We start from the raw sequence: 114,821 nt of genomic DNA on the forward strand, positions 1-114,821 counted from the left end.
TCAACCTGCGCGCGGCCTGGGCGGAGCCGGGCGTGCGCCGCGTCATGCGGCAGATGGCGCCGGCGCTGCTGGCGGTCTCGGTGGCCCAGATCAGCCTGATCATCAATACGAATATCGCCTCGCGCCTGGCCGCCGGCAGCGTGTCCTACCTGACCTATGCCGACCGCCTGATGGAGTTCCCGACCGCGCTGCTGGGCGTGGCGCTGGGCACCATCCTGTTGCCTAGCCTGTCGAAAGCCAGCGCCGAGGAAAACCGGGCCGAGTACTCCGGCCTGCTGGACTGGGGCCTGCGCCTGACCTTCCTGCTGGCCGTGCCCTGCGCGGTCGGGCTGTTCGTGTTTGGCGCGCCGCTGACGGCGGTGCTGTTCAACTATGGCAAGTTCGACGCGCATGCGGTGGAAATGACCCGCCAGGCGCTGGTCTCCTACGGCATCGGCCTGCTGGGGCTGATCCTGATCAAGATCCTGGCGCCGGGCTTCTATGCCCGCCAGGACATCCGCACCCCGGTCAAGATCGCGCTGCTGGTGCTGGTGATCACGCAGTTGTCCAACTACGTCTTCGTGCCGCGCTTTGGCCATGCGGGCCTGGCGCTGTCGATCAGCTTCGGCGCCACCGTCAATGCGCTGCTGCTGTTCCTGGGCCTGCGCAAGCGCGGCTTCTACACGCCGGCCAAGGGCTGGTTGCTGTTCCTGGCCCAGTTGATGACCGCCGTGCTGCTGCTGGCCGGCATGCTCCTGTGGTTTGCCCGCAACTTCGACTGGGTCGCCCTGGGTGCCACGCCGTTGTTGCGTATCGCCCTGCTGGCCTCGTGCCTGGTACTTGCGGCAGTCGTCTACTTCGGTACACTGTGGCTCATGGGGCTGAGATACTCCGCTTTCAAGCGGAGAGCCGGCTAACAAGCCCCCGCCTGCCAAACCCGCCACTCCCGCCGGAGCGCCGCCAGCGCCAGACAGCGCCGGCCAAGGGTTGCGGCAGCGCGTGGTGCAGGGTCAAGGCTACTGAGGTTGTGCCAGAATGAGACGAAGCGGTTCTGCCCAGGCGCGCAACCGCGGACGGTACCAACGCACTGTCCGGGAACACACGCCACGCCGCGAGCCTCCAACTGGAATAGCCGCCAGGCCGCATTCAGGAAAGCCGCAATGACAACCACGAAAGTCCTGGAATACTTTGCCAGTCTCGTGGCAGACGAGAACGGTATCCCGCTTACCGAGACCGTGCTCTCGATCGCCCAGGACGCCTATCCGGACCTGGACCTGCAGGCCGAGCTCGCAGCGCTCGACATGCTCGCGGTACGCCTGAAGCGCCGCGTCGCCGAAGGCACGCCGGCCATCCAGCGCATGCGCCTGCTCAATCATTTCTTCTACCGCGACCTGGGCTTCGGCGCCAACGCGAACGACTACTACGACCCCGACAACTCGTACCTGAACGTCGTGCTCAAGCAACGGCGCGGCATACCGATCTCGCTGGCAGTGCTCTATATGGAACTGGGCCAGCACATCGGGCTGCCGCTCAAGGGCGTGTCCTTCCCCAACCATTTCCTGGTGCGGATGTCGATTCCGGCCGGCGAGGTGGTGGTGGACCCGCTCACCGGCGAGACCTTGTCGAAGGAGCAGTTGCAGGAGATGCTCGACCCGCACCTGGAGCGCGAGGGCATTGCGGACCCCAACGAGGTGCCGCTGGGCCTGTTCCTGCAAGTGGCCAGCCACCGCGAGATCGTGGCGCGCATGCTGCGCAACCTCAAGTCGATTTATCTGCAGGAGTCGCGCTGGCAGCGCTTGCTGGCGGTGCAGAACCGCCTGGTGATCCTGCTGCCCGGCTCGATCGAGGAAGTACGCGACCGCGGGCTGGCGTATGCCAACCTGGAGTGCTTCCGCCCGGCGCTGGCCGACCTGGAAGCCTATGTGATGGCGCGCCCGGACGCGGCCGACACCACCCAGATCCGCGACCGCATGCCGGCGCTGCGCATGATGAGCCGCAGCGTAAGCTGAAACTCAGGCGGGGCAGGCTGCGGCCTGCCCCCGCTGGCTCACGAAGGACGGCGCCTGCCGCCCCGCACGAGCTTCCACAGGCCGCCCAGCACCAGCGGCACCACGGCCGCGCCAATGCCCGCCAGCACGATCAGGTTCAGGTACTGCTTGATGAAAGGCAGGTTGCCGAAGAAGTAGCCGGCAAACACCAGGCCCAGCACCCACGCCGCCGCGCCGAGCACGTTGAACAGCTGGAACTTGGCAAAGGTCATCTGCGATACGCCGGCCACGAACGGCGCAAAGGTGCGCACGATCGGCAGGAAACGGGCCATCACCAGCATCTTGCCGCCGTGGCGCTCATAGAAATCGTGGGTCTTGCGCAGCGCCTGCTGGTCAAGAAAGCGCCAATGGCCGTCGAACACCTTTGGGCCGACCCAGCTTCCCACCAGATAGTTGACCGTATTGCCGCCAATTGCCGCCACCAGCAGCAGGCCGACCAGCACCCACTCGTTCATGGCATGCGTGGCGCAGAAGGCGCCGGCGATAAACAACAGGGAGTCTCCCGGAAGGAAAGGCAGCACGACCAGCCCGGTCTCCGCGAACACGATCGCAAACAGGATGGCGTAGACCCACGAACCGTAGTTCTGGATGACGGTGCCAAGGTATTTGTCGACGTGCAGCAGCATGTCGATGAACTGCAATGCGATATCCAATTCGATCCCCGTTCGATATTCAGCCGACATCATACAAGACCGGACGGGCGCCAAAGTCACCTTGTCCGGCCACTTTTCCACACGCCAGGCGCGCATGGGCCAGGCGGCGCACCCACGTATAATTCCGCCCATGCCTGCCCAAGCCCCGCACCCCGCCCAGCCGCTCCGTCCCATCCGCCCCCTGCCCGACCAGCTGATCAGCCAGATCGCGGCCGGCGAGGTGGTGGAACGTCCCGCCTCCGTGGTCAAGGAACTGCTGGAGAACGCCCTGGACGCCGGCGCCACCCAGCTCAATATCCGCCTTGAAGAAGGTGGCGTGCGCCGCATCGTGATCGCCGACAACGGCTGCGGCATTCCCGCCGCCGAGCTGCCGGTCGCGCTGATGCGCCACGCCACCAGCAAGATCGCCTCGCTGGGCGAGCTTGAAGCCGTGCTGACACTAGGTTTTCGCGGCGAGGCGCTGGCCTCGATCGCCTCGGTGTCCGAGCTGACCCTGACCAGCCGCACCGCCAGCGATACCCACGCAATGCAGGTGATCGCCGACACCGGCGTGGTACAGCCCGCATCCGGCGGCGTGGGCACCACCGTCGACGTGCAGCACCTTTACTTCAACACGCCGGCCCGCCGAAAGTTCCTTAAATCGGAACAAACCGAGTTCGGCCATTGCCTGGAGATGGTGCGGCGCGCGGCGCTGGCACGCCCCGACGTAGCCATCTCGGTCCACCACAATGGCAAGCCGATGGAGCACTGGAACGCCGGCGACGTCGCCACGCGCACCGGCCAGGTGCTGGGCACCGACTTCGCCAACGCCCGGCTGCCGCTGGATGAAGAGGCCGGCACCCTGCACCTGTACGGATTTGCCGGGCTGCCTACCGCCTCGCGCGGGCGCCCGGACCAGCAATTCTTCTTCGTCAACGGCCGTTACGTACGTGACAAGCTGCTGACCCACGCGGTGCGCAGCGCCTACCAGGACGTGCTGCACGGCGACCGCTTCCCTCCTACGTGCTATGCATGGATCTGCCGCCCGAGATGGTGGACGTGAACGTGCACCCGTCCAAGATCGAAGTGCGTTTCCGCGAATCGCGCGCGGTGCACCAGTTCGTCTACCACGCCGTGCAGCGTTGCCTGGCGCGGCAGGCCGGCGAGCAGGGCGACAGCCTGCATACCTCGGCCGATTCGGACGGGTCGGCGGCGGCTGAGCCGATTGGCGGCACCGGCGGATTCCAGGGCGCGCGAAGCTTTGGCGGTGGCTCGGGCGGCTCGGGCGGCTCGGGTGGCTTCGGCGGATCCGGCAGGAGCGGCGGCATGGGCGGCGGCGGTGCCAGCCCGCGGCCGTGGGTCGACTACACCGCCGTCGCGCGCCAGACCGAGCTCGGCGTGGCCCAGCCCCGGCAGGCCTACCTCGGCATGGTGCGCGACGCGATCCAGCCGGGAGGCGGATTTTCACGCTCCCCGCCGCCTATGTCCCGCCGGCTGGCCCGGGCGCCACGCCCCCGGCCTGGCTGGCCGATGCGCAAGCCGCGCGCGAGAACGACCCGCCCGGCCTGCTGGACCAGCTGCCCCGCCAGGAACTCCCCGAAGACGAGGCCAGCCCGCTGGGCTATGCCATCGCGCAGCTGCATGGCATCTACGTGCTGGCGCAGAACGCGCGCGGCCTGGTGCTGGTGGATATGCACGCCGCCCACGAGCGCATCCTCTACGAGCAGATCAAGACCGCGCTCGAAGCGCGCGAGCTCGCGGTGCAGTCGCTGCTGATCCCGGTCACCCTCACAGCCAGCCCGGTGGAAATCGGCACGGCCGAGGAGCACCAGGAAACCCTCACCCTGCTCGGCTTCGACATCGCCCAGGTCTCGCCCACCACGCTGGCGATCCGCGCGATTCCCGCCCTGCTCAAGCAGGCCGACACCGAAGCCCTCGCGCGCGACGTGCTGCGTGACCTTCAGGCCTTCGGCGGCTCGCGCGTGCTGGTGGAGCGCCAGAACGAACTGCTGGCCACGCTGGCTTGCCATAGCGCGGTGCGCGCCAACCGCAAGCTCACGCTGGAAGAAATGAACGCGCTCTTGCGCCAGATGGAGCAGACCGAGCGTGCCGACCAGTGCAACCACGGCCGGCCAACCTGGGTGCAGCTGTCGGTGGCGGAACTCGACCGCCTGTTCCTGCGCGGGCAGTAAGCCACGGCCCGCCCCCATTGCACCCTACGCCTTGACCACTACTGCTTCTTCCAGCCACGCCGGCGCGGCCGCATCGGCCCACGTGCCGGTGGTCTGCCTGCTCGGCCCTACCGCCTCCGGCAAGACCGCCGCGGCGCTGGCCCTGGCCGCACAGACGCCGATCGAAATCATCAGCCTGGACTCGGCCCTGGTCTATCGCGAGATGGACATCGGCACCGCCAAGCCCTCGCCGGCCGAGCTGGCCGCGGTGCCGCACCACCTGATCGATATCATCGACCCGGCCGACAGCTACTCGGCGGCCCAGTTCGTGACCGACGCCGAGCGGCTGATCCTGGAAATCCGCGCACGCGGCCGCGAACCGCTGATCGTCGGCGGCACCATGCTGTACTACAAGGCGCTGACACAGGGGCTGAACGACCTGCCGCAGGCCGATCCGGCCCTGCGCGCCGAACTGGACGCACTTGCCGCCGAACGCGGCTGGCCCGCACTGCACGCCATGCTGGCCGAGGTCGACCCGGTCACCGCGGCGCGCCTGGCGCCCAACGATGCCCAGCGCATCCAGCGCGCGCTGGAGATCCACCGCCTGTCTGGACAGCCCATGTCGGCGCTGCTGGCGCGACAGGCCGACGAGCGCGCCTTTGCCGGCGCCGCCGACCGCCGCTATCGCGTGATCGCGCTGGAGCCGTCCGACCGCGCCGTGCTGCACGCGCGCATCGCCACCCGCTACGACGCCATGCTGGCCGGCGGCTTTATCGAGGAAGTGCAGCGGCTGCGCGCGCGCGGGACCTGCAGCCCACGCTGCCCTCGATCCGCTGCGTCGGTTACCGGCAGGTGTGGGAATACCTCGATGGCGAAACCGATTTCGACACCATGCGTGAGCGCGGCCTGGCCGCCACCCGCCAGCTCTGCAAACGTCAGCTGACCTGGCTGCGCAGCACGCCGGAGCGGGAGGTCGTGGACTGCCTGGCGACCGACTATGTCGCGCAGGTAGCGCAGCTCGCACGGATCGGGCAAGCGTAGCGCAACTGGGCGATAGGTGTGACGGATAAGCGATAATCGTCGTTTATATCTTGCCGATGACGTCAAATCCCGCCATGTCCGCCACCGACTTCGTACTGCGCCCCGCCACTTCCGACGACTGCGAGACCTTGCTCGCGCTGATCACGGGACTGGCCGAATACGAGAAACTCACCCACCTGGTCGAAGCCACGCCGGAAAAACTGCGCGAAGCGCTGTTTGGCCCGCGCCCGCACGCGGAGGCCGTGCTGGTAGAGGTTCAAGGTGCGCTGGGCCCGCAGGCAGTCGGGTTCGCCTTGTTCTTCCACAACTTCTCGACCTTCCTGGCCAAGCCCGGGCTGTATCTCGAAGACCTCTATGTCGACCCCGCCTGGCGTGGCCATGGGCTGGGCAAGGTCCTGCTCAAGCATCTGGCGGCGCTGGCCGTGGAACGCGGCTGCGGCCGCTTTGAATGGAGCGTGCTGGACTGGAACACGCCGTCGATCGAGTTTTACCGGGCGATGGGCGCGGACGTGATGCCGGACTGGCGGATCTGCCGGGTCACGAGGGACGCGCTGGCGAAGCTGGGCGCGGCGGAGTGACTCGGCCCTTCCTACTGCGCGGGTTTTCTCCCTCTCCCCCTGGGGGAGAGGGAGAAACAGCCGTCGTCATGGCGCGCGGCTTTGGCCCGTTCGGCAGCTCCGTTCAATGCCGCCGGTTCGCTCCCCTCTCCCACTTGTGGGAGAGGGGCTGGGGAGAGGGCGGGCGCTCGTTACGCCTGCGTGCTGGACAACACCACGGGCTTCGCTTCAAGTGGCTCCTAGCTAAGCCACCCCTCTCCCCGGCCCTCTCCCCCTGAGGGGAGAGGGAGAAACGACCGTCGTCATGGCGCGCGGCTTTGGCCCGTTCAGCGGCTTCGTCAAGCGCTTGGCGGGCGTAAAAAACGGCGCATGCCTGGGCATGCGCCGTTTTTCTTTGGAGCCGAACGCTCAGACCACGATGGTCTGCGCCTGGCCTTCTTCGCGCTCGCGGATCTCGCCGATCTGCCACACGGCTTCGCCGGCAGCCTGCAGATGACGGATGGCGCGGTCTGCGTCTTCCTTGGCAACGATCACTACCATGCCGATGCCGCAGTTGAACACGCGGTGCATTTCGTCGTCGGCCACGTTGCCCTGGGCTTGCAGCCACTGGAACAGCGGCGGCAGGGTCCAGGCGTCGCGCTGCAGCACGGCGGTGACGTTCTGCGCCAGCACGCGCGGCACGTTCTCGGTCAGGCCACCGCCGGTGATGTGGGCCATGCCCTTGACCGGCAGCGTCTCGATCAGCGACAGCAGCGGCTTCACGTAGATGCGGGTGGGCGCCATGATGGCGTCCTGCAGGCGCTGGCCGTGGAAGTCGCCGTTCAGGTCCGGCTTGGCCACTTCGATGATCTTGCGCACCAGCGAGTAGCCGTTGGAGTGCGCGCCCGACGAGGCCAGGCCCAGCACCACGTCGCCCGGGACGATGGTGGTGCCGTCGATGATGCGGCTCTTCTCGACCGCGCCGACCGCGAAACCGGCCAGGTCATACTCGCCGTCGGGGTACATGCTAGGCATTTCGGCGGTTTCGCCACCGATCAGCGCGCAGCCGGACAACTCGCAACCGTGGGCGATGCCCTTGATCACCGTGGCTGCGGTTTCCACGTCGAGCTTGCCGCAGGCGAAGTAGTCGAGGAAGAACAGCGGCTCGGCGCCCTGCACCAGGATGTCGTTGACGCTCATGGCGACCAGGTCCTGGCCCACGGTGTCGTGGCGGTTGAGCTGGAAGGCCAGCTTGAGCTTGGTGCCCACGCCGTCGGTGCCGGAGACCAGCACCGGTTCCTTGTATTTCTTGGACAGCTCGAACAGCGCGCCGAAGCCCCCGATGCCGGCCATCACGCCTTCGCGCATGGTGCGCTTGGCGAACGGCTTGATGCGGTCGACGAGCGCGTCGCCCGCGTCGATATCGACGCCGGCATCGCGGTAGGAGAGGCCTGCCTGGCCGGAAGTGGGGGATGCGCTCATGGGAACCTGCTTGTCCTGGAGTATGAAGTGAGGAATGCGGCGCTCACGACGGCGATTTGCGGCCGCGAGTCCAGTAGAATCGCAATTTTAACGGATACGGGCTTCCGGCTTCCAGTTTCCGGTGCCCCGTGTCATTAAGTATTGTCCGCAGCCATTCCCGATGAAGATGATTCCGGCAGCCCCAGGCCATTCTGCCCGCGCCCTGCAGGCGGTCAGCGCACGCCAGCCGCGACGCGTTTACCTGACAGATGACCCGTACCCAAAGTAACCGATAAGTCATGTTTCCGCGCCCCAAGCAGCTTTCGCTTGAACTTGGCAGTCCGCCGCCCTCGACCTTCGAGAATTTTTTCGTTGCCGTCAACCGCGAGCCGGTGCAGCGCCTGCGCGACCTGGCCACGGCGGTGGCGCAGGAGCGGGCCGCCGACCGCCTGATCTACCTGTGGGGCGAGGTTGGCTCGGGCCGTACCCACCTGCTGCATGCGGTCTGCGACAGCGGCTACCAGGCTGGCATCCGCTGCCGGTACCTGAGCCCGCATCACGCCTTGTCGGATTTCATCTTCGACCCGAGCTGCCAGCTCTACACCGTGGACGATGTGGAACTGCTCGACGAAGCGCGCCAGATCGCCGTGTTCTCGCTGTACAACGAGGTCCGGGCCCACGTGCGGACCGCCATCGTGGTGGCCGGCAGCCTGGCGCCGCTGGCCATGCCGGTGCGCGAGGACCTGCGTACGCGGCTGGGCTGGGGCCTGGTCTACCAGTTGGCGCCCCTGTCGGACGAGGACAAGATGGCGGCGCTGGTGCAGGCCGCGCGTGAGCGCGGGCTGCAGCTTTCGCCGGAAATCCCGCACTGGCTGGTTACGCGCAAGTACCGCGACATGCCCAGCCTGATGGCGCTGCTGGACGCGCTCGACACCTATTCGCTGGAGCGCAAGCGTGCCGTCACGCTGCCCCTGCTGCGGGAAATGTTTGCCGAGTTGCGCGAGTGAGCCCGGGACTGCGCGCCAGCGCGCGTGGCCCATGGCATGCACCGTGCTTGACTTTGTTGGCATCCAGAGACGTTTAGAAAACCGTCACAGTCACGTTAATGTAAAATCGCCGCCCATGAATCTGGCATTGTTCGACCTCGACCACACCTTGCTCCCGACTGACAGCGACCACGAATGGGGCCGCTTCCTGGTGCGCCTGGGCGTTGTCGACGAGGAATTCTACCGCCGCAGGAACGACGAGTTCTTCGGCCATTACAAGGCTGGCACCCTGGATATCCAGGCTTTCCTGCGTTTCGCCCTGGCGCCGCTGGCGGCCAATCCGCGCGACCGCCTGGAAGCGTTGCGCAGCCAGTTCATGCGTGAAGTGATCGATCCGGTCATCACGCCGCAGGCGCGCGCGCTGGTCTACAAGCATCTCGACGCCGGCGACCTGTGCGCCGTGGTCACCGCCACCAATAGTTTCGTCACCGCCCCGATCGCGGCGGCCTTCGGCATCAAGCACCTGATCGCCACCGAGCCGGCCACCGCCAACGGCAAGCCCGACGGCGCCTTCACCGGTGAAGTGGCGGGTATTCCCAGCTTCCGCGAGGGCAAGATCACCCGGGTGGAAGCCTGGCTAAAGAGCATGGGCACCCAATGGGATGCCTTCGAAAACACCACCTTCTACAGCGATTCGGCCAACGACCTGCCGCTGCTGGAGAAGGTCAGCGAACCGATCGCCGCCAACCCGGACGATCGCCTGCGTCACCACGCCGCCGCGTCAGGCTGGCGCATCATGGACCTGTTCTGACGTGATCAAAAAGCTAATCAACCGGCTGCTAGGCAAGCCGGGCACCCAGCAGCGCCCCGTCAAACGCCGCGGCCAGCGCGCCCATGCGCCGAACATCGTTGCGCATGCCGAGCACCAGATCGACCAGTTGCTGATCTCGCGCAACGCCATCAAGGTTACTTCGACGCTCCAGCAGGCAGGCTACGAGGCGTTTATCGTCGGCGGCGCGGTGCGCGACCTGTTGCTGGGCATCAAGCCCAAGGACTTCGACGTCGCGACCAACGCCACGCCTGACCAGGTGCAGGCGCTGTTCCGCCGCTCGCGCATCATCGGCCGGCGCTTCCAGATCGTGCACGTGACGTTCTATGGCGGGCGCGAGCAGGAGATCATCGAAGTCTCCACCTTCCGCGCGCTGGTCGACGCGGTCGCCAGCGAGACCTTGCCCGAAGGGCGGCGCCTCAAGCGCTCGGAACTCGACAGCAAGACCCACGCCATCGACGCCTCCGGCCGCGTGCTGCGCGACAATGTCTGGGGCTCGCAGGCCGAAGACGCGGAACGCCGCGACTTCACCATCAACGCGATGTACTACGACCCGGCCCAGCAGTTGGTGTACGACTACCACCAGGGCATGGAAGACATCCGCGCGCGCACGCTGCGCATGATCGGCGACCCGGTCACGCGCTACCGCGAAGATCCCATCCGCATGCTGCGCGTGGTGCGCTTCGCCGCCAAGACCGGATTCACGATCGACGAGGACACCCGCCAGCCGATCGCCGACCTCGCCTCGCTGATCCACAACGTGCCCAGCGCGCGCCTGTTCGACGAGATGCTCAAGCTGCTGATGTCGGGCCATGCCTGGGCGTCGCTGCAGGAACTGCGCAAGGCCGGCCTGCACCGCGGCCTGCTGCCTCTGCTGGATGTCGCGCTGGAGCAGCCGATGGGCCAGCGCTTCGTGCAACTGGCGCTGGACAACACCGACCAGCGCGTGCAGGTTGGCAAGCCGGTCTCGCCGGGCTTCCTGTTTGCCGCGCTGCTGTGGCACCACGTGCTGCAGCGCTGGACCACGCTGCGCGAGGAAGGCGAGCATGCCATCGCCGCGCTCAACATCGCCATGGACGACGTGCTGGAACGCCAGACCGGCCAGCTCGCCATCCAGCGCCGCTTTGTCACCGACATGCGGGATATCTGGGGCATGCAGCCGCGCTTCGAGAAGCGCGTGGGCCGCATGCCGTTCCGCCTGATCGAGTCGCCGCGCTTTCGCGCCGGCTTCGACTTCCTCTACCTGCGCTGCGAATCCGGCGAGCAGCCGGCCGAGCTGGCGAAATGGTGGCAAGACTTCCAGGACGCCGATAGCCACGGCCGCGAAGACCTGATCGAGGCCGTGCGCCCGGTGCGCGGCGGCGGCAAGCAGGGCGGCGGCAGTGGCGGCGCGGGCCATGCCGAAGGCTTTGAGCCCGCCGGAGATGGCGACAGCGGCGAAAGTGGCGACGGCGGCGGCCCCGCACGCAAGAAGCGCCGTCGGCGCAGTCCGCGGAAATCGGATAAAGTTTCTCCGCGGAGTGATATGGACGCGAGCCAGGAATCCGGCTCCACTGCAGACCGGAAAACCGGCAAGGTACGCGTCCAGCCGGAGGAATCGTAATGACACTTGCCTTTATCGGCATCGGAGCCAACCTGGGTGACGCCCGGCAGGCCCTGAAAGATGCCATCGTGTGCCTGGCCCAGCAGGTCGGCATCACGGTGCTGGCGAGATCGTCGCTCTATCGCACGGCCCCGGTCGATGCGACGGGCGATGACTACTACAACGCAGTGGTCAAGGTAGAGACCTCGTTCACCGCAGCCCAGCTATTGCGCATCTGTCACCACATCGAGGATCAGTTCGGACGCGAGCGGCCTTTCCGCAACGCACCACGCACCCTCGACCTGGACCTGCTGGTCTTTGGCGACGAAATCCACCAGGACGAAAAGCTGGTGGTGCCACATCCGCGCGTGACCGAACGCGCCTTCACGCTGGTGCCACTGCTTGAGCTGGATGGCGAACTGGTCATCCCGGGCCTTGGCCGCGCGGCGGATTACCTGGCCGCGCTCAGCACGCAGCGTGTCGAGAAGATCTCCTTTGCAAGTGCACGCGGCAGCCCGACGCGCACAGCGATTCCTGAAGCCATGGCCGGCAGCGGCAAGCCGGCCCTGCTTTGTCCGCCCTGTACCGTGTAGTTCGCCCCCCAGCCGACCGGACCCGCCCATGCTCGAACACCTGCGCCGCATCGTGGTGGAAGGCCCCATCGGAGCCGGCAAGACCGCGCTCGCGCAACGCCTGGCGCAAACCCTGCGCACCGGCGAATTGCTCGATGCGGCACGTGAAAATCCCTTCCTGGAACGCTACTACCGAGAGCCCGCGCGCTATGCGCTGCCGCTGCAGCTATCCCTGATGAACCAGCGCGCGCAGCAACTCAAGGCCTGGCAGGCGGCACTGCTGGCAGGCCAGCGCATGGTGGGCGATTTCCTGTACACCAGGGACCGCCTCTACGCCGGGCTGACGCTGCCCGAAGAGGAACTGGCGCTGTACGACGCCCTCGCCGCGCGCCTGCCGGCCCAAGGCCAGCGCGTGGATCTCGTGATCGTGCTGCAGGCCTCGCCCGCCTTGCTGCGCGAGCGCATCGCCCGGCGCAACGCGCCAGGCGAGTCCAGCATCGACGATGCCTACCTGGAGCGGCTGTCGGATGCCTATGGCGAGCTGTTCCATCGCTACGACGAGGCGCCGGTCATGATCGTCGACACCGCACACTTCAGTCCGGTAGACAACGACGCCGATTTCCGTACACTACTGTCGCGCATCGAAAACATGCGTGGCCGCAAGGCCTTTCTCAATCTCGCTGCGCCCTGACAGGTTCCCGCCTGCCAGCCTTCACCATAACGACAGCAGTCGCTGCCGCGAATCCCGCGGTCCCGTCCAAGGGCCGAGCGCCTCGCGCAGAACGAACTGAAAAGGGGCAAAGGCCTTGCCGCACAGATGCAGATGCGTTGATGCACGGATCATGAATGCACTGCGGCATTGCGGCCAGCCCGGCTCCCGTCTCTCTACCGGCCCAACGTCATGAGCTACCTCCTCGACCCCTCCCGCAAGACCGTCACCATCCCCAAGCTGCAAGCGATGCGCGCCGCCGGCGAAAAGATCGCCATGCTGACCGCCTATGACTCCAGCTTCGCCGCGCTGCTCGACTACTGCGGGGTCGAAGTCCTGCTGGTCGGCGACTCCCTTGGCAATGTCATGCAAGGCCAGCAGACCACGTTGCCCGTGACGCTCGAGCAGGTCGTCTATCACACCGAATGCGTGGCGCGCGGCAACCAGAGCGCGCTGCTGGTGGCGGACCTGCCGTTCGGCACCTATCCCACCCCGGAAGCCACCTTCGCCAGCGCCGTGGCGCTGATGCAGGCCGGCGCGCACATGGTCAAGCTGGAGGGCGGCGACTGGCTCGCGCCCACCGTCAAGTTCCTGGTCGAGCGCAGCATCCCGGTGTGCGCCCACATTGGCCTGACGCCGCAGTCGGTGCACGCGCTGGGCGGCTTCAAGGTGCAAGGCAAGACCGACGAAAGCGCGGCGCAGCTCAAGCGCGACGCGCTCGCGCTGCAAGCCGCGGGCGCCCAGCTGATCGTGATGGAAGCGGTGCCGGCTGCGGTGGCCGGCGTGGTCACCGGCCTGCTGACCATCCCGACCATCGGCATCGGCGCCGGCGCGGATTGCTCCGGCCAGGTGCTGGTGTTGCAGGACATGATCAACGTCTACCCGGGCCGCAAGGCCAAGTTCGTGCGCAACTTCATGGAAGGCGCCGGTTCGATCGAGGCTGCCGTGCGCGCCTACGTGGCGGCCGTGAAGGACGGCAGCTTCCCGGCCGTCGAGCACACCTTCTCGGCCTGAGCGCGCGCCGGCGATGGAGATCGGTGCCGCCACCGTCGCAGCCTTTGCGCTTCTGGCCAGCGGTGACGGCGCCATCTGGTTCATCGTCTGGACCTCGCTGGTGGTGGCCGCGCTCGGGCTGGCGATTGCCACCGTGCCGGCCATCGGCGCGGCCTACCTGATCGCCACCCACGATTTTCCCGGACGGCGCGTGGTGGTGGTGATGGCGCAGGCCTTCCTTTCCTTCCCGACCGTGCTGGTCGGGCTGGTCCTCTACCTGCTGTTCACCCGCCACGGCCCGCTGGGCGATTTCTCATTGCTGTTTTCCCGCAGCGGCATGGTGCTCGGGCAGGCGGTGATCGGCTTCCCGGTGGTGCTGGCATTTGCCCTGTCCACCTTGCAGGGCGCGGATGCGCGCCTGCGTGAAACCGCCTGGGTACTGGGCGCCGGACGCTGGCGGACTTTGTTCACCGTCCTGCGCGAGCTGCGCTTTGGCCTGATGGCGGCGCTGGTGGCGGGCTTTGGGCGGGTCGTTGCCGAGGTAGGCTCGGCGTTGATGATCGGCGGCAACATCGAAGGCGCCACCCGGACCATTACCACCGCCATCGCGCTGGAAACCAGCAAGGGCGAATTCGCCCAGGGCATCGCGCTGGGCATCGTGCTGGTGGCACTGGCCGTACTGGTAAATGTGATGCTGGCGTGGCTGCAAGGCGCGGGAGGATTCCGACGATGAGCACGCTGCCCGCGCGCCGCACGCCTGACGGGCAGGCGTTGCCGCCTTCACAGCTGCCGCCGCTGCTGACGGTGCGCGGCCTGCGGCGCCAGGTGGGCGCGCGCCGCCTGTTCGATATTGCCGAGCTCGCCTTTCCGCGCGCCGCCGCCGTGGTGCTGACCGGCGTCAATGGCGCTGGCAAGAGCACGCTGCTGCGCATGGTGGCAGGGCTGGAGCGCGCGCCCGGCGCTACGGTGGCCTGGACCGGCGCGGACGGCACGCCGTGCAACGCCGCCCTCGATCCGCTGCCGGGCGCGCTGCGCCAGCGCATCGCCTACCTGCACCAGCACCCCTACCTGTTCCGCACCTCGGTACGCGAGAACATCGCCTATGGCCTGAAGGCGCGCGGCATGCCTGACGACGAAGTCAGGCGGCGCGTGGGCGCCGCGCTGGGCTGGGCCGGCATCACGCACGTGCAGGACACCGCCCCCGAACGCCTGTCCGGCGGCGAGGTGCAGCGCGTGGCACTGGCCCGCGCCAAGGTGCTGGAGCCCGATTTGCTGCTGCTGGACGAACCCACCTCCAGCCTGGACGGCTACGCGCGCGAACAGGTGATCGGCCTGGTGCAGGACCTGGCCTCCGAGGGCCGCAGCGTGGTGATGGTCTGCCACGACCGCGAGCTGATCAACCTGCCGGGCGTGGTGCGCTGGAAGCTCGGCGACGGGCGGCTGGATACGCGCCACCCCTGAGCGCTTGGCTCAGGCTTTTGCCGGCAACTCCGCGGGTAACACGCCCCGCAACGAATTGGCCAGCGCCAGTGCCTCGGCGCCAAGCACCATGGCCCGCGTGACAACCGCTTCACGCACCGCCCCGCCCAGGTACCGCATGCCATCGGCCAGCACCGCCGCGCGCATCACGCCGGGCAGGATATCGGCGTCCAGCGGCGGCGTCAGCCACCCGCCATCCACCTTGACGAACACCGAGCTGCGCCCGCCTTCGAGCAGTTCATCGCGGGCATTGAAGAACAGGCTGTCGAACGCGCCAGCGCGTTCGGCAGCTTGCCAGCCGGCGTCATAGACGGCGCGCGCGCTGGTCTTGTGGCGGCGCAGCGCGTCCGCCACCGGCTGCGCCTGCGCTGCCAGCAACACCTGCGCCGGGACCGTGGCGAGCGGCGCCAGCAGGCCGTGGGCGACGGTGAAGCTGCCCGCCTTGTCCAGCGCCAGCCGCAAGCGCCAGGTGCCGGCACCAAGAGCCGCCACGGCCGCATGCACGGCAGCCAGCGCGCGGGCACGCTCGAAGCCAAAGCCGAAGCAGGCCGCGGAAGCCGCCAGCCTGGCCAGGTGCTGATCCAGGCGCTGGCACTGCCCGTCTTGCACCCGCATGGTTTCGAACAAGGTAAAGCCCGGATCGTGCGCGGTCAGGAAGCGCGCCTTCCAGCCGCACTCGGCAAATTCGCCCGCGGCGTCGCTGTCATGCACGATGCCGCCGCCCACGCCCATCTCGCCCGCGCGCAGTCCGTCGGCACCCTGCACGCCCAATACCAGCGTGCGGATGGCTACCGACAGGGAAAAGGCACCCGGCCATGCCTGCGCTTGTCCCGCACCGGGCGCGTCGATCCAGCCGAGCGAGCCGGTGTAGAGGCCGCGCGGCGCGCGCTCCAGTTCGCCGATGATCTCCATGGTGCGCCGCTTGGGCGCGCCGGTGATGGAGCCGCAGGGAAACAGCGCGCGCAACAGGTCAGCCAGGCTGGTGCCGGCGCGCGCCTTGGCGGTGACGGTGGAGGTCATCTGCAGCACCGGGCCAAAGGGCTGCACCACGAAGCGATCGGGCACGGCTACCGTGCCGGGCACCGCGATGCGGCCCAGATCGTTGCGCAGCAGGTCGACGATCATCACGTTCTCGGCGCGGTTCTTGGCGTCGGCCGCCAGCGCCAGCGCGGCCTCGGCATCGCGTGCGTCGTCGCCCGTGCGCGGCGCCGTGCCCTTCATCGGGCGGGTGAGCAATTGACCCTGGCCGTCATGCCGGACGAACAATTCCGGCGACAGCGACAGCACCCAGCCATCGCCCGGCAACCGCACCAGCGCGCCGTAGGGCACCGGCTGCGCGGCACGCAATGCTGAATAGAGCGCCAGCGGATCGCCAAACTCGGCAAAGCGCAGGCGCTGCGTGAAATTGACCTGGTAGGTGTCGCCAGCTTCGATCCACTGGTGGATGCGAGCAATGGCGGCATGGAAAGCCGGCTCCGGCGTGTCAGCCAGCACATCCATCAAGCCGGCTGGCTCATCCGAGGACTGCGCCAGCCATTGCGCGACCTGCGCCTTGTCCAGCCGATGCATCTCCCTGAACCACAACAGGCGCAACGCGCCATCGTGCAAAGGCAATGCCTGATCGACATGGACCGGCACGCCAACCAGCGGGCCGCCGAATTCGTAGGGCGCAAACAGCGTGGCGTGCCAGCCCTGGCGCCAGCCTTCGGCCAGCAAGGCGTCGAGCGAGCCGAGGGCTGAAGCGTCTGGCAGCACGTCTTCGCGGGCGAAGCCGGTGTACAGGCGCGAGGATGCCTCGCCGGATACGGCGGTAGCGTCGTCGAGCAGGACGAAGGGCTGGGCGACGCTGGCCGGGCCGGATACGGGCGCTTGCGGGATTGAGGAAGAAGACGAGCGGGTCAGGGAGACAGCCACGGCAAATCACCAGCGTAAATTGAGGTCGCCAGGAGGCGGGCGATATCGCAATTATCGCGCGCCCGCCCTCTCCCCGGCCCCTCTCCCACAAGTGGGAGAGGGAGTAAACCCAAGGCACCTGAGAAGCCGCGGAACGGGCCAAAGACCGCCCACCATGACGACGGCTTTCGCTCCCTCTCCCCTCAAGGGGAGAGGGCCGGGGAGAGGGGTGGCTTAGCTAGGAGCCACTTGAAGCGAAGCCCACGGTTTGAGCGCGCCCAAAAACAAAAAAGCCGGCCACGCATCTGCGCGTGGCCGGCCCCATACCGTAACCGGATCAGCTGAAGAAGCTCTTCACCTTGTCCAGCCAGGATTGCTCCTGCGGGCTGTGGCGCGAGCCGCCTTCATGCACCGAGCGGTCGAACTGGCGCAGGATGTCCTTCTGCGCCTCGGTCAGCTTGACCGGCGTTTCCACGTTCACGTGCACGTAGAGGTCGCCGGGGTAGCCCGAGCGCACGCCCTTGATGCCCTTGCCGCGCAAGCGGAAGGTCTTGCCGGGCTGGGTGCCTTCGGGCACCGGGAAGCTGGCCTTGCCGCCCAGCGTGGGCACTTCCAGGTCGCCGCCCAGCGCCGCGGTGGCGAAGGAGATCGGCATCTGGCAGTGCAGGTCGTCGCCGTCGCGCTCGAACACCGCGTGCTGCTTGATGTGGACTTCCACATACAGGTCGCCCGGGGGCCGCCGTTGATGCCCGGCTCGCCATTGCCCGACGAACGGATGCGCATGCCCTCGTCGATGCCGGCGGGAATCTTCACTTCCAGCGTCTTCTGCGACTTCAGCTTGCCCTGGCCGTGGCACTTGGTGCACGGCTTGGGGATGTGCTTGCCGGTGCCGTGGCACTTGGGGCAAGTCTGCTGCATCGAGAAGAAGCCTTGCGACACGCGTACCTGGCCCGCGCCATGGCAGGTCGGGCAGGTTTCGACGCTGGAGCCGGGCTCGGCGCCATTGCCGTGGCAATGCTCGCACTCGTCCCAGTGGGGCACGCGGATCTGCGCATCGTGGCCGTGGGCGGCCTGCTCCAGCGTGATTTCCATGCTGTAGCGCAGGTCGGCGCCGCGGTACACCTGCGGGCCGCCGCCACGGCGTCCGCCGCCAGCCTGGCCGCCTTGCTGGCCAAAAATATCGCCGAAGATGTCGCCGAAGGCTTCGGCGAAACCGCCGTACCCTTGGCCGCCGCCGCCGAAGCCGCCCGCCATGTTGGGGTCGACGCCGGCATGGCCGTACTGGTCGTAGGCGGCCTTCTTCTCGGGGTCGGAGAGCATCTCGTAGGCCTCTTTGACCTCCTTGAACTTCTCTTCGGAATCCTTGCTGTCCGGATTGCGGTCCGGGTGGTGCTTCATCGCCAGCTTGCGATAGGCCTTCTTGATCTCGTCATCGCCGGCGTTCTTGCCCACCCCGAGCACTTCGTAAAAGTCACGTTTTGCCATGGTGGCTGCTTACCTGATGGGCCCGGAAGCGTCCAAAGCCCGCCCGGGCGAAATAGCAAAAAAGCCGAGCGAGGCATTCGACGGCGGTAACCCGCTTGGTCCAATGTCCGTCGCCCGGCGTCGGGATGGGGGCTGGCGCTGGTGTTAAGCACCGCGCCCCCGCCCCGCTCTTCCATTACTTCTTGTCGTTGACTTCCTTGAATTCAGCGTCCACGACGTTGTCGTCCTGCGGATGGGCATGCTGCTGATGGCCCGCGCCGGCAGCACCGGCACCGGCTGCGCCCGCGGCACCCGCCGCACCCGCTTCGCCTGCCTGGGCTTGCATGTCGGCATAGACACGCTCGCCCAGCTTCTGGCTGGCTTCGGACAATGCGCTGACCTTGGCATCGATCTCGGCCTTGTCGCCGCCGCGTGCGGCGTCTTCCAGTTCCTTGATCGCGGCTTCGATCTTTTCCTTCTCGCCCGCTTCCAGCTTGTCGCCGTATTCGGTGACAGCCTTCTTGGTCGAGTGGATCAGCGCGTCGGCCTGGTTGCGGGCATCCGCCAACTCACGGGCCTTCTTGTCTTCCTCGGCGTTGGCCTCGGCGTCCTTCACCATGCGCTGGATCTCGTCTTCCGACAGGCCCGAGTTCGCCTTGATGGTGATACGGTTTTCCTTGCCGGTCGCCTTGTCCTTGGCGCCCACGTGCAGGATGCCGTTGGCGTCGATGTCGAACGAGACTTCGATCTGCGGCGTGCCGCGTGCGGCCGGCGCGATGCCTTCGAGGTTGAACTCGCCCAGCAGCTTGTTGCCGGTGGCCATTTCACGCTCGCCCTGGAACACCTTGATGGTCACGGCCGGCTGGTTGTCGTCGGCGGTCGAGAACACCTGCGCATGCTTGGTCGGGATGGTGGTGTTCTTGGTGATCATCTTGGTCATCACGCCACCCAGGGTTTCGATACCCAGCGACAGCGGCGTCACGTCCAGCAGCAGCAGGTCCTTGCGGTCGCCCGACAGCACCGAGCCCTGGATCGCGGCGCCAACGGCGACGGCTTCGTCCGGGTTCACATCCTTGCGTGCTTCCTTGCCAAAGAATTCCTTGACCTGTTCCTGCACCTTGGGCATGCGGGTCATGCCGCCGACCAGGATCACGTCGTCGATTTCGCTGACCTTGACGCCGGCATCCTTGATGGCGATGCGGCAGGGCTCGATGGTGCGCAGGATCAGTTCCTCGACCAGCGATTCCAGCTTGGCGCGGGTCATCTTCAGGTTCAAGTGCTTCGGACCCGAGGCATCCGCCGTGATGTACGGCAGGTTGATTTCGGTCTGCTGCGAGCTCGACAGTTCGATCTTGGCCTTTTCAGCAGCTTCCTTCAGGCGCTGCAGCGCGAGCACGTCCTTGGACAGGTCAACGCCCTGGTCCTTCTTGAACTCGGCGATGATGTAGTCGATGATGCGCTGGTCGAAGTCTTCGCCGCCCAGGAAGGTGTCGCCATTGGTCGACAGCACTTCGAACTGCTTCTCGCCATCAACGTCGGCGATCTCGATGATCGAGATGTCGAACGTGCCGCCACCCAGGTCATACACGGCGATCTTGCGGTCGCCCTTCTCGTTCTTGTCCAGGCCAAAGGCCAGCGCGGCCGCGGTCGGCTCGTTGATGATGCGCTTGACGTCCAGGCCTGCGATGCGGCCAGCGTCCTTGGTGGCCTGGCGCTGCGAGTCGTTGAAGTAAGCCGGCACGGTGATCACGGCTTCGGTCACCGGCTCGCCGAGGTAGTCTTCGGCGGTCTTCTTCATCTTGCGCAGCACTTCGGCGGACACCTGCGGCGGTGCCAGCTTCTGGTCGCGCACGGACACCCATGCGTCGCCGTTGTCGGCCTTGACGATGGTGTACGGCATCAGGCCGATGTCCTTCTGCACTTCCTTTTCTTCGAACTTGCGGCCGATCAGGCGCTTCACCGCATACAGGGTGTTGCGCGGATTGGTCACCGCCTGGCGCTTGGCAGGCGCGCCCACCAGGATCTCGCCGTCTTCCATGTAGGCGATGATCGAAGGGGTGGTACGCGTGCCTTCGGCATTTTCGATCACCTTGGGCGTATTGCCTTCCATGATCGCGACGCAGCTATTGGTGGTACCGAGGTCGATACCGATGATCTTACCCATTATTCTCTCCTCTTGAGCCCCGCTATCCGCGGGGACTGCAATTCATCCTGAGGCCGAAATGTGGCCGTCCGGGGCCATTTCAAGGGCCGGAAGTGCAAATCCGACTAATTTTCTCGGCTTCTCCCTCTGATCAACGGCAGGCTGGCTGGGCCACGTTGAGGGGCATTAGAAGACGTTGCGCGCCAAGCGTGGTTTTTGTGCCTCTTGCGCCACCAAAAACAGGGGCGGCTAGCGGCCTCGCTGCCACAGGACATCGCTGCCCCCGCCGGCCCAGTTGAGCACGCGCGCCAGCACGAACAACAGGTCGGACAAGCGGTTCAGGTACTGGCGCGGCGCCTCGTTCAGGGCTTCCTGCGCGCCCAGCGCCACCAGCGCGCGCTCGGCGCGCCGGCACACCGTGCGGCACACATGCGCCACCGCCGCAGCCCGGCTGCCGCCTGGCAGGATGAATTCGGCCAAGCGCGGCAGGTTGGCATTGTAGCGATTCAGCCATTCGTCGAGCTGCAGCACCTGCTCGGGCTTGACCAGCACGTAACCCGGGATCGAGAGCTCGCCGCCAAGGTCGAACAGGTCGTGCTGGATGTGCAGCAAGGCCGAGCGGACGTCGTCGGGCAGCGTCTCGGTGAGCAGCACGCCAAGGTTCGAGTTGAGCTCGTCCACATCGCCGATGGCGGCGATGCGCAGGCTGTCCTTGCTGGTGCGGCTGCCGTCGCCAAGCCCGGTGGTGCCGGCATCTCCGGTGCGGGTGACGATCTTGGAGAGGCGATGGCCCATGCGGGTCTCCTGCGTTGGCGAATCCAGCATTATGGCGCGCATCGGGCCCTTCGCGTTAGCGCGCGGCCTGGCGCCGGGTGGCTGTTGCGGCGCCCGCCCCGCGAGCCGGCCCGGGCGCGGCGTAGAATACCGGGATTCGCTTGATACGCTACCGGGTGCGAGTGCCGGCACCGTTCAGCGCGGCCCTGCAATGGCCGGCGCTGCACGGCCCCGGCCCCCACAGACCCGCCGGAGACGCCATGAACCAACCCCTTGCCCACGCCGCGCTGGTGCGCCAACCCCTGCCCGCCGCCGTGCGCGACGCCCTGCAGGCCCGCTTCGGCGAACGCTTCTCCACCTCACCCGGCATCTGCGACCACCATGGCCGCGATGAATCGCCCTTCCCGCCGGCAGCGCCGGACGGCGTGGTCTTCGCCCACACCACCGAGGAAGTGGCCGAGGTGGCCCGCCTGTGCAACGCGCACCGTGTGCCGCTGATCGCCTATGGCGCCGGCTCTTCGCTCGAGGGCCACCTGCTGGCGGTGGCCGGCGGCATCAGCCTGGACCTGTCGCAGATGAACAAGGTGCTGTCGGTGCAACCCGAGGACCTGAACGTGACGGTGCAACCGGGCGTGACCCGCAAGCAGCTGAACCAGGAAATCAAGGACTCCGGCCTGTTCTTCCCGATCGACCCGGGCGCCGATGCCTCGCTGGGCGGCATGTGCGCCACGCGCGCTTCCGGGACCAACGCGGTACGCTACGGCACCATGCGCGAAAACGTGCTGGCGCTGACCGTGGTCACCGCCGACGGGCGCATCATCAAGACGGGCACCCACGCGCGCAAGTCCTCCGCCGGCTACGACCTGACCCGCCTGATGATCGGCAGCGAAGGCACGCTGGGCATCATCACCGAGGTGACGGTGCGGCTGTACCCGCAGCCCGAAGCCATCTCGGCAGCCATCTGCAGCTTCCCCAGCATGGGCAGCGCGGTGCGGGCGACCATCGAGACCATCCAGCTGGGCGTGCCCGTCGCGCGCGTGGAGTTTGTCGATGCGCTGGCCATCCGCGCCATCAACCGGCACGACAACCTGTCCATGCCGGAGATGCCGCACCTGTTCTTCGAATTCCATGGCACCGAGGCCGGCGTCAAGGAGCAGGCCGAGACCGTGCAGCAGATCGCCGCCGACAATGGCGGCCAGGGCTTCGAGTGGGCCACGCGGCCGGAAGACCGCAGCCGCCTGTGGAACGCGCGCCATACCGCGTACTTCGCCATGCTGCAGCTCAAGCCAGGCTGCAAGGCGGTCACCACCGATGTCTGCGTGCCGATCTCCCGCCTGGCCGATTGCGTGACCGAGACCGAACGCGACCTCAATGCGTCCAGCCTGCCCTGCCCCATCGTGGGCCATGTGGGCGACGGCAATTTCCACGTCGCGATCCTCACCGATCCTGAAAAGCCAGAAGAACTCGCCGAGGCCGAGACCATCAACCGGCGCATCGTGGAGCGCGCGCTGGCCATGGGCGGCACCTGCACCGGCGAGCACGGCGTGGGACTGCACAAGATGGATTTCCTGGTCAGCGAGCACGGCGAAGACGCACTCGACCTGATGCGCGCCATCAAGAACGCGCTCGATCCCAACCACATCCTCAACCCGGGCAAGATCTTCCGCCCGGTGCGCTAAGGGCCCGCGCGGCATGGCATCCGTGTTCAACCGCGTCCCGCCGCTGCACCTGCTGATCGCGTTCGAGGCCGCCGCCCGGCTGGGCAGCTTCGCGCGCGCGGCCGAGGAGCTGTCGGTCACGCCCAGCGCGGTGTCGCACCGCATCAAGAACCTCGAGGAACTGTGGGGCGAGGACCTCTTCGTGCGCGCCAATGCCGCGCTGCGGCTGACGGCCGCTGGCACGCGCTACCTGCGCAACGTGCAGGATGCCCTCAAGTCGCTCAACGAACTGGCCCGGCCCGAGTACAACAAGCAGCGCACCCGCCTGCGCGTGGCGATCCCGCCCACCTTCGGCCGCCAGCACCTGGTGCCGCGCCTGCCCGAGTTCACCGCGCTGTACCCGCACATCGACACCGAGCTGCACCTGGCCATCCCCTTCCTGGACGTGAAGGCAGAAGACACCGATGTGGAGATCCGCTACGGCACCGGACGCTACCCCGACCTGAAGACCACCAAGCTGCTGGTCGAGCCGGTGTTCCCGGCCTGCGGGCGCGAGTACTACGAGCGCATTGACGGCCGCGCCATCACCAAACCCGAGCACCTGCACAACCTGGTGCTGTTGCGCAGCCCGCTGGAGCCCTGGAAGCCCTGGTTCGAGACAGCCGGCCTGGACTGGCCCGAACCCCAGACCGGCCCGCAATTCAACGACATCGGCCTGATGCTGGAAGCCATCGCCTCCAACCAGGGCGTGGCGCTGGTGCGCCAGCGCATGGCCCGGCACTGGCTGTCGCTGGGCCAGATGGTGCGGCTGCTGGATATCGAATCGGTATCGCCGCACGGCTACTACATCGTCGAGCGCGAACAGGCGCCGCTCAAGCCGGAGGCGCGGTATTTCGTCGACTGGCTGCTCAGCCTGGACTGGTAAGACTGGCTGGCTGTTCGGCCAGCCCCCGGAGAAGAACCCCATGCAGATCCGCCCGCTAACCCCCGCCGATGCCAGAGCCTTCCAGGCGCTGCGCCTCGAAGGCCTGCTGGAAGCGCCCGCTGCCTTTGGCTCCAGCTTCGAGGAAGAGCGTGACCTGCCGCTGGCCACCATCGCCGGCCGCCTTGAGGCAACGCCCGAAAAGGCTGTGATCGGCGCCTTCGAAGCCACCGAGGGCGGCACCGCGCTGGCCGGCGTGGTTGGGGTGATGCGCGAGGACAAGGTCAAGCAGCGCCACAAGGCCTTTGTCTGGGGCATGTATGTAGCGCCGGGCTATCGCGACCGGCGTCTCGGGCGGCAGCTCTTGGAGCAGGCGATGGCGGTGGCCACCGCCATGCCCGGCCTGCGCCAGGTCACGCTCTGCGTCAACGTCATCAATGCGCCCGCGATCGCGCTTTATGAAGCCATGGGCTTCGTGCGCTACGGCGTGGAGCCGCAGGCGCTCTATGTGGCACCGGACTATCACGACAAGCTGGAAATGGCGCACATGCTGGCGCCGCGCGGACAATAAGGCGCCCTATCGACGCCTTGCGCCGCGCCGGTGCTAAGCTGGATTGGTACCGGCCAGCTCGCGAGGCTCCTGCGCGACACCGCCCGCATGGCACGTTCCGGGCCAATGCCGTCATGAGCGATTTTGATCGGCCTGCCATGCGGAATTCACGTCGCCACAGGGCTGCGCAGCCACCTGGCTGCGCTATAGTCCTTGCTCCCCACCCGCTCCCGCCCTGCCATGGCGGGCGCCGGCGGCCATAACAGGAGTTGCCATGAACGCCCCGCACGAAGCCTCACTGGTCGCCGACGACACACGCCGCAACGCGTTGCTCGCGGGCCTGGCGAAAATCCTGCCCGATGCGGCGTTGCTGTGGAAACCCGAGGACACCGTGCCCTACGAGTGCGACGGCCTGGCGGCCTATCGCCAGGTGCCGATGGCCGTGGCGCTGCCCGACAACGAGGACCAGGTCTGCGCCATCCTGCGCCTGTGCCATGCGCTGCAGGTCCCCGTGGTGCCGCGCGGCGCCGGCACCAGCCTGTCGGGCGGAGCCATGCCGATCGCCACCGGCCTGGTGCTGTCGCTGGCCAAGTTCAAGCGGATCGTCAGCGTGGACGCGCGCTCGCGCACCGCGGTGGTCCAGCCCGGCGTGCGCAATCTCGCCATCTCCGAGGCCGCCGCGCAGTACAACCTCTATTACGCGCCCGATCCTTCGTCGCAGATCGCCTGCACCATCGGCGGCAACGTCAGCGAGAACTCGGGCGGCGTGCATTGCCTGAAGTACGGCCTGACGGTGCACAACGTGCTGCGCGTGCGCGCCGTCACCATGGAAGGCGAAGTGGTAGAGTTCGGCTCGGAAGCGCCCGACGCGCCGGGGCTGGACCTGCTGGCCGCGGTGATCGGCTCCGAGGGCATGCTGGCGGTGGTGACCGAGGTCACCGTCAAGCTGATCCCCAAGCCGCAGCTGGCGCAGGTGATCATGGCCAGCTTCGATGACGTGGCCAAGGGCGGCAACGCAGTGGCCGACGTGATCGGCGCCGGCATCATTCCGGCCGGCTTGGAAATGATGGACAAGCCCGCCACCGCCGCGGTCGAGGAATTCGTGCGTGCCGGCTACGACCTGGACGCCGCCGCCATCCTGCTGTGCGAATCCGACGGCACGCCGGAAGAGGTGGCCGAGGAAGTGGAGCGCATGAGCGAGGTGCTGCGCGCCTCAGGCGCCAGCCGCATCCAGGTGTCGCAAAGCGAGCCCGAGCGGCTGCGCTTCTGGAGTGGGCGCAAGAATGCCTTCCCCGCCGCCGGCCGCATCTCGCCGGACTACTACTGCATGGACGGCACCATCCCGCGCAAGCACATCGGCACGCTGCTCAAGCGCATCGAGGAGATGGAGCGCAAGTACGGCCTGCGCTGCATGAATGTGTTCCATGCGGGCGACGGCAACATGCATCCACTGATCCTGTTCGATGGTGCGGACCAGGACGAATGGCACCGCGCCGAGCTGTTCGGCTCCGACATCCTGGAGAGCTGCGTGGAGCTCGGCGGCACGGTGACCGGCGAGCACGGCGTGGGCGTGGAAAAGCTCAACTCGATGTGCGTGCAGTTCTCCGCGGAGGAGCGCGAGATTTTCTTCGGCGTCAAGGCGGCCTTCGACCCGGCGCGCCTGCTCAACCCCGACAAGGCCATTCCCACGCTGGCGCGCTGCGCCGAGTACGGGCGCATGCATGTGAAGCGCGGCCTGCTGCCGCATCCCGACCTGCCGCGTTTCTGAACATGGCCGGTCCCAACGCCACGCAACGCGCCCGCAGCAGCGCGCAAACCCGCCAGCGCCTCGGCAAGCCCGAATCGGGCTGGCGCGAGCGCTGGTACACCATCATCTTCGAGGCCGACACGCGCAACGGGCGGCTGTTCGACATCACCTTGCTGCTGGCCATCGTCACCAGCGTGCTGATCGTGGTGTTCGACAGCCTGCCGGCCGTGAACCTGCGGCTGGGCCGCGTGTTCACGGTGCTGGAGTGGCTGTTCACGCTGTTATTTACCGCCGAATACGTGATGCGCATCCTGGTGGTGCGCCGGCCGCTGCGCTATGTGTTCAGCTTCTTCGGCGTGGTCGACTTCCTGTCGATCATTCCGACCTGGCTCGCCTTCTTCGTGCCCGAGCTGGCGTTCCTGATCGACGTGCGCCTGCTGCGGCTGCTGCGCGTGTTCCGGATCCTCAAGCTGACAGTGTATTTCGAGGAGGCGCAGATCCTGTACCGCGCGCTGGCCAACAGCCGGCGCAAGATCTTCGTCTTCCTCGGCACGGTGTTCATCATCACCGTGATCCTCGGCACCGTGATGTATGTGGTGGAAGGCCCGCAGCACGGTTTCACCAGCATCCCCGTTAGCATGTACTGGGCGGTGGTGACGCTGACCACCACCGGCTTTGGCGACATGGTGCCCAAGACACCGCTGGGCCAGTTCATCACCTCGCTGACCATCCTGCTGGGCTACGGCATCATTGCCTTTCCCACCGGCATCGTGGGCGCCGAGCTAGCCGCCAGCATCATGAAGCGGCCACTGACCACGCGCACCTGCAACCATTGCCTGACCGAAGGCCACGAACCCGACGCCGGCTACTGCAAGCACTGCGGCACCGAGCTGCCGCCTTACCAGGACGAGAGCGAACGCGAGCCGGCAGGCTCCCGCGCACCCGCCGAGGCGCCAACCCGCCGCCCCACTTCTTCCGCCTGACTTAGTTCAAGCCGACACCAGCCAGCCACCATGCCAGCCATGCCATCCGATCAGCAAGCCACCCTCACCGCCTTTCGCGATGCCATCCGGCATGCCACCGACACGCGCGCGCCGCTGCGCCTGCGCGGCGGCGGCAGCAAGGATTTCTATGGCCAGCAAGCGCAAGGGGCGCTGCTCGACACGCGCGCCTACACCGGCATTGTCGACTACGACCCGCCCGAGCTGGTGATCACCGCGCGCTGCGGCACGCCGCTGGCGGAGATCGAGGCGGCGCTGGCCGAGCGGCGCCAGATGCTGGCGTTCGAGCCGCCGCATTTCAGCACGGGCGCCGATGGCAGCGACGTGGCCACGATCGGCGGCGCGGTGGCCGCCGGCCTGTCCGGCCCACGCCGGCAGGCGGTGGGCGCGCTGCGTGACTTTGTGCTGGGCACGCGCGTGATGGACGGCCGCGGCGATGTCCTGAGCTTCGGCGGCCAGGTGATGAAGAACGTGGCCGGCTATGACGTCTCGCGACTGATGTCCGGATCGCTCGGCACGCTGGGACTGATCCTGGAAGTCTCGCTCAAGGTGCTGCCGGTGCCCTTCGACGACGCCACGCTGCGCTTTGCGCTGGACGAGGCCGCGGCGCTCGACCGCCTCAACGACTGGGGCGGCCAGCCCCTGCCGATTGCCGCCTCGGCCTGGCACGACGGCGTGCTGCACCTGCGCCTGTCGGGCGCGGCGGCCGCGCTGCGCGCCGCGCGCGAGCGGCTGGGCGGCGAAGCCGTGGAGCCCGCGCAAGCCGACGCTTTGTGGCGCGCGCTGCGCGAGCAAAGCCATCCCTTCTTTGCGCCTGTGCAAGCCGGCCGGGCGCTGTGGCGCATTGCCGTGCCGAGCACCGCCGCGCCGCTGGCGCTGCCCGGCGGGCAGCTAATCGAATGGGGCGGTGGCCAGCGCTGGTGGCTGGGCGGCAGCGACAGCGCGGCGGACAGCGCCCTCGTGCGCGCCGCGGCCAAGGCAGCCGGCGGCCATGCCACCCTGTTCCGCAATGGCGACAAGTCCGTGGGCGTGTTCACGCCGCTGTCCGCGCCGCTGGCCGCCATCCACCAGCGGCTCAAGGCAACGTTCGACCCCGCCGGCATCTTCAACCCGCAGCGCATGTACGCCGACCTCTGAGCCGCGGGCCTCACTGCACCGTCCAGCATCGATCCCCAGCAAAGGCACCGGAGAGTCCCCGAACCATGCAAACCACCCTGGCCGAATTCCTGCGCGACACGCCCGACGGCGAAGAAGCCAAGTCCATCGTCGGCAAATGCGTGCATTGCGGCTTCTGCACAGCGACCTGCCCCACCTACCAGTTGCTCGGCGACGAGCTGGACGGCCCGCGCGGCCGCATCTACCTGATGAAGCAGGTACTGGAAGGCCAGCCCGTCACGGAAAGCACGCGCCTGCACCTGGACCGCTGCCTCACGTGCCGCAACTGCGAATCCACCTGCCCCTCGGGCGTGAAGTACGGCCGGCTGGTCGATATCGGCCGCAAGGTGGTGGACGACCGCCTGGAGGCGCAAGGCATCCAGCGCCCGGCGCGCGAGCGTTTCGCGCGATGGGCGCTGCGCGAAAGCATGACGCGCCCGGCGCTGTTCGGCACGGCCATGCGCATGGGCCAGCGCGTGCGCCCGCTGCTGCCGCAGGCGCTGCGCAACAAGGTGCCGCAAGCGGTCGATGCCGGCGCATGGCCGCGCACCACGCATGTGCGCAAGATGTTGTTGCTCGACGGCTGCGTGCAACCGTCGATGTCGCCCAACATCAATGCCGCCACGGCCCGCGTGTTCGACCGCCTTGGCGTGCAACTGGTGTTGGCGCGCGAGGCCGGCTGCTGCGGCGCCGTGCGCTATCACACCGGCGACCACGACGGCGGCCTCGACAATATGCGGCGCAATATCGACGCCTGGTGGCCGGCCGTGCAAGCCGGCGCGGAGGCCATCGTGATGACCGCATCGGGCTGTGGCGTGATGGTTAAGGAATACGGTCACCTGCTGCGCAACGATGCCCGCTACGCGGATCGCGCGCGCCAGATCTCGGCGCTGACCAAGGATCTGTCGGAGCTGCTGCCGAACTTCGCCGACGCCCTGCAAGACGCGGCCTCCGAGGCAAGAAGCAGCGAAGGCACTGACGGCCAGCGCGTGGCTTACCATCCGCCCTGCACGCTGCAGCACGGCCAGCAGATCCGCGGCAAGGTGGAAGCCCTGCTGACGGGCCTGGGGGTGGACGTCAAGCTCTGCGCCGACAGCCACCTGTGCTGTGGCTCCGCGGGCACGTACTCGGTGCTGCAGCCCGAATTGTCCTATCGGCTGCGCGACGAGAAGCTCGCCAACCTGCAGGCCTCGAAGCCCGACGCCATCGTCTCGGCGAATATCGGCTGCATCACGCACCTGCAAAGCGGCACCGGCACGCCGGTGATGCACTGGATCGAGCTGGTGGATCGCATGCTGGGGTAAGTATCCCGAGGTGCCGGCCGAAGCTGACAAGTCAGGCCAAAGCCGCGTGCCATGACGACGGCTGTCTCTCCCTCTCCCCTCAGGGGGAGAGGGCCGGGGAGAGGGGTGGCTTAGCTAGGAGCCACTTCAAGCGGAGCCCTCGGTTTCGTCCAGCACGCAGGCGTAACGAGCTCCCGCCCTCTCCCCAGCCCCTCTCCCACAAGTGGGAGAGGGAGCCAACCCGCGGCAAGATGAACCAATTGTGGTAGCCGTGATTCTCGCCCCACGGGCGGGAATCACCCAGGCGCGATGCGAAGCGAGCCGTCAAGGTTTGAATCTCCCGTTATGGGGCGCCTCGTCGGCAAGCCAAAAGAGCGGAAAAGAGGGACCCATGTCTGAGCATCGCCCTAAGGCGATGTGAGTTTGGCCCCCGGCCGCTCTTTTGGCTTGCCGACGAGGGGTCTTTCGCCGCATCCGGGTCGCCTTCTTTGCCTACTTTCTTGGCGAGACAAGAAAGTAGGTCGCCTCCCGCAGGGGAGGTGAAACTGCAGTTGCTTTTGACGTTAAGCCGTTGCTCTTGACGTAGCAAACCCGCTGGAGCAAGGAGCCGCTCCGGGTTACCATGCGATGGCATCCACTCCCGCCTCTCCTCGCCCCGCACCCGCATGCTCCAGACCTTCGCCATCCTGCTGGTTTTCCAATCCCTCGGGGAAGCGCTCAGCTATTCCCTGAGCCTGCCCGTGCCCGGGCCGGTGATCGGCATGATCCTGCTGTTCGGCTGGCTTACGTTCGACGACCGGCTGTTGCCGGTGATCCAGGGGACCACCTCCGAGCTGCTCAAGCACTTGTCGCTGCTGTTCGTGCCGGCCGGCGTCGGCATCATGGTGCACGCGCACCGCATCGGCGGGGAGTGGCTGCCGATCGTGGTGGCGCTGGTGGTGTCCACCTGGCTGGCGATCGCCACCACCGCGCTGGTGGCGCGCGCGCTGATGGGCCGTGCGCGGCCGCCCGAGGATGCCGCCGCGCACGGCGCGCAAGCCGGTTCGGGAGAACAAGCATGACGCCGCGCCTGAACGAGATCTGGGTCTACCTGGCGGCCAGCCCGCTGCTCGGCCTGACCGCCACCTTGCTGGCCTATGTCTTCGCGTTCCGCGTCTATGAGCGCGCGCGCTTCTCGCCGCTGGCCAATCCCGTGATGATCGCGGTCGCCATCCTGGTCACCCTGCTGACGGTGACCGGCACGCCGTACAAGACCTATTTCGATGGCGCGCAGTTCGTCCACTTCCTGCTCGGGCCGGCTACCGTCGCGCTGGCCGTGCCGCTCTACATGCAGCTGCCCAAGCTGCGCCGGCACGTGTTCCCGCTGCTGGGCGGACTGCTGGCGGGATCGCTGGTGGCGGTGGTATCGGCCGTCGGCATCGCCTGGCTGCTGGGCGCGTCGCCCGAGACCATGCGCTCGCTCGCGCCCAAGTCGGTCACCATCCCGATCGCCATGGGCGTGGCCGAGAAGATCGGCGGCCTGCCCTCGCTGACCGCCGTGCTGGTGATGGCCACCGGCATCATCGGCGCGGTCAGCGCCACCAAGCTGCTGAACCTGCTGCGCATTTCCGACTACACCGTGCGCGGCTTCGCCACCGGCGTGGCAGCGCACGGCATTGGCACCGCGCGCGCCTTCCAGGTCAACCAGGAGGCCGGCGCCTTCGCCGCGCTCGGCATGGGCCTGAACGGCGTGCTGACCGCCGTGATCGTGCCGATGCTGGCGGCATGGATGCCGCGCTGATCCCTGCTGACAGGACGTTGTCAGGAGCCCCCGCGCATGATCCGTCTCTCCATCACCCCTGAGAGAAAGAGAGACCATCATGAGCGGACTGATCAACTGGCTTGAAATTCCTGTCACGGACATGGCCCGTGCCATCCGATTCTACGAACAGGCCTTCGAGACCACCCTCAAGCGCGAAACCATGGCGCAGATCGACATGGCTGTGTTTGCCAACCATGAGCCTGGTGGCGCACTGGTGGCTGGCGAGGGCTACCGCCCTTCGGCCGACGGCTGCCTGCCTTACCTGCACACGCCGCAGCTCACGGCGCTGCTGGCGCGTGTCACGGCGGCCGGCGGCAAGACCGTGTTCGGCCCGCTGCAGCTGCCTGGCGATATCGGCCATATTGCGCATATCATCGACAGCGAAGGCAATCGCGTCGGCCTGCACCAGCCGCTGGCAGGCTGATCGGCTACCGCAACCGCTTTACCAATACCCGCATAGCACCAAGATGAAGCCTCGATGAGCCGCCGCGCTGACCGCCTTTTCCAGATCGTCCAGGTATTGCGGGGGCGCCGCCTCACCACGGCGGCGCTGCTGGCGCAGCGGCTCGGGGTGTCCGAGCGCACGGTGTACCGGGATATCCAGGCGCTGTCGCTGTCGGGCGTTCCGGTCGAGGGCGAAGCGGGCATCGGCTACCGGTTGCGGGCCGACTATGACGTCCCTCCGCTGATGTTTACCGCGATCGAAGTCGAGGCGCTGGTGGCAGGGCTGCGCCTGCTCAAGGCCTGGGGCGGCGGCGCGCTGGCCGCCGCCGCCGATCCCGCGCTGGAAAAGCTGGTGGCGGCGCTGCCGCCCGCGCGGCGTCATGCGGCGCAGCAAAGCCGCGTGTTCGCCCCCGAATTCGTCAACCTCCCGCAGGTGCGTGACGCGTTTGACGTGGTGCACGGAGCCATGAACGCGCAACGCCTGCTGCGCCTGGACTATACCGACGCGCAACAGCGCGCCACCGACCGCATCGTGCAGCCGCTAGGCCTGTTTTTCTGGGGCAATAGCTGGCTGCTGGCCGCCTGGTGCACCACGCGCACCGACTATCGCAGCTTCCGCCTGGACCGCTGCCGCGGCATCGTCATGCTGGACGAACGCTTCCACGAAACGCCCGACCGCTCGCTCAACGGCTTCCTGCGTGCGGTGCAGCACACCAGCGGCTAGCCGGCTGATCGGCTGATCGGCCAAGGGGCGCGCGGATAACATCGACCCCCGCTTCACGCGAGGCCGTGGGCACCTGCAGGATGCGCCTTTAGGCCGGCTCGGCCAGCAGCGTCTCGATGTCGCGCTTGATGTCCTCGGGCTTGGTGGTGGGCGCGTAGCGCTTGAACACCGTCCCGTTGCGGCGCAGCAGGAACTTGGTGAAGTTCCACTTGATCACCTCCAGGCCAAGCACACCCGGCTTCTCCGAGGTCAGCCATCGATACAGCGGATGCGCGTTGTCGCCCTTGACGTCGATCTTGCCGAACATCGGGAAGGTGACGTGGAAGCGCGATTCACAGAACTGGCCGATCTGCGCTGCGTCGCCCGGCTCCTGCTTGCCGAACTGGTTGCAGGAAAACCCAGCACTTCAAGGCCACTGCCTGCATACTGTTCCTGCAGCGCCTGCAGGGCGGCATATTGGGGCGTGAAGCCGCACTCGCTGGCGGTGTTCACGATCAGCAGCACCTTGCCGCTGAATTGCGACAGCGGCACCGGCTGGCCGGCCAGGGAACTGGCTTCGAACTGGTAGACATTGCTCATGACGGAATCCTCGGGTGGCACGGCGGCGCACGGCGATGCGCGTCCTGCGCCGGACAGTGTACTAGGGCTACGCTGAAGAAGCCGCCGTTTTCGTCGACGGCCTGTTGCTGAATTTCGGAATGCGAGATCAGCGACGCGATTGGTTCGATTTTCTTGCCCCGAAGGGCCTTGTAAGCGGGTCTCCCGACCCACTTTGGCCGCTCATGGACGCACCTGTGCCATGAGCCGCTCGCGGCTCATGTAGATGTTGCTCAACGCCAGTGCTGTGAAGGCGCGCGTGGCGTTCTTCGCCAGGCCGCGATAGCGCACCTTGACGAAACCCCATAGCCGCTTGACCACCGCAAAGACGTGCTCGACCCGCGCACGTATCTTCGACTTGTTGCGGTTCTTCGAGCGTCTGGCGTCATCGACTTCACCACTGCGCCTGCGCACACGCTGGTTGGTAAAGTCCTTCGCGTGCGGTGCCTTGCTGGCAATGAGTTCCTTCTGGCTCGCATAGGCGCTGTCGCCGTACACACGCCGCTCGGCGCCGTGCAGCAGAGCCGGCAGCGGATGCTTGTCATGCACGTTCGCAGCCGTCACTACCGCGCTGTGTGCCAGTCCCGTCTGGCTATCCACGCCGATGTGCAGCTTCATGCCGAAGTACCACTGCTGGCCTTTCCTCGTCTGATGCATTTCGGGGTCTCGCGCCTTGTCCGCATTCTTCGTGGAACTGGGCGCCCCGATGATGGTGGCATCCACGATCGTGCCGGTGCCAACCTTCAGCCCCCGCCCTTGCAGTACTTCGCCGACCTTGGCGAACAACTGCTCGCCGAGCTTGTTGCGCTCCAGCAGCCGGCGAAACTTCAACAGCGTCGTGCCATCGGGAACGCGCTCGCGCCCCAGGTCAATCCCAACGAATCGCCGCAATGCAGTGCTGTCCAGCAGCGCCTCCTCGCACGCTTCATCCGCCAGGTTGAACCAGTGCTGCACAAAGTGCATGCGCAGCATGCGCTCCAGACCAACTGGCGGGCGACCGCCTTGACCCTTCGGATAGTGCGGCTCGACAACCTCGCACAACTGCGTCCACGGCACGATCTGCTCCATCGTCTCAAGGAACACATCACGTTTGGTTGGCCGACGGTACTGTTCGAATCCGGCGCCTTGATCGGCCGCCATCGCAAGGGTCTGTTGTTTCATCCGCATTTAACGATTCACCGCCCAACGGCGTTGACCTTTTTCAGCGTAGCCCTAGGCGATGCTGCCGTGCGTGCTCAGATCACGTTCAGATGTTCGGTGCCGGCGCCCAGGTCGGTCTCGCGGTCCAGGGTGCCGTGCAGCTTGATCATCAGCCGCAGGTCGTTGAGCGAGTCGGCGTTGCGCAACGCGTCTTCGTAGGTGATCTTGCCGGCTTCGTACAGGTCGAACAGCGCCTGGTCGAACGACACCATGCCCTGCTCTCGCGATTTCTTGATGACTTCCTTGAGCGCGTGGATCTCGCCCTTGAAGATCAGGTCGGCCACCAGCGGCGTGCCGATCATGATCTCCACCGCCGGCACGCGGCCCTTTTGCCCCTTGCGCGGCAACAGGCGCTGCGACACCATCGCCTTCAGGTTGAGCGACAGGTCGATCAGCAACTGCTGGCGCTTTTCCTCGGGGAAGAAGTTGACCACGCGGTCGATGGCCTGGTTGGCATTGTTGGCGTGCAGGGTGGCCAGGCACAGGTGGCCCGTTTCCGCGTACTGCATCGCGTATTCCATGGTTTCCCGATCTCGGATTTCGCCGATCAGGATCACGTCGGGCGCCTGGCGCAAGGTGTTCTTCAACGCCACGTGCCAGGAGTCGGTATCGATGCCGACCTCGCGCTGCGTGACGATGCAGTTCTGGTGCGCGTGCACGTATTCGATCGGGTCCTCGATGGTGATGATGTGCCCGTACGAATGCGCGTTGCGGTGATCGAGCATGGCGGCGAGCGACGTCGACTTGCCCGAGCCGGTGGCGCCGGTGACGATCACCAGCCCGCGCTTTGACATCACGATGTCATGCAACGCCGGCGGCAGGTCGAGCTCTTCCACGGACGGGATGCGCGTATTGATGGTACGCACCACCATGCCCGCCTTGCCCTGCTGGATGAACGCGGAAACGCGAAAGCGCCCGGCATTGGGCACGGAGATGGCGAAGTTGCACTCGCGGCTGCCGTCGAACTCGCTCGCCTGCCGCTCGTTCATGATGGAGCGCACCAGGCCGAGCGCCTGGGCGGGATTGAGCGGCTGCTGCGAGACCGGCGTGATCTTGCCGTCGACCTTGATGGCGGGCGGAAAGTCGGCGGTGATGAACAGGTCCGAGCCGCGGTTGCCCACCATGAGCTCGAGCAGGTCGTTGATGTACTTGGCGGCGGATTCGCGATCGAGCATGGCGGTGTCCTGGTTCGGATGCGGCGGACTCGCCTCAGCCCGTGAAGGAATCGGGGTTCTTGGCGATGGCGCGCGCATCGTTGTAGTTGATGATGCCGCGCTTGATCAGGTCCGACAGGCACTGGTCCAGCGTCTGCATGCCAAGCCCGCTGCTGGTCTGCATCATCGAGTACATCTGCGCGATCTTGTTCTCGCGGATCAGGTGGCGGATCGCCGGCGTGGCAATCATGATCTCGTGCGCCGCCGTGCGGCCGTTGCCGTCGCGCGTCTTGAGCAGCGTTTGCGAGATCACCGCTTCGAGCGACTCGGACAACATGGTGCGCACCATGTCTTTTTCTTCGGGCGGGAACACGTCGACAACCCGGTCGATGGTCTTGGCCGCTGAACTGGTGTGCAGCGTGGCGAACACCAGGTGGCCGGTTTCGGCCGCGGTCAGCGCCAGGCGGATGGTTTCCAGGTCGCGCAGCTCGCCCACCAGCACCACATCGGGATCCTCGCGCAGCGCGGAGCGCAGCGCATTGGCGAAGGAATGCGTGTGCGGCCCCAGCTCGCGCTGGTTGATCAGGCTCTTCTTGGAAGTGTGCACGAACTCGATCGGATCCTCCACCGTGAGGATGTGGCCCATGTCGTGATCGTTGCGGTGGTCCACCATCGCCGCCAGCGTGGTGGATTTGCCCGAACCCGTGGGCCCGGTCACCAGCACCAGGCCGCGCGGCTTCATGCACAGGTCGGCGAACACCGCCGGCGCGCGCAGGTCTTCCAGCGTCAATACCTTGGAGGGAATGGTCCGGAACACCGCGGCGGCGCCGCGCTGCGTGTTGTAGGCATTGACCCGGAAACGCGACAGGCTGGCGATTTCGAAGGAAAAGTCGATTTCCAGCCGTTCCTCATATTGCTTGCGCTGGGTGTCGCTCATGATGTCGTACACCATGGCATGGACATCCTTGTGGCCCATCGCGGCCACATTGATGCGGCGCATATCGCCGTGGATACGCACCATCGGCGGCATGTCTGCCGAGAGATGGAGATCGGACGCCTTGTTCTTGACGGCGAAAGCTAATAGCTGCGCGATGTCCATCTATAATGACCCCACCCTTTTTTGTCGTACTTTTTGTTGTACTTCTTGATATGTTCGCCGGATTATGTCTGTAATCGCCGCCAACTTGCAAGCCGTCAACCGGCGCGTCGCGGCAGCCGCACAACAGGCCGGGCGACCGGCCGGTGAAGTCACGCTTCTGGCGGTTTCCAAGACCTTCCCCGCTGCCGCGGTGCAGGCCGCGTTCGACGCCGGCCAGCGCGCCTTTGGCGAGAACTACGTGCAGGAAGGCGTGGACAAGATGGCACAGCTTGGCGGCTTGCGCGACCAGATCAGCTGGCACTTCATCGGCCCCCTGCAAAGCAACAAGACCCGTGCCGTGGCCGAGCAGTTCGACTGGGTCCATGCCATCGACCGCCTGCGCATCGCCGAGCGGCTGTCGGCGCAGCGCCCCGCCGGCATGGCGCCGCTGCAAGTCTGCCTGCAGGTCAATATCAGCGGCGAAGCCAGCAAGAGCGGCGTCGCGCCAGACGAAGTGCCCGCGCTGGCACGCGCCGTGGCTGCGCTGCCCGGGCTGCGGCTGCGCGGCCTGATGGCCATTCCGGCGCCGCAGAGCGATGCGGCGGCCCAGCGCCGGCCGTTTGCCGCGCTGCGCACCCTGCTCGACACCTTGCGCGCCGCCGGGCTGGATGTGGACACCCTGTCGATGGGCATGTCCGCCGACATGGAGGCCGCCATTGCCGAGGGCGCTACCGTGGTGCGCATCGGCACCGCCATTTTCGGCGCGCGTGACTATGCCACGGCACCCGAGGCGACACGGGCTACGCCGGGCTGAACGCCGCCCCCTTATTCCCAGACGATTCCCAGCAAGAGACCGACATGCTCAACAATCTCACCTTTGGTTTCCTCGGCGGCGGCAATATGGCCACCGCCCTGATCGGCGGCCTGATCGCCCGGGGCGTGCCGGCCACCTCGATCCGCGTGGTCGATCCGTTCGATGAAGCGCAGGCACGGCTGCGGCGCGACCTCGGGGTGCATGCGGCAGGCGCGCCCGACGCCGCCTTTGGCAAGAGCGACGTGCTGGTGCTGGCGGTCAAGCCGCAGCAGTTCCGCGAGGCAGCGGCATCGCTGCTGCCGCACCTGGGCGACAGCCTGATCGTGAGCGTGGCCGCCGGCATCCGCCTGGCCGACATGCAGCGCTGGTTCGGCGGGCGCACCCGCCTGGTGCGCGCCATGCCCAACACACCGGCGCTGGCCGGCATGGGCATGACCGGCCTGGCCGGCGTAGCCGGGCTGGCGCAGCAAGACCGCGACATCGCCCGTGCGCTGGCCGAAGCCGTGGGCAAGTGCGAGTGGGTGGAAGGCGACGCGCAGATCGACGCAGTGACCGCCATCTCCGGCAGCGGCCCGGCCTACGTCTTCTACTTCATCGAAGCCATGGAGAAAGCGGCCGTGGAACTCGGCCTGAGCGCCGCGCAAGGACGCGCGCTGGCAGTGGAAACCTTCCGCGGCGCCGCGGCCCTGGCCGCGCAGTCGGACGAGCCGGTCAGTCTGCTGCGCGAGCGCGTGACCTCCAAGGGCGGCACCACCTACGCAGCGCTCACCGCCATGCAAGCCGCCGGCATCGGCGAAGCCTTCGCCAAAGCCATGCACGCCGCGGCGGAACGCGCGACGCAAATGGGGGCGGAGTTTGGGAAGGACTGAGTGAAGGCTTTTCTGCCAGGGTGACCTCCCGGCGCGCTCGCCGGATGTCGACCGAAAAGGCCAAAACCGCCTGGGATGACGGCGGCTGTCTCCCTTTCCCCTCAGGGGGAGAGGGGTGGCTTAGTCAATATGACTCCCCTGGGGCAAAGAGGGCTGGCCCGCCGCGAGGAATCAAACGCGGGTTAGCATGACTGCCAGAGCCGCATGGTGTGGACAGCGCCACACCCGGCGATTTCCAGCGCGGAGGCCAGCATGGAACACGATAGCACTTTGTACGTGGGTCTTGACGTCCATAAGGACTCGATCACGGTCGCCTACGCACTCGGCGCGGGCGAGGTCGAACTGCTTGGCAAGATCGGTACCTCGAAGGCCGATATCGATCGCCTGTGCAAGCGCCTGCAGTCTAAAGCGAGCCGGATCCGCATCGTCTACGAGGCAGGCCCTTGCGGCTATGGCCTTTACCGGCAGCTTGCAGGGAAGGGATTCGAGTGCATGGTGTGCGCGCCGTCGCTGATCCCGAAGAAACCCGGCGAGCGCGTCAAGACCGATCGGCGCGATGCGGTCAAGCTCGTGCGATCGCTGCGCGCCGGCGACCTCTCGGCGGTGTACGTGCCCAGTGTGGAGGACGAAGCGTTCCGGGATCTGTCACGCGCGTGGGTCAGCGCCAAGGACGATCTGAAGCGCGCCCGGCAACGGCTGAAGGCCTTTCTGCTTTCACATGGGGTGCGCTACAGCGGCAGAGCCGACTGGGGACCGGCGCACCGGCGCTGGATCAGTACCTTTGCGTTCGACACCGTGTGGCAGCAACTTGCCTTTGACGAATATCGACGTGCCATCGAGGATCGGCTCGCGCAATGCAGCCGTCTCGAAGCGGCCTTGCGCGAAGCCGTGGTCAACTGGCGCTTCTATCCGGCCGTACTGGGCTTGCAGGCCATGCGCGGCGTGCAGTTCACCACGGCGATAGGCATGCTCGCCGAATTGGGCGATCTCTCGCGCTTTGTGCATCCGCGCCAACTGATGGCCTGGCTCGGGGTGACGCCCGCCGAACATTCATCGGGGAAAAACGGCGCCAAGGCAGCATCACCAAGAACGGCAATAGTTATGCAAGAAAGCTGCTAATCGAAGCCGCCTGGAGTTACCGGCACCCGGCACGTGTGAGCCCCGAGATTCAGCGACGGCACGAAGGCATCCCGAAGGCCATCGTTGACCGGTCCTGGGACGCCCAGGTTCGACTGTGCCGGCGCTATCGAAGACTTGCCGCGCGCGGCAAGAACCCGAACATTGCGGTGGTTGCGGTGGCCCGCGAACTGAGCGGGTTCATCTGGGACATCAGCCGGCTCGCCATGTCGCTTGCCATACCGAACGCGGCGCAGACAACGTAACCCAGCGCCAAGGTACCAACCTATCTGCCACCTACTGTGGAGCCAGTTTCCTGAAGGGCGACGTAGCCCGGCACACGAGCAACCCGCGACCTAGCTAGGCAACGGATTTCATCCGACTTGCGGCCTTAGATAGCGGCAGGCTCATTGGGCGGACCTCTGTAATGCGGTAACCAACCCGCGGATATCAGCGTGATCCACCGTCGAGACTTACTGCTACGTCGCCCTCCAGGAAATTGGGGAACAACCATGCAACCGTGAAACTGAATCAAACCAATCTCGATTGACACGGGGAGTCATATCAGCTAGGAGCCACTCAAGGCGACGCCCGTGGTTTTTTCCAGCACGACGGCATGACGAGCGCCCGCCCTCTCCCTCGGCCCCTCTCCCACAAGTGGGAGAGGGGAGCAAACCGTCGGGAAGCTAGCACTTGCCCCTCTCCCGCTGCGTGGGAGAGGGGAGCAAACCCTCGGGACGCTAGCGCTTGCGGCCATCCGCCTCACCGCAACGCATAAGCCGCCGCCACCCCGGCAAACACACAAGCGCCCAACCAGTTGTTGTGCCGGAACGCAGCAAAGCACTGCATGCGGTCCCGCTCGCGAACCAGCGTGTAGTGATACACCGCGCATCCGGCCGCGGCCACCAGCCCGATCCAGTACGGCCAGCCCAGCCCGAACTGCGCACCGGCCCAGGCCATCAGCCCCAGGAACACCGCATAGCAGATCATGATGGCGGCCACGTCAAACCGCCCGAACGTGATCGCCGAAGTCTTCATGCCGAGCAGCAAATCGTCATCGCGATCCACCATGGCATAGGCGGTATCGTAGGCTACCGCCCAGAACACATTGGCCAGCAGCATCACCCACGCCACCACGGGCACATGGTCCTGCACCGCGGCGAACGTCATCGGGATGCCAAAGCCGAAGGCAATGCCGAGGTAGGCCTGCGGAATGGCAAAGAACCGCTTGAAGAACGGATAGGTGCCGGCGAGCACGGCCGCCACCACGGCCAGCCATTTGGTGAACGCATTGAGCGGCGTGATCAGGGCGAAGGCCGCAAGCGCCAGCACCACCGCCACCGCCACCGCCTCCCACGCGGCAATCTTGCCCGCGGTCAGCGGCCGCTCCTTGGTGCGCTTGACGTGCTTGTCGAAGTCACGGTCGGCCCAGTCGTTCATGGCGCAGCCGGCCGAGCGCATCAGGAAGGTGCCGATGACGAAGATCCAGAACAGGCTCCACGCCGGCCGGCCGCCGGTGGCCATCCACAATGCCCACAGCGTAGGCCACAACAGCAGCAGCGTGCCGATGGGCTTGTCGATGCGCACCAGGCGCGCGTACAGGGCTAAGCGTTCAAACATGGCAGGGGGCCCGCGACACAGCGGTCAGGGCAAGGGCATTAAACGAAAAACGAAAACGCGCCGCGACCCGGTCAGGGCGCGGCGCGCATGGCCGGCAGCACACGAAGGCAGCCGGCAGGGCATCAGGCCAGCATCGAGCGCAGCATCCACGCGGTTTTTTCGTGCGTCTGCATGCGCTGGGTCAGCAGGTCGGCGGAGGGTTCGTCGCCAGCAGCGTCGATCACCGGGAACAACGAGCGCGCGGTGCGCACCACGGCTTCCTGGCCTTCGACCAGCTTGCGGATCATCTCGGTGGCTTCGGGCACGCCCTCTTCCTCGGGGATCGACGACAAGCGAGCGTATTCCTTGTAGGTGCCCGGCGCCGGGTAGCCCAGCGCGCGGATACGCTCGGCGATCGAGTCCACGGCGAGCGCCAGCTCGGTGTATTGCGTCTCGAACATCAGGTGCAACGTGTTGAACATCGGACCCGTGACGTTCCAGTGGAAGTTATGGGTCTTGAGATAAAGCGTGTAGGTATCCGCCAGCAACTTGGACAGGCCTTCCGCGATCTTCTTGCGTTCTTTGTCGGAAATGCCGATGTTCACGCTCATCTCATTCTTCTTTGCCATGATAGGTACGCTCCGATCTGGGGTGGCTTTGACAACTGCCGCGCCACGGGACGCGGCACAACCCGCACATTATGGCATCACCCGGTGAAGGCGGACAAACCCGCGGCCGCGTCCAGGAACATCGCGACCGCGCCCAGCGCGATCACCGCCAGCCCGATTTCCGTGCGCCACAGCTTGCGCTGCAGGCGCGCCGCGTCTTCGCGGCGGGGGTTGTCGTGGGCGACGTGTTGCAACTGTTGCAACTGTTGAAACTCGCTGACGAACATTCTGAACAGGGCCATGATGGTTCTCCTTGCCGGGCTTTCAAGGTGGCCCCGGCCCGGAGCCACCCGCACTGCCATGCTTCATTGCTTGCGCATTACTTCAGGTTCAGCGCGCGCCTGACACCTTCGCCGTAGGCGGGATCGGCCTTGGTGAAGTGCGCCAGCTGCACCCGCACGATGTCTTCCGGCACGCCCTGCATGGCCGCCGCGATGTTCGAGTACAGGCGCTGGCGCTGAGCCTCGTCGAACAGGCGGAACAGCGCGCCCGGCTGGCTGTAGTAGTCGCTGTCGACACGGTGGTCGAAGCGGTCGGCGGCACCATCCAGGGCCAGCGGCGGCTCGACGGCACGTTCGCTGGCGGCGTAGGCGCCCTCGCGGTTCGGCTCGTAGTTGAGCTTGCCGCCCTGGTTGCCGTCCACGCGCATCGCGCCGTCGCGGTGGTAGGTATTGTGGAACGGGCACTTGGGCGCATTCACCGGGATCTGGTTATGGTTCACGCCCAAGCGGTAGCGCTGCGTGTCGCCATACGAGAACAGCCGGCCCTGCAGCATCTTGTCGGGCGAGAAGCCGATGCCCGGCACGATGTTGGACGGGTTCATCGCCACCTGCTCCACCTCGGCGAAGTAGTTGTCCGGGTTGCGGTTGAGTTCCAGCACGCCCACGTCGATCAGCGGATAGTCCTTGTGCGGCCACACCTTGGTCAGGTCGAACGGATTGATGTGGTACTTGGCCGCATCGGCTTCGGGCATGACCTGCACGCGCACGTTCCAGCGCGGGAAGTTGCCCTTTTCGATGTTCTCGAACAGGTCGCGCTGCGCGCTCTCGCGGTCGCCCGCCACTACCTTGGCCGCTTCCTCGTTGGTCCAGTTGGCGATGCCCTGCTGCGACTTGAAGTGGAACTTCACCCAGAAGCGCTCGTTGGCGGCGTTGATGAACGAATACGTGTGCGAACCGAAGCCATGGATCTGGCGATAGTTCTGCGGCAGGCCGCGATCGCTCATCAGGATGGTGACCTGGTGCAGCGACTCCGGATGGCGCGACCAAAAGTCCCACACGGCGATCGGGTCACGCAGGTTGGTGCGCGCGTTGCGTTTTTGCGTGTGGATGAAATCCGGGAATTTGAGCGGGTCGCGCACGAAGAACACCGGCGTGTTGTTGCCCACCACGTCCCAGTTGCCTTCGTCGGTGTAGAACTTGACCGAGAACCCGCGCACATCGCGCTCTGCGTCGGCCGCGCCGCGCTCGCCCGCCACCGTGGAGAAGCGCATGAACAGCGGCGTTTGCTTGCCGACGCTGGCAAAGACCGAGGCCTTGGAAAAGCGCGTGATGTCATGGGTGACCGTGAAGGTGCCATGGGCGCCCGAGCCCTTGGCGTGCACGCGGCGCTCGGGGATGACTTCACGGTCGAAGTGAGCGAGCTTCTCCAGGAACCACACGTCCTGCAGCAGCATCGGGCCGCGCGGGCCGGCGGTCTGCGAATTCTGGTTGTCGGCTACCGGTGCGCCGGCGGCGGTGGTCAGAGTGTCCTTGTCCTTGCTCATCTTGGCCTCATTTTTCTTGGGGGTGGAACGGGGAGTCTGGCTGGGGCGGGCGGCGCGAAAGCCGCCGGGTCATTTCAGTACACCGTGGCGTAACAGGCAAGGCAGTCGGCCATGCGGGCGGCCAGTGCGCTCAGGAGCTCGCCGGCGGCGGTCAAGCTGGGGTTTTCGCCTTTCATGTGCGACTCCTTGTGGGTAACAGCACGCAGTGCGTCGATGCAGGAAGTCTACGGGAAGGCTATTGAATTACGAATTCAATTATTTCTAACTATGAAATAGAGCATGCCTATTCCCTGCCTGCGCGCCTGCGTGGCATAGGACCAAGACACAGTGAAGTTAGAAAAATCGGGGAGGGAGAAAAACCAAGGCGGGGAAGCGTGCGGCCGCCGGGCGCCGGCAGGCAGGGTGCGCTCAGGCTGCTTCAGCCAGTTCCTTGGCGGCCAGCATGCTGACACCGGGCAGGTCGCAGGCCGCCACCGCGCGGCGCAACGCCTCCATGGCCGGCAGGCGCGTAAAGCTCTTGCGCCAGGCCAGCACCACGCGCCGGTCGGGAACGGGATCGGTAAAGGGCACGTAGGCCAACAGGTCGTTCTTGTTGGACTTGAGATCCGGCACCGAAGTCCGCGGCAGCACCGTGATGCCAACGCCACTTGCCACCATATGGCGGATGGTTTCCAGCGAGGAGCCTTCGAAGGTCTTCTGGATACCGTCGGCCGCCTGCGAAAAGCGCGACAGCTCCGGGCACACGCCCAGCACCTGGTCGCGGAAGCAATGCCCGCTGCCCAGCAGCAGCATGGTCTGCTGCTTCAGTTCGTCGGGATCGACTTTCCCGGCATGCTCCAGATGGTGGCCGCGCGGCACCGCCACGACGAAGGGCTCGTCATACAGCGGCTGCACGGTCAGCCCGGAATCGGCAAAGGGCTCGGCCATGATGGCGCAGTCGATCTCGCCCTGCTTGAGCAGCTCGATCAGCTTGACCGTGTAGTTCTCCTGCAGCATCAGCGGCATCTGCGGCACGGTCTGGATCATCTCCTTGACCAGCGTGGGCAGCAGGTAGGGCCCGATGGTGTAGATCACGCCAAGCCGCAGCGGCCCGGCCAGCGGGTCCTTGCCCTGCTTGGCGATTTCGCGGATGGCCATGGTCTGCTCCAGCACGCGCTGGGCCTGCGCCACGATCTGCTCGCCGATCGGCGTCACCGAGACTTCGGACGTGCCGCGCTCGAAGATCTGCACATTGAGTTCGTCTTCCAGCTTCTTGATCGCCACCGACAGCGTCGGCTGCGACACGAAGCAGGCTTCGGCCGCCCGGCCGAAATGGCGCTCGCGCGCCACGGCGACGATGTACTTGAGTTCGGTGAGCGTCATGACTTATCAATTCCCGTTAAGCGATAGATTTTACCTTCGATTCGACGTTCTGTCAGAGATGACAAGCAAAGCGGCGCAGGCGATACCCGATCGCCTGCGCTGGGTGCGCCCCCGCCGTCACATCAGGCCTTCAGGTAATGTTCCCTGCCACCCAGCCAGCGCAACAAGTGCGCCTCGACCGCCTCCGGGTAGCGCGCCAGCATCAGCTCGGCGGCCTCCTGAGCGTAGTCGACCAGCCAGGCGTCGGTGTTGAGATCGGCGAAACGCAGCATCGCCTCGCCGGACTGGCGCGCGCCAAGGAACTCGCCGGGCCCCCGTATCTGCAGGTCGCGCCGGGCGATCTCGAAACCATCGGTGGTCTCGCGCATGGTCGCCAGGCGCTCGCGCCCGGTGGGCGAGAGCGGCGCCTGGTACATCAGCAGGCAGACCGATTCCGCGCTGCCCCGCCCTACCCGGCCGCGCAATTGGTGCAACTGCGCCAGGCCGAAGCGCTCGGCGTGCTCGATCACCATCAGCGAGGCGTTGGGCACGTCCACCCCCACCTCGATCACGGTGGTGGCCACCAGCACCTGCAGCCGGTTGGCGGTGAAGTCTTCCATCACCGCGGCCTTCTCCGTCGGCGCCAGGCGGCCGTGGACCAGCCCGACCTTGAGCTCGGGCAAGGCGGCCACCAGGGTTTCATAGGTCTCCACCGCGGTCTGCAGTTGCAGCGCCTCGCTTTCCTCGATCAGCGGGCAGACCCAGTAGACCTGGCGGCCATCGGCGGCGGCGTGGTGCACGCGCGCGATCACCTCGTCGCGGCGCGCGTCGTTGACCAGCCGGGTCACCACCGGGGTGCGCCCGGGCGGCAGCTCGTCGATCACCGAGACGTCGAGATCAGCGTAGTAGGTCATGGCCAGCGTGCGCGGGATCGGCGTGGCCGACATCATCAACTGGTGCGGCACGGTTTGCATGACCTTGCCGGCCTCGCCCTGCATGGCGGCGGCATCGGGGTCCGCCTTGCCGCGCAGCGCCAGCCGCTGGGCCACGCCGAAGCGATGCTGCTCGTCGACCACGGACAAGCCCAGGCGGGCAAACTTGACGCTGTCCTGGATCAGCGCGTGGGTGCCGATGGCCAGCTTGGCTTCGCCGGACTCGACCTTGGCCGCGGCCTCACGCTTGGCGCGCGTCTTCAGGCTGCCTGCCAGCCACACCACCGGCACGCCCAGCGGCTCCAGCCAGGCGGAGAGCTTGCGGTAGTGCTGCTCGGCCAGGATTTCGGTGGGTGCCATCAGCGCGGCCTGGTAGCCAGCATCGATGGCCTGGCAAGCCGCCAGCGCCGCCACGATGGTTTTGCCGCTGCCGACGTCGCCCTGCAGCAGGCGATGCATCGGGTGGGGCGCGCCCATGTCCTTGGCGATCTCTTCCACCACGCGCTGCTGCGCGCCGGTCAGCTTGAACGGCAGTGCCGCCAGGAAGGCGGTGAGCAGGCCGCCCGCGCGCCGCGGCATGGGCGGCGCGCTCTTGTCGCGCCGCGCCGCCTGGGAGCGCTTGAGGGAGAGCTGCTGCGCCAGCAGCTCATCGAGCTTGATACGTTGCCAGGCCGGGTGCGAGCGCTCGATCAGCGCGTGCTCGTCCACCTCCTGCGGCGGCGAGTGCAGCAGCCGCAGGCACTCCGGCAAGGGCTGCAGCTTGAGCTGCGCCAGCGGGCCTTGCAGCACGGAGATGGGCAGGGTCTCCGGCAGCGGCGTGCGCGACAGCGCGCCGCCGATGGCCTTGCGCAGGTAGCTCTGCGGGATGCCGGCGGTGCTCGGGTAGACCGGGGTCAGCCGCTCGGGCAGCGCCTCGCCGGGCGTCACCGCGCGCACCGTGGGATGGACCATCTCCGCGCCGAAGAAGCCGCCGCGCAGCTCGCCGCGCACCCGCAGGAAGGCGCCTTCGGCCATCTGCTGGGCCTGGCTGCCGTAGAAATTGATGAAGCGTAGCGTCAGCTCGCCGGTATCGTCGGCGATCTTGACCACCAGCTGGCGGCGCGGGCGCAGGCTGACCTCGTTGGAGGTGACCACGCCCTCGACCTGCACCGTCAGCCCCAGCCCCGCGCGCCCGATAGCATCGGCGATCGGCAGCAGCGTGGTCTCGTCCTCGTAGCGCATGGGCAGGTGCAGCACCAGGTCGACATCGCGCTTGAGGCCGAGCTTGTGCAGCCGGGCCATGGCCGAGGACGGCTTGCCGGCGGCAGCGCCCTTGGACGCCGCCTTGCCCGGACGGCCCGGCTTGTCCCCGCGCGCGCCGCGGGCGGGCTGTCGGTGGTGTCCGGGATTCGGTCGGGAGCGGTTCCTGGCATCTGGGGCGTGGCTAGCGATTCGGGTCGGGGCGCATGCCTGGTGGCACGGGCAGGTTGGCACAAATAGGCGATATCACGCGCGCCCGGGCGGCGGAGTCGCCCCAAGCCTTACAATATCGGATTCGCCGATTGTACCTATGCCGGCCGCGCCACCGCGCGGTCTGCGGCCGTTTTTGCCCCCATGATGCTGACGCTGTCCGATTTTGACTTTGCCCTCCCGCCCGAACTGATCGCCCAGACCGCCTTGCCGGAGCGCGGCGCGAGCCGGCTGCTGGTGGTGGATACGGACGCGCAGGACGGCGCCACCCGCCTCACCGACCGCACGTTCGCCGATATCGTCGACTACCTGCGCCCGAACGACCTGCTGGTATTCAACGACACGCGCGTCATCAAGGCGCGTTTCTTCGGCCAGAAGGGCAGCGGCGGCAAGGTCGAGGTGCTGGTCGAGCGGGTGCTGGACAGCCACACCGTGCTGGCCCAGGTTCGCGCCTCCAAGACACCGCCCGTGGGCAGCCTGCTGCGCCTGGCGGATGCCTTTGACGTCACAGTGGGCCCACGCGTGGACCAGTTCTTCACGCTCACCTTCCCCGAGCCGGCGCTGGAGCTGATCGAGCGCCACGGCCGCCTGCCCCTGCCGCCGTACATCACCCACGACCCCGACGCCTTCGACGAAACCCGCTACCAGACGGTCTACGCCCGCGCCCCCGGCGCGGTGGCCGCGCCCACCGCCGGCCTGCATTTCGACGAAGCGCTGTTCGCCCGGCTCGATGCGCTGGGCGTGCGCCGCGGCTTTCTGACGCTGCACGTGGGCGCCGGCACCTTCCAGCCGGTACGCACCGAGAACCTGGCCGAGCACAAGATGCACGCCGAGTGGTATGAGGTGTCGGATGCGCTGGCCCAGGCCGTGCGCGACACGCGCGCCGCCGGCGGTCGCGTGATCGCGGTCGGCACCACCTCGCTGCGCGCGCTGGAGTCTGCCGGCGCGGCCGATGGCACGCTGGCCGCCGGCCGTGGCGACACCGATATCTTCATCACACCCGGCTACCGTTTCCGGGTGGTCGATGCGCTGATCACCAATTTCCACCTGCCCAAGTCGACCTTGCTGATGCTGGTGTCGGCGCTGGCCGGGGTGGAGCCCATCCGCGCCGCCTACCGCCATGCGGTGGCCGAGCGCTACCGCTTCTTCAGCTACGGTGACGCCATGCTGCTGACGCGCCAGCCCCAGCCCTGAGCGCGCCGCGCCAGCCCGAACCTGAATCCCGAATCCAGCCATGCTCAACTTCGAACTGCTCACCACCGACGGCAACGCCCGCCGCGGCCGCGTCACCCTCAACCACGGCGTGGTCGAGACCCCGATCTTCATGCCGGTCGGCACCTACGGCTCGGTCAAGGCGATGTCGCCACTCGAGCTCGGTGAAATCAACGCCCAGATCATCCTGGGCAATACCTTCCACCTGTGGCTGCGCCCCGGGCTGGAAGTGGTGGCAAAGCACGGCGGCCTGCACCGCTTCATGGGCTGGGACAAGCCGATCCTGACCGACTCGGGCGGCTTCCAGGTGTTTTCGCTGGGCGCGCTGCGCAAGATCACCGAGGATGGCGTGACCTTTGCCTCGCCGGTCAATGGCGACAAGCTGTTCCTGTCGCCCGAGATTTCGATGCAGATCCAGCGCACGCTGAACTCCGACATCGTGATGCAGTTCGATGAATGCACGCCGTACGAGATCGACGGCCGCCCCGCCACCCATGCGGAAGCGGCCGCCTCCATGCGCATGAGCCTGCGCTGGGCCAAGCGCTCGATCGATGAGTTCAATGGCCTGGAAAACCCCAACGCGCTGTTCGGCATCGTCCAGGGCGGCATGTTCGAGGATCTGCGCGACGAGTCGCTGGCCGGCCTGTCGGAGCTGGACTTCCACGGCTACGCCATCGGTGGCCTGTCGGTCGGCGAGCCCAAGGAAGACATGATGCGCGTGCTGGAACACGTGGGCCCACGCCTGCCCGCGCACAAGCCGCACTACCTGATGGGCGTGGGCACGCCCGAAGACCTGGTGGCCGGCGTGGCCTCGGGCGTGGACATGTTCGACTGCGTGATGCCGACCCGCAATGCCCGCAACGGCTGGCTGTTCACGCGCTTTGGCGACGTCAAGATCAAGAACGCCGTCCACCGCAACGACACCCGGCCGCTGGACGAATCCTGCGGCTGCTACACCTGCCGCAACTTCTCGCGCTCCTACCTGCACCACCTGCACCGGGTCGGCGAGATCCTGGGCGCGCGCCTGAACACCATCCACAACCTGCACTACTACCTGGAACTGATGGGCGAGATGCGCGAAGCCATCGAGGAGCACCGCTTCGAGGCCTTCCGCCTGCGGTTCGCCGCCGATCGCGCGCGCGGGGCGCAGTAGCGCGCCGCCGGCGGCCGCCGCGCCCCAGCGTGAACTTTCCGCACGGCACCGGTCGAATAGCGGTGCCTGCAGCTGCAAAGCGGCTCGCAAGGCGCCCCGAACAAACCCGTACTACACCGTAAATGCCCGGATCAGGCATGGAATGCGGTTGCAAGCGGGTGGTAGAATGACCGACTAACTGATTGACTTTGTGACGGAGAAGCAACGTGCTGATTTCTAACGCATTTGCCCAGACTGCCGGCGTGACCGGCGGTGCGGCGGGTGGCCTGATGAGTTTCCTGCCTATCATCCTGATGTTCGCTGTGCTGTGGTTCATCATGATCCGCCCGCAGATGAAGCGCCAGAAAGAATCGAAGGCAATGCTGGAAGCGCTGGCCAAGAACGACGAAGTCGTGACTGCCGGCGGCATTCTCGGCCGTGTCACCAAGGTCAACGAGCAATACGTAACCCTCGAAATCGCCGCGGGCACCGAAATCACGGTGCAAAAGAGCGCGGTTACCACGGTGCTGCCCAAGGGCTCGCTGAAGTCGCTCTGAGCACCACGGCTGCGGGCGTGGCGTCGCTTGACACACAGCGCCGCCCAGCTTCTCCCGCGCCGCCAGCCTGCTTTTTCGCCCTTCCCGGCACGCCTTTAGCGCGCGTGCCCCTGCAGCCGCCTGATCCAGCCCGGGTTATCCGTGGATGCCAGGCGGCTGTTTGCCAACCGGTGCGGTGGTGCCAACTGCCCGCTGACGGTCTCGTCGGCGCCGCCAACCGAAGAACGACTGGCCAAAGATGAATCGCTATCCGCTTTGGAAATACCTCGTGATCCTGGTGGCTCTCGCCATCGGCATCACCTATACGCTGCCGAACTTCTTCGGCGAGGCGCCTGCCGTGCAGGTCTCCTCCGCCAAGGTCACGGTCAAGGTCGACCTGGCCATGCAAAAGCAGATCGAGCAGATCCTGGCGCAGAACAACCTGCAGCCCGATGGCATGTTCTTCGACCTGAACGGCCAGTCCGGCTCGGTCAAGGCGCGCTTCAAGACGCCCGACGAGCAGCTCAAGGCCAAGGACGTGCTGACCCGCGCGCTCAACCCCGACCCCAATGACGCCACCTACGTGGTCGCGCTGAACCTGCTGTCGGGCTCGCCGCGCTGGCTCACCGCCATGCACGCGCTGCCGATGTACCTGGGGCTGGACTTGCGCGGTGGCGTGCACTTCCTGCTGCAAGTGGACATGAAGGGCGCGGTCGACAAGAAGCTCGACAGCCTGGCCGGCGACGCCCGCACCCTGCTGCGCGACAAGGGCATCCGACATGGCGGCATCGACCGCGACGGCGAACGCCTGACGGTGCGCTTCAACAATGCCGACGACGCCACCAAGGCGCGCGGCATCCTGGCCGACAACCTGCGCGAGCTGGCGTTCACCCCGGATGGCAACAACATCTCCGGCGTGTTCACCGACGCGGCCCGCAAGGCGGTGCAGGATGCGGCGGTCAAGCAGAACATCACCACCCTGCACAACCGGGTCAATGAGCTCGGCGTGGCCGAGCCGGTGATCCAGCAGCAAGGCGCCGACCGCATCGTGGTGCAGCTGCCCGGCGTGCAGGACACCGCCAAGGCCAAGGACATCATCGGCCGCACCGCCACGCTGGAAGCCCGCCTGGCCGACCCCGACGCGCCGCGCAACCCGCGCCCGGGCGACCCGATCCCCTTCGGCAGCGAGCTGTTCACGCAAGGTAACGGTGCCCCGGTGGTGCTCAAGAAGCAGGTGATCTTCACCGGCGACCGCATCGAAAGCGCCTCGGCCGGCTTCGACCACAACCAGCGCCCCTCGGTCAACATCAAGCTCGACGCCCAGGGCGGCCGCGTGCTGCGCGACGTCTCGCGCGAGAACATCGGCAAGCCGATGGGCATCGTGCTGTTCGAGAAGGGCAAGGGCGAAGTGCTGACGGTGGCAACGATCCAGTCCGAACTGGGTTCCAGCTTCCAGATCACCGGCTCGTACTCCACCGAAGCCGCCAACGACCTGGCACTGCTGCTGCGCGCCGGCTCGCTGGCCGCGCCGATGGAAATCATCGAAGAGCGCACCATCGGCCCATCGCTGGGCGCGGACAACATCAAGAAGGGCTTTGACTCGGTAGCCTACGGCTTCGCCGCCATCGCCGTCTTCATGATGCTGTACTACATGCTGTTCGGCGTGTTCTCGGTGGCCGCGCTGGCCGTCAACCTGCTGCTGCTGGTGGCGGTGCTGTCGATGCTGCAGGCCACGCTGACGCTGCCCGGCATCGCCGCTATCGCGCTGGTGCTCGGCATGGCCATCGACGCCAACGTGCTGATCAACGAGCGGATCCGCGAGGAATTGCGCGCGGGCGCTTCGCCGCAGATGGCAATCGCCGTCGGCTTTGACCGCGCCTGGGCCACCATCCTGGACTCCAACGTGACCACGCTGATCGCGGGCCTGGCGCTGCTGGCCTTCGGCTCCGGCCCGGTGCGCGGCTTTGCCGTGGTGCACTGCCTGGGCATCATGACCTCGATGTTCTCGGCGGTGTTCTTCAACCGCGGCCTGGTCAACCTCTGGTACGGCCGCAAGAAGAAGCTGCAAAGCGTGGCGATCGGGCAGATCTGGAAGCCGGGCTCGGATAGCCAGGGCACCATCGCCAAGTAAGCATCATGGGTGTCCGCGCGCAGGACGCGCACGGACATCCAACCAGCATAGAACGGCAGCAGGCGCTGCCGTACAAAACAGGATTCAACATGGAATTCTTCCGCATCCGGCGCGACATTCCGTTCATGAAGCACGCGTTGATCTTCAACGTGATTTCCTTCCTGACGTTTGCCGCCGCCGTATTCTTCCTCGCGCACAAGGGCCTGCACCTGTCGATCGAGTTCACCGGCGGCACGGTGATGGAGGTCAACTACCAGCAGACGGCCGATCTCGAACGCATCCGCGGCCAGGTCGGCAAACTCGGCTACTCCGACGTGCAGGTGCAGAACTTCGGCACCTCGCGCGACGTGATGATCCGCCTGCCGCTGCAAAAGGGCCCGGACGGCAAGCCCGTCACCTCGGCCCAGCAGAGCGAGCAGGTCATGGGCGCGCTGCAGGCCGCCACGCCTGACGTCAAGCTCCAGCGCGTCGAGTTCGTCGGCCCGCAGGTGGGCAAGGAACTGGCCACCGACGGCCTGCTGGCGCTGCTGTGCGTGGTGGCCGGCATCGTGATCTACCTGTCGTTCCGCTTCGAGTGGAAGTTCGCGGTCGCCGGCATCATCGCCAACCTGCACGACGTGGTGATCATCCTGGGCTTCTTCGCCTTCTTCCAGTGGGAATTCTCGCTGTCGGTGCTGGCGGCGATCCTGGCGGTGCTGGGCTACTCGGTCAACGAATCGGTGGTGATTTTCGACCGGATCCGCGAGAATTTCCGCAAGTTCCGCAAGATGACCACGCACGAGATCATCGACAATGCGATCACCAGCACCATCTCGCGGACCATCATCACCCACGGCTCGACCCAAATGATGGTGCTGTCGATGTTCTTCTTCGGCGGCCCCACCCTGCACTACTTCGCACTGGCGCTGACCGTCGGCATCTTGTTCGGTATCTACTCCTCGGTGTTCGTCGCCGCGGCGCTGGCCATGTGGCTGGGCGTCAAGCGCGAGGACCTGGTCAAGGGCGAGAAGAAGCCAGGCGACGTCGACCGCGACGACCCGAACTTCGGCGCGCAGGCCTGACGGGCACGCCGCGGACAGTTCCAAAGGCAACAAAAAGGGCACCTTAGGGTGCCCTTTTTTATGCCGTTGCTACTCGGAACTGGCTCGGAACTCGCTCAGAACTGCTCGATCCACACCGCCAGGCGATCCGCGGCAAACTCCGCGGTGCGATCGGTGGGGCGGTAGACAATGGAGTCGCCCTCGCGCACGGCCTTGAGCGCGCCGCCGTTTTCATCCAGCCACAGCAGCCCGGCCAGCCAGGTGGCATGTTGCGCGGACACGTCCTTGTCCACGGGTTCGCCCAGGTACTCGGCAAGCGCGGCGCCCTGGATCCACACCAGGGCATCGCCATCGCGGCGCACGTTGGCCGCGCCTTCCGTTGCGGCGAGCGTCTCGGCCAGTGCCGCCACCGCATCGCCGGCGCCACGGCCGGCGAGCTGCGTGCGCAGCGCGGCGAGCTTTGCCGCCACCGCGTGGCCAAAGGTGCCGCTGCGGCGGCTTTCCGCCGCCACCAGGTCAGCATAGTCCATCAGCAGCCAGTCCGGCTCCGGATTCTGCACGCCGACCAGCGCGGCCGAGGCCAGGTAGGTATCCACCGGCTGGAAGCGCTCCGGGCCGATCAGGCTGGCCGACAGCGTGCGGATCATGCCGATGCGCGCGGCAATGGTCTGGCGCTGCAGCACGCTCAGCTTCTCGCGCAGCAACTGGTCGCGCTCCTTGCGCAGGCCGGCCATCTCGAGCGCCTGCTTAAGCTCCATGCGCAGCGAAGTGATGTCCCACGGCTTCTTGATGTAGCGATGGATCTGGCCCTCGTTGACGGCCGCGACGGTATGCTCGATCTCCGAGTAGGCGGTGGTCAGGATCCGCACGATATGCGGATAGCGCTCGCGCGCATAGCGCAGCAGCTCATTGCCGTACTCGCCCGGCATCCGCTGGTCGGAGACCAGGACCGCAAGGCTGTCCGCGTGCGCATCCAGCAGCGCCTTGCCCTCTTCGACCGAGCCAGCGGTCACGACCGGCGCCAGGGCTCCGATGGCACGCTGGAAATACTTGACGGCCGTCGCCTCGTCATCGACGAACAGAATCGCCGGTGATGGTGCCTGCGTGGCATTCGGTTCGTTCATCGATCACTCCTATGCATTCGACTCTTGGTATTGGGGAAATCCAGCGTCACTGTGGTACCCGCTCCGGACGTAGACTCGATCCGGATGCCGCCACCGAAAGACTGCATGACGCGGTTGCAAAAATCATGCCCAGTCCGTTGCCGCCGGTACTCGCGTGGGTGGTGACCGGATCCACCAGAAGGCGCCCCATCACCTCTGGTGGTATGCCCGGCCCGTTGTCGCAGATGCGGATCGCGGCATCGGGCTCGGCCGCCACCACGAAGCGCAGCGAAGGCGAGTCGACGCCATCGAGCGCCCGCAGCGCATTGGACAACAACGACGACAGCACCAGCGCCACGCAATTGGGCAGCGTGCGCACGGCAAAGTCGTCATGCATTTCTATCTTGACCCACTCGCGCTGCGGCCCGGCGAACGGGTAGGTATCGAGCAGCGCGGCAATCAGGCCGCCGGCGGTCACTTCCCGGCTGGCGCCCGCTTGCGTGCTCGGCCGGCTGCCGCTGCTGCGCACCGATTGGAGGAACGACGAAATCACGGCCAGGCAATACTGCGCGTTGTCATGCATCGACGTGGCCGCCTGGCCGATCTCGCTCTGGCGCTGCGGATTGTATTCCGCCGCGATACGGCTTTCGATACCCCGCGCAAAATTTGCAATCGCAGCCAGCGGCGTGTTCAGTTCATGCGCCAGGAAGGCCAGCGTCTCGTCGATCGCCATCAGGCGCTGATGGCGGATCGAGCGTTCGCGATAGCGCTCGGCGGCCAGCCGCAGCGCTTCGCGCACCTGGCCCAGCTCGATGGGCTTCTCCAGGATGCGGAACACTTCGCCGGTGTTGACCGTCTGCAACAGCATGTCCTTGTCCGCGTAGGCGGTCACCAGGATGCGCACGATTTGCGGGTACTCGAGCGCCACCTGGCGCAGCAGGTCGCCGCCATCGCGGCCCGGCATGCGGAAATCGGTCACCAGCACGGCGATGCGCGCGTTCTCCCGGCGCAGGATGCGGACCGCTTCGTCGGCGCCGCTGGCGACCAGCACTTCGTACTCCATGCCGACCGCGCGGGCGAAGTACTTGCATGCCATTTCCTCGTCATCGACGTAGAGCACGGTAAGCCGTGGTTGGCGGGCGTCGCTCATGGCATTCTCAGTCGGCTCGGGGCAGATCGAAGCTGAACGAGGCCCACTTGCCCAGTTCGCTCTCGGCAAACAGCACGCCGCCGTGACGCTCGATCACCGCGTAGCTGATCGACAGGCCAAGGCCCAGGCCCTGGCCGACTTCACGCGTGGTGAAGAACGGCTCGAACACGCGCGCCAGGTGCTCTTGCGCAATGCCCGGCCCGTTGTCCTTGACGGTCACATGCAAGCGGCGCTCAACCCACTTCACGGTGGTATGGATGGCCGGGCCCTGCGAGCCGGCCTTGCGCATGGCCAGCGCGGCATTGGAGAACAGGTTGATCAGCACGCCGATCACCGCGGCTTCGTCGCCCAGCACCAGCGTATCGGTCGGCAGCTCGCGCGTGACGGCCACCCCGCGCAGCTCATGCGCGGTCAGCCGGATCGAGGAATCCAGCGCCTTCTCGAACAGGAATGGCGTGCCCTCCGCTTCAGCGCCGGGCTTGCGATAGGCGAAGGTCTTCAGGTCCGACACGATATGCTGGATGCGTTGCATCCCTGCTTGGCGTCGACCAGGCACTCCTGCAGCATCGGTTCGTTCTTGGCCACCGGCTCTTCCAGCGCGACTTCGATCGCCATCAGGCAGAAGTTGACCGGGTTGTTGACCTCGTGCAGCAGGCCCGCTGCCAGCGTGCCGATGGCGGCCATCTTTTCCTGCTGCAGCATCTGGCCCTTGATGTCGACCAGCTTGCGGTTGATCACTTCGAGCTCGCCGTTCTTCTCCGCCACTTCGGCCTTCAGCCGGAACAACATGAAGCGCGCCCGCTCATTGAAGAAGGTATAGACCGCGCTGGCCGCCGCGGCAAACAGCAGGAACAGTGAATTGACGATAAAGGTGCCGGCCGGCTCGATGCCGCCGGAATGCAGCACGCAGGCGAGCAGGTAGAACAGATAGGACAGTACCCCGAAGACCAGGTTCTGCCACAGGCCGAACGGCAGCGCGATGCCCGACGCGAAGATGGCGAGATTCAGCCCGACGTAATACGGCGACTCCACGCCGTCGGTATGCCAGATCATCCACGAGATCATGATCTGCGGCAGCAGCAGCCAGGACAGCGTCAGCCACGGCGCAAAGCGGCGCCCTGCCGTGCTGTACAACAGCATCACGATGCCGGCGATCAGCAGCGACACCAGCACGCGCGCCACGGCGAACGGCGCCTGCAGCTGCGGATACTGACCATAGTCCAGCCCCACGCCGAGCAGCACCAGCACGATGGCGGTATAGGCGCCGCCGCGGCTGAAGGCCAGGCGGAAATCCGCCAGCTCGGTCTGGTATCCCGCGTAAAGTTGATTGGTGCTCATGGCTGGGCCGGCTACTGGCGTTTCAGAGGATGATCGCTTCCGCGAACACATTCACCCCAGTCTGGTCGACATAGAGCTTGTGATCGCGGGATCGTTCGGGCAGCAGCATACTCATCCTGGCCTCGTCGCGATAGATCAGGTACCACTCCAGCAGGTGTTCCATGCCGAATTTCTCCGGATTGGCCGAATGGACGTTGGTTACCAGCAACTGGCCGCCCGGGCGCGTACGCGCGGCAAAATAGCTCAGCAGGCGGGAACACACCTTATCGGACAGGTAGTCGAACAACCCCGCGCAATACACCGCATCGAACTCGCGCAGCCCGGCGTCATCCGGCGCGATCTTGCGCTTGAGCAGCTCATGTACCGATTGATGCACCATTTCCACCGACACCTTGTGCCCCGCCGAGGCGGCCGAGCTCTCGATGGAGGACTTGGTGTAGGCCAGCGTCTCCTCGCTGAAGTCGACCAGCTGGAACGACAGGAACTCGGGCTGCGCATACTCGCGCACGAAGCGCTGGATCTCGAAGGCCGGGCCGCAGCCGACATTGAGTATGCGAAACGGCCTGCCCGCCGCGCGAGCGGCATCGGCCTGGCGCGACAGGAAATCGACCAGCAGGTCGATCCGGTTGCGGTGGGCAGTCGCCACGGCCGCCTTGAGGAAGGCCGTATTGACGATCTGGAAGTAGGTGGTCGGGCCCTGCTGCGGATCGCTCAGGATCTGGTTGACCATCTCATAGTCGCCCGCATAGCCCAGCGGCTTGGTGAAGGTGCGGTAGACAAAGGGGCGCGCAGCAGCAGCGGATGCAGGGCCGACTGCGCGTAGGTGCGGTGCACGGGCGCAATCTCCGCTTCCACCTGCCCGGCCTCGCCTTCGAGCCGGTCGAGGTAGGTCTTGACCTTGAGCATGATCGGCGTGGCGAGCTCGTAGAACACATCCTCGCGCAGCCGCCCCTCGGTCTTGGGCAGGTTCTCGGTCAGGTCGACCTGCTCGACCCAGCGCGAGACTTCCGAGAGAAACGCGCGCATTTCGTTGACCACGATCTGGTAATCGCGCCGGATATTGAAGCGCGCATCCCAGTCGTTGATGAACAGCTCCGCCTCGCGCCCGACCGACTTGGGCTCGTTGGGCAGATCGCTCAGCTCGCGCCATTCGTCGATCAGCGTGAGCGATACCACCGCGGTGAGGCCGGTATTCACCAGGCTCATCACCACCGCCTTGCCCAGGTAGGCGTTCTTGCTCCCCATGCGCACACTCAGCTCGCTCAGCACCTCGCTGACCTGAACGATCGAGTATGGATTGTAGATTTCCATCACCAGAGCTTTTCTCTGGAGATTGATAATTGTGCCCCGCACCTGCTCGCCCTGCGAGTTGCGGAAACTGACCACCGGATCGATTTGCGTTTGGGAGTACACGGTATTGCGCCAGAGAAAACCGAGAAACGCTGCCGGCCGCCCAGTTCAACAATGCAACATTGACTGGCCGGGTACAGCTCGTAGGGCGATGGATCGCTACGCTAGGCCAGTATCAGGGGGTACTGCTGGGATACATGTCGGTAATCGGTTGCGGGCATGGGCGTCCTCTGGTGATGGCAGGCACGCGCGCGACTACACCCTGGTAACTGTGACTAAGACTGAGACTGAGTGAGACTGAGTGAGACTGTACTGAGTAGGACTGTAACCGAATCTTAGCGGATCATTGTACTGTGGGCGCCAAGTGCGGACAACACAACCTGCGCCAAGCCGCCCGCCAAGCCGGAAACGACCGGAAACGGCAGTAAACAAAAAAGGCCGGGATTGCTCCCGGCCTTCTTCTGTTTGCTGCTTGCATGCGCGACGTTGCGGGACAAGCCCCGAGGACTCGCGATGCCTGTGTCGTCCGTCTTGGTCGGCCCCTGGCCGGCCCCGCTAGTCGACGCTTAGTCGGCCTTGACGCCTTCGACCTGGATCGCCAGCTTGACCTCGGGCTTGAAGCCCATCTTCACGCCGTAGTCGATACCGAAATCGGCACGGCTGAAGGTGCCCACCGCGTCAGCGCCACAGGCTTCGCGCTTGAGCATCGGATGCTGGATGCACTTGAACTCGCGGATCTCCAGCTTGACCGGCTTGGACACGCCGTGCAGGGTCAGCACGCCATCGACTTCGGTCGGCACATCGCCGTTGAACTTGGAGAACTTGCCCTTGTAGGTGGCTTCCGGGAAAGCTTCGACGTTGAACATGTCGGGGCCCTTCACGTGCTGGTTCAGCTTGCTGTTGCCAAAGTCGACCGAGGCGGGATCGATCTTGATGTCCACCGAGCCGGTCTTCGCAACACGATCCAGCGTCACCACGCCGCTCGACTTTTCGAACTTGCCGCGCCAGGTCGACAGGCCACCCAGGTGGTCGGCTTCGAAGCTTGGGTACGTGTGGGTGGGGTCGAGGTTGTAGGTCACCGTGTTGGCGGATGCCACGCCGACGGCGGACAGGGCCGCGACAGCGGCGAGGATGGTGCGCAATTTCATGAAAGCTCCCGGCAAAAAGTTGGGGATGAACAGCAAAGGAATGGCAGGGAAGACGGGCGCTGCGCGCTTACTTCTTAGCCAAGGTCACGATACGGAATTTGATCTGGACATCGTCGGCCACCACGGAAGTGTCCTTCCATTCGCCGTCGCCGATGTTGTACACGGTGCGCTTGATCGGCAGCACGCCTTCAAACACCTGGCCGCCCGCGTCCTGGCGATAGCTTGCCGGAATCACGACGTCCTGGGTCTTGCCCTTGATGGTGAGCTTGCCCGCCACCTCATACTTGCCGGCGGCGCCGGGCTTGATGCTGGTCGACTGGAACACCGCCTTCGGGTACTTGGCCGCATCGAACCAGTCGCGCCCCTTGACCTCCTTGGTGGTCTCGGCGTCGCCGATCTCGAAGCTGGACACGTCGATCTCGACCTTGGCCGAGGACGCTGCCAGCTTGGCGGGATCGAACGCGACCGTGGCATCGAACCTCTTGAACTTACCCTCCATCGGCACGCCGATCTGGCGTGCCGTCGCGGTGACCGAGCTCTTGGCTGCGTCGACCTGGGCCCAGGCGTAGTTGGCTGCGATGCCGGCAGTGGCCAGCGTGGCTGCCATCAGGAGCGCGCTCGGGCGGGGAATGCGTTTCATTAAAAACTCCTGTCGCTAAGAGGGCCTCGCGGCCCTCGGTCAATGGTCAATGGTCAATGGTCGGTTTGTCGGCTTACTTGAGGAACGGCAGCATGCGCGCCAGCGTGCCGTCGCGCTCGATGAACTGGTGCTTGATGGCAGCGGCCGCATGGACTACGACGATCACGGCCATCAGGTAGTTCAGCCAGATGTGGACCAGCTTGAGGATTTCCTTGAGCTCATCGTTCTTCTCGATCAGCGCGGGCAGCTGCCAGACGCCGAGGTAGACCACGGGAACCCCGGAAGCCGAGCTGTACAGGTAGCCCGTAATGGGCACCACCACGATCAGCGCGTAGAGCAGCAGGTGAGCCACGTGCGCGGCCTTGGCCTGCCAGGCCGGCGTGCCCGCGGCGGGTGCCGGCACGCGGTGGGTGGCGCGCCACAGCACGCGCAGCACGGCGAAGGCAAAGATGGTCACGCCGATCCACTTGTGCCAGGAAAACAGCTTGAGCTTGAGCATCGACAAGCCCGGGATGCTGGTCATGTACAGGCCCAGCCCAAAGGCGGCGAAGATCAGCATCGCGATGATCCAGTGCAGGCCGATCGCAGTGGCCCCATAGGCGGACGCCGACAGCGGCGCTGGGGCGGCCGCGGCGCGGGCCCTGGCTTTGGCTTGGGAATGCATGGATAAGGACCCCTGCCCTTGCGGGCGTTTCACAAACTTTTACTGAAAGGCAATAACTGCTGCTCTTTGAATTCTCGCATTATTGTGCGGCTGGCAGGTTGTGTCACTGCCTGAAATTCATGGAATCATTCAAACCATTTGAAGTGACATTTCGCCGCAGCCGGCGGGCCGCGCCAGCGCTAGCCGCCCATCAACAAAAAAACCATCCCGGGGATGGCTTTTTGGCAACGCGCCGGCCCGCAGGCCGGGAGAATCACACGCGTTCGGCGAGGCTGACGGCGCGGCCGATATAGGTGGCCGGGGTCATTTCCAGCAGCAGCTGTTTGGCGTCGTCGGGAATCGCCAGGCCGCCGATGAAGCTTTGCAGCGCCTCGCGCGAGATGCCCTTGCCGCGCGTCAGCTCCTTGAGCTGCTCGTAGGGATTGGGCACGCCAAAGCGGCGCATCACGGTCTGGACCGGCTCGGCCAGCACTTCCCAGCAGTTGTCGAGGTCTTCGTCCAGGCGCTCCGGGTTGGTTTCCAGCTTGCCCAGGCCGCGCAGGCAGGCCTCATAGGCCAGCAGGCTGTAGCCGAAGGCCACGCCCATGTTGCGCAGCACGGTGGAATCAGTCAGGTCGCGCTGCCAGCGCGACAGCGGCAGCTTCTCCGACAGGTGGCGCAGCACCGCGTTGGCCAGGCCCAGGTTGCCTTCCGAGTTCTCGAAATCGATCGGGTTGACCTTGTGCGGCATGGTCGACGAGCCGATTTCGCCGGCCTTGGTGCGCTGCTTGAAGTAGCCCAGCGAGATATAGCCCCAGATGTCGCGGTTCAGGTCGAGCAGGATGGTGTTGGCGCGGGCGATGGCGTCGAACAGCTCGGCCATGTAGTCGTGCGGCTCGATCTGGATGGTGTAGGGGTTGAAGGTCAGGCCCAGGCGCGTTTCGATCACCTGCCTGGAGAACGCTTCCCAGTCGAAGCTGGGATATGCCGACAGGTGGGCGTTGTAGTTGCCGACCGCGCCGTTCATCTTGCCCAGCAGTTCCACGCGCTGGATGCGCTCGATGGCGCGCGCCAGGCGTGCCGCCACGTTGGCCATTTCCTTGCCCAGCGTGGTCGGGCTGGCCGGCTGGCCATGGGTGCGCGAGAGCATCGGCTGGCGGGCGTTGGCGTGCGCCAGCTCCACCAGGCGCGCGTGCACGCGCTGCAGCGTCGGCTGGATCACGCCTTCGCGGGCGCCCTTGAGCATCATGCCGTGCGAGGTGTTGTTGATGTCTTCCGAGGTGCAGGCGAAATGGATGAACTCGCTCGCGGCTTCCAGCTCGGCGTTGCCCTTGACCTGTTCCTTGAGCCAGTACTCCACGGCCTTCACGTCATGGTTGGTGACCGCCTCGATCTCCTTGATGCGCGATGCGTGGGCTTCGGTGAAGTTGTCCACCAGCGCCAGCAGGGCCGCTTCCGAGGCCGGTGAGAACTTCGGCATGTCGGGCAGGCCGGCTTGCGACAGCGCGATCAGCCAGTGCACTTCCACCTTGACGCGGTTGCGCATGAAGGCAGCTTCCGAGAGCCACTCGCGCAGCGCATCGGCCTTGGAGGCGTAGCGGCCATCGATGGGAGACAGGGCGGTGAGCGGAGAGAGCGAGGAGGAAGACATGCTGGGAGACCGGAGGGATAGAGGGGTGGTTACGCAAGCGTGGCCGGGCGGGCAAATTGCGCGGGCACAATGGCCGGGCTAGGCCCTCGCGGGCCGAAGTGGCCGGTGACAAGGCCGAAACCGCTCTAAAGAGGGGAAAAGGCACAAAAACAGGTCCAATTCGCCTCAAAAAGAGACCAATTAAGCACAAAAACCGACTGACGGCACGACAGAAAGCGGGCATTTTAACATCGCGCCCCGCCTTCTGTGGACGCGTTCGCGGCGCCGGCCGCCGCGCGCGTATCGGCATCACGACACGGGAGGCTGGCGCGGCCCACGCCCGGGCACATCCCGGGCGGGGCACGGGCACTCTCGCGCTCGCCGATCCGCTAGCCTGTTATGAAGTGCATCGGGCATGCCGGCCGCGCGAGGCGCGGCCGATGCACTTCATAACAAGCTCGAGGGGAGTCCATGAAGCTGTATGCATCGCAAACCAGCCCTTACGCGCGCAAAGTGCGCGTAGTGATGGCGGAAAAGAAGATCGATTACCAGATGGTCGAGGTTGACGTGTGGTCGCCGGACACCACCATCTCCCAGTTCAACCCGCTGGGCAAGGTACCGTGCCTGGTCATGGAAGACGGCGGCGCGATTTTCGATTCGCGCGTGATCGTCGAGTACGTCGACACGCTGACGCCGGTCAGCCGGATGATCCCGCAGGCCGGGCGCGAACGCCTCGAGGTCCGTTGCTGGGAAGCGCTGGCCGACGGCCTGCTCGACGCCGCCCTGCTGGCGCGCCTGGAACACACGCAGCGCGAGCCGGAACAGCGCAGCGAGCGTTGGGTCAAGCGCCAGCTCGGCAAGATCGACGCGGCCGTGGCCGCCATCGCCGACGGCCTGGCCGACCGGCCCTGGTGCTCGGGCAACCATTACTCGCTGGCCGACGTGGCCGTGGGCTGCGCGTTGTCGTACCTCGACTTCCGCTTCCCGGACATCGCCTGGCGTGAGCGCCACCCGCGCCTCGCGGTGTACCAGGATAAGCTGGCCAAGCGCCAGTCGTTTATCGACACGGAACCGCCGCGCGCCTGAGCCTTGCCTGCAACTCTTTCTGCGCCTCTTCCTGCGCGAACATGAAAAACCGGCCATCGAGCCGGTTTTTTCATGCCATCGCACTATCCACGCATCACCGGATGATACCGCCACCCAGGCAGACATCGCCGTCGTACAGCACCGCGGACTGGCCCGGCGTGACGGCCCACTGCGCCTGCGCAAAGGTCAGTTGCAGGGCATCGTCGCCCGCTGCCGTCACCGCGCAGGACGCATCGCTCTGGCGGTAGCGCGTCTTGGCCGACAGCGTGGTGCCCACCGCCGGGCCGGCGCCCGCCACCCACGACAGGTCGGCAGCGTCGAGCGTGGACGTCAGCAGCCACGGATGCTCATGGCCCTGCACCACATACAGCGTGTTGCTGGCCATGTCCTTGCGCGCCACATACCAGGCGTCGCCATTGCCCGCGCGGCTGCCGCCCAGGCCGATACCCTTGCGTTGCCCCAGCGTGTAGAACGCCAGGCCGATGTGCTGGCCGACTTCCTTGCCGTCCGGCGTCTTCATCGGTCCCGGCTTGGTCGGCAGGTAGCGATTGAGGAAATCGCGGAAGGGCCGCTCGCCGATAAAGCAGATGCCGGTGGAATCCTTCTTCTTGGCATTGGGCAGGCCGATCTCGGCAGCGATCTCGCGCACGCGCGTCTTGGGCATCTCGCCCAGCGGGAACAGCGTGCGCGACAACTGCGCCTGGTTCAGGCGGTGCAGGAAATAGCTCTGGTCCTTGGTATGGTCGAACGCCTTGAGCAGCTCGAAGCGGCCGGTGCCGGTGCCGGCGCCCGCGTGCGCCCCCGCTTCGCGCACGCGCGCGTAGTGGCCGGTGGCGATGGTGTCCGCGCCCAGCGACATGGCGTGGTCCAGGAAGGCCTTGAACTTGATCTCGGCATTGCACAGCACGTCGGGGTTGGGCGTGCGGCCCGCCGAGTATTCGCGCAGGAAATCCGCAAAGACGCGGTCCTTGTACTCGGCGGCGAAATTGACCGCTTCCACGTCGACGCCGATCAGGTCGGCCACCGAGACCACGTCCAGCCAGTCCTGCCGGGTCGAGCAATACTCGCTATCGTCGTCGTCTTCCCAGTTCTTCATGAACAGGCCGATCACCTCATAGCCTTGCTGCTTGAGCAGCCAAGCGGTCACCGACGAATCCACGCCGCCCGACATGCCCACCACCACGCGCTTGCCCTGGCTCATGACAGCGCTCCGCCGCCTACCACGGAGGGATGGGTGTAGAGCGCATCGAGCGCGAAGCGCTTGCCCGCCAGGTAGTCCTCGATGCAGGCCAGCAGCAGGGGCGTGCGATGGCGCTCGGGGCAGGCGCGGATTTCGTCAGCGCTCATCCACACGGTGCGCACGATGCCCACATCGAGCTGGCGCCCGGCATCGAGCGAGCCCAGCTCGCCGGTAAAGGCAAAGCGCACGTAAGTGATGTCGCCGCCCGGCCGCGTCGCGGTGCCGGCCGAGTGCGAGCGGGCGGTATAGCAGCCCAGCAGCGCGCGCGGCTCGAACGTGTGCGCGGTTTCTTCCATCGTTTCGCGGATGACGGCGTGGATCAGGCTCTCGCCCGGGTCGAGATGGCCAGCAGGCTGGTTCAGCCGCAGGCCGTCGGGGGTTTCTTCTTCCACCAGCAGGAAGCGGCCGCCGCGTTCGATAACCGCGGCGACAGTGACGCTGGCCTTCCAGTCGTGTGACATGATGCACAAATTTTAGGCAATCCGGCATTCTACCGGTTGCCGCCCTTTCGCGCATCCGACGCCCCGCGCGCGCCAACGCTAGGCCGGCAGCAAAGTGCTCTCCACGTCCTCCACCGCCGGCAACGAAGCGATCACCTGATCCAGCCGTTCGCGCAGCGCGCGGCTGGCCGGCGCCAGTGGCCGCCTGACCTCGGAACCCGCCAGCCCGCACAATGCCAGGGCGGTCTTGACCGGGGCCGGATTGGGCTCGGAGAACAGCAGCGAGATGAGCGGCGCCAGGCTCGCGAACAGCGCACGCGCCGCGGCTACACGGCCCTGCGCCACCAGTTGCAGCAGCCGCACGAACAGATCCGGGCGGATATGCGCGCAAGCCGGCACCACGCCGTCGCCACCCGCCAGCAGGTGATCCAGCATGGCCGCGTCCTCGCCGCAGAAGACCGCGAGCCGATCATTGCCGGCGAGCTCGCGCAGCCCGGCCGCGTCGCACTCCTTGACCGCGACGATGCGCGGATGGGCCGCCAGCTGCTGCACCAAGGCCGGTGACATATTGCAGCCGGTGCGCTTGGGCACGTTGTAGAGCATCAGCGGGCGCCAGGTGGCATCCGCCACGCGCTCGACATGCCAGGCAATGCCCTCGTCGCCGGGGCGCAGGTAATACGGCGGCGGCACAAGGTAGCCCGCCAGGTCGAAGCGGTCCAGCCGGCGCACCTGCTCGCAGACCACGCGGGTATCCACGCCGCCGACGCCGGCCAGCACCGGCAGCGCGCCGTCCACCGCCTCCAGCACCGCGGCGGTGAACATCAGCCGCTCATCCGGCGTGAGCAGCCCGCCCTCCCCGGTTGTGCCCAGGATGACCAGCCCATCCACGCCGCTGGCCACATAGTGCGCGGCCAGGCGCTGCGCGCAGGCCAGGTCCGGCTCCCCGCCCTGCATCGGCGTCACCAGCGGCAGCCACAACGTCGCACGGCCGCCTTCGCGCAAGCCCGCCATCGTATTAGTGCGCGGCATGGTCTTGTCCGAGCATGGTGGTGACGCCGAACTCGGCGGCCGGCAAGGCCATCATGATGGCGTGCATGGCAGCGTCGCGGCCGCCGCGCTCGACTTCCACATGCAGCGTGGTCTCGCCATGGCGGTGGTCCACCTCGACCACGTAGATGCGCGCCAGTTGCCCGATCGCGCGGTGCAGCGACTGGCGCAGCGCAAAGACCTGGCCCGACGCCACCGCCAGGCGCAGGCGGATCCAGCTGTGCGCGGTGTCCGCGCCAGGCGCGGGCACTGTGGCCTGCGCGGCTTCGATGCCGGAAGCATCGAGGCGCGCGGTGCGGGATTCGGTGCGGGATTCGGTGCGGGAAAGACGGCGGCGCGGCACGGAGGCAAAGGCCACGGCAAGGCTCGACTGTCGCATTTGAGCGGGACCCGCGCTGGGCGGGTCGTCTGTTGGAGATGCAACCATGCTATGCATGGCCGCCTCAAGTTGATGCAGTTATCAAAGCCGCCGCCATCAAAATGTCATCAAGATGGCGCGGCATGCTCAGAACGTCTTGGTGAGCGACGCGAAGGCGGCGGCCTTGCCGATATAACGGCCGGGCACATTGGTGTAGACCGACTTGTTGGCATTGGTGTCGATGTAGGCGATCGCCAGCGCAAAGCCCTTGCCCAGGTCCTTGGTCAGCCCCAGCTTCCAGTCCGTGTACGAGGCGTCCGTGACATTCCTTACCTTCTGGTAGCCCACATGCGCATTGAGCGTCAGGTCCCAGATATTGAGCGGCACATTGGCCGACAGGTCCACGTAGTAGCTGTTCTTGCTGTCATTGAAGCCGAACAGGTTGGTCACTGCGTGCGAGTACTTCAGGAACACCGGGCCATAGCCGATGCCGCCATACAGCTCCGTCGTGTACGGGCGTGTGTAGCCTGCCGGATAGTCGCCGGGGTAGTAGTACTCCAGCACGCCCACGTCATAGTTCCATTCGAGCCCGCCCAGCGTGAGGGTGTTCTTGAAGCCGCCGTAGAAGTCCATCTCGATCGGCGCCGACACTTTCGGATTGCTGTCGCCAAGCCAGCTGATGCTGGAGTTCCAGTTGCCCACGTAGAGGCCGCTTGCATGCGTGTAGTCGAACCCGCCCTGGATCGCCGGGCGGCGGTTGGACTGCATCAGGCCCCGGTAGCGATATTCGCTGGCCAGCGTGACGTTGGCCGTGAAGGTGTGCGGCGACGCGTCGGCTGCGGCGGCATCGGGCGCGCCCTGCGCGAAGGCGGCGGGCGCGGCGAGAAGCGTGGCGCAAGACAAGGTAGCGAGGCAGGCGTGCGAAACGTTGAAGCGAAGGGCAATCATGGATTACTTGGCAATGGGGAAAGACATCGATCGGTGGGCAGCCACCTATGAGGCGATGGCGCAAGCCACGGCGAGCGTCAGGACGACAGTGGCCGCGGCGCGACCGGAACAGTACGGGCACGCGCCTAAAATCGGTGTCAAGAAAACAGCGGCCCGCCAAGGGATGGCGTAAAAATCGTCAACGGGACTTCCTGGCACGTCGTGGCACGGCCTGGCATGCACCGGCAAGTCTTGCGAGGGGGCGATGCGGTTGCGCAAAAGCCGACCGGCCGGTCACCACATATCGTCAGATTCCTGTAAGCTGCGAAAAAATTGTGCGCTGCGTTTGGCCTGGCCGAGCGCATGGCAGACACAAGGGGCAGACACCAAAGGGCCAAAGACGTCCGCCCGCTTAGCAGATCAGCGGCATTGTCAGAATGAACCGAAGCGGTTCTGGCAGGCGCGTTGCCATGTCGTACCAGTCGTACGACAAGCTCGCGCCCCAACGCCAGAATCATTTTGACAGCGCCTCAAAGACGCCAGCAAAAGGAGAAATTGACGATGCACATCGGCATCCCGCAGGAGACGCGGGCAGGTGAGACTCGTGTCGCCGCCACCCCGGAGACGGTCAAGAAGTACGTGACCCAGGGCCATCAGGTCATCATCCAGTCGGGAGCCGGCGTACGCGCCAGCGTGCCGGACTCGGCGTATGAGGCCGTCGGCGCCACCATTGGCACCGCGGCACAAGCCTTCGGCGCGCAGTTGGTGCTCAAGGTCCGCGCCCCCATTGATGCCGAGCTCGCGCTGATGAAGCCGGGCGCCGTGCTGGTCGGCATGCTCAATCCCTTCGACGCAGAAAACAACGCCCGCATGGCCAGCGCCACGCTGACGGCCTTCGCGCTGGAAGCCGCGCCGCGCACCACGCGCGCGCAGAGCATGGATGTGCTGTCCTCGCAGGCCAATATCGCCGGCTACAAGGCCGTGCTGATCGCCGCCCACCATTACCAGCGTTTCATGCCCATGCTGATGACCGCCGCCGGCACCGTCAAGGCGGCCCGCGTGCTGATCCTCGGTGCCGGCGTGGCGGGCCTGCAGGCCATCGCCACCGCCAAGCGGCTGGGCGCGGTCATCGAAGCCTCCGACGTGCGCCCCGCCGTCAAGGAACAGATCGAATCCCTGGGCGCCAAATTCCTCGATGTGCCGTTCGTCACCGACGAAGAGCGCGAGATCGCGCAAGGCGTGGGTGGCTATGCCCGCCCGATGCCGCCCGACTGGATGCGGCGCCAGGCGGAGCTCGTGCATGAGCGCGCCAAGGCCGCCGACATCGTCATCACCACGGCGCTGATCCCGGGCCGCCAGGCGCCGGTGCTGCTCAAGGAAGAAACCGTGCAGGCCATGAAGCCCGGCTCGGTGGTGGTCGACCTGGCCGCGGCGCAGGGCGGCAACTGCCCGCTCACGGTGGCTGACGAAGTGGTGGAACGCCACGGCGTCACGCTGATCGGGCACACCAACCTGGCCAGCATGGTGGGGGCGGACGCATCGGCCCTCTATGCGCGCAATGTGCTCGACTTCCTCAAGCTCGTCATCGACAAGGACGGCCAGTTCACCTTGAACCTGGAGGACGACATCGTCGCAGCCTGCCTGATGTGCAAGGATGGCCAGGTGGTCCGCGGCGCTTCCTGAAGCGGCTCTGGGCCCATCGCGGCCCGGCCGTTTTAGAATGGCGCCAGGCGGTTCCGGCCAGGCATGCGGTCTAGCGCCGCTGCCGGCATGCGCCGGCACGGCCGGCCAACGCCCAGGCACCGGAATCATTCCAGGTGGCCCATCGGGACGCAAGCCCAAGGGCCCGCATACAAGCTCATCCAGCATCAACCAAGGACGTATCACCCATGCAACGCATCATGCTCCGCGCCAAGCTCCATCGTGTCACCGTGACGCAGGCGGACCTCAACTACGAGGGCTCATGCGGCATCGACGAGAATCTGCTCGAAGCAGCCGACATGAAGGAGTTCGAGAAAATCGAGCTGTACAACGTCAACAATGGCGAGCGTTTCTCCACCTACATCATCAAGGGCGTGCGCGGCAGCGGCGAGATCTCGCTCAACGGGGCAGCCGCACGGCGCGCGCACCTGGGTGACCATCTCATCATCTGCACCTATGCGCCGATGAGCGACGAGGAGATCGCCACCTACAAGCCGAAGATCATCCTGGTGGACGACAACAACGCCATCAAGGAAATCAAGAAGGTGTAAGCGGATCCAGCCACCCGCGCCGGCAGCCAGCGCCGGCGCGGGTGGCACAGAGACAGCAAGCAGCAGGCGGCATCGATGCAGCAGGCGCCCGCGGGCGCCTGGCCAGGCAAAAGAACACGGGACAACCGCGCAGCGAAGGCATTCAAGCAACGGAGGAGAAGTCGATGGAACTGGTGAACCACACGGTGATCAACCTGATCATCTTCGTGCTAGCGATCTACGTGGGTTACCACGTGGTCTGGACGGTGACGCCCGCGCTGCACACCCCGCTGATGGCCGTGACCAATGCGATCTCGGCCATCATCATCGTCGGCGCCATGCTGGCTGCCGGCCTGACCGAGGGCACCGTGGGCCGCACCATGGGCACGCTGGCGGTGGCGCTCGCCGCGGTCAACGTGTTCGGTGGCTTCCTGGTGACACAGCGCATGCTGGAGATGTTCAAGAAAAAGGAACCCAAGGCCAAGGCCGGCAAGGGTCATGAGGAGGGCGCCAAGTGAGCATGAACCTCGTCACCCTGCTCTACCTGCTCGCCTCGGTGTGTTTTATCCAGGCGTTGAAGGGCCTGTCCCATCCTAGCTCCGCGCGGCGCGGCAATGCCTTCGGCATGATCGGCATGGCCATCGCCGCAGTGACCACGCTGGTGCTGATCGCCAAGCTCAAGAATGAGTTCCTGGCCATCGGCGCGGGCCAGTCGTCGGTCGCCGAAGGCATGGCGCTGATCTTTGGCGCGCTGGTGGTCGGCGGCGGCATCGGCGCCTTTGTGGCGCGACGGGTCGAGATGACCAAGATGCCCGAACTGGTGGCCGCCATGCACTCGCTGATCGGTATGGCAGCGGTCTGCATCGCGGTGGCCGTGGTGGCCGAGCCGTCGGCATTCAGCATCACGCCGCCGGGTTCGCACGATATCCCGTTTGGCAACCGCATCGAACTGTTCATCGGCTGCTTTGTGGGTGCCATCACCTTCTCCGGTTCGGTGATCGCCTTCGGCAAGCTGTCGGGCAAGTACAAGTTCCGGCTGTTCCAGGGCGCACCGGTATCGTTCGCCGGGCAGCACCTGCTGAACCTGCTGCTGGCGGTGGCCATGATCGGCTTCGGCATCATCTTCTGCCTGTCGCAGGACTGGATTCCGTTCCTGCTGATGCTGGCGATCGCCTTCGTGCTGGGCGTGCTGATCATCATCCCGATCGGCGGCGCGGACATGCCGGTGGTGGTGTCGATGCTCAATTCATACTCGGGCTGGGCGGCAGCGGGCATCGGCTTCTCGCTCAACAACCCGATGCTGATCATTGCCGGCTCGCTGGTGGGATCCTCCGGTGCCATCCTCTCGTACATCATGTGCCGCGCGATGAACCGCTCGTTCTTCAACGTGCTGCTTGGCGGCTTTGGCGGCGCGCCCGCGGCGGCTGCGGCCGGCGGCCAGGCGCAGCGCAACGTGAAGTCCGGCTCGGCCGACGACGCGGCCTTCCTGATGGGCAATGCCGAGACCGTGATCATCGTGCCGGGCTACGGCCTGGCGGTGGCGCGCGCGCAGCATGCGCTCAAGGAACTCACCGAGAAGCTGGTCGAGAAGGGGTGACGGTGAAGTACGCCATCCACCCGGTGGCGGGCCGCATGCCGGGCCACATGAACGTGCTGCTGGCCGAGGCCGAGGTGCCTTACGACCAGGTCTTCGAGATGGAAGACATCAACAGCGAGTTCGGCCAGGCGGATGTGGTGCTGGTGCTAGGCGCCAACGACGTGGTGAACCCGGCCGCCAAGACCGATCCCAACTCGCCGATTGCCGGCATGCCGATCCTGGAAGCCTACAAGGCCAAGACCATCATCGTGAACAAGCGTTCGATGGCTGCCGGCTACGCGGGCCTGGACAACGAGCTGTTCTACATGGACAAGACCATGATGGTGTTCGGCGACGCCAAGAAGGTGGTGGAAGACATGGGCAAGGCGGTCGAGTAAGCACGCCGGAAGTACCGGAGATGGGCAGCCGCCCATATCCACCGCACCACGAAAAGCGCGACACTGTCGCGCTTTTTTCCATCCCGCCGCGGTCCGGTTGCGCGGGAGCGCGAGCGCGCTATACTGGTTTCCGGTCACCGGCCATGGCACGCGCCGGTCATCCAAAAGGGCCAGGTGTAGTCCAGCGCGGTGGGCCGCTCCGAACCGATCCGTCCGCTGGCCTTGCCGCGCCGGATCCCCAGCCGCGCCAAACCACCCGCCCGAAGTGTCTGCCGACACCGGAGCCGAACGCAACATGACATTCAACCCCCAGGACAGGAATCTGTCGGTCTTCCATCACCCGATCCTCACGGTGCTCGTCGACGACAGTAAATCGTTCATCGACAGCCTGGCGTTCCAGATGGATCCGTCGCGGCCGGTGGTGACCTTCACCGACCCCCGCGAAGCCCTGCAATGGATCCGCGAGACCTACACCACACGCTCGACCGGCTTCCTGCCCGTGCGGGTCACGCACGACGACCTGACCTTCCTGACCGAGCGGCGCACCGTGCAGCTCGATATCGACCGCATCTACCGGCAAATCCACGATTACAACCGCTTTGTGCAGCCCGGCGTGATCGTGGTGGATTATTCGATGCCGCAGATGAACGGGCTCGAATTCTGCCAGGCCCTGCAGGACCTGCCGTGCAAGACCATCCTGCTGACCGGCACCGCCGACGAAGGCATTGCCGTGCAGGGCTTCAACCACGGGCTGATCGATCGCTATGTGAAGAAGCACGACAGCAATATGGTGGAGCGGCTGGACCAGGAGATCGACGCGCTCCAGCAGCAGTATTTCGCCACCCTGTCGCGCACGCTGCGCGACCTGCTGACGCGCCACTCGTTTTCCTTCCTGTCGGATCCGGCGATCTGCGAGCGGGTGCGCCAGGTCACCGCGCGCTACGGCTTTGTCGAGTACTACCTCTACCCCAACCCGGCCGGCATCCTGATGCTGACGGCGCAGGGCCAGGCCACGCTGATGGTGATCGAGACGCGCGCCGGCCTGATCAACCAGGTGGAATCCGCGGAGGCTTACGATGCGCCGGCGGCCCTGATCGAGGGACTGCGCGAGGGCCGCATCGTGCCTTTCTTCTGGCCGGGCAACGGCATGTACACGCCGGCCTGCATCGACTGGGAGCAATATTGCCTGCCGGCCGAGCGCTGCGAAGGGCGTGAGGATTATTTCTACGCGCTGTTCGACCTGCCGCGCCATTTGCTGCAGGAGCCGGTGGTCAGCTTCCAGGGCTTCCTGGACGATTTTGCCCGTCACCCCGAGCGGGTCACCGGGCGCGCGCCGCGCTAAGCCGGGTAGCACGACGAGACAGGAGAGGCCAGCTCCCCTGTCCTGGCCGCATCAGGCCGAAGGCTGCGCCGGGGCGTTGCGGTTGCCGCCTCGCACCATGTCGAAGCGGAACAGCCGGCACTCGATGTTGCCGTTGTACAGCGGCGTGCGGCGCGACTCCTTGAGCCGCAGGCGGCGCGGCAGCGTCAGGTCGCCCGTGAACACCCATGCCTGCCAGCCAGCGAAATGCTGCTTGAGCGTGGTAGCAAAGGCGCTGGCGAACTGATTGGCGGCTTCGTCGTCGATCTCGTCGACCGGCGCTTCGTCCATCGGCCGGCGGCGTTCTCCCCGCACGGCGATCCGCTCGCCGTACGGCGGGTTCATCAGCATCAGGCCGGGCGCCGCGAACGGCGGCTGCGCAAAGCGCGCATCCACCTGCTTCAGGCGCACTTCGCCCGGCAAGCCCGCGCGTTCCCAGTTGGCTTGCGACATCGACAGCAGGTCGGTGGAAATATCGCTGCCTGCAAGCTCCAGGGGCTCGGACGCAACGCGTTTGCGCGCAGCCTCCTCATCGTCCCGCGCAGCCGCCTTCAGCGCATTCCACGTTTTGTTGTCGGCGCCCTTGAGGCGCTCGAAGCCAAAGCTGCGGTTCGCGCCAGGAGCAAGGCCGAGGGCCACCTGGGCCGCTTCCACCAGGAAGGTGCCGCTGCCGCACATCGGATCGTAGAACGGGCGTTCGGTCTGGCCTGGCACCCAGCCGGCGAGGCGCAAGATGCCGGCGGCCAGGTTTTCCTTCAGCGGCGCCTCGCCCTTCTCCAGGCGCCAGCCCCGCTTGAACAGCGGCTCGCCCGAGGTGTCGAGGTAGAGCGTGCAATCGTGCTCGGTCAGGTGGGCATAAATCCGCACATCCGGATTCACGGTATCGACGCTGGGGCGCTCGCCCAGGCGCTCGCGCATGGCGTCGCACACGCCATCCTTGATGCGCAGCGCGATGAAATTCAGGCTCTGCAGCGGCGAGCGATGCGACGTGACGTCCACCCGGAGCGTATCGTCCGTCGAGAACCACTGATCCCAGCGCTGGGCGCGCACGAGGTCATAGATGTCGTCTTCGCGCCGGTAGCCGCGGTTGGCGACCCGCATCAGCACCCGGCTGGCAATGCGCGAGTGCAGGTTGACCGCATAGGCCGCGGCCATCTCGCCCGAGAAAGTGACGCCACCGGGCATTTCGCGATGGACCTGGATGGGGGCGAGCCTGGCCAGGCCGGGCCGGGCTGCGATCTCGTGCAACTCTTCGGCAAGTGCGCTCTCGAAGCCGCGCGGGCAGGAGGCAAAAAAGGCTTGGGACATGGCTTGGGAATTCCTGCAAACAAAAACGTCCGCCGTAGCGGACGGGGTCAGATAGCGCGCAGTGTACCGCGCTCCGGGGCTTCAGCCCGCCGCGAGCGCGCGATCGAGGAAGTCCAGGCGGTCCTGGCCCCAGAAAGGCTGGCCGTCATAGACGTACCACGGCGCGCCGAACGCGCCGATGGAAACCGCGTCCTGCGTGTGCTGCGTATAGGCTGCCTGCACGGCCTGCGCGTCGCTCGCCTTGAGCAGCGCCGTGCCTTCCAGGCCGATGCTGTCGGCCAGCTGCGCCAGCGTGGCAGCGTCGGCGATATTGCGTTGCTCGGCCCACAGGGCACGGCCAATGACGCCGATCAGCTCCATCGCGCGGGCAGTGCCGTGGGCCAGCTGCACGGCGATGACCAGCTTGCTGGCGGCGTCGCCGGAGACCGGGAAAAGGTTGGCTGCGGGTTCAGCGGCAGGCCAAGGAATTCGCTCCAGCGGGCCAGCTCGACCAGCCGGTAGGCCTGGCGCTGCGGCGGACGCTGCGCCAGCGGCAAGCCGCCCGAAACGGAGAACACGCGGCCCAGGTCGCAGGGCTTGATATTGACCTGCACGCCATGCTTGGCCGCAATCGCGGTGAAGCGTTCGTGGCCAAGGTAGACGAAAGGCGATTGCGGGGTGAGGTAGTAGTCGACCTGCTTGCTCATCATGTCCTCTGGACGGGGTGGGGCGAGACAACCGCGCGGGTAATGCGGTAATGCTGCGTGAAACGAATCAAATACGATACGAGAAAAAACCGAAACCCGGCGGCCCGCGAAGGCGACGCGCGCGGCAGCCGGCCAGCGCTCGTCAGAACGGCTTGACCACCACCAGGATCACCACCGCCAGCAACACCAGCACCGGCAACTCGTTGAACCAGCGATAGAACGTGTGCGACCGCGCATTGCGCCCGCCTTCGAACTTTTTCAGCAGCACGCCGCAGCCGTGGTGATAGCCGATCAGCACCACGACCAGCGCCAGCTTGGCATGCATCCAGCCCTGCCCCGGGCCGCGCCCGATGCCGTAGCCGATATACAGCCACAGCCCGAACACCAGCGCCGGCACCGCCAGCATGGTCATGAAGCGGTAGAGCTTGCGCGCCATCAGCAACAGTCGCTGCACGCTGGCCGGCTCGCGCTCCATGGCGAGGTTGACGAAGATGCGAGGCAGGTAGAACAAGCCAGCGAACCAGGAGACAACGAAGACGATGTGCAGCGCTTTAACCCAGAGCATCTGGCCTTTTTCTAGTTGGGTTCCCGTGGGAACAGTGGGGACAGCGGGGACCCGCGACGAGATGCGCAACGCATCCTGTTCAGGTACGGATCTCGCCGTGGCCGAACACCACGTACTTCAGCGAGGTCAGGCCCTCCAGCCCCACCGGGCCGCGCGCGTGCAGCTTGTCGTTGGAGATGCCGATCTCGGCGCCCAGGCCATACTCGAAGCCATCGGCGAAGCGCGTCGACGCATTGATCATCACGCTGGCCGAGTCCACCTCGCGCAGGAAGCGCATGCCGGTGGTGTAGTTCTCGGTGATGATGGAATCGGTATGCGCCGAGCCGTAGGTGTTGATGTGCTCGATGGCCTCGTCCAGCCCGGCCACCGTGCGGATCGCCAGCACCGGCGCCAGGTACTCGAGCCGCCAGTCTTCCTCGGTGGCGTCGACCAGGCCGGTGAAGCCGGCCGCTTCCAGCGTGGCGCGGGTGGCGGCGCAGACACGCAACTCCACGCCCTTTTCCCGGTAGATGCGGCACAGCGGCGGCAGCGCCGCGGCGGCGACATCGCGCGCGACCAGCAACGTCTCCATGGTGTTGCAGGGTGCGTAGCGCTGGGTCTTGGCGTTGTCGGCAACGCGCACCGCCTTGTCCAGGTCGGCGTCGGTATCGATATAGACGTGGCAGATGCCGTCCAGGTGCTTGATCATGGGCACCCGCGCTTCTTCCATCAGGCGCGCGATCAGGCTCTTGCCGCCGCGCGGCACGATCACGTCGACGTATTCGGTCATGGTGATGAGGCTGCCGACCGCGGCGCGGTCGGTGGTCGAGATCACCTGCACCGCTTCGGGCGGCAGGCCGGCGGCGGCCAGGCCCTCGGCCACCAGGGCCGCCAGCGCGGTGTTGGAGTCGATCGCCTCGGAGCCGCCCCGCAAGATGGTGGCGTTGCCCGACTTCAGGCACAGCGCGGCTGCATCGATGGTCACGTTGGGGCGCGACTCGTAGATGATGCCGATGACGCCCAGCGGCACCCGCATCTGGCCCACCTGGATGCCGGTGGGACGGAATTTCATGTTGCTGATCTCGCCGATCGGGTCCGCCAGCGCGGCGATCTGCTCCAGGCCGGCGGCCATGGTGTCGATGGCCTTGTCCGAAAGCGTCAGGCGGTCGATAAAGGCAGCATCCTGGCCGTTGGCGCGGGCACGTTCCACATCGCCGGCGTTCACGGTCTTCAAGTGCGCGGCGTCGCGGCGGATGGCGGCGGCGATGGTCAGCAGCGCGCGATTCTTGTCGGCGGTGGAGGCGCGCGCCATGGCGCGGGAGGCGGCGCGGGCCTGCTGGCCGACGCGGTCCATGTACTGCTTGAGATCGAGCTCGTTCATATTCCTGGCCAGGGGACCCGGCCCTCAATGCTTGGTTTTTTGTCGGCTACGGCTGGCAATGCTGGCAGTGCAGGCAACTGGCGATCCGTCGCCGTTGACTGCGCCGCGGGCTTACCGGGCGATGGTCAGCGCCAGCTGCAGCAGGCCATCCCAGGGTTCGGCCGGCATGCCCTCGGCGCGCAGGCCCTTGACCTGCCGGTCCAGCTTGGCGGCCATGCCCAGCGCGGCTTCCAGCTGCGCCAGCGAGAGGCGCTGCGCGGCCTGCGGCACCAGCTTTTCGCGCGGGCCCCAGATACGCAGTTCGCGCGTCAGGACGCCGATCTGCTTGCCTGCCGCCAGCCCTTGCCGGACCTTGGATAATACGCGAATTTCCTCGGTCAGCGCCCACAGCACCAGCACCGTGGCCTCACCCTCCCCGCGCAGCCCTTCGAGCATGCGCACCAGGCGCGGCACGTCGCCGCTCAGCATGGCTTCGGAGAGCTTGAAGACGTCGTAGCGGGCCACGTTGAGCACCGCATCGTGCACCTGCTCGAAGCTCAGCGGGCCCGCGGGATACAGCAGCCCGAGCTTCTGGATTTCCTGGTGGGCGGCCAGCAGGTTGCCTTCGACCTTGTCGGCGATGAACTGCAGCGCGCGCCGGCCCGGCTCGCCGGGCTCGACCCGCTGCTGCTGCAGCGCCAGGCGCTCTCCGACCCAGGCGGGCAGCCGGGTGCGGTCAACCGAATCGACCTTGATCGACACGCCGGCGGCGTCCAGCGCCTGGAACCAGGCCGACTTCGCCGTGGCGAAGTCCAGCCGCGGCAACGTGATGAACATGACCACGTCCGGCGAAGGCTGGGCAGCCACCGCGCGCAGCGCCTCGCCGCCGTCCTTGCCGGGCTTGCCGGAGGGAATCCGCAACTCGACGATCTTGCGGTCGCCGAACAACGACATCGATTGCTGCGCCTGCACCACATGGCCCCAGTTGAAGCCGCGCTCGGACGATAGCACCTCGCGCTCCGTGAAGCCGGACTCGCGCGCGGCCTGGCGCAGGCGGTCGACCGCCTCGAGCACCAGCAGGTGCTCGTCGCCATGCACCACGTAGAGCGGTGCCAGGCCGCGTCCCTTGGCCTGGCGCAGGTGCGCTTCGAGTCCGTCGAGCTTGAGCTGCATGCCGTGCGCTTCTTTCCTCTGTCCTTATCGTGTTGGGCTTTCCGGGCGGCGCTTGTTGCGCGGCTCAGATGGCCTTGACCGCGCTCAGCCGGCGAATCAGCTGCTGCACGATGTCACGCTGCATATCGCGATAGAGCTGCTGCTCTTCGTAATCCTTGGCCAGCGTGTTGGCTTCGTTGTAGGTCAGGTCGCGCGTGAGCACCAGCTGCGACGGCGCGATCAGTTCCTGGCCGCCGGCATCGCGCAGGCGGAAGGTGAAGCGCTGCGTCAGGCGGTATTCCCGGACCACGCCGGTGGTGGTGATCGACAGCACCGTCTTGGTACGCGTGTCCTGCAGCACATCGAGCAGGGCATCCGCTTCTTTCGGGTCGGTCACGATCTGCGTGTCCGAGCCGTTGCGGATGGCGCGGCGCAAATCGGAGCCCATCAGCGTATTGGGCGGAATGCTCACATACAGCCGCTTGAACGCGAAGTCCGCGTTGCCGCGCATGTGAAACCCGCAGCCGCCCAGCAGGCCGGCCAGCAGCAGCGTGGCCAGGACCTTGCGGCGGCCCTGCAGCGGTCGATCCAGCTTCTGTCCATCCATATGGGCAGCTCCCTTGTTGGCTTCTCTCGGCGCTGGTTAAAGCACCACGTTAAAGAACCACGTTAACCAGGCGGCCCGGGACCACCACGATCTTCTTCGGCGCGGCGCCGTCGGCAAACTTGGCAACGATCTCGCTGGCAGCAGCCATGGCCTCGATGGCCGCGCGCTCGGCATCGGCCGGCACCTTCAGGCTGCCGCGCACCTTGCCATTGATCTGCAGCACGAGGTCCAGCTCGCTTTGCACCAGCGCGGATTCGTCCACCTGCGGCCAGGCTGCGTCGAGCAGGTCGCCGTACTGCGTGGCGTAGCCCAGTTCCTGCCACAGCCCGTGGGTGACGTGCGGCACCACCGGGTACAGCACGCGCAGCAGGATGCCCAGGCACTCGCGGCGCGCGGCGGACGTGGCCTCCTTGGCGTCCTCCAGCGCGTTGAGCATCTTCATGGTGGCGGACACCACCGTGTTGTACTGGATGCGCTGGTAGTCGTAGTTGGCCTGCTTGAGCACGCTGTGGATCTCGCGGCGCAGCGCTGCATCGGCGTCGCCGGACGGCGCACCATTGCCGCCCGCGGCGATCGCCTCGGCGTTGGCATAACCGTAGTTCCACACCCGGCGCAGGAAGCGCGAGGCGCCCTCCACGCCCGAGCCGCTCCACTCGAGCTGCTGCTCGGGCGGCGCGGCGAACATGACGAACAGGCGCGCGGTATCGGCGCCGTACTGGTCGATCAGGGCCTGCGGGTCGATGCCGTTGTTCTTGGACTTCGACATCTTCTCCACGCCGCCGATCACCACCGGCTGGCCATCGGCCTTGAGCACGGCGCCCAGCGGGCGGCCGCGCTCATCGGTGCTGACATCGACTTCGGCCGGGTTGTACCAGGTCTTCTTGCCGGCCGCGTCCTCGCGGTAGTAGGTGTCGTTGAGCACCATGCCCTGCGTGAGCAGGTTCGAGAACGGCTCGTTGAACGTGACGAGGCCCATGTCGCGCATGACCTTGGTCCAGAAGCGAGCGTACAGCAGGTGAAGGATCGCGTGCTCGATGCCGCCGATGTACTGGTCCATCGGCATCCAGTAGTCGTTGCGGCCGTCGACCATGGTGGCCGCATCCGGGCAGGTATAGCGCATGTAATACCAGCACGAATCGATGAAGGTATCCATGGTGTCGGTCTCGCGGCGCGCCGGCTTGCCGCACGACGGGCAGGTGCACGCGAGGAAACGCGGATCCTTGGCCAGCGGGTTGCCGGTGCCGTCCGGCACCAGGTCTTCCGGCAGCACCACCGGCAGGTCCTGCTCCGGCACCGGCACCACGCCGCAGTCGTCGCAATGGATCAGCGGGATCGGCGTGCCCCAGTAGCGCTGGCGCGAGATGCCCCAGTCGCGCAGGCGCCAGGTGATCTTCTTTTCGCCCAGGCCCTTGGCGCCCAGATCGGCTGCGATGGCTTCCACCGCGGCCTTGTAGTCCAGGCCGTCGTATTTGCCACTATGGATGCAGGTGCCGTGTTCCTTGTCGCCGTACCATTCCTGCCAGGCTTCGGTGGAGAACGGCTGGCCCTTGACGTCGACCACTTGCTTGATCGGCAGGCCGTACTTGTTGGCAAAGGCAAAGTCGCGCTCGTCGTGCGCGGGCACGCCCATCACGGCGCCGTCGCCGTAGCTCATCAGCACGTAGTTGCCGACCCACACCTCGACCTGCTCGCCGGTGAGCGGGTGCGCCACCTTCAAGCCGGTGGGCATGCCCTTCTTTTCCATGGTCGCCATATCGGCTTCCGCCACCGAGCCATGCTTGCACTCGTCGATAAAGGCGGCCAGCTCAGGATTGGTGGCGGCGGCATGGGTGGCCAGCGGGTGCTCGGCGGCGACCGCGCAGAAGGTCACGCCCATGATGGTGTCGGCGCGCGTGGTGAACACGTACAGCTTGCCGTCGCCGATCAGCTTGCCGTCGTCGCCGGCGATGGCATGCGGGAACGCAAAGCGCACGCCCACGCTCTTGCCGATCCAGTTCTGCTGCATGATCTTGACGCGCTCGGGCCAGCCCAGGTCGTCCAGATCGCCGAGCAGTTCCTCGGCATAGTCGGTGATGCGCAGGTAGTACATCGGGATCTCGCGCTTTTCAACCAGCGCGCCAGAGCGCCAGCCGCGCCCGTCGATGACCTGCTCGTTGGCCAGCACGGTCTGGTCGACCGGGTCCCAGTTCACCGTACCGGTCTTGCGGTAGGCGATGCCTTTTTCCAGCATCTTGAGGAACAGCCACTGGTTCCAGCGGTAGTAGTCCGGGCTGCAGGTCGCGACTTCGCGCGACCAGTCGATGGCCAGGCCCATCGACTGCATCTGCCGCTTCATGTAGGCGATGTTGTCGTAGGTCCAGGCCGCCGGCGCCACGCCATTGTTGAGCGCGGCGTTTTCCGCCGGCATGCCGAACGCATCCCAGCCCATCGGCATCAGCACGTTGTGCCCGTTCATGCGCAGGTGGCGCGCCATCACGTCGTTGATGGTGTAGTTGCGCACGTGGCCCATATGCAGCTTGCCCGACGGGTAAGGCAGCATCGAGCAGGCATAGAACTTGGGCTTCTCGCTGCCGTCGGCCAGCTTCGCCTCTTCCGACACACGGTAGGCATCGATGGCTTGCCAGTGTTGCTGGGCGGCTTGTTCAACGGCGGAGGGAAGGTATTTGTCTTGCATGTTCAGGACAACGGCGCGGTGCGTTGGCGTGCGAAAAGCGTGGAAAAGATAAGCGGCGGGCAAGCCTTGCGGCGCCCGCCTGCGCTGGAGCGGCGAAAGTGCCGATTATAACCGTCGGCACTTGCGGCGCAGGGCCTGCCGGGGGCCTTACTTCAGGCCGAGTACGTCCTGCATGTCGAACAGGCCGGTGGGCTTGTCGGCCAGGAAGCGCGCCGCGCGTAGCGCGCCCTCGGCATACGACTGGCGGCTGGACGACTTGTGGGTGATCTCGATGCGCTCGCCGATGCCGGCGAACATCACGGTGTGGTCGCCCACGATATCGCCGCCGCGCACGGTGGCAAAGCCAATGGAGTTGGGGTCGCGCGGCCCGGTGTGGCCTTCGCGGGAGAACACGCCGCAGGTCTTCAGATCGCGGCCCAGCGCCTTGGCCACCACCTCGCCCATCGCCAGCGCGGTGCCCGACGGGGCATCCACCTTATGGCGGTGGTGCGCCTCGATGACTTCGATGTCGTAGCCGGAAGAAAGCAGCTTGGCGGCGACTTCCAGCAGCTTGAACGTGGCGTTGACGCCCACGCTCATATTGGCCGAGAACACCACGCCGATGTGCTTGGCAGCTTCGGCGATGGCGGCACGGCCGGCGTCGTCGAATCCGGTGGTGCCGGTGACCACCTTGACGCCCAGGCTCCTGGCCGCTGCCAGGTGCACGAGCGTGCCCTCGGGCCGGGTGAAGTCGATCAGGCAGTCCGCACCGGCAAGGGCAGCCTCGATATCCGAGGTGACCGCCACGCCGGTGGTACGGCCCAGCAGCAGCCCGGCATCCTGGCCCAGGGCCGGGGCGCCCGGCACATCCAGCGCGCCCGACAGGGTGAAGCCTTCGGTGGCGAGTACGTGTTCGATCAACATGCGGCCCATGCGGCCGGAGGCACCTGCGATGGCGATATTCATGGCGTGTCAGCAGTCAAAGAACAAGCCGGCCGCGTGACGCGGCCGGCATTTGGGCCTGGCGGCTCAGTTGGTCGGGCTGGCGGCCGCGGGCGCGGCGGCAGCAGGCGCGGCGGCGGGGGCCGCATCCGGGGCTGCGGCCGGGGTTGCCGCCACTTCCGAAGCGGCGGCAACGGTTTCGGCCGGCGCCTTAGGCGTCGGTGCCTTGCCCGCCTGCATGGCCTTCATGCCGTCGATTTCGGCAATCAGCTCGTATTCGGACGGCAACTCGTCGCCGCCGAACTTGGTCAGCTTGTCGCCATCGAAGAAGACGGTATAGCGGCGCTGCTGCACCACCGGCGTATTGCCCCGGCGGAACGAGAACACGTAGTCCCAGCGGTTGCCGTGGAACACATCGGCCAGCAGCGGCGTGCCGAGCAGGAACTTGACCTGCTCGCGCGTCATGCCTTCACGCAGCTGGGCGGCGGCTTCACGCGAGACAAAGTTGCCTTGCACGATGTTGATACGGTACGGCGTGATCGCGTTGGCGACCTTGCGCGACGTATTGTCATAGGTGGAGCACGCTGCCGTTAGCAGGGTAGCTGCAGCCAGCACAGTAGTAACCAGCGTCGGACGCATGGCGGACGAACGAAATGAACGCATGTATCTCGCTTCTAGAAGGGAGAGAAAAGTGCCGATTCAGGCCCTCACGGTGTTGGCCATGAGGCGGCAGCGGCGATGGATCATCGCGAGCGCAGCCTAGGGCAGGTGACCGAGCCCCGGGCAACCGCCGGGGCGACTTTTGCCGCCAAAACCCTTATGATTCAATTATCCAGACATTGTACTCTAGGGAGTCACGCCCATGCCGAGTCCGGCGGACCTCAAAAATATCGGTCTTAAAGCGACCGTACCGCGTCTGAAGATCCTCGAGATCTTCCAGACCAGCGAGCAGCGCCACCTGAGCGCGGAAGACGTTTACCGCATCCTGCTCAATGAACAAATGGATATCGGCCTCGCAACCGTCTATCGCGTGCTGACCCAGTTCGAGCAGGCTGGGCTGCTGTCGCGCAACAACTTCGAATCCGGCAAAGCCATTTTCGAGCTGAATGAAGGCAAGCACCACGACCACCTGGTCTGCATCGATTGCGGCCGCGTGGAGGAATTCTACGACTCCGAAATCGAGCGCCGCCAGCAAAGCATCGCGACCGAGCGCGGCTTCGCGCTGCACGAACACGCATTGTCGCTCTATGGCAGCTGCACCAAACACGAGTGCCCCCACCGGGCCAAGCGCTAAGCCAGCCGCGATTTCCCCGCGAGCATAAAAAAACCGGCGCCAGCGCCGGTTTTTTTATTGCAAGCCTGCCTCACGATTCCAGCTGATCGTGCTCGGCAACGATGTGCAGGCCACGCGCAACCGCCGGCACGCCGACGAATTCGCCCACGACCTGGCGGAACAGCCCGCGTGCCCACACCAGCATTGGATGGGTATTGCGGCTGCGGTGCCAGAACATGTTCAGGCCCAGCGTGGTATTGAGTTCCGCCGGCAAGGGGAAGGCCTTGAGGCCGTAGGTCTCGCAAGCCATGTCCTTGGTCAGCGCATTGACCGTGAAGATCATGTCGGTCTGCGCGGCCAGTTCCGACTGCGCGCGCCAGGAATGCACCGTCAGCGTCGCATTGCGCTTGAGGCCGCGCTGCTGCAAGGCGTAGTCCAGCGGGATGAGCGACGGTGCCGGACGGCCGTTGCCGCCCGAATGCGCCATGAAGATGTGGCCGCAGTCGAGATACTGTTCCAGCGTGCAAGTGCCCTTGAGCACCGGATGGTTTTTCCGCGCGCAAACCCAGAGGTTGAGCGAGGTAACCATCTCTTCCACGATTTCGGGATGCCGGGTCGGGAACGGCGAGAACGCTAGGTCCAGTTCGTTGCCACGCATGGCGGCAACATCCGACTCCCAGGAATGGGATTCGACCAGCTTGATATGCAACTCCGGCGCCAGTTGCTTGATGCGCAGGATGAAGCGGTTGAAGACCGTATCGCCCAACTCGGCGGCAAAGCCGATGTTGAGGGTGCCGGTAGCGACGGCGGGGTCGAAATTATCGGCGTCGCCCTCGTTGATCGAGGACCACAGGTCCAGCATGTCGCGAATCTTCGGCCCCAGTTCCAGGGCCCGCGGCGTCGGCGTCAGGCCGTGCGGCACGCGGATGAAAAGGGGATCGTCGAAAATCTCGCGCAGGCGACCCAGCGAATGCGAAACCGCGGGTGCGGTCATATGCATTTTTTCCGCGACATAGGTCGCGTTTCGCTTGCTGAGCAGCTCGGTAAAAATCACGAGCAGCTTGGTATCCACATTCACCATGATCTCACCCAGGTTGGATTGGGAATTGGGAATGACCGTATCGTCACTTGCATTGGCTGCGCATCTGTATATCCAGCACTTTCACAGTGTAAGAGCAAAGTCGGGAACGGAACAGGAATTCCGCGCCCGCCCCTAGCACCGTGCCGGTCTTTGTCCTTGCGCCGGGATCCTGGCGGAAGGCTTGCCTAGGCTGCCGATAGCTGGAGTTGCAGGCAGACGACAAAGCGGCATTCCAGGGAATGCCGCTTTGTTCCGTGCGCAAACCAACCTATCCAGGCAAGCTTACTTGGCGACGACGCGAGCCATTTCCAGCACCTTGTTGGAATAGCCCCACTCGTTGTCGTACCAGCTCACGATCTTGACGAAGGTCGAGTCCAGCGCGATGCCGGCTTCGGCGTCGAAGATCGAGGTGCGTGCATCGCCGCGGAAATCCGTGGCAACCACCTTGTCTTCGGTGTAACCCAGCACGCCCTTGAGCGCGCCCTGGCTCTGTGCCTTCATTTCGGCGCAGATCTCGGCGTAGGTAGCACCCTTTTCCAGCTCGACGGTCAGGTCGACCACCGACACGTCGGAGGTCGGCACGCGGAACGACATGCCGGTCAGCTTCTTGTTCAGCTCAGGAATCACCACGCCCACGGCCTTGGCAGCGCCAGTGCTCGACGGGATGATGTTTTCCAGGATGCCCCGGCCACCGCGCCAGTCCTTGTTGGACGGGCCGTCGACGGTCTTTTGCGTGGCGGTGGTGGCGTGCACGGTGGTCATCAGGCCACGCTTGATGCCCCACTTGTCGTTGAGCACCTTGGCGACCGGCGCCAGGCAGTTGGTGGTGCAGCTGGCGTTGGAGATGATCGCTTCGCCCTTGTACGTGCCGTGGTTCACGCCGTACACGAACATCGGGGTGTCGTCCTTGGACGGGGCCGACATGATCACCTTCCTGGCGCCCGCGTCGATGTGCTTCTGCGCGCCTTCCTTGGTCAGGAAGATGCCGGTGGACTCGATCACCACGTCGGCGCCGATCTCGCCCCACTTCAGCTCGGACGGATCCTTGACGGCGGTCAGGCGGATCTTCTTGCCGTTGACGATCAGGGTGTTGCCGTCGACCGACACTTCGCCGTCGAAGCGGCCGTGCACCGAGTCGTACTTCAGCATGTAGGCCAGGTAGTCGGGCTCGAGCAGGTCGTTGATGCCGACCACTTCGATTTCCTTGAAGTTGGCGGCGGCAGCGCGGAACACCATGCGCCCGATGCGGCCGAAGCCGTTGATGCCGATCTTGATGGTCATGTTTATCTCCTGAGTAGGCTAACGATCGATGGATGCGGGAAAGCGTCTGCCAGCCCGCGCGGCCGAGTCGGCCGCTGCGCGGGCCCGGGAATGCTTGTTACTGGCCGAGCGTGTCGCGCACGGTGCGCACGACGTTCTCGACCGTGAAGCCGAAGTGCTTGAACAATACGCCAGCGGGAGCCGATTCGCCGAAGGTGTCGATGCCCACCACGGCCTGGACCTGGTACTTCCACCAGAAATCCGTCACGCCGGCTTCCACCGCCACGCGCGGCACGCCGGCCGGCAGCACCGATGCCTTGTAGGCGGCGTCCTGCTTGTCGAATACCGTGGTTGCCGGCACCGAGACCACGCGCACGTGCACGCCGTCGGCAGCCAGTTGATCAGCGGCGCCCACGGCCAGGCCGACTTCCGAGCCGGTGGCGATGATCACGGCGTCCGGGCGGCCGGTCTTGGCGTTGGTGCCATCGCGCAGCACGTAGCCGCCGCGCGCGATATTGGCGCGGGTGGTGTCGTCACGCTTCTGGAACGGCAGGTTCTGGCGGCTGAAGATCAGGCAGCTCGGGCCGTTCTCGCGGCGCACGGACTGGGCCCAGGCCACCGCGGTTTCGGTAGTGTCGGCGGTACGCCACACATCCATGTTGGGGATCAGGCGCAGGCTGGCGACGTGCTCGATCGACTGGTGGGTCGGGCCGTCCTCGCCCAGGCCGATGGAGTCGTGGGTGAACACGAACAGCGTGCGGATCTTCATCAGCGCTGCCATGCGCAGGGCATTGCGGCTGTAGTCGGAGAAGGTCAGGAACGTGCCGCCATAAGGGATGTAGCCACCATGCAGCGTGATGCCGTTCATGATGGCGCTCATGCCGAACTCGCGCACGCCGTAGTTGATGTGAGTGCCCCAGGCATCGCCGCGCACGGCCTTGCTGCCCGACCAGTTGGTCAGGTTGGAGCCGGTCAGGTCGGCCGAGCCGCCCAGGAATTCCGGCAGCACCGGCGCGAGCGCCTCGATGGTGTTCTGGCTGGCCTTGCGGGTGGCGATGGTTTCCGCCTTTTCCTCGCACTTGGCCAGGAACGCGTCCACCGCAGCGTCGAACGCGCCGGGCAGCTCGCCGCGCATGCGGCGCTGGAATTCGCCGGCTTCGTACGGGAAGCGCTCGGCATAAGCCTCGAACAGGGCGTTCCAGGCCTTTTCCAGCGAACCGCCGCGGGCCTTGGCATCCCATGCCGTATAGACTTCGGCCGGCAGCTCGAACGGCGCGTGGGCCCAGCCCAGCGCCTCGCGCGTGGCCAGGATCTCGGCACCACCAAGCGGCGCGCCGTGCACATCGTGACCGCCTTCCTTGTTGGGCGCGCCCTTGCCGATCAGGGTACGGCAGCAGATCAGGGTCGGGCGGTCGCTGTACTTGGCTTCGGCGATGGCGGCGTCGACGGCGGCGGCGTCATGGCCGTCCACCGCGCGGATGACATTCCAGCCGTAGGCTTCGAAACGCTTCGGGGTGTCGTCGGCGAACCAGTGCACCACGTCGCCATCGATCGAGATGCCGTTGTCGTCCCACAGCGCGACCAGCTTGTTCAGCTTCAGCGTGCCGGCCAGCGAGCAGGCCTCGTGGCTGATGCCTTCCATCAGGCAGCCGTCGCCCAGGAACACATAGGTGTGGTGGTTGACGATGTCGAAGCCGGGGCGGTTGAATTCCTCGCCCAGCAGGCGCTCGGCCAGCGCCATGCCGACCGCGTTGGTCAGGCCCTGGCCCAGCGGGCCGGTGGTGGTTTCCACGCCCGGGGTGATGCCGTATTCCGGGTGGCCAGCCGTCTTGCTGTGCATCTGGCGGAAGTTCTTCAGCTCGGCCAGGGGCAGGTCGTAGCCGGTCAGGTGCAGCAGCGCGTAAAGCAGCATCGAGCCGTGGCCGTTGGACAGCACGAAGCGGTCGCGGTCAGCCCACTTGGGGTTGCTCGGGTTATGCTTCAGATGACGGCCCCACAGCGCAACCGCGATATCCGCCATGCCCATCGGCATGCCGGGGTGGCCTGAATTGGCCTGCTGGACGGCGTCCATGGCCAGGACGCGGATGGCGTTGGCCATGAGTTGGATGGGCTGCGAAGCGTGCGGACTGGCGGCGGGATGAGCGAGGTGAGACATGCGGCGGGAACCTGGCGGCGGGAAAAGCGGAATTTTACCAGATCAAAGGGGGAGTTCGGCCACCCGGCGGCCCCGCCTGGCGGCCATCTGCAATGGACTGAATGGCTTTCCCCCGGCGTTGGCACCACCTTGGGCCAGATTCGGCTGCTCGCGGCAGTGCGCTCGCCGTACCAGCAAATCGAGATTGGCGAGCATCCCCGCTTTGGCCGGATCTTCCGCCTCGATGGCCGCGTCATGAGCGCGGAGGCGGACGCCTTCATCCAGCACGAGCTGATGGTGTACCCCATGGCCGTGGCCCATGGCGCGGCGCGCTGCGCGCTGGTGGTGGGTGGCGGCGACGGCGGCTCGGCGCATGAATTGCTGCGCCTGCCCTTCATGCGCGAGGTGGTGGTGGCCGAACTCGATCCCGATGTCGTGACGCTGGCCCGGGCCTGGCTCGATGGCATCCACCAGGGTGCCTTCGACGATCCGCGCGTGCACCTCGCCATCGGCGACGCACTCGGCTTGATGGAAGCATTTGGGCGCGCGGGGCGGCAGTTCGACCTGATCGTATTCGATTTGACCGAGGCCGACGACGGCAGCCCGGCGGCGGCGCTGTTCTCCGCCCACGGCCTGCAAACCGCCCGGCGCTGCCTGGCGCCCGGCGGCGCGCTGTCCGTGCACCTTGGCCCGCCGGAGCACCGCCCCGATTCAGTCCGCGTGCTCGCCGCGCGCTTGCAGCAGTGCTTTGCGCATGTCCAGCCCATCACCGCTTTCATCCCCGTCTATGGCGCGCAATGGGCCATCGCGCTGGCCAGCGACAGCCTCGATGTGCGCGGCGCCGACTCCGCGCAACTCGACGAGCGGCTGCGCGCCTGGAAGCTCGATCGCAAGCTGCGCTGCTACCACGCAGCGCTCCATCCTGCCTTGTTCGCCCTGCCCCTGCACCTGCAGGCGCTTTTCGACAGCGCCGGCGCACCCGCGTAAGATGCTCATTCGCACCGCGAGTCTTGCCGCCACGGCAAGCCCCGCGCGGCTTCCCGTAACCAGGAGACGATCATGACAAGACCGGCCAACACCCCCTGGCTCACCCCCTACCTGACGGTGGGCAACGGGCGCAGCGCGCTCGACTTCTACCACCGCGCCTTCGGTTTCAGCGCGGGGAACGTGGTCGACGAAAACGGTGTGCCGACCCACGCCGAGATGCACTACCAGGGCGAGCTCGTCGTGATGTTCGCGCCCGAAGGCGCCTGGGGCAGCACCGCGCGCGCGCCCCGCTCGCTCGGCGTCGAATGCCCGCAGACGTTCTACGTCTACTGCGACGACGTCGATGCCATGCACGCGCGCGCCGTCGCCGCCGGCGCGATCAGCCTGATGGCGCCCGCCGACCAGTTCTGGGGCGACCGCTACTGCATGGTCGAAGATCCCGACGGTTACCGCTGGGGCTTTGGCAAGCCGCTGGCCAAAGCTGCCGGCAAGAACGAGGACGGATCCGCCTGATGCCGCCTCGCTTTTTTATCGATGCCGCGTTGGCCGCCGAGACCGACATGCCACTGCCCGAGGCCGTGGTGCGCCATGTCCAGGTGCTGCGGCTCAACCCGGGCGACGACATCACCCTGTTCGACGGACGCGGCGGCAGCCATGCGGCTACCCTGGTCGATATCGGCAAGCGCCATGCGCTGGCGCGGATCGGCAGCCACGATCCGTTCGAGGCCGAGCCGCCGTTCCGCGTCACGCTGGCGCAGGGGCTGGCGGGCGGCGACAAGATGGACTGGCTGATCGAGAAATCCGTCGAGCTTGGCGTTGCCGCCATCCAGCCCCTGCAGGCGGCCCGCTCGGTGGTCCGGCTCTCGGCGGAGCGGGCGCAAAAGCGCCAGGCGCACTGGCAGGCGCTGGTCGAGGCCGCATGCGAGCAATGTGGGCGCAATCGCTTGCCGGAGGTCGCGCCGGTCGCTAACTTGGAATCGTGGCTGGGCCTGCAGGCGAAGCCGGCAGCGGCCCAAGGGGCACGGCTGCTGGTATCGCCGCGGGCCTCGCAGTCGCTGGTATCGTTTGCCACCGAGCAGCGCAATGCGCTGCTGGACAGCGGCGTCACGCTGCTGATCGGGCCCGAAGGCGGGCTGGCGCCGGACGAGGAAGCAGCGGCGCTACGCGCCGGATTCACGGGCGTGTCACTCGGGCCGCGCATCTTGCGTACAGAGACAGCCGGGCTTGCTTGCCTGGCCACGCTCAACGCGGTACTGGGCGGATTTTGACGGCACCCGGGCCATCCCGGCCCGGCGCCACTTTCACCGGAAGGAGTCGATCATGGGACTACTCGATAGCGTGCTGGGCGGAGTGCTCGGGCAGCGCGGCAGCGGCGAAGCGGGCGCTGGCGGCCTGAACCCGAAGATGATGATGGCGCTCGGCCTGCTGGCCATGCTGGCCATGCGCCACAAAGGCGCCGAAGGCAGCCCCGGGGCGGAGCATGATCCGGCCGATCCGGCCGCCAGCGCAGGTGGCCTCGGCGGGCTTGGCGGACTGCTCGGCGGGCTGATGGGCGGCGGTGGCGCGGCCGGTGGCGCACCAGGCGGCCTGGATCTGGGCGGATTGCTCGGCGGGCTGCTGGGTGGCCAGGGCCAGGCCGGCGCCGCACCTGCGCTGGGCGCGGCGGCAGGCGGCATCGGGGCCTTGCAGCAGGTCCTGGCCCAGGCCGGCCTGGGCGAGCAGGTCAACTCGTGGATCGGCACCGGCGCCAACCAGGCGGTCTCGCCGTCCGCGCTGGCCAGCGCACTCGGTGGCACCGGCGCGCTGGAGAGCCTGGCCGAAAAGACGGGCCTGTCCCAAGAGGATGTCGCAGCCCATCTCAGCGAAGGACTGCCGGAGCTGATCGACAAGCTGACGCCGCAAGGCGAGATACCGCCGGCGGCGTAACCCCGCGCCCTGCCGGCAAGCAAAAGGCCCGCTGCTAGCGGGCCTTTTCCATCTTGCTGTCTTCGCTGCGGGCGGCTGGCGCTCAGGCGAAGGAGTAGAACACGCGGAACTGCACCTTGCGCTCGGCCCAGAACTCGGCCGCATCGCGGAACACATCGAGCAAGACCTCGCGCCCTTCCTTGTCGAACTTCTGCGCAATCGGCAGGCCTTCGAGCACGATCACGAAACCGGGCTGCGCGCCCGCCTTGTGAATCAGGTCGGTCAGGCAATCGGCCAGCGCATCGAAATTCTTGCCGAAATGCTTGGGAAAGAGGAAGTTGGTGGCGATGGTTTCCAGCACTTCCGCCTTGCTCTGGCAGTGCGCGCAGTTCGCGTACAGGAAATGCTGGCCCAGCTCCGCCGCGGCCTGGGCTAGTTCGGGCACGCGAAACGCGCGGATCGACTGGACGATGTTTGGACGCACCGTCTTGAACAGGTTCATGGCTCCCTCTTGGCTGCCGTCAGTGCCGGCTGCGGGAACGGGTGCGAGCGGCGTTTGTTGCGAGAGCTCGTTGCGGGGCATCGTCAACACGTTGTCGTAAAGATTCTGGGCCTGGGTCTGGGCCCGCTGCCAGCCATCTCCGGCGCCGCGCTCTTCGCGGGCGGCAAGGGCGTCGCCCAATCCGAAAATGTCAGTCATCATTTGGCTATCCGTTTGAAACTGTTGTAGTGGTCGTCCGTGTAGTAACAGTCGTTGGTGGCGCGTTGATCACCGCCACATACGATCCGTCGTGCTCCTCGATTTCGGCTGTTTGTCTTCACCGTGTATTCGCGGTAATAATTGCGCGACCTTTGCGGCAAGGCGCGCTCGTAGTTGCCGAACCTCGAGCCATCCTTGGCGTAGGGAAACGGGCCACCCGCTTCGATCCGCTCCAACGTGGACTGTGCCTCGTTGGGCAACTGTTGTACCGCGATGGTTCCCGTGCCGTCATCGGTCGCCTGGCGTGCCAGCACCGGCTGCGCCAGCGCGCACGACAATGCCACGCCTGCCAACACCCGGCTTGCTGCTCGCGCCAGACCGGCGACTGAAATCCATTGTGATGCGCGCTGCGTCAAAGGAATCTGGGAACCCACGTTGCTTGTCTTGATTTGAGGACACCAACAAAATGATCCCGGCGCCGCTGCGCGGTTGCCGCGCCACCTAAACTGCCTATTTTGCTTGCGCCCCGGACGGCCTGCGCGTAAATCGACAGCTTCGTCGCGCGTGTAACGAGCGCGTACTTCAAAGGCATAAGGTTACGCCCATGCTAATAAATAATCAATCCCCGCCCCCTGGCAGAGTGGAAAACCTCAATTGTTTCAACATGTTAAACAAATGTGTGCACACACTGACGCGGTGCCGGCGGCAGTAAAAAGGCGATAAAAAAGCCGGGCAAGCCCGGCTTTTGAAGACTGACGGCGGTTTAGCGCTTGGCTGCCGCGTCCACCACTACCAGCGACGTCATATTGACGATACGCCGCACCGTGGCCGAAGGCGTCAGGATGTGGACAGGCGCCTTGACGCCAAGCAGGATCGGCCCGATCGCCACATTGTTGCCCGCCGCGACCTTGAGCAGGTTGTAGGCGATGTTGGCGGCGTCGATGTTCGGGCACACCAGCAGGTTGGCCTCGCCCTTGAGGGTGCCGTCCGGCACCAGCGTGTCACGCAGCTTCGGGTCCAGCGCGCAATCGCCGTGCATCTCGCCATCCACCTCGAGATCCGGGGCACGCTCGCGCAGGATCGCCAGCGTTTCACGCATCTTCTGCGCCGACGGCGCTTCGGAGGTGCCGAAGTTCGAGTGCGACACCAGCGCCACCTTGGGGACGATGCCGAAGCGCTTGAGCTCTTCCGCGGCCATCAGGGTGATCGCGGCCAGCTGGCCGGCGGTCGGGTCGATGTTGACGTGGGTGTCGACCAGGAAGATCTGGCGGCCCGGCAGGACCAGCCCGTTCATCGCGGCGTACACCTCGTTGGAGCCACCCAGCACCTGGTCGATGTAGCGCAGGTGGGCGGCGGTGGTGCTGACCGTGCCGCAGACCATGCCGTCGGCCTCGCCCTGCTTGACCAGCATGGCGCCGATCAAGGTGGTGCGGCGGCGCATTTCCAGCTTGGCGTACTGCTGCGTGACACCCTGGCGGGCCATCATCTTGAAGTACGCCTCGGAGTAGTCGCGAAAGCGTGCGTCGTGTTCCGGGTTGACCACGGTGAAGTCGATGCCGCCGCGCAGGCGCAGGCCAAAGCGCTCGATGCGGTGGGCGATGACGGCCGGGCGGCCGACCAGGATCGGGTTGGCCAGCTTTTCGTCGACGATCACCTGCACCGCGCGCAGCACGCGCTCTTCCTCGCCCTCGGCGAAGACGATGCGCTTCTTCTCCATGTCGACCTGGCGGGCAGCCGCGTAGATCGGCTTCATCAGGGTGCCGGAGTGGTACACGAACTGCTGCAGCTGCAGACGGTACGCGTCCATGTCCTTGATCGGGCGCGCGGCCACGCCGGACTTCATGGCGGCCTCGGCCACCGCCGGCGCGATCTTGACGATCAGGCGCGGGTCGAAGGGCTTGGGAATCAGGTACTCAGGGCCGAAGGACAGGTCCTGGATACCATAGGCGGTGGCAACGATGTCGCTCTGCTCCTGGCGCGCCAGTTCCGCGATCGCATGCGCCGCGGCGACTTCCATCTCACGCGTGATGGTGGTCGCGCCGCAGTCCAGCGCGCCGCGGAAGATGAACGGGAAGCACAGGACGTTGTTGACCTGGTTCGGGTAGTCGGTACGGCCGGTGGCGATCACCGCGTCCGGGCGCACTTCCTTGGCCAGCTCCGGCAGGATTTCCGGGTTGGGGTTGGCCAGGGCCAGCACCAGCGGCTTGTCGGCCATGCGCTGGACCATGTCCTGCTTGAGCACGCCAGCGGCGGACAGGCCCAGGAAAATATCGGCGCCGTCGATCACTTCGGCCAGCTTGCGCTTGTCGGTCTTTTGCGAGAAACGCGCCTTTTCCGGGTCCATCAGCTCGGTGCGGCCTTCATAGACCACGCCAGCCAGGTCGGTCACCCAGATGTTCTCGAGCTTCATGCCCAGGTCCAGCAGCAGGTCCAGGCAGGCCAGCGCCGCGGCGCCGGCGCCGGAAGCCACCAGCTTGACCTTGCTGATATCTTTGCCGACCACGGTCAGGCCATTGACCACGGCCGCGCCGACCACGATGGCGGTGCCATGCTGGTCATCGTGGAAGACGGGAATCTTCATGCGCTCGCGCAGCTTGCGCTCGACGTAGAAGCACTCCGGCGCCTTGATGTCTTCCAGGTTGATGCCGCCGAAGGTGGGCTCGAGCGCGGCGATGATCTGCACGAGCTTCTCGGGGTCCTTCTCATCGAGCTCGATGTCGAACACGTCGATGCCGGCGAATTTCTTGAACAGGCCGGCCTTGCCTTCCATCACCGGCTTGGAAGCCGCCGGGCCGATATCGCCCAGGCCCAGCACGGCGGTGCCATTGGTGATCACGCCAACCAGGTTGCCGCGCGCGGTGTAGCGAAAGGAGTTGGCCGGATCGGCCACGATTTCCTCGCACGCGGCGGCGACGCCCGGCGAGTAGGCCAGGGCCAGGTCGCGCTGGTTGGACAGCGGCTTGGTCGGCGTGACGGAGATCTTGCCCGGGGTCGGAAACTCGTGATATTCCAGGGCAGCTTTGCGCAGCGCCTCACGCTGCTGCTGCTTCAGGTCGTCTTGGGGCGTGGGCTGCTGGGGACTGGTCATCGGCGCATCTTCCGGTCGGTGGAGCCGTTAATCACGTATGGGACACGAAATGGCGGGTCGGCTCCACGTACCCGCGGTCTCTTCCTTTGGAACCTCGCATTTTATATTGTGAAATATTATTTCACAATAAGCGTTTTGCGCGAGGCACCTTTGCGTTTCGGTACAATATGCCGCATGCCGCCTGCGCTGAACAGCAGGGCGAAACCCGCAGCGGCCGCGACCCGGCGAGGTTTCCCTGGCCCTTCGCAGAATCTCCGCCGCCCCGACCCCCTTCATGCCCGATTCCTCCAGCGCCCAGCTCTCCGAGTTCGACCTGATCCGCCGTTTCTTTACCCGGCCCGCACGCAAGGCGGTACTGGGTGTGGGTGACGATTGCGCGCTGATTGAAGGGCGTCCCGGCCACCACCTTGCCATCAGCACCGACATGCTGGTCAGCGGGCGGCATTTCTTTCCGGACGTGGCGCCGCGCTCACTTGGCCACAAGGCGCTGGCGGTCAATCTGTCCGACCTGGCGGCCATGGGCGCCGAGCCCCGCGCCTTCACGCTGGCGCTGGCACTGCCCGACGCGCAAGCGGCCTGGCTGTCCGAACTGGCTGCCGGCATGCTGGAACTGGCTGACGCGCACGGCTGCGAGCTGATCGGCGGCGACACCACGCGCGGCCCGCTCACGCTGAGCCTGACGGTGTTCGGCGACGTACCCATGCATAAGGCGCTGCGACGCGATGCCGCACGCCCCGGCGACGACATCTGGATTTCCGGCACGCTCGGCGACGCCCGCCTGGCGCTGGGCGACTTCCGTGGCGAATGGCTGCTGCCCGAGCCGGACTTCAGCCAGGTGCGCCCGCGCATGGAGACGCCCACGCCGCGCATCGCGCTGGGCATGGCGCTTCGTGGCGTGGCGCATGCGGCACTCGACATCTCCGATGGCCTGGTCGGCGACCTCGGCCATATCCTGGAGCGCTCCCAGGTCGGCGCCCTGCTCGATGTCGACGCCCTGCCGCGCTCGACGGTGCTGGCCAGCCAGCCGCAGGCGCGCCAGCTGGAATGCACGCTGGCCGGCGGCGACGACTACGAACTCTGCTTTACCGCCCCCGTGGGCGAGCGCGACCATATTGCCGCCATCGGCGCGCGGCTCGGGCTGGCGGTGACGCGTGTCGGCGCCATCACGCCCGAGGCCGGCCTGCGCCTGGTGGACCGCGACGGCAACCCGAGCGCTTACAACGGCACCAGCTTCGACCACTTCGCTTCCCCTGACAAGCGTGCGTGCGCCGTGTCATCATGCAGCCATGCGGGGCGCCAGACCCTGCCCGGACACGTGTCCGGAATAATCTCCATCCGAACCAGACGAGCCAACCCCTGATGTCCGCCAATCCGCCCGGGCCTACCGCGCACGATCCCGCCCTGACCCTGGAAGCCGGCCAGGCCGCCAAGGTCACGCGCCCCACGGCGCGTTTCATGCTCTCGCATCCCGCTCACCTGATCGCCCTGGGCTTCGGCTCGGGACTATCGCCAGTCGGGCCGGGCACGGTCGGCACGCTGTACGCATGGGTGTCCTACCTGGTGATCTCAATGTGGGTGCAGCCGGAAACCTGGCTATGGCTGATCGTCGGCGGCTTTGTGCTGGGGCTCTGGGCGTGCGCGCGCACCGCGCGCGACATGGGCGTGTTTGATCACGGCAGCATGGTCTGGGACGAGATCGTCGCGTTCTGGCTGGTCATGGCCTTCGTCATGCCAACCGGGTTCTGGGGCCAGCTTGCGGCATTCCTGTGGTTCCGCCTGTTCGACATCGTCAAGCCGGCGCCCATCGGGCATCTCGACCGTAAGCTCAAGGGGCCCGGCCTGCGCGGCAGCTTCGGCGTGATGTTCGACGACATCATGGCCGCCTTCTACACGCTGCTGGTGTTCGCCCTGTGGCGTTCGCTGTGATCCGCCGCTCCCCCAACCCTAACTACTGAACCGCCATCATGCTCGTCAGCCGCTTGCTCGACCAACTCGCCGTCCAGGTCGGAATTTCCCTGAGCGAGAAGTCGCTGTTGCTCGCCACGGCGGAGTCCTGCACAGGCGGCCTGGTGGCCGCGGCCATCACGGATGTGTCGGGCTCGTCAGGGTGGTTCGAGCGGGGCTTCGTCACGTATTCGAACGAGGCCAAGTCGACCATGCTGGGTGTGCCGGCCAAGCTGATCCGCGACCATGGCGCGGTCAGCGAGGAAGTGGCGCGCGCCATGGCCGAAGGGGCTCTGCTCAACAGCCGCGCCCAGGTGGCGCTATCGATCACCGGCGTGGCCGGCCCGACCGGCGGCACGCCGGAAAAGCCCGTGGGCATGGTGTGCTTCGGCTGGAGCAACCGCATCACCACCAAGGTGGAAACGCAGCGTTTTCGCGGCGACCGGCAGCAGATCCGCCGCCAGGCCGCGGAATACGCCATCCGCGGCCTGCTTGAGCTGGTCCGCAACGAGGCCTGAAACCTCAGTCACGCGTGGCGGCGGCTCAGCCCTGGCGGAAGCGGTTGATGGTTTCGCGCGTCTGCAGCGCGACGTTGCGCGCAGCGGCCGCGAAATCCTTCTCGCGGCTGGCATAGAGGATGGCGCGCGACGAATTGATCATCATGCCGGCGCCAGCGCCGGTGCGCCCGGCGCGCACGGTGGCCTCGATATCGCCGCCCTGAGCGCCGATGCCGGGGATCAGCAGCGGCATGTCGCCCACGATCTCGCGCACCTTGGCAATCTCAGCGGGGAAGGTCGCCCCCACCACCAGCGCCATCTGTCCATTGGTATTCCAGCGTGTGGCGGCCGCCTCGGCCACCACCTGGTACACGGGCTTGCCGTCCACCGGCAGGAATTGCACGTCGGAGCCGCCGGGATTGGACGTGCGGCACAGCACGATCACGCCGCGATCCGGATAGGCCAGGTACGGCTCGAGCGAATCCAGGCCCATATAGGGATTGACCGTGACCGCATCGGCCCGGTAACGCTCGAAGGCCTCGATGGCGTATTGCTGCGCGGTCGAGCCGATGTCGCCGCGCTTGGCGTCCAGGATCACGGGAATCCCGGGATGGGCGTCATGGATATAGGCGATCAGCTGCTCGAGCTGGTCTTCGGCGCGCTGCGCCGCAAAATAGGCGATCTGCGGCTTGAAGGCGCAGACCACGTCGGCGGTGGCGTCGACGATCTCGCGGCAAAAGGAGAAGATCGCGCCGCCCGTGCCCGTCATGGACAGGGGCAGCTTGCCCGGGTCGGGATCCAGCCCGACGCAAAGGAGGGAATCGTTGCGCTGCCAGGCTGCAGCCAGCTGCTCGGTGAAGGTCATGGGATGCTCGCTAATCTGGGTCGGCCGCGTCGGCTGCGCGCCGGGCTTGTCAAGCCGGGTCGGCGCTCCCCCGCGGCAACAGTCGTTCCTGCGATTTTACCCGCTGCGTGCTATCTTCTGCCGTTCTTCCTCGATACAAAGAGCGGCGTCGCACACAGCCGCCGCCCCGCCAATGCATCTCAATCGCCGCAGCCTGGTGTTGCTCGTCATCCTCACCCTTGCCTGGGGCATCAACTGGCCCATCATGAAACTCGGCGTGGCGCACTTCCCGGCCATGGGGTTTCGCCTGCTCTGCATGGCCGGCGGCGTGCTGGCGCTGGGCCTGGCCTTGCGCCTGCGCGGCGAATCGCTGCGCATGCCGCCCGGGCAGTGGCCGACCGTGATCAAGCTGGCGATTCCCAATATGGTGATCTGGCACCTGCTGGCCATCTGCGCCGTCAAGATGCTGTCATCCGGGCGCGCCGCCATCCTCGGCTACACCATGCCGATCTGGGCCGTGGTCTGGGGCCTGGTGCTGTTTCGCGAGCGCATCGGCGCGGCGGCCTGGATCGGCATTGCCTGCGCGCTGGCCGGCACGGTCCTGCTGCTGTCCGGCGAGATCGCGGCGCTGGCCGGCAGCCCCGGCGGCACGCTGCTGATGCTGGCCGCGGCGGCGGGCTGGGGCTTCGGCACGCAGATGATGAAGCGCAGCAAGACCGAGCTGCCGGTCGGTGTGCTGACCTTCTGGATGCTGGTGGTCACCCTGCCCTTCCTGCTGCTCGGCACGCTGCTCCTCGAGCAGGGCTGGCGCCTGCCGAACGCCGTGGAATGGGGCGCGATCGCCTATAACGCGGTAGTGGTGTTCGCCTTCTGCCACCTTGTGTGGTTCATGCTGGCGCGCAGGCTGCCGCCGGTGGTGTCGGGCCTGTCGATGATGTTCATTCCGGTGGTCGGGGTGTTTTCCGGCATGTGGATGCTGGGCGAGCAGCCGCACTGGCAGGACTACACCGCCATCGTGCTGATGTTCGCCGCGCTGGCCTCGGTGCTGCTCTCGCCGCTGCTTCGGCGCTGGCGCGAAGGGCCGCGCACGGCATGACGGGAGCCCCGCGCGCCGGCGCCTGCCTTCACCCAGATTTCACTTAACAAGCCCCCTCGTTGGGCTACACTCGCGGCCATCATAATCCCGGAGAAACTACGTGGGCAGTAGCATCGGGTGTTCGTGTTGCCGCAGCCAGATTGCGATCGCACCGAATGCCATGTCACTGCGGGCTGCGTAACGACGACCGCCGGAGCCGGCTAATCCCGCTCCACCGCCTCGTCGGACTCGCCCGCAGCACATACTGCGGGTGAGTGTTCTTCCGTGCCCCTGACGGCCGCCGCAGCGCGCGCCGCTTCGTCCCGGACTAGTCCCTCCCCCGGCTTGCCAGCCATGAACGGCAAACGCCATCGCCTTGCGCGCACTTCAAGCGCACAGCGCGATCACGCTTGCCAGCGGCCCTACGCTTCGCCGTTTTCGCGCGAAGCATGGGTTCGCCCCAAGGCGGCGAGCCCAGCCTGCGCGTTTCTTCGCCAAACGCAACAAGGAAGCCCTGGGATGATCAACCTGTTCGTCCTGCAGAAAGGCCGGCTCGCACAGGAGCAGGTCGACGATCGCAATGAACTTCTGCAGCACAAGCCGATCTGGATCGATGTCATCAGCCCCGATGACGAGGAACTCGCCTGGATCAAGGAAGCCTACGGCGTAGCCCTGCCGGAGCTGGAGGACCTGGGCGACCTGGAAGCCTCGGCCCGCTACTTCGAGGGCGAGGACGAGAACATCCATATCCGCACCGACTTCCTGCTCGACGAGGAAGATATCTCGCGCAACGTGCGCGTGGCGTTCGTGCTCACGCGCGACGTGCTGTTCTCCATCCACGACGAAGACCTGCCGGTGTTCCGGCTGGTGCGGTTACGCGCGCGCATGCGCCTGGGCTCGGTGCGCAACGCCAAGGACGTGCTGATGGACCTGTACGCCACCGATGCCGAATACTCGGCGGACTCCATCGAGGAAGTCTACGAGCGGCTGGAAGAAGCCAGCAAGCGCGTGCTGGCGGAGAACGTGACCGATGCCGCCGCGGCCGACGTGCTGGAAACCATCGCCCGCGAGGAAGACCTGAACGGCCGCATCCGCCGCAACGTGATGGACACGCGCCGCGCGGTCTCCTTCCTGATGCGCAGCCAGTTGCTGTCTGCCGAGCAGCAGGACGAAGCCCGCCAGATCCTGCGCGATATCGACTCCATCGAGAACCACACCGCGTTCCTGTTCGACAAGATCAACTTCCTGATGGATGCCACGGTCGGTTTCATCAACATCAACCAGAACAAGATCATCAAGCTGTTCTCGGTGGTGTCGGTGGCGCTGATGCCGCCTACGCTGATCGCCAGCATCTACGGCATGAACTTCAAGTTCATGCCGGAGCTGGACTGGGCCGCAGGCTATCCGTGGGCCATCGCGCTGATGGCCGTGTCGGCGGCGATCCCGCTGGTGTACTTCAAGAGGAAGGGCTGGCTGAGCTGATTGAGTATGTGCCGCGCTGCCCCGGACTCAGTCCGGCAGCGTGGCCGCGCCCATGCGGCGCGCGATGATATTGGCCTTGACCTTGAAGTTCACGCGCACATTGGCGCAGTACTCCTTCTTGTCGAAGCACTTCGGCGCCGGCAGCGCGGCGGCCAGGCGCGCTGCCTGGCCCACGCTCAGCTTGGCGGCGCTGGTCTTGAAGTAATGCTGGGCCGCGGCCTCCACGCCGAACACGCCCTCGCCCCACTCCACCGAATTCAGATAGATCTCGTAGATACGCTGCTTGTCGAGCCAGAACTCGAGCATCCAGGTGATGGCCAGCTCCTGGCCTTTGCGCAGGTAGTGCTGCTCGGACGAGAGGAAGAGGTTCTTGGCCAGTTGCTGCGTGATGGTGGATCCGCCACGCACGATGTGCCCGCGCTTCTTGTTGCGCTCCCACGCATCGAGCATGGCGTCGAGCTCGTAGCCGGGATGGTTGACGAAGTCGGCGTCCTCGCTGGCGATCACCGCGCGCTTGAGGTTGCGGGAGATGTCGTCATAGCCCACCCAGCGGCGATCCACCTGGCAGCTCCAGAACTTGAAGCCACACAGGCGCCACTGCTCGGCCCGCAGGAACGCCGTGGATGACGGGTTCACGGTTTGCCAGGCAGCGATCTGCAGGAAGAAATACACCTGCATGGCCAGCACGCCTGCGATCAGCGTGCCAAGCAGGTAGGCGAGCCAGCGCAGCGGGTTGAGGCCGCCGCCGCCCCTGCCGCCTTGAGCAGCCCCGGGACGGGCGGTGCGCTTGCGCTCAGCCATGCTCGAGCCTGCCTGGCGCCGCGTTAGCGCGCGGCTTCGGCCTGCAGCGCAGCGCGCAGCGTTGCCAGCACGGGTGCGGTGGCGGGCCGCACGCCACGCCAATTGTAGAAGGCCTCGGCAGCCTGCTCGACCAGCATGCCCAGCCCGTCGCTGGTGCGCGCGCCGCATTGGGCGGCGAACTTCAGGAATACGGTGGGCTGGGCGCCGTACATCATGTCGTAGGCCAGCACGTCCTTGCCCAGCAGTTCCGCCGGCACCGGCGGCAGTTCGCCCTGCAGGCTGCTGCTGGTGGCGTTGATGACCACGTCGCAGGCGTCTTCATCCGTCAAACCCGCCAGCGCGTCGAAGCCGCCGCCCCACAATTCCACGCCGTACTCGTCGGCCTGCTGGGCCACGTTTTCCAGGATATCGCTGGCGCGCTGGGGCGTGCGGTTGGCCACCACGATGCGATCCGGGCGGCACGCGATCAGCGGCAGCATGGCGCCCATGGCGGCGCCGCCCGCGCCCAGCAGCAGGATGCGCTTGCCTTCGAGCAAGGTATCCAGGTTGACTTCGATGTCGCGCGTGAGGCCGACACCGTCGGTGTTGTCGCCGTGGATCACGCCGTCCTCGATCCACATGGTGTTGACCGCGCCCGCGCTCTCGGCGCGCGGCGTCAGGCGCTCGGCCAGGTCGTAGGCTTCGAGCTTGAAAGGCACGGTCACGTTCAGGCCGTGGCCGCCGCCGTCGAAGAAGGCGCGCACGGTGGCAACGAACCCATCGAGCGGCGCCAGCAGGCGCTCGTACACGACAGCCTCGCCGGTCTGCTGCGCGAACGCGGCATGGATGGCGGGCGAGCGGCTGTGCGCGATGGGGTTTCCGATCACGACGTAACGGTCGGCGGGAGTCTGGGATTGCATAGTGTCAGGTGATGATGTCATCGGGACTGCAGGCGAGTTTCCAGCCCACTGCGCGAAAACTTGAATGTGGAGATCACTTCGAGAATGTCCTGGCGCGCCTGCATCTGCGCCGTGAACCCGCCGAACGGCGCCGCCGCCCGCACGATGGCGACCGCCTGGCGGTCCAGCGCGGGATCGCCCGAGCTCTTGACCACGTCGATGGCATCGATGTTGTAGCCATCGCGGTTGTAGCCAAGCCGGCCCTGCCGGTTGACGTTGATCACCAGGATCAGCTGCCCGTAGAGCGGCTTGCCATTGCGCTGGGGGAAATCGCTTGTGCCGCGCGCTTCGATCTTCTGGCGCAGGCGGTCGTAGTACTGCGCGTATTCCACTTCCTGCGCGCTGGTGGCGGTGAGCTGGTAGCGCTTGGGCCGCTTGGCGTATTGCTCGAGGTTGCGGCCGATCTCGGCTTCGAGCTTGGCCATCTCGTCAAGCGAGGTGCGTTCGTCCTGGCCACGCAGCGGGTTTTCCACGCGCTGCTGGCCGGGCTTGAGCGGCTGGCTGTGCACCGGCGGCGCGGCTTCGCGCGACTGCGTCATCAGCCGCTGCTGTTCCTGCTCCATCTGCTCCACGCGGCGCTGCATCTGGCGCACCAGGTCGCCGTCCTTGGTGACGGTCTGGGCCGGCAGCGGCGTGGTCGCGCGCTGCTGGTCGTGCTCGCCGCCGCCGTCGAGGTTGGCCTGGGCCAGCACGGTTGGGTTCTGCGGGCGCTGCGCCGACTTGGAATTGACCAGCACCACGTCGAGCGCGGCATCGGTACGCTTGATCTCGAACGCCTCCGGCGCCACGACGCGCACGGTCAGCAGCAAGGCATGGGCCAGCAACGAGACGACCAGCGCCTTGGCCATCGTGCTGCTGGCGTTCCACCACTGGCGGGGAGAAAAAGCGGCTTTCACGATGGGCGGGACGTTGGCTGGGAAGCGTCGATCGGGCGAGACTGGGGCCGGGGTCCGTGGGACCCCGGGTCAGACTGCGATTGTAAGGGAGCGCCTCGTTTTTTCCGAGGAACTCAGCCCGCGCCGCTGGCGCCGGTGTCGCGTGTGTCCGACGAAGCGCCTTCGCTTGTGGCATCGGCGGCACTCGCGGCTTCGTCATCGCCGGTTTCCCCGGCCGCGGCGTCCGCCTCACCTTCAGCCGCCCCCTCGAGCACCCCTCGGCAGCGGCTTCGGCGGCCTCCTCGGCCGCGGCTTCAGCGGCGGCTTGCGCCGACACTTCGCTGGCTTCGTCGTCCCGTTCCATCTCTTCCTGCGGCAGTTCGCCTTCGCCGGCAAACACTTCCAGGACACGGCACGACACTTCCAGCGAGATCTCGTCGATAGCGCCGATCTCCAGCAGCACCTGGGTGCCGCGCGAAGCCTGCATCAGCTCGGGCACGCGCGTGACCAGCGGGATCTCGGCAAAGCGCACGGCGCCCTCCTTGAGCACCGAACCCATCAGGCGCTCGCGCTTTTCCTGCTGCAGCCAGCGCAGGCACCAGTAGCGTTCCATGGTCGACTGGTGGTCGGCATAGGCGGCGTAGGTGCCTTCGAAATCCGCCACGGCAGCCAGCAGGTCCGAGTCCTTGGGCTTGAACGGCGCCACCAGCTTGGCCGTGATGCCGTGCTGGGCAACGGCCAGGATCTGCCACTGGTTGACCAGGTCGACGTAGCGCCGCAGCGGCGAGGTGCTCCACGCATATTGCGCCACGCCCAGCCCCTCGTGGGGCGCCGGGTAGGTCTGCATGCGGGTGCGGTTCATGCCCCAGGCCTTCTGCGTGCGATAGATGCCCGGCACGCCGTTGTCGGCCAGCAGCTTGCCCCAGGTGCTGTTGGCCAGGATCATTAGCTCGGCCACGATCTTGTCGAGCGGGGAGCCGCGGCGGCGCTGCTCGATGCGCACGCGTTCGCCGCCCTCTTCCAGCAGGTCGATGTAGAAGCTGTAGTCGGCACGGTTGTGCGACTCGGGACGCAGCCCGCTGGCAAGACGCGCCTTCTGGCGTTCGTCGTGCAGCCAGCCGGAGAAATGGAACAGCTGGGTCAGCGCGTCGCGGAACGGGTAGTCGCCGGTGCCGGCGGCCAGCGCGGCCTCGGTCACCACATCCTCAAGCAGGTTGTGGCGCAGGTTGGCCGCGATCTTGACCAGCTCGGCGCGGGTCTCGCTGCTGACGATCATCTGCAGGGCCGGGTCGTAGACCACGTACAGCGACAGGGCCGGGCACTCGCGGCCTTCCTGCAGCGTGTAGCGCTCCACCACGGAATCCGGCAGCATGGTGATCTTGTCGCCAGGGAAGTAAACCGTCGACAGGCGATGGCGCGCAACCGTGTCGAGCGGCTCGCCACGGCGGATGCCCAGCCCGGGCGCCGCGATATGGATGCCGACGCGGATCTTGCCGCCGTCCAGCGGCGTGACCGACAGCGCATCGTCGATCTCGGTGGTGGTGACGTCATCGATGGAGAACGCCTCCACATCCGCGCGCGGCAGCTCGCCGGCGGGTTCCGGCACGGCCACGTCGGGAAAGCCCGTGCCCTTGGGGAAGCATTCGGAGAGGAACTTGGCCTCGTGCAGCGCGCGCGGGCTGGCAATGCCGCCCACCGCCACCATCAGCCGCATCGGCGACATGCCGAGCGCGGTGCAGGCGGCGTCCATCGCCTTGTATTCGAGGCTGTTCTTGTCAGGCTTGAACAGCAGTTGCAGTGCCTTGCCGCGGAACGCCTCGGGCAAGGTCAGGGCCTTGAGCTGGTTTTCGTACTCGGCCTGCACCAGGGCTTGCTGCTTCTTGCGCTCGAGCGCGGCCAGCGCAGCCTTGAGCTGGTCTTCCGGCGCGCGCTGGTAGCGCCCGCGGCCCTTGCGGCGGAAATACACCGGATTGCCGTGCAGCGTCTGCGCCAGCGCGGCTTGCTGCACCACGCTCGCACCCGCGCCGTAGTACTCGGCCGCCAGGTCGACAAAGCCGAATTCTTCTTCCGACGCGCATTCCCACAGGAATTCCAGGTCGACCTCGCTGACCAGGTCGGCGGTCTGGCGCAACAGCTCGATCGCCGACGGCTGCGCAAACTGCAGCAGAACGTCGCGCGACTTGACCTTGGTGCGCTTGCCCGCGGGCAGCTCCACCTGGTACGACTCGCCCTGCTGGGTCAGCACGGTGCCGGCGCGAATCTCGCCGCCTTCTTCGAACAGCAACTGCATGGATCGATACTTTCAGAAATGCCGGGAACCGCTCTTGGTAAACAAGCGCCCTGGCGCTTTGTGACGCCTGCGGGAACGGCCCGGTGAGAGAAATGGTGCAAGGCCGCCTTCAGGCGAGACGGCAACCGGACCTGAGATGATACCGCACCGCGCCGGCTGAAAGCTCTGCGCGGGCCGGCCTGTTACAGCGACATGCCGCCGCTGGCCTCGATCGCCACGCCATTGACATAGCTGGCATCGTCGCTGGCCAGGAAGGTGTAGATGCTGGCGATCTCGGCGGCAGCGCCGGTGATGATGGCAACACGTGCCTGCAATTTCATGATGGTCGTCTCTTCTTCTTGGTCGCGATTATCGATGCGGGGAAAGTTCTTGCTTTGGATGGCTACCTGGCGGCTTCTGCGAGGAACCGCCCATTCCCGGAGCAGGCCGCGCCTGCAAGTCTGGCAGGAATACCTCGGTCACCAGCATGACGCCGTCGCCCCGCCGGAAGACCGAGCGCCGCGCAGGCAACACCGCGGACGGCGCGAGCTCCCGCATGGCCGGCACGGCTAGTTCCAGCCGGCGCCGCAGCGGGTGATGCGCCAGCAAGCGCGCAAACGTGAATGGCTCACGCCGCACGCGGGGATCGACGAACAGCGCGCTGCCCAGCGGGCGCTCGCCCAGGCCGCGCAGGAACGGCCAGTCGCGCCGGGCATGGTCGGGCTTCACCACCGTATGGGCAAAGATGGCCGGCGCCCCGTCACAAATCAGCAGCACCTCGCGCGCCAGCGCGCGGCGGCGGGCAGGCAGCCCCAGCGCCTGCCATTCATCGGCGAGGGCGAGCTCCATGCGCTGTGCCAGGCGGCGCACCCGGAAAGCGCCTGACGCCGCCACCAGCCGGGCGGTGAGCGAGCCATCGCCGATCACCCAGCGGCGCAGGTTGGCGCTGATGGCGGGATCTTCGGGTAAGTGGGAGTGCCAACCGCTGAGGCGCACATGCGCCCCGTTCATGCCGCGCTCATGCCTGCGGCTCCGGGTCGATGGGGCTGACCTGGCTGACCTGGCTGACCTGGCTGACCTGGCTGACCTGGCTGACCTGGCTGACCTGGCCATCGGGACCATAGCCGCAGAAAGCGAGGACTTCATCGACGTAGTCGGCAAATTCGCTGATGCCGTGGTCGCTGCCCTCGATGACGCGGGTGTGCGCCCCGGGGAATGCCGCCAGCATCTCGCGGTAGTCCAGCACCTCGTCGCCGGTCGCGGCCATCAGGAAATAGCGCTGCGGCCGGGTGATGGGCTCGACCCGCAGCGCCAGCAGTTCATCCAGGTGGTGGCGCTCCACCCGCACCGAGCCGCCGCCGTGCCAAAGCGGCTGGTCGCCAAGGTGGCGCTCCAGGTCGGTCCACGGATGCACCGCCGGGTTGAGCAGCACCGCGCGGCAGCCGTGGCGCTCGGCCAGCCAGCGCGCATAGAAGCCGCCCAGCGAGGAGCCGATGATGGTGAGCGGCTGCGCGCCGCCAGCCTGCGAGGCCGCGATGGCCGCTTCGGCCTGGGCGATGGCCTGGGCCGGCGACACATTCAGCACGGGGCAGGCGTAATAGCGCCCCACGCCCCACTCGCGCATGCGCTCCTGGACCAGGCGGGCCTTGAAGGACTGCGGTGACGAGCGGAAACCGTGCAGGTACAGCAACATGCCAGCCCCCGTTCAGGCGCAAGCGCCGGCAGCAAAGGCATCCAGCAGTTTCTGGTGGACGCCGCCGAAGCCGCCGTTGCTCATGACCAGCACATGGTCGCCCGGGCGCGCGGCGGCTCGCACCGCGCGGACCAGTTCGGGCAGATCGCTGAAGGCGGCCGCGCGCTCGCCCAGCGGCGCCAGCGATCCGGCCAGGTCCCAGCCCAGCGCATCCTTGCCGCTGGCCGCGCCGTAGCCGAACACCAGGTCAGCCGTCTCGAGGCTGGCCGGCAGCTGCGCCTTCATCACGCCCAGCTTCATGGTGTTGGAGCGCGGCTCCAGCACCGCCAGGATGCGCGCCCCGCCAACCCGCTTGCGCAGGCCGTCGAGCGTGGTCTGGATTGCCGTGGGATGGTGGGCAAAGTCGTCATAGACCGTGATGCCATTGACCACGCCACGCACTTCCATGCGGCGCTTCACGTTAGCGAAACGCGACAAGGAGTCGATCGCCTGCGGCGCGGGCACGCCCACGTGGCGGGCAGCAGCAATCGCAGCCAGCGCATTCATCCGGTTGTGCGTGCCTTGCAAGGCCCAGCTGAGCCGGCCTTGCAGCTTTTCGCCGAACCAGACATCGAAACTGTCCTGGGTCACGCTGTCGCCGGCCCTGGCGGCAGCGGCCTCGGCGGGCTCGGCGGCACGCCAGTCGCCGATGCCGAACTGCTCGGTCTCGCTCCAGCAGCCCCGCTCCAGCACGCGCGCCAGGCTTTCCTCAAAGCCGTTGACGATCAGCCGGCCCTGCTCCGGGACGGTGCGCACCAAATGGTGGAACTGGGTCTCGATGGCAGCAAGATCCGGGAAGATGTCGGCGTGATCGTATTCCAGGTTGTTCAGGATGGCGGTGCGCGGACGGTAATGGACAAACTTGCTGCGCTTGTCGAAGAACGCCGTATCGTACTCATCGGCCTCGATCACGAAGAAGTCGGACTCGGTCACCCGGGCCGACACGCCGAAGTTCTGGGGCACGCCGCCCACCAGGAAGCCCGGCTGGTAGCCGGCATCTTCCAGGATCCAGGCCAGCATGGAGGTGGTCGTGGTCTTGCCGTGGGTGCCCGCCACCGCCAGCGTCCATTTGCCGCGCAGCACATGCTCGCCGAGCCACTGCGGGCCGGAGACATAAGGCAGGTTGCGGTTGAGAATGGCCTCCATCAGCGGATTGCCGCGCGAGACCACATTGCCGATGACGAACAGATCCGGCTCCAGCGCCAGCTGGCCGGGATCGAAGCCCTCGATCAGTTCAATGCCCTGCGCCTCGAGCTGCGTGCTCATCGGCGGGTAGACATTGGCGTCGCATCCGGTGACGCGGTGGCCAGCCTGCTTGGCAAGCACGGCCAGGCCGCCCATGAATGTGCCGCAGATACCGAGGATGTGAATATGCATGGGATTTGGGATTGGGCGGGCCAGCGCGGCCGGGCCGGGTTGCTTCTGGATAGAAAGAATTGTACCTGAGGGGTGACGGCGAAGCCGTGCGGGAGGCGTTGGCGCCGGGCACGGCAGATTTCCAGGCTGCAGCCTTCTTCCCAAGGAATCTCCCCGTCACCAACCACTCTAAAATGCAAAACCCCGCCCCAGCGCAGGCCGCGATCCCTCCGGTATCATCCCCCATGCCCCGCCGCCCCAGCCTCGACCCCATCCGCCTGCGCGAGGAAATCGCCCAGGCCGCCGCCCGCATGATCGCGGAAGACGGCACCGACTACGCTACGGCCAAGCGCAAGGCCGCGCGGCAACTGCTGGGCGACGTGCGCGTGGCGGGCGAGTGGCTCCCCGACAATGAGGCCGTGGAGGCGGAGGTCCGTCTCTATCAGGCGCTATTCCACTCGGAGAGCCAGCCCCGTGTCCTGGCGCTGCTGCGCCGGTTGGCCGTGCTTGCCATGCGCGACCTCGCCGCGTTCCGCCCGTACCTGGCCGGGGCCGTGCTCAACGGCACCGCCACCGAGCATTCCGACATCTATCTACAGTGCTTCTGCGATAGCCCCAAGGATCTCACCCTGCACCTGCTCAACGCTGGCGTGGACTTCGACACCAGCGAGACCCGGCACTTTGCCGGCCGCGGCGAGGTCGAGACCCTGAGTTTCCTCTGGAAGGGACAGTGGCCGGCCGTGCGCGACGCGCGCCTGCTGGCTGGAGAGATCCGTGCGGAACTTGGCCAGCCCGTTGGCATTCATATAGCGCTGTATGATGCGGATGACGAACGCGGCGCAGTCCGGGCCGCGGCCAGCGGCCGGGTTGCCCGTGCCGATGTGGACGCGGTGCAAGCGCTGCTGGCGGCCGCCGAAGCGGCAGCCCGCGAGGTGCCCGACGCGCCCGCGGCGGCCTGAGCGCCACCTTTGACCGGGAGCGCAGGCGAGGCCTGACGTAGGCCGTGCGCGCTTTCCCCATGGAGCCCTCCGGGTTCTTATCTCTTCCATCAGCCGCTATCTTTCTTCCTGCCATGACCTCTTCCACCAGCACTCCTGTCCGCCGCAGCCGCCTCTGGGTCTGGCTTGCCGTTGCCGTGGTGGCCGCCGCCGCCGGCGCGCTGGCCGGGCACTATGTGTTTTCGCCGAAGCCGGCATCCGATGAGGCCGTCGAGACGTTCCTGCGCACGCAACTGCCGGATCCGGACGGCAGCCAGATCAACTTCGCGCAACTTCGCGGAAAAACGGTGGTTGTGAACTTCTGGGCACCCTGGTGCGGCCCCTGCGTGGAAGAAATGCCCGACCTGACCGCTTTGCATAAGGAATACGCGGGACGGAAAGTGGAATTTGTCGGCATCGGCATCGATTCCGCCAACAACATTCAGCAGTTCATCAAAAAAGTCCCGGTCTCGTACCCGCTCGCCGTGGCCGGTTTCGCCGGCACGGAACTGTCGCGCAATTTCGGCAACGCGGCCGGCGGCCTGCCCTATACAGTGATCATTGCGCCAGATGGCAGGGTCAGCTACCGCAAAATGGGCAGGGTTTTCCCTGATGAGCTGCGCGCGGCGTTGCCTCGCGGCTAGGCATAAGATTCTTGATTTGGGGCGATTTTCTCCTAACCTTGTTCGATCATCACGCAATTTGATCGAAACGCGATTCCACCCGCAAAAAGGGCGGAGTCTGGTCTGAAAACTCGCCGGCTTCGAAGCTGCCTATGTCTACGCTGCTAGACAAATCACTCTAAGCTACGGTAATCTCCGCGCAATTTCGTTGAAATGGTCGAGCCGCCGTGATCGATACACCTCCCGAACGCCGCTCCGCCCGCTACCGCAAGGTGCTGGTCCTGCACGGACCGAACCTGAATTTGCTGGGCACGCGGGAGCCGGAAACTTATGGGTACACGAAACTAGCCGATATCGACCTGGCCCTCGCGCACCGAGCCCGCCAGACGGGCATCAACCTGGCTACGTTTCAGTCCAACCATGAGGGCGCGCTGGTGGATCGTATCCATGCCGCGCGCGACGAGGGCGTGGATTTCATCATCATCAACCCGGCCGCCTATACGCATACCAGCGTGGCGCTGCGCGATGCGCTGGCCGGGGTGGCGATTCCGTTTGTGGAAGTCCACTTGTCGAACGTGCATCGGCGCGAGAACTTCCGTCATCACTCCTACTTCTCCGATGTGGCGATCGGGGTGATCTGCGGACTTGGCTGGCAAGGGTATCTGCTGGCGCTGGACTATGCCCTCGGGCAGGAGCTGGAGCAGGCGCTTCCCAAGGCCTGATCCGCCCATTGATTTCTTAAACCATTACCGCGCCCCCGGCGCCTGCCTTGCCGCTGTTTTTCGCGGCGGACCAAGGCAGCCCACCGGAGGCGTCAGTTTTTTCCCGGACGCAGCCCCCAGAGCGGTGGCCGCCGGACAACCCGATTCAGGAGGATAGAAGATGGACCTGCGCAAGCTGAAGACGCTGATCGACCTGGTGGCCGAGTCCGGCATCTCCGAGCTGGAAGTCACCGAAGGCGAAGGCAAGGTGCGGATCGTCAAGGCGCCGCCGCAGGTCATCGCCGCGCCGATGGCCATGCAGCCGATGCAGGCACTGCCCCCGGCCGCCGCGCCCGCCGCGATGCCCGCCGTCGGCGCCGAGCCGGCCGCTCCGCAGCTGCCGGTTGGCCATGTCGTGACCTCGCCGATGGTCGGCACCTTCTATCGCGCACCGTCGCCGGGCGCCGCGTCGTTCGTCAATGTGGGCGATACCGTCAAGGAAGGCCAGACGGTCTGCATCATCGAAGCCATGAAGCTGCTCAACGAGATCGAGTCGGACAAGGCGGGTGTGATCAAGGAAATCCTGGTCGAGAATGGCCAGGCGGTGGAATACGGCCAGCCGCTGTTCATCATCGGCTGAAACTGACCGGCATGCCGCGCCGCCCGCAGCCTGCGCCGGAGAGTGCTCCGGCCAGCCACGGCGGCGACGGCCATCGGGCGTTCCTCGTCCCGGTGCCAGCACCCCCGCCCGCACTCCGGCTGCCCTCGCCGGGGGCGCCAGGATCCGCCGCGGTGGGACCGCCTTTCTCCTCGCAGAGAGTGACTATGTTTGAAAAAATTCTGATCGCGAATCGCGGTGAAATCGCCCTTCGCATCCAGCGCGCCTGCCGCGAACTCGGCATCAAGACTGTGGTGGTGTATTCGGAGGCCGACAAGGAAGCCAAATACGTCAAGCTGGCCGACGAAGCCGTGTGTATCGGACCGGCGCCCTCGCCGCTGTCGTACCTCAACATGCCGGCGATCATCTCGGCCGCCGAAGTGACCGACGCGCAAGCCATCCATCCGGGCTATGGCTTCCTGTCGGAAAACGCCGACTTCGCCGAACGCGTGGAAAAGTCCGGTTTCGTCTTCATCGGCCCGACCTCCGAGAGCATCCGCCTGATGGGCGACAAGGTCTCGGCCAAGCAGGCCATGATCAAGTCCGGCGTGCCGTGCGTGCCGGGCTCCGAAGGCGCCCTGCCCGACGACCCCAAGGAAATCCTGGCCACGGCGCGTGCCGTGGGCTACCCGGTCATCATCAAGGCAGCCGGCGGCGGCGGTGGCCGCGGCATGCGCGTGGTGCACACCGAGGCTGCCCTGGTCAATGCGGTCAACATGACGCGCGAGGAAGCCGGCCGTGCCTTCGGCAACCCGGAGGTCTACATGGAGAAATTCCTGGAGAACCCCCGGCACGTCGAGATCCAGATCCTGGCCGACCAGCATCGCCAGGCCATCTGGCTGGGCGAGCGCGACTGCTCGATGCAGCGCCGCCACCAGAAGGTCATCGAAGAAGCACCTGCGCCGCACATCCCGCGCCGCCTGATCGAGCGCATCGGCGATCGCTGCGCCGAGGCTTGCAAGAAGATCGGCTACCGCGGTGCCGGCACCTTCGAATTCCTGTACGAGAACAACGAGTTCTACTTCATCGAGATGAACACGCGCGTGCAGGTGGAGCACCCGGTCACCGAGATGATCACCGGCATCGACATCGTGCAGGAGCAGATCCGCATCGCCTTTGGCGAGAAGCTGCGCTGGCGCCAGAAGGACGTGCAACTGCGCGGGCACTCGATCGAATGCCGCATCAACGCCGAGGACCCGTTCAAGTTCACGCCGTCCCCCGGCCGGATCACTGCGTGGCACATGCCCGGCGGTCCCGGCGTGCGGGTCGACTCGCACGCGTATGATGGCTACTTCGTGCCGCCCAACTACGATTCGATGATCGGCAAGATCATCACTTACGGCGCCACCCGCGAGCAGGCCATCGCCCGCATGCGGATCGCGCTGTCGGAAATGGTGGTGGACGGCATCCAGACCAACGTACCGCTGCACCGTGAGCTGATGCTCGATGCCAACTTCGTCGAAGGCGGCACCAGCATTCACTATCTCGAGCATCGCCTGGCCCAGAAGAACGTGGCCAAGGGCGGCAAGATCTGAAGCCCCGGCGCGGCCAGTCATAACTGATCGACAAGGATCGCCTGTGGCATTTCAGGAATGTGTGATCGAAATCGCACAAGACCAGGCCGAAGCCTGGTCTGACGCGCTGTTCGACCTCGGCGCGCTGTCGGTCTCGGTGGAAGACGCCGATGCCGATACGCCCGACGAGCAGCCGCTGTTCGGCGAGCCCGGCATGGAGCCGACCCGCCTGGCATGGAACCGCTCGCGCGTGGTGGCACTGTTTGACGACAGCGCCGACCCCGTGCTGGTGGTGGCCGCCGCCGCCAATGCACTGGGTATCGACCCGGTGCCGGCGTACCAGTTGCGCCCGGTGGAAGATCAGGACTGGGTGCGCCTGACGCAATCCCAGTTCGCGCCGATCCGCATCGGCGAGCGTATCTGGGTGGTGCCGTCCTGGCACGATGCGCCGGAACCCGACGCGGTGGTGCTGGAGCTGGACCCGGGCCTCGCCTTCGGTACCGGCAGCCATCCCACCACGCGGTTGTGCATGCAGTGGCTGGAACAGAACATCAAGGCCGGCGAAACGGTGCTCGACTACGGCTGTGGCTCGGGCATCCTCGCCATCGTGGCGCGCAAGCTGGGTGCCGGCGACACGCTCGGCATCGATATCGACCCCAACGCGGTGGAAGCCTCGCGCTATAACGCCGAGCGCAATCGCGTGGAGGCCACCTTCGCGCTGCCGGAAACCGTCTCCGAGGCCAGCTACGACCTCGTCGTCGCCAATATCCTGTCCAACCCGCTGAAGCTGATGGCGGCCATGCTGAGCGCACGGGTTCGCCCCGGCGGCCGGCTGGTGCTGTCGGGCGTGCTGGAGCGGCAGGCCGACGAAGTCGCCGCGGCCTACGCGCCCTGGCTGCCCATGTCGGTCTGGCGCAGCGAGGAAGGCTGGGTCTGCCTGCACGGCACCCGCGGTGAAGGCCCCGGCACCCAAAGCTGAGCCCAGCCCATGGCCGCAGCCAAGCTCGTCACGCGTTGCCCGGCCTGTCGCACAGCCTTCCGGCTGGTAGCGGACCAGTTGCGGCTGCGCCAGGGGCTGGTCCGCTGCGGCCAGTGCGATACCGTCTTCGATGCGCGCGAGCACCTGATCGAGCTGCCGGCGCCCGAGCCGGCAGGCAGCCCTGAGACCGCCGCGAAGGCGGCGGGAAGCACTACCGCCCCTGCCCCTGCCGAGTCCACGGCACATGAGGCGCCCGTCGAGCACGCGCACGACGAAGCGCAACACGAAGAAGCCCACGAAGAATCACACAAGGCCGCCCGCGCGCCGCGCGCCCCGCGCAAGCGCTCTCATGCCGACGCGCACGCGGACACGCAAGCGCACGCCGTCGAAGCTGCCGCTGTACCGCACGAGGCAACACACTTCGACACGCGCCCCTCCGACGACAACGACGACGACGCCGACGAGAGCCGCCCCGCCGCTGCGCCCTTTGACCCCGGCTACGACCCTGGCTATGACGTGCCGGCGCTCGACGCGCCCACCGTCATGCTGTACCAGACGCAGGCGGAAGCAGACGAGGCCGTGCAGGCCAGCAACCGTCAGGCGGAGCCGGAAGCCGGCACTGCGGACTCAGACACCGGTGAGGACGAGGACGAGCCCTCTGCGGTATTCGTGCCCGGCATCGTCGAGGGCGAGGAAGTCGGCCTTGCCGCCGACGCCGAGGGAGCCGAGGCAGAGCGCGCCGCGGGCAAGCGAAGTACCCGCCCCCGCGCCGGAAGCAGCACCCTGGCCGCAACTCGACCCCAGCACGCTAGGCGACGACGATGCCACGCACACTGCGGACATCGCCGATACGGAAAGTGCTGCCGACACAGCGAAAGCGGCGAACGAAGCATCCGCCACCAGCCATGCCGCCACGAGCGCTGCCCCCAACGCCGCCAACGCTGACACTGCGGCCATCCCGAGCGCAAGCGGCTACCTGCGCGCCGAAGCGCAGGACGACC

95 protein-coding genes and 13 pseudogenes (1 of these 108 only partly in view) are annotated in these 114,821 nt (G+C 66.2%); 55 read left to right on the plus strand and 53 right to left on the minus strand.

What is annotated here, in order from left to right; genetic code table 11:
• A protein-coding gene (gene murJ / locus OMK73_RS24645) for a murein biosynthesis integral membrane protein MurJ (protein ID WP_267604324.1) crosses the window boundary here: on the plus strand, positions 1-896 show its 3' portion. It extends 658 nt beyond the left edge of the window; 896 of the gene's 1,554 nt are visible here — the last part of the coding sequence; the start codon falls outside the window, past its left edge; it ends in the stop codon at positions 894-896.
• Between the two features lie 243 nt (positions 897-1,139).
• Positions 1,140-1,988: a SirB1 family protein gene (locus OMK73_RS24650; RefSeq protein WP_150985991.1), complete on the plus strand. Its 849-nt coding sequence runs from the start codon at positions 1,140-1,142 to the stop codon at positions 1,986-1,988.
• A gap of 38 nt (positions 1,989-2,026) precedes the next feature.
• Here the strand turns inward: OMK73_RS24650 and OMK73_RS24655 are convergent, their stop codons facing one another.
• On the minus strand, positions 2,027-2,653 hold the full coding sequence (locus OMK73_RS24655; protein WP_400092840.1) for a VTT domain-containing protein: 627 nt from the start codon (positions 2,651-2,653) through the stop codon (positions 2,027-2,029).
• 157 nt (positions 2,654-2,810) lie between these two features.
• Between OMK73_RS24655 and mutL the strand changes: the two are divergent.
• From mutL to OMK73_RS24670, 3 genes and pseudogenes are all read left to right on the plus strand, one after another.
• Positions 2,811-4,851: pseudogene (mutL, locus tag OMK73_RS24660) on the plus strand (DNA mismatch repair endonuclease MutL).
• A gap of 31 nt (positions 4,852-4,882) precedes the next feature.
• Positions 4,883-5,871, plus strand: a pseudogene (gene miaA, locus OMK73_RS24665) (tRNA (adenosine(37)-N6)-dimethylallyltransferase MiaA).
• Positions 5,872-5,945: 74 nt separating this feature from the next.
• Positions 5,946-6,449 carry a GNAT family N-acetyltransferase gene (locus OMK73_RS24670; protein WP_267604326.1) on the plus strand — a complete coding sequence of 168 codons (504 nt, stop codon included), beginning with the start codon at positions 5,946-5,948 and terminating at the stop codon, positions 6,447-6,449.
• Positions 6,450-6,836: 387 nt separating this feature from the next.
• Here the strand turns inward: OMK73_RS24670 and purM are convergent, their stop codons facing one another.
• A complete protein-coding gene (gene purM, locus OMK73_RS24675; RefSeq protein ID WP_267604328.1) occupies positions 6,837-7,889 on the minus strand; it encodes a phosphoribosylformylglycinamidine cyclo-ligase in 1,053 nt (350 codons plus the stop codon).
• A 278-nt stretch (positions 7,890-8,167) separates the two neighbouring features.
• Here purM and hda point away from each other — a divergent pair, with 278 nt between their 5' ends.
• From hda to OMK73_RS24715, 8 genes and pseudogenes are all read left to right on the plus strand, one after another.
• The gene (gene hda, locus OMK73_RS24680; protein WP_267604330.1) at positions 8,168-8,875 is read left to right on the plus strand and encodes a DnaA regulatory inactivator Hda; all 708 of its coding nucleotides are present in this window, start codon (positions 8,168-8,170) and stop codon (positions 8,873-8,875) included.
• A gap of 115 nt (positions 8,876-8,990) precedes the next feature.
• On the plus strand, positions 8,991-9,665 hold the full coding sequence (locus OMK73_RS24685) for an HAD family hydrolase (protein WP_267604332.1): 675 nt from the start codon (positions 8,991-8,993) through the stop codon (positions 9,663-9,665).
• A gap of 1 nt (position 9,666) precedes the next feature.
• On the plus strand, positions 9,667-11,286 hold the full coding sequence (gene pcnB, locus OMK73_RS24690; protein ID WP_267604334.1) for a polynucleotide adenylyltransferase PcnB: 1,620 nt from the start codon (positions 9,667-9,669) through the stop codon (positions 11,284-11,286).
• Positions 11,286-11,803: pseudogene (folK, locus tag OMK73_RS24695) on the plus strand (2-amino-4-hydroxy-6-hydroxymethyldihydropteridine diphosphokinase). The gene pcnB and the pseudogene folK overlap by 1 nt, the downstream one beginning before the upstream one ends.
• An 83-nt stretch (positions 11,804-11,886) precedes the next feature.
• Positions 11,887-12,528, plus strand: a complete 642-nt coding sequence (locus tag OMK73_RS24700) for a deoxynucleoside kinase (protein ID WP_267604338.1) — start codon at positions 11,887-11,889, stop codon at positions 12,526-12,528.
• A 210-nt stretch (positions 12,529-12,738) separates the two neighbouring features.
• Positions 12,739-13,560, plus strand: a complete 822-nt coding sequence (panB, locus tag OMK73_RS24705) for a 3-methyl-2-oxobutanoate hydroxymethyltransferase (protein ID WP_267604339.1) — start codon at positions 12,739-12,741, stop codon at positions 13,558-13,560.
• A gap of 13 nt (positions 13,561-13,573) precedes the next feature.
• On the plus strand, positions 13,574-14,272 hold the full coding sequence (locus tag OMK73_RS24710) for an ABC transporter permease (RefSeq protein ID WP_267604340.1): 699 nt from the start codon (positions 13,574-13,576) through the stop codon (positions 14,270-14,272).
• On the plus strand, positions 14,269-15,000 hold the full coding sequence (locus OMK73_RS24715; RefSeq protein ID WP_267604342.1) for an energy-coupling factor ABC transporter ATP-binding protein: 732 nt from the start codon (positions 14,269-14,271) through the stop codon (positions 14,998-15,000). The genes OMK73_RS24710 and OMK73_RS24715 overlap by 4 nt, the downstream gene beginning before the upstream one ends.
• 9 nt (positions 15,001-15,009) lie before the next feature.
• Here OMK73_RS24715 and pabB read toward each other — a convergent pair whose 3' ends face one another.
• From pabB to OMK73_RS24735, 4 genes and pseudogenes are all read right to left on the minus strand, one after another.
• Positions 15,010-16,932, minus strand: a complete 1,923-nt coding sequence (gene pabB / locus OMK73_RS24720) for an aminodeoxychorismate synthase component I (protein ID WP_267604343.1) — start codon at positions 16,930-16,932, stop codon at positions 15,010-15,012.
• A 316-nt stretch (positions 16,933-17,248) separates the two neighbouring features.
• Positions 17,249-18,396 (minus strand): annotated as a pseudogene (gene dnaJ, locus OMK73_RS24725) (molecular chaperone DnaJ).
• A 175-nt stretch (positions 18,397-18,571) separates the two neighbouring features.
• Positions 18,572-20,581, minus strand: a complete 2,010-nt coding sequence (gene dnaK / locus OMK73_RS24730; RefSeq protein WP_324291824.1) for a molecular chaperone DnaK — start codon at positions 20,579-20,581, stop codon at positions 18,572-18,574.
• 186 nt (positions 20,582-20,767) lie between these two features.
• On the minus strand, positions 20,768-21,313 hold the full coding sequence (locus OMK73_RS24735; RefSeq protein WP_267604345.1) for a cob(I)yrinic acid a,c-diamide adenosyltransferase: 546 nt from the start codon (positions 21,311-21,313) through the stop codon (positions 20,768-20,770).
• Between the two features lie 239 nt (positions 21,314-21,552).
• On the opposite strand from OMK73_RS24735, the gene OMK73_RS24740 reads away from it, so the two are divergent.
• From OMK73_RS24740 to OMK73_RS24790, 11 genes are all read left to right on the plus strand, one after another.
• Complete coding sequence (locus tag OMK73_RS24740; RefSeq protein ID WP_267604346.1) at positions 21,553-22,971, plus strand: FAD-binding oxidoreductase; 1,419 nt, start codon at positions 21,553-21,555, stop codon at positions 22,969-22,971.
• A 13-nt stretch (positions 22,972-22,984) separates the two neighbouring features.
• Positions 22,985-23,875, plus strand: a complete 891-nt coding sequence (locus tag OMK73_RS24745; RefSeq protein WP_267604347.1) for a LysR substrate-binding domain-containing protein — start codon at positions 22,985-22,987, stop codon at positions 23,873-23,875.
• Positions 23,876-23,915: 40 nt separating this feature from the next.
• On the plus strand, positions 23,916-24,443 hold the full coding sequence (locus OMK73_RS24750; protein WP_267604349.1) for a GNAT family N-acetyltransferase: 528 nt from the start codon (positions 23,916-23,918) through the stop codon (positions 24,441-24,443).
• 253 nt (positions 24,444-24,696) lie between these two features.
• Positions 24,697-26,190, plus strand: coding sequence for an FAD-linked oxidase C-terminal domain-containing protein (locus OMK73_RS24755; RefSeq protein ID WP_267604350.1), 1,494 nt, complete (start codon positions 24,697-24,699; stop codon positions 26,188-26,190).
• Between the two features lie 2 nt (positions 26,191-26,192).
• Positions 26,193-27,152: an ion transporter gene (locus OMK73_RS24760; RefSeq protein WP_267604351.1), complete on the plus strand. Its 960-nt coding sequence runs from the start codon at positions 26,193-26,195 to the stop codon at positions 27,150-27,152.
• Positions 27,153-27,191: 39 nt separating this feature from the next.
• Positions 27,192-28,307 carry a glycolate oxidase subunit GlcE gene (glcE, locus tag OMK73_RS24765; protein ID WP_267604353.1) on the plus strand — a complete coding sequence of 372 codons (1,116 nt, stop codon included), beginning with the start codon at positions 27,192-27,194 and terminating at the stop codon, positions 28,305-28,307.
• 65 nt (positions 28,308-28,372) lie between these two features.
• Positions 28,373-29,629, plus strand: coding sequence for a glycolate oxidase subunit GlcF (glcF, locus tag OMK73_RS24770; protein WP_267604354.1), 1,257 nt, complete (start codon positions 28,373-28,375; stop codon positions 29,627-29,629).
• Between the two features lie 644 nt (positions 29,630-30,273).
• On the plus strand, positions 30,274-30,669 hold the full coding sequence (locus OMK73_RS24775) for a CidA/LrgA family protein (protein ID WP_267604355.1): 396 nt from the start codon (positions 30,274-30,276) through the stop codon (positions 30,667-30,669).
• Entirely contained in the window at positions 30,666-31,388 is a 723-nt protein-coding gene (locus OMK73_RS24780) for an LrgB family protein (RefSeq protein WP_267604357.1), read from the plus strand. Before OMK73_RS24775 ends, OMK73_RS24780 begins: the two co-directional genes overlap by 4 nt.
• A 79-nt stretch (positions 31,389-31,467) precedes the next feature.
• Positions 31,468-31,833 carry a VOC family protein gene (locus OMK73_RS24785; protein ID WP_267604359.1) on the plus strand — a complete coding sequence of 122 codons (366 nt, stop codon included), beginning with the start codon at positions 31,468-31,470 and terminating at the stop codon, positions 31,831-31,833.
• A gap of 54 nt (positions 31,834-31,887) precedes the next feature.
• Positions 31,888-32,577, plus strand: a complete 690-nt coding sequence (locus tag OMK73_RS24790; protein ID WP_267604360.1) for a helix-turn-helix transcriptional regulator — start codon at positions 31,888-31,890, stop codon at positions 32,575-32,577.
• Between the two features lie 88 nt (positions 32,578-32,665).
• Here the strand turns inward: OMK73_RS24790 and OMK73_RS24795 are convergent.
• The 4 genes and pseudogenes from OMK73_RS24795 to OMK73_RS24810 all read right to left on the minus strand — a co-directional run bounded on the left by OMK73_RS24795 (position 32,666) and on the right by OMK73_RS24810 (position 36,627).
• A pseudogene (locus tag OMK73_RS24795) lies at positions 32,666-33,156 on the minus strand (glutathione peroxidase).
• Between the two features lie 201 nt (positions 33,157-33,357).
• A complete protein-coding gene (locus OMK73_RS24800; RefSeq protein WP_267600512.1) occupies positions 33,358-34,335 on the minus strand; it encodes an IS5 family transposase in 978 nt (325 codons plus the stop codon).
• Positions 34,336-34,409: 74 nt separating this feature from the next.
• Positions 34,410-35,549 (minus strand): PilT/PilU family type 4a pilus ATPase, encoded by a 1,140-nt coding sequence (locus OMK73_RS24805; RefSeq protein ID WP_267604361.1) that lies wholly within the window; start codon positions 35,547-35,549, stop codon positions 34,410-34,412.
• A 34-nt stretch (positions 35,550-35,583) separates the two neighbouring features.
• Positions 35,584-36,627 carry a type IV pilus twitching motility protein PilT gene (locus OMK73_RS24810; protein ID WP_150985964.1) on the minus strand — a complete coding sequence of 348 codons (1,044 nt, stop codon included), beginning with the start codon at positions 36,625-36,627 and terminating at the stop codon, positions 35,584-35,586.
• A 64-nt stretch (positions 36,628-36,691) separates the two neighbouring features.
• Here OMK73_RS24810 and OMK73_RS24815 point away from each other — a divergent pair, with 64 nt between their 5' ends.
• From OMK73_RS24815 to OMK73_RS24825, 3 genes and pseudogenes are all read left to right on the plus strand, one after another.
• Complete coding sequence (locus tag OMK73_RS24815; protein WP_267604362.1) at positions 36,692-37,420, plus strand: YggS family pyridoxal phosphate-dependent enzyme; 729 nt, start codon at positions 36,692-36,694, stop codon at positions 37,418-37,420.
• Between the two features lie 44 nt (positions 37,421-37,464).
• Entirely contained in the window at positions 37,465-38,289 is an 825-nt protein-coding gene (gene proC, locus OMK73_RS24820; protein WP_267604363.1) for a pyrroline-5-carboxylate reductase, read from the plus strand.
• Between the two features lie 252 nt (positions 38,290-38,541).
• A pseudogene (locus OMK73_RS24825) lies at positions 38,542-39,671 on the plus strand (IS110 family transposase).
• A gap of 496 nt (positions 39,672-40,167) precedes the next feature.
• Here OMK73_RS24825 and ubiA read toward each other — a convergent pair.
• From ubiA to recG, 6 genes are all read right to left on the minus strand, one after another.
• The gene (gene ubiA, locus OMK73_RS24830) at positions 40,168-41,025 is read right to left on the minus strand and encodes a 4-hydroxybenzoate octaprenyltransferase (protein ID WP_267604364.1); all 858 of its coding nucleotides are present in this window, start codon (positions 41,023-41,025) and stop codon (positions 40,168-40,170) included.
• 122 nt (positions 41,026-41,147) lie between these two features.
• Positions 41,148-41,633, minus strand: a complete 486-nt coding sequence (locus OMK73_RS24835) for a Dps family protein (RefSeq protein WP_035867478.1) — start codon at positions 41,631-41,633, stop codon at positions 41,148-41,150.
• Positions 41,634-41,710: 77 nt separating this feature from the next.
• On the minus strand, positions 41,711-41,914 hold the full coding sequence (locus tag OMK73_RS24840; RefSeq protein ID WP_267604365.1) for a hypothetical protein: 204 nt from the start codon (positions 41,912-41,914) through the stop codon (positions 41,711-41,713).
• Between the two features lie 77 nt (positions 41,915-41,991).
• A complete protein-coding gene (locus tag OMK73_RS24845; RefSeq protein WP_267604367.1) occupies positions 41,992-43,437 on the minus strand; it encodes a catalase in 1,446 nt (481 codons plus the stop codon).
• A gap of 408 nt (positions 43,438-43,845) precedes the next feature.
• Positions 43,846-44,799, minus strand: a complete 954-nt coding sequence (locus tag OMK73_RS24850) for a LysR substrate-binding domain-containing protein (protein ID WP_267604369.1) — start codon at positions 44,797-44,799, stop codon at positions 43,846-43,848.
• Positions 44,800-44,921: 122 nt separating this feature from the next.
• The gene (gene recG, locus OMK73_RS24855; RefSeq protein ID WP_267604370.1) at positions 44,922-46,991 is read right to left on the minus strand and encodes an ATP-dependent DNA helicase RecG; all 2,070 of its coding nucleotides are present in this window, start codon (positions 46,989-46,991) and stop codon (positions 44,922-44,924) included.
• A gap of 315 nt (positions 46,992-47,306) precedes the next feature.
• Here recG and queA point away from each other — a divergent pair, with 315 nt between their 5' ends.
• From queA to secF, 5 genes are all read left to right on the plus strand, one after another.
• Complete coding sequence (queA, locus tag OMK73_RS24860) at positions 47,307-48,353, plus strand: tRNA preQ1(34) S-adenosylmethionine ribosyltransferase-isomerase QueA (RefSeq protein ID WP_267606506.1); 1,047 nt, start codon at positions 47,307-47,309, stop codon at positions 48,351-48,353.
• A gap of 40 nt (positions 48,354-48,393) precedes the next feature.
• Positions 48,394-49,524 carry a tRNA guanosine(34) transglycosylase Tgt gene (gene tgt / locus OMK73_RS24865; RefSeq protein WP_267604371.1) on the plus strand — a complete coding sequence of 377 codons (1,131 nt, stop codon included), beginning with the start codon at positions 48,394-48,396 and terminating at the stop codon, positions 49,522-49,524.
• 206 nt (positions 49,525-49,730) lie between these two features.
• Complete coding sequence (gene yajC, locus OMK73_RS24870; protein WP_267604372.1) at positions 49,731-50,060, plus strand: preprotein translocase subunit YajC; 330 nt, start codon at positions 49,731-49,733, stop codon at positions 50,058-50,060.
• A 238-nt stretch (positions 50,061-50,298) separates the two neighbouring features.
• A complete protein-coding gene (gene secD / locus OMK73_RS24875; protein WP_267604374.1) occupies positions 50,299-52,170 on the plus strand; it encodes a protein translocase subunit SecD in 1,872 nt (623 codons plus the stop codon).
• Positions 52,171-52,259: 89 nt separating this feature from the next.
• On the plus strand, positions 52,260-53,231 hold the full coding sequence (gene secF / locus OMK73_RS24880; RefSeq protein ID WP_267604376.1) for a protein translocase subunit SecF: 972 nt from the start codon (positions 52,260-52,262) through the stop codon (positions 53,229-53,231).
• A 95-nt stretch (positions 53,232-53,326) separates the two neighbouring features.
• Here secF and OMK73_RS24885 read toward each other — a convergent pair whose 3' ends face one another.
• The 8 genes and pseudogenes from OMK73_RS24885 to purB all read right to left on the minus strand — a co-directional run bounded on the left by OMK73_RS24885 (position 53,327) and on the right by purB (position 62,233).
• A complete protein-coding gene (locus OMK73_RS24885; protein ID WP_267604377.1) occupies positions 53,327-54,334 on the minus strand; it encodes a response regulator in 1,008 nt (335 codons plus the stop codon).
• Positions 54,331-55,463: pseudogene (locus OMK73_RS24890) on the minus strand (ATP-binding protein). Before OMK73_RS24890 ends, OMK73_RS24885 begins: the two are co-directional and overlap by 4 nt.
• A gap of 7 nt (positions 55,464-55,470) precedes the next feature.
• Positions 55,471-56,801, minus strand: a pseudogene (locus OMK73_RS24895) (sensor histidine kinase).
• A gap of 22 nt (positions 56,802-56,823) precedes the next feature.
• Positions 56,824-58,214, minus strand: a pseudogene (locus tag OMK73_RS24900) (class I SAM-dependent methyltransferase).
• A gap of 503 nt (positions 58,215-58,717) precedes the next feature.
• Positions 58,718-59,299, minus strand: coding sequence for a YceI family protein (locus tag OMK73_RS24905; protein ID WP_267604378.1), 582 nt, complete (start codon positions 59,297-59,299; stop codon positions 58,718-58,720).
• Positions 59,300-59,366: 67 nt separating this feature from the next.
• Positions 59,367-59,939: a YceI family protein gene (locus OMK73_RS24910; protein ID WP_267604380.1), complete on the minus strand. Its 573-nt coding sequence runs from the start codon at positions 59,937-59,939 to the stop codon at positions 59,367-59,369.
• Positions 59,940-60,012: 73 nt separating this feature from the next.
• On the minus strand, positions 60,013-60,603 hold the full coding sequence (locus tag OMK73_RS24915; RefSeq protein WP_267604381.1) for a cytochrome b: 591 nt from the start codon (positions 60,601-60,603) through the stop codon (positions 60,013-60,015).
• Between the two features lie 253 nt (positions 60,604-60,856).
• A complete protein-coding gene (purB, locus tag OMK73_RS24920) occupies positions 60,857-62,233 on the minus strand; it encodes an adenylosuccinate lyase (RefSeq protein ID WP_267604382.1) in 1,377 nt (458 codons plus the stop codon).
• Positions 62,234-62,683: 450 nt separating this feature from the next.
• On the opposite strand from purB, the gene OMK73_RS24925 reads away from it, so the two are divergent.
• Complete coding sequence (locus OMK73_RS24925) at positions 62,684-63,298, plus strand: glutathione S-transferase family protein (RefSeq protein WP_267604384.1); 615 nt, start codon at positions 62,684-62,686, stop codon at positions 63,296-63,298.
• A gap of 94 nt (positions 63,299-63,392) precedes the next feature.
• Here the strand turns inward: OMK73_RS24925 and mnmA are convergent, their stop codons facing one another.
• From mnmA to OMK73_RS24950, 5 genes are all read right to left on the minus strand, one after another.
• Complete coding sequence (mnmA, locus tag OMK73_RS24930) at positions 63,393-64,499, minus strand: tRNA 2-thiouridine(34) synthase MnmA (protein ID WP_267604385.1); 1,107 nt, start codon at positions 64,497-64,499, stop codon at positions 63,393-63,395.
• Positions 64,496-64,999, minus strand: a complete 504-nt coding sequence (locus OMK73_RS24935) for an NUDIX hydrolase (RefSeq protein ID WP_267604386.1) — start codon at positions 64,997-64,999, stop codon at positions 64,496-64,498. The genes mnmA and OMK73_RS24935 overlap by 4 nt, the downstream gene beginning before the upstream one ends.
• Positions 65,000-65,077: 78 nt before the next feature.
• Positions 65,078-66,007 carry a 4-hydroxy-tetrahydrodipicolinate synthase gene (gene dapA, locus OMK73_RS24940; RefSeq protein WP_267604387.1) on the minus strand — a complete coding sequence of 310 codons (930 nt, stop codon included), beginning with the start codon at positions 66,005-66,007 and terminating at the stop codon, positions 65,078-65,080.
• Entirely contained in the window at positions 65,994-66,404 is a 411-nt protein-coding gene (locus tag OMK73_RS24945) for a hypothetical protein (protein ID WP_267604388.1), read from the minus strand. Before OMK73_RS24945 ends, dapA begins: the two co-directional genes overlap by 14 nt.
• 126 nt (positions 66,405-66,530) lie before the next feature.
• Positions 66,531-67,331, minus strand: coding sequence for a TorF family putative porin (locus OMK73_RS24950; RefSeq protein WP_267604389.1), 801 nt, complete (start codon positions 67,329-67,331; stop codon positions 66,531-66,533).
• 540 nt (positions 67,332-67,871) lie between these two features.
• Here OMK73_RS24950 and OMK73_RS24955 point away from each other — a divergent pair.
• From OMK73_RS24955 to OMK73_RS24975, 5 genes and pseudogenes are all read left to right on the plus strand, one after another.
• Positions 67,872-68,993, plus strand: coding sequence for a Re/Si-specific NAD(P)(+) transhydrogenase subunit alpha (locus tag OMK73_RS24955; RefSeq protein WP_267604390.1), 1,122 nt, complete (start codon positions 67,872-67,874; stop codon positions 68,991-68,993).
• A 206-nt stretch (positions 68,994-69,199) separates the two neighbouring features.
• Positions 69,200-69,562 carry an aspartate 1-decarboxylase gene (gene panD, locus OMK73_RS24960; protein WP_006157598.1) on the plus strand — a complete coding sequence of 121 codons (363 nt, stop codon included), beginning with the start codon at positions 69,200-69,202 and terminating at the stop codon, positions 69,560-69,562.
• A 164-nt stretch (positions 69,563-69,726) separates the two neighbouring features.
• Positions 69,727-70,059, plus strand: coding sequence for an NAD(P) transhydrogenase subunit alpha (locus OMK73_RS24965; protein WP_267604392.1), 333 nt, complete (start codon positions 69,727-69,729; stop codon positions 70,057-70,059).
• A pseudogene (locus OMK73_RS24970) lies at positions 70,056-71,515 on the plus strand (NAD(P)(+) transhydrogenase (Re/Si-specific) subunit beta). Before OMK73_RS24965 ends, OMK73_RS24970 begins: the two are co-directional and overlap by 4 nt.
• A gap of 295 nt (positions 71,516-71,810) precedes the next feature.
• Entirely contained in the window at positions 71,811-72,857 is a 1,047-nt protein-coding gene (locus tag OMK73_RS24975) for a response regulator (protein WP_267604393.1), read from the plus strand.
• Between the two features lie 51 nt (positions 72,858-72,908).
• On the opposite strand, the gene OMK73_RS24980 is transcribed toward OMK73_RS24975, so the two are convergent.
• From OMK73_RS24980 to OMK73_RS25020, 9 genes and pseudogenes are all read right to left on the minus strand, one after another.
• Positions 72,909-74,183 carry a THUMP domain-containing class I SAM-dependent RNA methyltransferase gene (locus tag OMK73_RS24980; protein ID WP_267604395.1) on the minus strand — a complete coding sequence of 425 codons (1,275 nt, stop codon included), beginning with the start codon at positions 74,181-74,183 and terminating at the stop codon, positions 72,909-72,911.
• An 81-nt stretch (positions 74,184-74,264) separates the two neighbouring features.
• Positions 74,265-74,869, minus strand: a pseudogene (locus OMK73_RS24985) (2-hydroxychromene-2-carboxylate isomerase).
• 142 nt (positions 74,870-75,011) lie between these two features.
• Entirely contained in the window at positions 75,012-75,434 is a 423-nt protein-coding gene (locus OMK73_RS24990; RefSeq protein WP_267604397.1) for a CopD family protein, read from the minus strand.
• Between the two features lie 79 nt (positions 75,435-75,513).
• Positions 75,514-76,794, minus strand: a complete 1,281-nt coding sequence (locus OMK73_RS24995) for a glutamate-5-semialdehyde dehydrogenase (protein WP_267604398.1) — start codon at positions 76,792-76,794, stop codon at positions 75,514-75,516.
• 111 nt (positions 76,795-76,905) lie between these two features.
• A complete protein-coding gene (gene holA / locus OMK73_RS25000; protein ID WP_267604399.1) occupies positions 76,906-77,946 on the minus strand; it encodes a DNA polymerase III subunit delta in 1,041 nt (346 codons plus the stop codon).
• Between the two features lie 64 nt (positions 77,947-78,010).
• A complete protein-coding gene (gene lptE / locus OMK73_RS25005; protein WP_052494686.1) occupies positions 78,011-78,532 on the minus strand; it encodes an LPS assembly lipoprotein LptE in 522 nt (173 codons plus the stop codon).
• Positions 78,533-78,581: 49 nt separating this feature from the next.
• The gene (gene leuS, locus OMK73_RS25010) at positions 78,582-81,206 is read right to left on the minus strand and encodes a leucine--tRNA ligase (protein ID WP_267604402.1); all 2,625 of its coding nucleotides are present in this window, start codon (positions 81,204-81,206) and stop codon (positions 78,582-78,584) included.
• 147 nt (positions 81,207-81,353) lie between these two features.
• Positions 81,354-82,151 (minus strand): 4-hydroxy-tetrahydrodipicolinate reductase, encoded by a 798-nt coding sequence (dapB, locus tag OMK73_RS25015; RefSeq protein WP_267604403.1) that lies wholly within the window; start codon positions 82,149-82,151, stop codon positions 81,354-81,356.
• Between the two features lie 63 nt (positions 82,152-82,214).
• Positions 82,215-82,790 carry an outer membrane protein assembly factor BamE gene (locus tag OMK73_RS25020; RefSeq protein WP_267604404.1) on the minus strand — a complete coding sequence of 192 codons (576 nt, stop codon included), beginning with the start codon at positions 82,788-82,790 and terminating at the stop codon, positions 82,215-82,217.
• Positions 82,791-82,989: 199 nt separating this feature from the next.
• Between OMK73_RS25020 and fur the strand changes: the two genes are divergently transcribed.
• Positions 82,990-83,421 carry a ferric iron uptake transcriptional regulator gene (gene fur, locus OMK73_RS25025; protein WP_267604405.1) on the plus strand — a complete coding sequence of 144 codons (432 nt, stop codon included), beginning with the start codon at positions 82,990-82,992 and terminating at the stop codon, positions 83,419-83,421.
• 70 nt (positions 83,422-83,491) lie between these two features.
• Here fur and OMK73_RS25030 read toward each other — a convergent pair whose 3' ends face one another.
• The 3 genes from OMK73_RS25030 to tkt form a co-directional block, all read right to left on the minus strand.
• Positions 83,492-84,481 (minus strand): LysR family transcriptional regulator, encoded by a 990-nt coding sequence (locus OMK73_RS25030; protein ID WP_267604407.1) that lies wholly within the window; start codon positions 84,479-84,481, stop codon positions 83,492-83,494.
• A gap of 282 nt (positions 84,482-84,763) precedes the next feature.
• Complete coding sequence (gap, locus tag OMK73_RS25035; protein ID WP_174422980.1) at positions 84,764-85,762, minus strand: type I glyceraldehyde-3-phosphate dehydrogenase; 999 nt, start codon at positions 85,760-85,762, stop codon at positions 84,764-84,766.
• A gap of 97 nt (positions 85,763-85,859) precedes the next feature.
• A complete protein-coding gene (gene tkt / locus OMK73_RS25040) occupies positions 85,860-87,896 on the minus strand; it encodes a transketolase (RefSeq protein ID WP_267604408.1) in 2,037 nt (678 codons plus the stop codon).
• Between the two features lie 129 nt (positions 87,897-88,025).
• On the opposite strand from tkt, the gene OMK73_RS25045 reads away from it, so the two are divergent.
• The 4 genes from OMK73_RS25045 (at position 88,026) to OMK73_RS25060 (ending at position 90,788) form a co-directional block, all read left to right on the plus strand.
• Positions 88,026-88,862 (plus strand): spermidine synthase, encoded by an 837-nt coding sequence (locus OMK73_RS25045; protein WP_267604409.1) that lies wholly within the window; start codon positions 88,026-88,028, stop codon positions 88,860-88,862.
• A 72-nt stretch (positions 88,863-88,934) separates the two neighbouring features.
• On the plus strand, positions 88,935-89,375 hold the full coding sequence (locus OMK73_RS25050; protein WP_267604410.1) for a VOC family protein: 441 nt from the start codon (positions 88,935-88,937) through the stop codon (positions 89,373-89,375).
• Complete coding sequence (locus tag OMK73_RS25055; RefSeq protein WP_267604411.1) at positions 89,375-90,130, plus strand: 16S rRNA (uracil(1498)-N(3))-methyltransferase; 756 nt, start codon at positions 89,375-89,377, stop codon at positions 90,128-90,130. The genes OMK73_RS25050 and OMK73_RS25055 overlap by 1 nt, the downstream gene beginning before the upstream one ends.
• 52 nt (positions 90,131-90,182) lie before the next feature.
• Positions 90,183-90,788, plus strand: a complete 606-nt coding sequence (locus tag OMK73_RS25060) for a YidB family protein (protein ID WP_267604413.1) — start codon at positions 90,183-90,185, stop codon at positions 90,786-90,788.
• Between the two features lie 82 nt (positions 90,789-90,870).
• Here the strand turns inward: OMK73_RS25060 and OMK73_RS25065 are convergent, their stop codons facing one another.
• From OMK73_RS25065 to OMK73_RS25075, 3 genes are all read right to left on the minus strand, one after another.
• Complete coding sequence (locus tag OMK73_RS25065; protein WP_267604414.1) at positions 90,871-91,470, minus strand: barstar family protein; 600 nt, start codon at positions 91,468-91,470, stop codon at positions 90,871-90,873.
• Positions 91,467-91,823: a ribonuclease domain-containing protein gene (locus OMK73_RS25070; RefSeq protein ID WP_420715674.1), complete on the minus strand. Its 357-nt coding sequence runs from the start codon at positions 91,821-91,823 to the stop codon at positions 91,467-91,469. The genes OMK73_RS25065 and OMK73_RS25070 overlap by 4 nt, the downstream gene beginning before the upstream one ends.
• 407 nt (positions 91,824-92,230) lie before the next feature.
• The gene (locus tag OMK73_RS25075) at positions 92,231-94,555 is read right to left on the minus strand and encodes an NADP-dependent malic enzyme (protein WP_267604415.1); all 2,325 of its coding nucleotides are present in this window, start codon (positions 94,553-94,555) and stop codon (positions 92,231-92,233) included.
• A gap of 274 nt (positions 94,556-94,829) precedes the next feature.
• Between OMK73_RS25075 and thiL the strand changes: the two genes are divergently transcribed.
• The 3 genes from thiL to OMK73_RS25090 are packed head-to-tail and all read left to right on the plus strand — an operon-like array spanning position 94,830 to position 97,017.
• On the plus strand, positions 94,830-95,915 hold the full coding sequence (thiL, locus tag OMK73_RS25080; RefSeq protein WP_267604416.1) for a thiamine-phosphate kinase: 1,086 nt from the start codon (positions 94,830-94,832) through the stop codon (positions 95,913-95,915).
• A complete protein-coding gene (locus tag OMK73_RS25085) occupies positions 95,915-96,481 on the plus strand; it encodes a phosphatidylglycerophosphatase A (RefSeq protein WP_267604418.1) in 567 nt (188 codons plus the stop codon). Before thiL ends, OMK73_RS25085 begins: the two co-directional genes overlap by 1 nt.
• 38 nt (positions 96,482-96,519) lie before the next feature.
• Entirely contained in the window at positions 96,520-97,017 is a 498-nt protein-coding gene (locus tag OMK73_RS25090; RefSeq protein WP_267604419.1) for a CinA family protein, read from the plus strand.
• A gap of 25 nt (positions 97,018-97,042) precedes the next feature.
• On the opposite strand, the gene pyrF is transcribed toward OMK73_RS25090, so the two are convergent.
• Positions 97,043-97,861, minus strand: coding sequence for an orotidine-5'-phosphate decarboxylase (gene pyrF / locus OMK73_RS25095; RefSeq protein ID WP_267604420.1), 819 nt, complete (start codon positions 97,859-97,861; stop codon positions 97,043-97,045).
• A 172-nt stretch (positions 97,862-98,033) separates the two neighbouring features.
• On the opposite strand from pyrF, the gene OMK73_RS25100 reads away from it, so the two are divergent.
• Complete coding sequence (locus tag OMK73_RS25100; protein WP_267604421.1) at positions 98,034-98,936, plus strand: DMT family transporter; 903 nt, start codon at positions 98,034-98,036, stop codon at positions 98,934-98,936.
• A gap of 498 nt (positions 98,937-99,434) precedes the next feature.
• A complete protein-coding gene (gene corA / locus OMK73_RS25105; RefSeq protein WP_267604423.1) occupies positions 99,435-100,397 on the plus strand; it encodes a magnesium/cobalt transporter CorA in 963 nt (320 codons plus the stop codon).
• A gap of 27 nt (positions 100,398-100,424) precedes the next feature.
• Here corA and mtgA read toward each other — a convergent pair whose 3' ends face one another.
• The 8 genes and pseudogenes from mtgA to mpl form a co-directional block, all read right to left on the minus strand.
• Positions 100,425-101,126 (minus strand): monofunctional biosynthetic peptidoglycan transglycosylase, encoded by a 702-nt coding sequence (gene mtgA, locus OMK73_RS25110; protein ID WP_267606508.1) that lies wholly within the window; start codon positions 101,124-101,126, stop codon positions 100,425-100,427.
• Between the two features lie 95 nt (positions 101,127-101,221).
• A complete protein-coding gene (gene aroE / locus OMK73_RS25115) occupies positions 101,222-102,097 on the minus strand; it encodes a shikimate dehydrogenase (RefSeq protein WP_400093131.1) in 876 nt (291 codons plus the stop codon).
• Positions 102,098-102,114: 17 nt separating this feature from the next.
• On the minus strand, positions 102,115-102,984 hold the full coding sequence (locus tag OMK73_RS25120; protein WP_267606509.1) for an energy transducer TonB: 870 nt from the start codon (positions 102,982-102,984) through the stop codon (positions 102,115-102,117).
• A gap of 161 nt (positions 102,985-103,145) precedes the next feature.
• Positions 103,146-105,301: pseudogene (locus tag OMK73_RS25125) on the minus strand (ribonuclease catalytic domain-containing protein).
• 182 nt (positions 105,302-105,483) lie between these two features.
• A pseudogene (locus tag OMK73_RS25130) lies at positions 105,484-105,579 on the minus strand (3-oxoacyl-ACP reductase); the annotation flags it as partial.
• Between the two features lie 70 nt (positions 105,580-105,649).
• Entirely contained in the window at positions 105,650-106,291 is a 642-nt protein-coding gene (locus OMK73_RS25135) for a chorismate--pyruvate lyase family protein (RefSeq protein ID WP_267604426.1), read from the minus strand.
• A gap of 7 nt (positions 106,292-106,298) precedes the next feature.
• Entirely contained in the window at positions 106,299-106,973 is a 675-nt protein-coding gene (locus OMK73_RS25140) for a YqiA/YcfP family alpha/beta fold hydrolase (RefSeq protein ID WP_267604428.1), read from the minus strand.
• 12 nt (positions 106,974-106,985) lie between these two features.
• Entirely contained in the window at positions 106,986-108,389 is a 1,404-nt protein-coding gene (gene mpl, locus OMK73_RS25145; RefSeq protein WP_267604429.1) for a UDP-N-acetylmuramate:L-alanyl-gamma-D-glutamyl-meso-diaminopimelate ligase, read from the minus strand.
• Between the two features lie 224 nt (positions 108,390-108,613).
• Here mpl and OMK73_RS25150 point away from each other — a divergent pair, with 224 nt between their 5' ends.
• From OMK73_RS25150 to OMK73_RS39365, 7 genes are all read left to right on the plus strand, one after another.
• The gene (locus OMK73_RS25150) at positions 108,614-109,327 is read left to right on the plus strand and encodes a UDP-N-acetylmuramate--alanine ligase (protein WP_267604430.1); all 714 of its coding nucleotides are present in this window, start codon (positions 108,614-108,616) and stop codon (positions 109,325-109,327) included.
• A gap of 113 nt (positions 109,328-109,440) precedes the next feature.
• A complete protein-coding gene (locus OMK73_RS25155; RefSeq protein ID WP_267604431.1) occupies positions 109,441-109,989 on the plus strand; it encodes a TlpA family protein disulfide reductase in 549 nt (182 codons plus the stop codon).
• Between the two features lie 206 nt (positions 109,990-110,195).
• Positions 110,196-110,690, plus strand: a complete 495-nt coding sequence (gene aroQ / locus OMK73_RS25160; RefSeq protein ID WP_267604432.1) for a type II 3-dehydroquinate dehydratase — start codon at positions 110,196-110,198, stop codon at positions 110,688-110,690.
• Between the two features lie 160 nt (positions 110,691-110,850).
• Entirely contained in the window at positions 110,851-111,309 is a 459-nt protein-coding gene (gene accB / locus OMK73_RS25165) for an acetyl-CoA carboxylase biotin carboxyl carrier protein (RefSeq protein WP_267604434.1), read from the plus strand.
• Between the two features lie 185 nt (positions 111,310-111,494).
• Positions 111,495-112,862, plus strand: a complete 1,368-nt coding sequence (gene accC / locus OMK73_RS25170) for an acetyl-CoA carboxylase biotin carboxylase subunit (protein ID WP_043349611.1) — start codon at positions 111,495-111,497, stop codon at positions 112,860-112,862.
• A 43-nt stretch (positions 112,863-112,905) separates the two neighbouring features.
• Entirely contained in the window at positions 112,906-113,820 is a 915-nt protein-coding gene (gene prmA / locus OMK73_RS25175) for a 50S ribosomal protein L11 methyltransferase (protein ID WP_267604436.1), read from the plus strand.
• A 9-nt stretch (positions 113,821-113,829) separates the two neighbouring features.
• The gene (locus OMK73_RS39365) at positions 113,830-114,765 is read left to right on the plus strand and encodes a zinc-ribbon domain-containing protein (protein ID WP_420715568.1); all 936 of its coding nucleotides are present in this window, start codon (positions 113,830-113,832) and stop codon (positions 114,763-114,765) included.
• The last annotated feature ends 56 nt before the right edge of the window (positions 114,766-114,821 follow it).

Source organism: Cupriavidus sp. D39, assembly GCF_026627925.1.
Lineage (GTDB): Bacteria > Pseudomonadota > Gammaproteobacteria > Burkholderiales > Burkholderiaceae > Cupriavidus > Cupriavidus ulmosensis.

What these genes read in the sequence shown, in the direction of transcription:
- OMK73_RS24650 (WP_150985991.1), top strand. Translation starts at nt 1,140, where the DNA reads ATGACAACCACGAAAGTCCTGGAATACTTTGCCAGTCTCGTGGCAGAC.
- OMK73_RS24655 (WP_400092840.1), bottom strand. Translation starts at nt 2,653, where the DNA reads ATGCTGCTGCACGTCGACAAATACCTTGGCACCGTCATCCAGAACTAC.
- OMK73_RS24670 (WP_267604326.1), top strand. Translation starts at nt 5,946, where the DNA reads ATGTCCGCCACCGACTTCGTACTGCGCCCCGCCACTTCCGACGACTGC.
- purM (WP_267604328.1), bottom strand. Translation starts at nt 7,889, where the DNA reads ATGAGCGCATCCCCCACTTCCGGCCAGGCAGGCCTCTCCTACCGCGAT.
- hda (WP_267604330.1), top strand. Translation starts at nt 8,168, where the DNA reads ATGTTTCCGCGCCCCAAGCAGCTTTCGCTTGAACTTGGCAGTCCGCCG.
- OMK73_RS24685 (WP_267604332.1), top strand. Translation starts at nt 8,991, where the DNA reads ATGAATCTGGCATTGTTCGACCTCGACCACACCTTGCTCCCGACTGAC.
- OMK73_RS24700 (WP_267604338.1), top strand. Translation starts at nt 11,887, where the DNA reads ATGCTCGAACACCTGCGCCGCATCGTGGTGGAAGGCCCCATCGGAGCC.
- panB (WP_267604339.1), top strand. Translation starts at nt 12,739, where the DNA reads ATGAGCTACCTCCTCGACCCCTCCCGCAAGACCGTCACCATCCCCAAG.
- OMK73_RS24710 (WP_267604340.1), top strand. Translation starts at nt 13,574, where the DNA reads ATGGAGATCGGTGCCGCCACCGTCGCAGCCTTTGCGCTTCTGGCCAGC.
- OMK73_RS24715 (WP_267604342.1), top strand. Translation starts at nt 14,269, where the DNA reads ATGAGCACGCTGCCCGCGCGCCGCACGCCTGACGGGCAGGCGTTGCCG.
- OMK73_RS24735 (WP_267604345.1), bottom strand. Translation starts at nt 21,313, where the DNA reads ATGGGCCATCGCCTCTCCAAGATCGTCACCCGCACCGGAGATGCCGGC.
- OMK73_RS24740 (WP_267604346.1), top strand. Translation starts at nt 21,553, where the DNA reads ATGAACCAACCCCTTGCCCACGCCGCGCTGGTGCGCCAACCCCTGCCC.
- OMK73_RS24745 (WP_267604347.1), top strand. Translation starts at nt 22,985, where the DNA reads ATGGCATCCGTGTTCAACCGCGTCCCGCCGCTGCACCTGCTGATCGCG.
- OMK73_RS24750 (WP_267604349.1), top strand. Translation starts at nt 23,916, where the DNA reads ATGCAGATCCGCCCGCTAACCCCCGCCGATGCCAGAGCCTTCCAGGCG.
- OMK73_RS24755 (WP_267604350.1), top strand. Translation starts at nt 24,697, where the DNA reads ATGAACGCCCCGCACGAAGCCTCACTGGTCGCCGACGACACACGCCGC.
- OMK73_RS24760 (WP_267604351.1), top strand. Translation starts at nt 26,193, where the DNA reads ATGGCCGGTCCCAACGCCACGCAACGCGCCCGCAGCAGCGCGCAAACC.
- glcE (WP_267604353.1), top strand. Translation starts at nt 27,192, where the DNA reads ATGCCATCCGATCAGCAAGCCACCCTCACCGCCTTTCGCGATGCCATC.
- glcF (WP_267604354.1), top strand. Translation starts at nt 28,373, where the DNA reads ATGCAAACCACCCTGGCCGAATTCCTGCGCGACACGCCCGACGGCGAA.
- OMK73_RS24775 (WP_267604355.1), top strand. Translation starts at nt 30,274, where the DNA reads ATGCTCCAGACCTTCGCCATCCTGCTGGTTTTCCAATCCCTCGGGGAA.
- OMK73_RS24780 (WP_267604357.1), top strand. Translation starts at nt 30,666, where the DNA reads ATGACGCCGCGCCTGAACGAGATCTGGGTCTACCTGGCGGCCAGCCCG.
- OMK73_RS24785 (WP_267604359.1), top strand. Translation starts at nt 31,468, where the DNA reads ATGAGCGGACTGATCAACTGGCTTGAAATTCCTGTCACGGACATGGCC.
- OMK73_RS24790 (WP_267604360.1), top strand. Translation starts at nt 31,888, where the DNA reads ATGAGCCGCCGCGCTGACCGCCTTTTCCAGATCGTCCAGGTATTGCGG.
- OMK73_RS24800 (WP_267600512.1), bottom strand. Translation starts at nt 34,335, where the DNA reads ATGAAACAACAGACCCTTGCGATGGCGGCCGATCAAGGCGCCGGATTC.
- OMK73_RS24805 (WP_267604361.1), bottom strand. Translation starts at nt 35,549, where the DNA reads ATGCTCGATCGCGAATCCGCCGCCAAGTACATCAACGACCTGCTCGAG.
- OMK73_RS24810 (WP_150985964.1), bottom strand. Translation starts at nt 36,627, where the DNA reads ATGGACATCGCGCAGCTATTAGCTTTCGCCGTCAAGAACAAGGCGTCC.
- OMK73_RS24815 (WP_267604362.1), top strand. Translation starts at nt 36,692, where the DNA reads ATGTCTGTAATCGCCGCCAACTTGCAAGCCGTCAACCGGCGCGTCGCG.
- proC (WP_267604363.1), top strand. Translation starts at nt 37,465, where the DNA reads ATGCTCAACAATCTCACCTTTGGTTTCCTCGGCGGCGGCAATATGGCC.
- ubiA (WP_267604364.1), bottom strand. Translation starts at nt 41,025, where the DNA reads ATGTTTGAACGCTTAGCCCTGTACGCGCGCCTGGTGCGCATCGACAAG.
- OMK73_RS24835 (WP_035867478.1), bottom strand. Translation starts at nt 41,633, where the DNA reads ATGGCAAAGAAGAATGAGATGAGCGTGAACATCGGCATTTCCGACAAA.
- OMK73_RS24840 (WP_267604365.1), bottom strand. Translation starts at nt 41,914, where the DNA reads ATGGCCCTGTTCAGAATGTTCGTCAGCGAGTTTCAACAGTTGCAACAG.
- OMK73_RS24845 (WP_267604367.1), bottom strand. Translation starts at nt 43,437, where the DNA reads ATGAGCAAGGACAAGGACACTCTGACCACCGCCGCCGGCGCACCGGTA.
- OMK73_RS24850 (WP_267604369.1), bottom strand. Translation starts at nt 44,799, where the DNA reads ATGACGCTCACCGAACTCAAGTACATCGTCGCCGTGGCGCGCGAGCGC.
- recG (WP_267604370.1), bottom strand. Translation starts at nt 46,991, where the DNA reads ATGGCCCGGCTGCACAAGCTCGGCCTCAAGCGCGATGTCGACCTGGTG.
- queA (WP_267606506.1), top strand. Translation starts at nt 47,307, where the DNA reads ATGCTGACGCTGTCCGATTTTGACTTTGCCCTCCCGCCCGAACTGATC.
- tgt (WP_267604371.1), top strand. Translation starts at nt 48,394, where the DNA reads ATGCTCAACTTCGAACTGCTCACCACCGACGGCAACGCCCGCCGCGGC.
- secD (WP_267604374.1), top strand. Translation starts at nt 50,299, where the DNA reads ATGAATCGCTATCCGCTTTGGAAATACCTCGTGATCCTGGTGGCTCTC.
- secF (WP_267604376.1), top strand. Translation starts at nt 52,260, where the DNA reads ATGGAATTCTTCCGCATCCGGCGCGACATTCCGTTCATGAAGCACGCG.
- OMK73_RS24885 (WP_267604377.1), bottom strand. Translation starts at nt 54,334, where the DNA reads ATGAACGAACCGAATGCCACGCAGGCACCATCACCGGCGATTCTGTTC.
- OMK73_RS24905 (WP_267604378.1), bottom strand. Translation starts at nt 59,299, where the DNA reads ATGAAATTGCGCACCATCCTCGCCGCTGTCGCGGCCCTGTCCGCCGTC.
- OMK73_RS24910 (WP_267604380.1), bottom strand. Translation starts at nt 59,939, where the DNA reads ATGAAACGCATTCCCCGCCCGAGCGCGCTCCTGATGGCAGCCACGCTG.
- OMK73_RS24915 (WP_267604381.1), bottom strand. Translation starts at nt 60,603, where the DNA reads ATGCATTCCCAAGCCAAAGCCAGGGCCCGCGCCGCGGCCGCCCCAGCG.
- purB (WP_267604382.1), bottom strand. Translation starts at nt 62,233, where the DNA reads ATGTCTTCCTCCTCGCTCTCTCCGCTCACCGCCCTGTCTCCCATCGAT.
- OMK73_RS24925 (WP_267604384.1), top strand. Translation starts at nt 62,684, where the DNA reads ATGAAGCTGTATGCATCGCAAACCAGCCCTTACGCGCGCAAAGTGCGC.
- mnmA (WP_267604385.1), bottom strand. Translation starts at nt 64,499, where the DNA reads ATGAGCCAGGGCAAGCGCGTGGTGGTGGGCATGTCGGGCGGCGTGGAT.
- OMK73_RS24935 (WP_267604386.1), bottom strand. Translation starts at nt 64,999, where the DNA reads ATGTCACACGACTGGAAGGCCAGCGTCACTGTCGCCGCGGTTATCGAA.
- dapA (WP_267604387.1), bottom strand. Translation starts at nt 66,007, where the DNA reads ATGCCGCGCACTAATACGATGGCGGGCTTGCGCGAAGGCGGCCGTGCG.
- OMK73_RS24945 (WP_267604388.1), bottom strand. Translation starts at nt 66,404, where the DNA reads ATGCGACAGTCGAGCCTTGCCGTGGCCTTTGCCTCCGTGCCGCGCCGC.
- OMK73_RS24950 (WP_267604389.1), bottom strand. Translation starts at nt 67,331, where the DNA reads ATGATTGCCCTTCGCTTCAACGTTTCGCACGCCTGCCTCGCTACCTTG.
- OMK73_RS24955 (WP_267604390.1), top strand. Translation starts at nt 67,872, where the DNA reads ATGCACATCGGCATCCCGCAGGAGACGCGGGCAGGTGAGACTCGTGTC.
- panD (WP_006157598.1), top strand. Translation starts at nt 69,200, where the DNA reads ATGCAACGCATCATGCTCCGCGCCAAGCTCCATCGTGTCACCGTGACG.
- OMK73_RS24965 (WP_267604392.1), top strand. Translation starts at nt 69,727, where the DNA reads ATGGAACTGGTGAACCACACGGTGATCAACCTGATCATCTTCGTGCTA.
- OMK73_RS24975 (WP_267604393.1), top strand. Translation starts at nt 71,811, where the DNA reads ATGACATTCAACCCCCAGGACAGGAATCTGTCGGTCTTCCATCACCCG.
- OMK73_RS24980 (WP_267604395.1), bottom strand. Translation starts at nt 74,183, where the DNA reads ATGTCCCAAGCCTTTTTTGCCTCCTGCCCGCGCGGCTTCGAGAGCGCA.
- OMK73_RS24990 (WP_267604397.1), bottom strand. Translation starts at nt 75,434, where the DNA reads ATGCTCTGGGTTAAAGCGCTGCACATCGTCTTCGTTGTCTCCTGGTTC.
- OMK73_RS24995 (WP_267604398.1), bottom strand. Translation starts at nt 76,794, where the DNA reads ATGAACGAGCTCGATCTCAAGCAGTACATGGACCGCGTCGGCCAGCAG.
- holA (WP_267604399.1), bottom strand. Translation starts at nt 77,946, where the DNA reads ATGCAGCTCAAGCTCGACGGACTCGAAGCGCACCTGCGCCAGGCCAAG.
- lptE (WP_052494686.1), bottom strand. Translation starts at nt 78,532, where the DNA reads ATGGATGGACAGAAGCTGGATCGACCGCTGCAGGGCCGCCGCAAGGTC.
- leuS (WP_267604402.1), bottom strand. Translation starts at nt 81,206, where the DNA reads ATGCAAGACAAATACCTTCCCTCCGCCGTTGAACAAGCCGCCCAGCAA.
- dapB (WP_267604403.1), bottom strand. Translation starts at nt 82,151, where the DNA reads ATGAATATCGCCATCGCAGGTGCCTCCGGCCGCATGGGCCGCATGTTG.
- OMK73_RS25020 (WP_267604404.1), bottom strand. Translation starts at nt 82,790, where the DNA reads ATGCGTTCATTTCGTTCGTCCGCCATGCGTCCGACGCTGGTTACTACT.
- fur (WP_267604405.1), top strand. Translation starts at nt 82,990, where the DNA reads ATGCCGAGTCCGGCGGACCTCAAAAATATCGGTCTTAAAGCGACCGTA.
- OMK73_RS25030 (WP_267604407.1), bottom strand. Translation starts at nt 84,481, where the DNA reads ATGGTGAATGTGGATACCAAGCTGCTCGTGATTTTTACCGAGCTGCTC.
- gap (WP_174422980.1), bottom strand. Translation starts at nt 85,762, where the DNA reads ATGACCATCAAGATCGGCATCAACGGCTTCGGCCGCATCGGGCGCATG.
- tkt (WP_267604408.1), bottom strand. Translation starts at nt 87,896, where the DNA reads ATGTCTCACCTCGCTCATCCCGCCGCCAGTCCGCACGCTTCGCAGCCC.
- OMK73_RS25050 (WP_267604410.1), top strand. Translation starts at nt 88,935, where the DNA reads ATGACAAGACCGGCCAACACCCCCTGGCTCACCCCCTACCTGACGGTG.
- OMK73_RS25055 (WP_267604411.1), top strand. Translation starts at nt 89,375, where the DNA reads ATGCCGCCTCGCTTTTTTATCGATGCCGCGTTGGCCGCCGAGACCGAC.
- OMK73_RS25060 (WP_267604413.1), top strand. Translation starts at nt 90,183, where the DNA reads ATGGGACTACTCGATAGCGTGCTGGGCGGAGTGCTCGGGCAGCGCGGC.
- OMK73_RS25065 (WP_267604414.1), bottom strand. Translation starts at nt 91,470, where the DNA reads ATGATGACTGACATTTTCGGATTGGGCGACGCCCTTGCCGCCCGCGAA.
- OMK73_RS25075 (WP_267604415.1), bottom strand. Translation starts at nt 94,555, where the DNA reads ATGACCAGTCCCCAGCAGCCCACGCCCCAAGACGACCTGAAGCAGCAG.
- thiL (WP_267604416.1), top strand. Translation starts at nt 94,830, where the DNA reads ATGCCCGATTCCTCCAGCGCCCAGCTCTCCGAGTTCGACCTGATCCGC.
- OMK73_RS25085 (WP_267604418.1), top strand. Translation starts at nt 95,915, where the DNA reads ATGTCCGCCAATCCGCCCGGGCCTACCGCGCACGATCCCGCCCTGACC.
- OMK73_RS25090 (WP_267604419.1), top strand. Translation starts at nt 96,520, where the DNA reads ATGCTCGTCAGCCGCTTGCTCGACCAACTCGCCGTCCAGGTCGGAATT.
- pyrF (WP_267604420.1), bottom strand. Translation starts at nt 97,861, where the DNA reads ATGACCTTCACCGAGCAGCTGGCTGCAGCCTGGCAGCGCAACGATTCC.
- OMK73_RS25100 (WP_267604421.1), top strand. Translation starts at nt 98,034, where the DNA reads ATGCATCTCAATCGCCGCAGCCTGGTGTTGCTCGTCATCCTCACCCTT.
- corA (WP_267604423.1), top strand. Translation starts at nt 99,435, where the DNA reads ATGATCAACCTGTTCGTCCTGCAGAAAGGCCGGCTCGCACAGGAGCAG.
- aroE (WP_400093131.1), bottom strand. Translation starts at nt 102,097, where the DNA reads ATGCAATCCCAGACTCCCGCCGACCGTTACGTCGTGATCGGAAACCCC.
- OMK73_RS25120 (WP_267606509.1), bottom strand. Translation starts at nt 102,984, where the DNA reads ATGGCCAAGGCGCTGGTCGTCTCGTTGCTGGCCCATGCCTTGCTGCTG.
- OMK73_RS25135 (WP_267604426.1), bottom strand. Translation starts at nt 106,291, where the DNA reads ATGAACGGGGCGCATGTGCGCCTCAGCGGTTGGCACTCCCACTTACCC.
- OMK73_RS25140 (WP_267604428.1), bottom strand. Translation starts at nt 106,973, where the DNA reads ATGTTGCTGTACCTGCACGGTTTCCGCTCGTCACCGCAGTCCTTCAAG.
- mpl (WP_267604429.1), bottom strand. Translation starts at nt 108,389, where the DNA reads ATGCATATTCACATCCTCGGTATCTGCGGCACATTCATGGGCGGCCTG.
- OMK73_RS25150 (WP_267604430.1), top strand. Translation starts at nt 108,614, where the DNA reads ATGCCCCGCCGCCCCAGCCTCGACCCCATCCGCCTGCGCGAGGAAATC.
- OMK73_RS25155 (WP_267604431.1), top strand. Translation starts at nt 109,441, where the DNA reads ATGACCTCTTCCACCAGCACTCCTGTCCGCCGCAGCCGCCTCTGGGTC.
- accB (WP_267604434.1), top strand. Translation starts at nt 110,851, where the DNA reads ATGGACCTGCGCAAGCTGAAGACGCTGATCGACCTGGTGGCCGAGTCC.
- accC (WP_043349611.1), top strand. Translation starts at nt 111,495, where the DNA reads ATGTTTGAAAAAATTCTGATCGCGAATCGCGGTGAAATCGCCCTTCGC.
- OMK73_RS39365 (WP_420715568.1), top strand. Translation starts at nt 113,830, where the DNA reads ATGGCCGCAGCCAAGCTCGTCACGCGTTGCCCGGCCTGTCGCACAGCC.